Annotated in this window: 106 protein-coding genes, 1 other RNA gene and 1 pseudogene (2 of these 108 only partly in view); 67 read left to right on the forward strand and 41 right to left on the reverse strand. The window is 68.0% G+C overall.

Annotated features, from left to right (window positions below; all coding sequences use genetic code 11):
* Together ABNX41_RS03315 and ABNX41_RS03320 are read right to left on the reverse strand one after the other, a co-directional pair.
* Positions 1–379, reverse strand: the beginning of a protein-coding gene (locus ABNX41_RS03315) for a UxaA family hydrolase (protein WP_438668304.1). It extends 803 nt beyond the left edge of the window; the window shows 379 of its 1,182 coding nt (coding positions 1–379); its start codon is at positions 377–379; its stop codon lies off the left edge, out of view.
* Positions 380–382: 3 nt separating this feature from the next.
* Positions 383–670 carry a UxaA family hydrolase gene (locus ABNX41_RS03320; protein ID WP_438668305.1) on the reverse strand — a complete coding sequence of 96 codons (288 nt, stop codon included), beginning with the start codon at positions 668–670 and terminating at the stop codon, positions 383–385.
* Positions 671–815: 145 nt separating this feature from the next.
* Between ABNX41_RS03320 and ABNX41_RS03325 the strand changes: the two genes are divergently transcribed.
* The 5 genes from ABNX41_RS03325 (at position 816) to ABNX41_RS03345 (ending at position 5,538) form a co-directional block, all read left to right on the forward strand.
* Positions 816–1,517: a GntR family transcriptional regulator gene (locus tag ABNX41_RS03325; RefSeq protein ID WP_438668306.1), complete on the forward strand. Its 702-nt coding sequence runs from the start codon at positions 816–818 to the stop codon at positions 1,515–1,517.
* A gap of 369 nt (positions 1,518–1,886) precedes the next feature.
* Positions 1,887–2,657, forward strand: a complete 771-nt coding sequence (locus tag ABNX41_RS03330) for an ABC transporter ATP-binding protein (protein WP_438668307.1) — start codon at positions 1,887–1,889, stop codon at positions 2,655–2,657.
* Entirely contained in the window at positions 2,650–3,552 is a 903-nt protein-coding gene (locus tag ABNX41_RS03335) for an ABC transporter permease (RefSeq protein WP_438668308.1), read from the forward strand. Before ABNX41_RS03330 ends, ABNX41_RS03335 begins: the two co-directional genes overlap by 8 nt.
* Positions 3,553–3,666: 114 nt before the next feature.
* Positions 3,667–4,668: an ABC transporter substrate-binding protein gene (locus ABNX41_RS03340; protein ID WP_438668309.1), complete on the forward strand. Its 1,002-nt coding sequence runs from the start codon at positions 3,667–3,669 to the stop codon at positions 4,666–4,668.
* A gap of 117 nt (positions 4,669–4,785) precedes the next feature.
* A complete protein-coding gene (locus tag ABNX41_RS03345; protein ID WP_438668310.1) occupies positions 4,786–5,538 on the forward strand; it encodes a sulfite exporter TauE/SafE family protein in 753 nt (250 codons plus the stop codon).
* Positions 5,539–5,550: 12 nt separating this feature from the next.
* Here ABNX41_RS03345 and ABNX41_RS03350 read toward each other — a convergent pair whose 3' ends face one another.
* From ABNX41_RS03350 to ABNX41_RS03365, 4 genes are all read right to left on the reverse strand, one after another.
* Positions 5,551–6,537 carry an Ldh family oxidoreductase gene (locus tag ABNX41_RS03350; protein WP_438668311.1) on the reverse strand — a complete coding sequence of 329 codons (987 nt, stop codon included), beginning with the start codon at positions 6,535–6,537 and terminating at the stop codon, positions 5,551–5,553.
* On the reverse strand, positions 6,537–7,484 hold the full coding sequence (locus ABNX41_RS03355) for a hydroxyacid dehydrogenase (RefSeq protein ID WP_438668312.1): 948 nt from the start codon (positions 7,482–7,484) through the stop codon (positions 6,537–6,539). Before ABNX41_RS03355 ends, ABNX41_RS03350 begins: the two co-directional genes overlap by 1 nt.
* Before the next feature lie 99 nt (positions 7,485–7,583).
* On the reverse strand, positions 7,584–8,783 hold the full coding sequence (gene lhgD, locus ABNX41_RS03360; protein ID WP_438668313.1) for an L-2-hydroxyglutarate dehydrogenase: 1,200 nt from the start codon (positions 8,781–8,783) through the stop codon (positions 7,584–7,586).
* A gap of 70 nt (positions 8,784–8,853) precedes the next feature.
* The gene (locus ABNX41_RS03365; RefSeq protein WP_438668314.1) at positions 8,854–9,852 is read right to left on the reverse strand and encodes an ABC transporter substrate-binding protein; all 999 of its coding nucleotides are present in this window, start codon (positions 9,850–9,852) and stop codon (positions 8,854–8,856) included.
* A gap of 323 nt (positions 9,853–10,175) precedes the next feature.
* Here ABNX41_RS03365 and ABNX41_RS03370 point away from each other — a divergent pair, with 323 nt between their 5' ends.
* From ABNX41_RS03370 to ABNX41_RS03400, 7 genes are read left to right on the forward strand one after another with little or no spacing between them, the layout of a single operon-like run.
* A complete protein-coding gene (locus ABNX41_RS03370) occupies positions 10,176–10,934 on the forward strand; it encodes a succinate dehydrogenase/fumarate reductase iron-sulfur subunit (protein ID WP_438668315.1) in 759 nt (252 codons plus the stop codon).
* Position 10,935: 1 nt separating this feature from the next.
* Positions 10,936–11,268: a succinate dehydrogenase gene (locus ABNX41_RS03375; protein WP_438668316.1), complete on the forward strand. Its 333-nt coding sequence runs from the start codon at positions 10,936–10,938 to the stop codon at positions 11,266–11,268.
* The gene (gene sdhC, locus ABNX41_RS03380) at positions 11,265–11,609 is read left to right on the forward strand and encodes a succinate dehydrogenase, cytochrome b556 subunit (RefSeq protein ID WP_438668461.1); all 345 of its coding nucleotides are present in this window, start codon (positions 11,265–11,267) and stop codon (positions 11,607–11,609) included. The genes ABNX41_RS03375 and sdhC overlap by 4 nt, the downstream gene beginning before the upstream one ends.
* Position 11,610: 1 nt before the next feature.
* Positions 11,611–13,374: an L-aspartate oxidase gene (locus tag ABNX41_RS03385; RefSeq protein WP_438668317.1), complete on the forward strand. Its 1,764-nt coding sequence runs from the start codon at positions 11,611–11,613 to the stop codon at positions 13,372–13,374.
* A 29-nt stretch (positions 13,375–13,403) separates the two neighbouring features.
* Complete coding sequence (locus ABNX41_RS03390; RefSeq protein ID WP_438668318.1) at positions 13,404–14,360, forward strand: fumarate hydratase; 957 nt, start codon at positions 13,404–13,406, stop codon at positions 14,358–14,360.
* Positions 14,357–15,025, forward strand: a complete 669-nt coding sequence (locus ABNX41_RS03395; RefSeq protein ID WP_438668319.1) for a fumarate hydratase C-terminal domain-containing protein — start codon at positions 14,357–14,359, stop codon at positions 15,023–15,025. The genes ABNX41_RS03390 and ABNX41_RS03395 overlap by 4 nt, the downstream gene beginning before the upstream one ends.
* Positions 15,022–15,357, forward strand: coding sequence for an NIPSNAP family protein (locus ABNX41_RS03400; RefSeq protein ID WP_438668320.1), 336 nt, complete (start codon positions 15,022–15,024; stop codon positions 15,355–15,357). Before ABNX41_RS03395 ends, ABNX41_RS03400 begins: the two co-directional genes overlap by 4 nt.
* Before the next feature lie 40 nt (positions 15,358–15,397).
* Here ABNX41_RS03400 and ABNX41_RS03405 read toward each other — a convergent pair whose 3' ends face one another.
* Positions 15,398–16,300, reverse strand: coding sequence for a LysR family transcriptional regulator (locus ABNX41_RS03405; RefSeq protein WP_438668321.1), 903 nt, complete (start codon positions 16,298–16,300; stop codon positions 15,398–15,400).
* A 183-nt stretch (positions 16,301–16,483) separates the two neighbouring features.
* Here ABNX41_RS03405 and ABNX41_RS03410 point away from each other — a divergent pair, with 183 nt between their 5' ends.
* From ABNX41_RS03410 to ABNX41_RS03435, 6 genes are all read left to right on the forward strand, one after another.
* Positions 16,484–18,091 (forward strand): thiamine pyrophosphate-binding protein, encoded by a 1,608-nt coding sequence (locus tag ABNX41_RS03410; protein ID WP_438668322.1) that lies wholly within the window; start codon positions 16,484–16,486, stop codon positions 18,089–18,091.
* Between the two features lie 273 nt (positions 18,092–18,364).
* Positions 18,365–19,204: a MurR/RpiR family transcriptional regulator gene (locus ABNX41_RS03415; RefSeq protein ID WP_438668323.1), complete on the forward strand. Its 840-nt coding sequence runs from the start codon at positions 18,365–18,367 to the stop codon at positions 19,202–19,204.
* 28 nt (positions 19,205–19,232) lie between these two features.
* On the forward strand, positions 19,233–20,342 hold the full coding sequence (locus ABNX41_RS03420; RefSeq protein ID WP_438668324.1) for an ABC transporter substrate-binding protein: 1,110 nt from the start codon (positions 19,233–19,235) through the stop codon (positions 20,340–20,342).
* A gap of 89 nt (positions 20,343–20,431) precedes the next feature.
* A complete protein-coding gene (locus tag ABNX41_RS03425) occupies positions 20,432–22,177 on the forward strand; it encodes an ABC transporter permease (protein WP_438668325.1) in 1,746 nt (581 codons plus the stop codon).
* A gap of 3 nt (positions 22,178–22,180) precedes the next feature.
* The gene (locus ABNX41_RS03430) at positions 22,181–23,239 is read left to right on the forward strand and encodes an ABC transporter ATP-binding protein (protein WP_438668326.1); all 1,059 of its coding nucleotides are present in this window, start codon (positions 22,181–22,183) and stop codon (positions 23,237–23,239) included.
* Positions 23,239–23,844, forward strand: coding sequence for a histidine phosphatase family protein (locus ABNX41_RS03435; protein WP_438668327.1), 606 nt, complete (start codon positions 23,239–23,241; stop codon positions 23,842–23,844). Before ABNX41_RS03430 ends, ABNX41_RS03435 begins: the two co-directional genes overlap by 1 nt.
* A gap of 63 nt (positions 23,845–23,907) precedes the next feature.
* Here ABNX41_RS03435 and ABNX41_RS03440 read toward each other — a convergent pair whose 3' ends face one another.
* Positions 23,908–24,615: a TetR/AcrR family transcriptional regulator gene (locus ABNX41_RS03440; RefSeq protein ID WP_438668328.1), complete on the reverse strand. Its 708-nt coding sequence runs from the start codon at positions 24,613–24,615 to the stop codon at positions 23,908–23,910.
* Positions 24,616–24,914: 299 nt separating this feature from the next.
* On the opposite strand from ABNX41_RS03440, the gene ABNX41_RS03445 reads away from it, so the two are divergent.
* The 10 genes from ABNX41_RS03445 (at position 24,915) to ABNX41_RS03490 (ending at position 33,602) form a co-directional block, all read left to right on the forward strand.
* Positions 24,915–25,916 carry an ABC transporter substrate-binding protein gene (locus ABNX41_RS03445; protein ID WP_438668329.1) on the forward strand — a complete coding sequence of 334 codons (1,002 nt, stop codon included), beginning with the start codon at positions 24,915–24,917 and terminating at the stop codon, positions 25,914–25,916.
* Positions 25,917–25,933: 17 nt separating this feature from the next.
* Positions 25,934–26,677: an ABC transporter permease gene (locus ABNX41_RS03450; protein ID WP_438668330.1), complete on the forward strand. Its 744-nt coding sequence runs from the start codon at positions 25,934–25,936 to the stop codon at positions 26,675–26,677.
* Between the two features lie 34 nt (positions 26,678–26,711).
* Positions 26,712–27,515 carry an ABC transporter ATP-binding protein gene (locus ABNX41_RS03455; protein WP_438668331.1) on the forward strand — a complete coding sequence of 268 codons (804 nt, stop codon included), beginning with the start codon at positions 26,712–26,714 and terminating at the stop codon, positions 27,513–27,515.
* A complete protein-coding gene (locus tag ABNX41_RS03460) occupies positions 27,502–28,308 on the forward strand; it encodes an ABC transporter permease (RefSeq protein ID WP_438668332.1) in 807 nt (268 codons plus the stop codon). Before ABNX41_RS03455 ends, ABNX41_RS03460 begins: the two co-directional genes overlap by 14 nt.
* Before the next feature lie 72 nt (positions 28,309–28,380).
* Positions 28,381–29,574: an FAD-dependent monooxygenase gene (locus tag ABNX41_RS03465; protein WP_438668333.1), complete on the forward strand. Its 1,194-nt coding sequence runs from the start codon at positions 28,381–28,383 to the stop codon at positions 29,572–29,574.
* A 47-nt stretch (positions 29,575–29,621) separates the two neighbouring features.
* A complete protein-coding gene (locus ABNX41_RS03470) occupies positions 29,622–30,371 on the forward strand; it encodes a maleate cis-trans isomerase family protein (RefSeq protein WP_497883246.1) in 750 nt (249 codons plus the stop codon).
* A gap of 11 nt (positions 30,372–30,382) precedes the next feature.
* Positions 30,383–31,195: an alpha/beta fold hydrolase gene (locus ABNX41_RS03475; protein WP_438668334.1), complete on the forward strand. Its 813-nt coding sequence runs from the start codon at positions 30,383–30,385 to the stop codon at positions 31,193–31,195.
* 29 nt (positions 31,196–31,224) lie between these two features.
* Positions 31,225–32,256 carry a 2,5-dihydroxypyridine 5,6-dioxygenase NicX family protein gene (locus ABNX41_RS03480; protein WP_438668335.1) on the forward strand — a complete coding sequence of 344 codons (1,032 nt, stop codon included), beginning with the start codon at positions 31,225–31,227 and terminating at the stop codon, positions 32,254–32,256.
* 74 nt (positions 32,257–32,330) lie between these two features.
* Entirely contained in the window at positions 32,331–32,954 is a 624-nt protein-coding gene (locus ABNX41_RS03485; RefSeq protein ID WP_438668336.1) for an isochorismatase family protein, read from the forward strand.
* 39 nt (positions 32,955–32,993) lie between these two features.
* Positions 32,994–33,602 carry a flavin reductase family protein gene (locus ABNX41_RS03490; protein WP_438668337.1) on the forward strand — a complete coding sequence of 203 codons (609 nt, stop codon included), beginning with the start codon at positions 32,994–32,996 and terminating at the stop codon, positions 33,600–33,602.
* 40 nt (positions 33,603–33,642) lie between these two features.
* Here ABNX41_RS03490 and ABNX41_RS03495 read toward each other — a convergent pair whose 3' ends face one another.
* From ABNX41_RS03495 to ABNX41_RS03535, 9 genes are all read right to left on the reverse strand, one after another.
* Positions 33,643–33,873 (reverse strand): ATP-binding protein, encoded by a 231-nt coding sequence (locus ABNX41_RS03495; RefSeq protein ID WP_438668338.1) that lies wholly within the window; start codon positions 33,871–33,873, stop codon positions 33,643–33,645.
* Positions 33,830–34,630, reverse strand: coding sequence for an ATP-binding protein (locus tag ABNX41_RS03500; protein ID WP_438668339.1), 801 nt, complete (start codon positions 34,628–34,630; stop codon positions 33,830–33,832). The genes ABNX41_RS03495 and ABNX41_RS03500 overlap by 44 nt, the downstream gene beginning before the upstream one ends.
* A 35-nt stretch (positions 34,631–34,665) precedes the next feature.
* Positions 34,666–35,646 carry a TRAP transporter substrate-binding protein gene (locus tag ABNX41_RS03505; RefSeq protein WP_438668340.1) on the reverse strand — a complete coding sequence of 327 codons (981 nt, stop codon included), beginning with the start codon at positions 35,644–35,646 and terminating at the stop codon, positions 34,666–34,668.
* A gap of 10 nt (positions 35,647–35,656) precedes the next feature.
* A complete protein-coding gene (locus ABNX41_RS03510; protein ID WP_438668341.1) occupies positions 35,657–36,910 on the reverse strand; it encodes a TRAP transporter large permease in 1,254 nt (417 codons plus the stop codon).
* A complete protein-coding gene (locus ABNX41_RS03515; protein WP_438668342.1) occupies positions 36,907–37,452 on the reverse strand; it encodes a TRAP transporter small permease in 546 nt (181 codons plus the stop codon). Before ABNX41_RS03515 ends, ABNX41_RS03510 begins: the two co-directional genes overlap by 4 nt.
* A complete protein-coding gene (locus tag ABNX41_RS03520) occupies positions 37,449–38,231 on the reverse strand; it encodes an ABC transporter ATP-binding protein (protein ID WP_438668343.1) in 783 nt (260 codons plus the stop codon). Before ABNX41_RS03520 ends, ABNX41_RS03515 begins: the two co-directional genes overlap by 4 nt.
* A complete protein-coding gene (locus ABNX41_RS03525) occupies positions 38,228–39,265 on the reverse strand; it encodes a FecCD family ABC transporter permease (RefSeq protein ID WP_438668344.1) in 1,038 nt (345 codons plus the stop codon). Before ABNX41_RS03525 ends, ABNX41_RS03520 begins: the two co-directional genes overlap by 4 nt.
* Entirely contained in the window at positions 39,262–40,350 is a 1,089-nt protein-coding gene (locus tag ABNX41_RS03530) for an ABC transporter substrate-binding protein (protein WP_438668345.1), read from the reverse strand. Before ABNX41_RS03530 ends, ABNX41_RS03525 begins: the two co-directional genes overlap by 4 nt.
* An 83-nt stretch (positions 40,351–40,433) precedes the next feature.
* The gene (locus tag ABNX41_RS03535; RefSeq protein WP_438668346.1) at positions 40,434–41,846 is read right to left on the reverse strand and encodes an NHL repeat-containing protein; all 1,413 of its coding nucleotides are present in this window, start codon (positions 41,844–41,846) and stop codon (positions 40,434–40,436) included.
* Positions 41,847–41,979: 133 nt separating this feature from the next.
* On the opposite strand from ABNX41_RS03535, the gene ABNX41_RS03540 reads away from it, so the two are divergent.
* Entirely contained in the window at positions 41,980–42,816 is an 837-nt protein-coding gene (locus ABNX41_RS03540) for an alpha/beta hydrolase (RefSeq protein ID WP_438668347.1), read from the forward strand.
* Here the strand turns inward: ABNX41_RS03540 and ABNX41_RS03545 are convergent.
* Genes ABNX41_RS03545 through ABNX41_RS03555 form a run of 3 tightly spaced genes read right to left on the reverse strand, consistent with a single transcriptional unit; the run spans position 42,801 to position 48,533 of the window.
* Positions 42,801–46,655 carry a non-ribosomal peptide synthetase gene (locus tag ABNX41_RS03545; protein ID WP_438668348.1) on the reverse strand — a complete coding sequence of 1,285 codons (3,855 nt, stop codon included), beginning with the start codon at positions 46,653–46,655 and terminating at the stop codon, positions 42,801–42,803. The genes ABNX41_RS03540 and ABNX41_RS03545 overlap by 16 nt on opposite strands.
* 1 nt (position 46,656) lies before the next feature.
* Complete coding sequence (locus ABNX41_RS03550; protein WP_438668349.1) at positions 46,657–46,893, reverse strand: phosphopantetheine-binding protein; 237 nt, start codon at positions 46,891–46,893, stop codon at positions 46,657–46,659.
* The gene (locus ABNX41_RS03555; protein WP_438668350.1) at positions 46,890–48,533 is read right to left on the reverse strand and encodes a (2,3-dihydroxybenzoyl)adenylate synthase; all 1,644 of its coding nucleotides are present in this window, start codon (positions 48,531–48,533) and stop codon (positions 46,890–46,892) included. The genes ABNX41_RS03550 and ABNX41_RS03555 overlap by 4 nt, the downstream gene beginning before the upstream one ends.
* Before the next feature lie 151 nt (positions 48,534–48,684).
* On the opposite strand from ABNX41_RS03555, the gene ABNX41_RS03560 reads away from it, so the two are divergent.
* The gene (locus tag ABNX41_RS03560) at positions 48,685–49,236 is read left to right on the forward strand and encodes a cytochrome b (RefSeq protein ID WP_438668351.1); all 552 of its coding nucleotides are present in this window, start codon (positions 48,685–48,687) and stop codon (positions 49,234–49,236) included.
* Here the strand turns inward: ABNX41_RS03560 and ABNX41_RS03565 are convergent.
* The 10 genes and pseudogenes from ABNX41_RS03565 to ABNX41_RS03610 all read right to left on the reverse strand — a co-directional run bounded on the left by ABNX41_RS03565 (position 49,233) and on the right by ABNX41_RS03610 (position 58,461).
* Positions 49,233–50,681 (reverse strand): NAD(P)/FAD-dependent oxidoreductase, encoded by a 1,449-nt coding sequence (locus ABNX41_RS03565; protein ID WP_438668352.1) that lies wholly within the window; start codon positions 50,679–50,681, stop codon positions 49,233–49,235. The genes ABNX41_RS03560 and ABNX41_RS03565 overlap by 4 nt on opposite strands.
* Positions 50,682–50,915: 234 nt before the next feature.
* Positions 50,916–51,848 (reverse strand): LysR family transcriptional regulator, encoded by a 933-nt coding sequence (locus tag ABNX41_RS03570; protein WP_438668353.1) that lies wholly within the window; start codon positions 51,846–51,848, stop codon positions 50,916–50,918.
* Between the two features lie 34 nt (positions 51,849–51,882).
* Complete coding sequence (locus ABNX41_RS03575; RefSeq protein WP_438668354.1) at positions 51,883–52,560, reverse strand: DUF1028 domain-containing protein; 678 nt, start codon at positions 52,558–52,560, stop codon at positions 51,883–51,885.
* A gap of 86 nt (positions 52,561–52,646) precedes the next feature.
* Entirely contained in the window at positions 52,647–53,060 is a 414-nt protein-coding gene (locus ABNX41_RS03580; protein WP_438668355.1) for a RidA family protein, read from the reverse strand.
* Between the two features lie 60 nt (positions 53,061–53,120).
* Positions 53,121–53,747: a glutathione S-transferase family protein gene (locus ABNX41_RS03585; protein WP_438668356.1), complete on the reverse strand. Its 627-nt coding sequence runs from the start codon at positions 53,745–53,747 to the stop codon at positions 53,121–53,123.
* Positions 53,748–53,749: 2 nt separating this feature from the next.
* Positions 53,750–54,775 carry an NAD(P)H-quinone oxidoreductase gene (locus ABNX41_RS03590; protein ID WP_438668357.1) on the reverse strand — a complete coding sequence of 342 codons (1,026 nt, stop codon included), beginning with the start codon at positions 54,773–54,775 and terminating at the stop codon, positions 53,750–53,752.
* A gap of 135 nt (positions 54,776–54,910) precedes the next feature.
* On the reverse strand, positions 54,911–56,194 hold the full coding sequence (locus ABNX41_RS03595; protein ID WP_438668358.1) for a TRAP transporter large permease: 1,284 nt from the start codon (positions 56,192–56,194) through the stop codon (positions 54,911–54,913).
* Positions 56,194–56,691, reverse strand: a complete 498-nt coding sequence (locus ABNX41_RS03600; RefSeq protein ID WP_438668359.1) for a TRAP transporter small permease — start codon at positions 56,689–56,691, stop codon at positions 56,194–56,196. The genes ABNX41_RS03595 and ABNX41_RS03600 overlap by 1 nt, the downstream gene beginning before the upstream one ends.
* A complete protein-coding gene (locus ABNX41_RS03605; protein WP_438668360.1) occupies positions 56,684–57,478 on the reverse strand; it encodes a maleate cis-trans isomerase family protein in 795 nt (264 codons plus the stop codon). Before ABNX41_RS03605 ends, ABNX41_RS03600 begins: the two co-directional genes overlap by 8 nt.
* Positions 57,475–58,461 (reverse strand): annotated as a pseudogene (locus ABNX41_RS03610) (TRAP transporter substrate-binding protein). The gene ABNX41_RS03605 and the pseudogene ABNX41_RS03610 overlap by 4 nt, the downstream one beginning before the upstream one ends.
* Between ABNX41_RS03610 and ABNX41_RS03615 the strand changes: the two are divergent.
* Positions 58,448–58,627: a hypothetical protein gene (locus ABNX41_RS03615; protein WP_438668361.1), complete on the forward strand. Its 180-nt coding sequence runs from the start codon at positions 58,448–58,450 to the stop codon at positions 58,625–58,627. The pseudogene ABNX41_RS03610 and the gene ABNX41_RS03615 overlap by 14 nt on opposite strands.
* A 79-nt stretch (positions 58,628–58,706) precedes the next feature.
* Here the strand turns inward: ABNX41_RS03615 and ABNX41_RS03620 are convergent, their stop codons facing one another.
* On the reverse strand, positions 58,707–59,660 hold the full coding sequence (locus tag ABNX41_RS03620; protein ID WP_438668362.1) for a LysR family transcriptional regulator: 954 nt from the start codon (positions 59,658–59,660) through the stop codon (positions 58,707–58,709).
* A 164-nt stretch (positions 59,661–59,824) separates the two neighbouring features.
* On the opposite strand from ABNX41_RS03620, the gene ABNX41_RS03625 reads away from it, so the two are divergent.
* From ABNX41_RS03625 to ABNX41_RS03705, 17 genes are all read left to right on the forward strand, one after another.
* Entirely contained in the window at positions 59,825–60,262 is a 438-nt protein-coding gene (locus ABNX41_RS03625; RefSeq protein WP_438668363.1) for a type II 3-dehydroquinate dehydratase, read from the forward strand.
* 210 nt (positions 60,263–60,472) lie between these two features.
* Positions 60,473–61,735 carry a flavin-containing monooxygenase gene (locus tag ABNX41_RS03630; protein ID WP_438668364.1) on the forward strand — a complete coding sequence of 421 codons (1,263 nt, stop codon included), beginning with the start codon at positions 60,473–60,475 and terminating at the stop codon, positions 61,733–61,735.
* Positions 61,736–61,981: 246 nt separating this feature from the next.
* The gene (locus ABNX41_RS03635; protein ID WP_438668365.1) at positions 61,982–62,890 is read left to right on the forward strand and encodes a LysR family transcriptional regulator; all 909 of its coding nucleotides are present in this window, start codon (positions 61,982–61,984) and stop codon (positions 62,888–62,890) included.
* A 212-nt stretch (positions 62,891–63,102) separates the two neighbouring features.
* On the forward strand, positions 63,103–64,458 hold the full coding sequence (locus ABNX41_RS03640; protein WP_438668366.1) for an LLM class flavin-dependent oxidoreductase: 1,356 nt from the start codon (positions 63,103–63,105) through the stop codon (positions 64,456–64,458).
* Entirely contained in the window at positions 64,458–65,336 is an 879-nt protein-coding gene (locus tag ABNX41_RS03645) for a sulfurtransferase (protein WP_438668367.1), read from the forward strand. The genes ABNX41_RS03640 and ABNX41_RS03645 overlap by 1 nt, the downstream gene beginning before the upstream one ends.
* Positions 65,329–66,732, forward strand: a complete 1,404-nt coding sequence (locus tag ABNX41_RS03650) for an amidase (protein WP_438668463.1) — start codon at positions 65,329–65,331, stop codon at positions 66,730–66,732. The genes ABNX41_RS03645 and ABNX41_RS03650 overlap by 8 nt, the downstream gene beginning before the upstream one ends.
* Positions 66,729–67,442: an HAD family hydrolase gene (locus tag ABNX41_RS03655; protein ID WP_438668368.1), complete on the forward strand. Its 714-nt coding sequence runs from the start codon at positions 66,729–66,731 to the stop codon at positions 67,440–67,442. The genes ABNX41_RS03650 and ABNX41_RS03655 overlap by 4 nt, the downstream gene beginning before the upstream one ends.
* A complete protein-coding gene (locus ABNX41_RS03660) occupies positions 67,439–67,813 on the forward strand; it encodes a RidA family protein (protein ID WP_438668369.1) in 375 nt (124 codons plus the stop codon). Before ABNX41_RS03655 ends, ABNX41_RS03660 begins: the two co-directional genes overlap by 4 nt.
* A gap of 90 nt (positions 67,814–67,903) precedes the next feature.
* The gene (thiM, locus tag ABNX41_RS03665) at positions 67,904–68,686 is read left to right on the forward strand and encodes a hydroxyethylthiazole kinase (RefSeq protein ID WP_438668370.1); all 783 of its coding nucleotides are present in this window, start codon (positions 67,904–67,906) and stop codon (positions 68,684–68,686) included.
* 415 nt (positions 68,687–69,101) lie between these two features.
* Positions 69,102–70,130 (forward strand): KamA family radical SAM protein, encoded by a 1,029-nt coding sequence (locus ABNX41_RS03670; protein WP_438668464.1) that lies wholly within the window; start codon positions 69,102–69,104, stop codon positions 70,128–70,130.
* A gap of 111 nt (positions 70,131–70,241) precedes the next feature.
* Positions 70,242–71,291 (forward strand): siderophore-interacting protein, encoded by a 1,050-nt coding sequence (locus ABNX41_RS03675; RefSeq protein ID WP_438668371.1) that lies wholly within the window; start codon positions 70,242–70,244, stop codon positions 71,289–71,291.
* Positions 71,292–71,475: 184 nt separating this feature from the next.
* A complete protein-coding gene (locus ABNX41_RS03680; protein ID WP_438668372.1) occupies positions 71,476–73,704 on the forward strand; it encodes a TonB-dependent hemoglobin/transferrin/lactoferrin family receptor in 2,229 nt (742 codons plus the stop codon).
* A 2-nt stretch (positions 73,705–73,706) separates the two neighbouring features.
* Entirely contained in the window at positions 73,707–75,452 is a 1,746-nt protein-coding gene (locus tag ABNX41_RS03685; RefSeq protein ID WP_438668373.1) for an ABC transporter ATP-binding protein/permease, read from the forward strand.
* A 484-nt stretch (positions 75,453–75,936) separates the two neighbouring features.
* Positions 75,937–76,902: an ABC transporter substrate-binding protein gene (locus ABNX41_RS03690; protein WP_438668374.1), complete on the forward strand. Its 966-nt coding sequence runs from the start codon at positions 75,937–75,939 to the stop codon at positions 76,900–76,902.
* A 3-nt stretch (positions 76,903–76,905) separates the two neighbouring features.
* The gene (locus tag ABNX41_RS03695) at positions 76,906–77,721 is read left to right on the forward strand and encodes an ABC transporter permease (RefSeq protein ID WP_438668375.1); all 816 of its coding nucleotides are present in this window, start codon (positions 76,906–76,908) and stop codon (positions 77,719–77,721) included.
* Positions 77,722–77,726: 5 nt separating this feature from the next.
* Entirely contained in the window at positions 77,727–78,545 is an 819-nt protein-coding gene (locus tag ABNX41_RS03700; protein ID WP_438668376.1) for an ABC transporter ATP-binding protein, read from the forward strand.
* Positions 78,542–79,342 carry an ABC transporter permease gene (locus tag ABNX41_RS03705; RefSeq protein ID WP_438668377.1) on the forward strand — a complete coding sequence of 267 codons (801 nt, stop codon included), beginning with the start codon at positions 78,542–78,544 and terminating at the stop codon, positions 79,340–79,342. The genes ABNX41_RS03700 and ABNX41_RS03705 overlap by 4 nt, the downstream gene beginning before the upstream one ends.
* 91 nt (positions 79,343–79,433) lie before the next feature.
* Here the strand turns inward: ABNX41_RS03705 and hpaR are convergent, their stop codons facing one another.
* Positions 79,434–79,925, reverse strand: a complete 492-nt coding sequence (gene hpaR, locus ABNX41_RS03710; RefSeq protein ID WP_438668378.1) for a homoprotocatechuate degradation operon regulator HpaR — start codon at positions 79,923–79,925, stop codon at positions 79,434–79,436.
* A 206-nt stretch (positions 79,926–80,131) separates the two neighbouring features.
* Here hpaR and ABNX41_RS03715 point away from each other — a divergent pair, with 206 nt between their 5' ends.
* The 5 genes from ABNX41_RS03715 (at position 80,132) to ABNX41_RS03735 (ending at position 84,581) form a co-directional block, all read left to right on the forward strand.
* Positions 80,132–80,524 (forward strand): 5-carboxymethyl-2-hydroxymuconate Delta-isomerase, encoded by a 393-nt coding sequence (locus ABNX41_RS03715; protein ID WP_438668379.1) that lies wholly within the window; start codon positions 80,132–80,134, stop codon positions 80,522–80,524.
* Complete coding sequence (gene hpaE / locus ABNX41_RS03720; protein ID WP_438668380.1) at positions 80,521–82,026, forward strand: 5-carboxymethyl-2-hydroxymuconate semialdehyde dehydrogenase; 1,506 nt, start codon at positions 80,521–80,523, stop codon at positions 82,024–82,026. Before ABNX41_RS03715 ends, hpaE begins: the two co-directional genes overlap by 4 nt.
* A 117-nt stretch (positions 82,027–82,143) precedes the next feature.
* Positions 82,144–83,013 carry a fumarylacetoacetate hydrolase family protein gene (locus tag ABNX41_RS03725; RefSeq protein WP_438668381.1) on the forward strand — a complete coding sequence of 290 codons (870 nt, stop codon included), beginning with the start codon at positions 82,144–82,146 and terminating at the stop codon, positions 83,011–83,013.
* Positions 83,010–83,807, forward strand: a complete 798-nt coding sequence (gene hpaH, locus ABNX41_RS03730) for a 2-oxo-hept-4-ene-1,7-dioate hydratase (RefSeq protein ID WP_438668382.1) — start codon at positions 83,010–83,012, stop codon at positions 83,805–83,807. Before ABNX41_RS03725 ends, hpaH begins: the two co-directional genes overlap by 4 nt.
* Before the next feature lie 9 nt (positions 83,808–83,816).
* The gene (locus ABNX41_RS03735; protein ID WP_438668383.1) at positions 83,817–84,581 is read left to right on the forward strand and encodes an aldolase/citrate lyase family protein; all 765 of its coding nucleotides are present in this window, start codon (positions 83,817–83,819) and stop codon (positions 84,579–84,581) included.
* Positions 84,582–84,643: 62 nt separating this feature from the next.
* Here the strand turns inward: ABNX41_RS03735 and ABNX41_RS03740 are convergent, their stop codons facing one another.
* The 3 genes from ABNX41_RS03740 to ABNX41_RS03750 are packed head-to-tail and all read right to left on the reverse strand — an operon-like array spanning position 84,644 to position 87,677.
* Positions 84,644–85,873, reverse strand: a complete 1,230-nt coding sequence (locus tag ABNX41_RS03740) for a hypothetical protein (protein WP_438668384.1) — start codon at positions 85,871–85,873, stop codon at positions 84,644–84,646.
* 17 nt (positions 85,874–85,890) lie between these two features.
* Entirely contained in the window at positions 85,891–86,241 is a 351-nt protein-coding gene (locus tag ABNX41_RS03745; RefSeq protein ID WP_438668385.1) for a hypothetical protein, read from the reverse strand.
* A 2-nt stretch (positions 86,242–86,243) separates the two neighbouring features.
* The gene (locus ABNX41_RS03750; RefSeq protein WP_438668386.1) at positions 86,244–87,677 is read right to left on the reverse strand and encodes a UbiA family prenyltransferase; all 1,434 of its coding nucleotides are present in this window, start codon (positions 87,675–87,677) and stop codon (positions 86,244–86,246) included.
* 513 nt (positions 87,678–88,190) lie between these two features.
* On the opposite strand from ABNX41_RS03750, the gene ABNX41_RS03755 reads away from it, so the two are divergent.
* Genes ABNX41_RS03755 through ABNX41_RS03765 form a run of 3 tightly spaced genes read left to right on the forward strand, consistent with a single transcriptional unit; the run spans position 88,191 to position 91,539 of the window.
* Positions 88,191–89,003 carry an aldo/keto reductase gene (locus ABNX41_RS03755; RefSeq protein WP_438668387.1) on the forward strand — a complete coding sequence of 271 codons (813 nt, stop codon included), beginning with the start codon at positions 88,191–88,193 and terminating at the stop codon, positions 89,001–89,003.
* Positions 89,000–90,640: a GMC oxidoreductase gene (locus ABNX41_RS03760; protein WP_438668388.1), complete on the forward strand. Its 1,641-nt coding sequence runs from the start codon at positions 89,000–89,002 to the stop codon at positions 90,638–90,640. Before ABNX41_RS03755 ends, ABNX41_RS03760 begins: the two co-directional genes overlap by 4 nt.
* Positions 90,637–91,539: a glycosyltransferase gene (locus ABNX41_RS03765; RefSeq protein WP_438668389.1), complete on the forward strand. Its 903-nt coding sequence runs from the start codon at positions 90,637–90,639 to the stop codon at positions 91,537–91,539. Before ABNX41_RS03760 ends, ABNX41_RS03765 begins: the two co-directional genes overlap by 4 nt.
* A 395-nt stretch (positions 91,540–91,934) precedes the next feature.
* Here ABNX41_RS03765 and ABNX41_RS03770 read toward each other — a convergent pair whose 3' ends face one another.
* Both ABNX41_RS03770 and ABNX41_RS03775 read right to left on the reverse strand, forming a co-directional pair.
* Complete coding sequence (locus ABNX41_RS03770) at positions 91,935–92,786, reverse strand: 6-hydroxymethylpterin diphosphokinase MptE-like protein (RefSeq protein WP_438668390.1); 852 nt, start codon at positions 92,784–92,786, stop codon at positions 91,935–91,937.
* 110 nt (positions 92,787–92,896) lie between these two features.
* Positions 92,897–94,336, reverse strand: a complete 1,440-nt coding sequence (locus ABNX41_RS03775) for an O-antigen ligase family protein (RefSeq protein WP_438668391.1) — start codon at positions 94,334–94,336, stop codon at positions 92,897–92,899.
* A 184-nt stretch (positions 94,337–94,520) separates the two neighbouring features.
* On the opposite strand from ABNX41_RS03775, the gene ABNX41_RS03780 reads away from it, so the two are divergent.
* On the forward strand, positions 94,521–95,315 hold the full coding sequence (locus ABNX41_RS03780) for a hypothetical protein (protein WP_438668392.1): 795 nt from the start codon (positions 94,521–94,523) through the stop codon (positions 95,313–95,315).
* 55 nt (positions 95,316–95,370) lie between these two features.
* Entirely contained in the window at positions 95,371–96,813 is a 1,443-nt protein-coding gene (locus ABNX41_RS03785) for an oligosaccharide flippase family protein (protein WP_438668393.1), read from the forward strand.
* A gap of 44 nt (positions 96,814–96,857) precedes the next feature.
* Here ABNX41_RS03785 and ffs read toward each other — a convergent pair.
* The 3 genes from ffs to ABNX41_RS03800 form a co-directional block, all read right to left on the reverse strand.
* Positions 96,858–96,954, reverse strand: an RNA gene (gene ffs / locus ABNX41_RS03790) — signal recognition particle sRNA small type.
* A 187-nt stretch (positions 96,955–97,141) separates the two neighbouring features.
* A complete protein-coding gene (locus ABNX41_RS03795; RefSeq protein ID WP_438668394.1) occupies positions 97,142–97,774 on the reverse strand; it encodes an HAD family hydrolase in 633 nt (210 codons plus the stop codon).
* Positions 97,775–97,854: 80 nt separating this feature from the next.
* Complete coding sequence (locus tag ABNX41_RS03800; RefSeq protein ID WP_438668395.1) at positions 97,855–99,765, reverse strand: metallophosphoesterase; 1,911 nt, start codon at positions 99,763–99,765, stop codon at positions 97,855–97,857.
* 344 nt (positions 99,766–100,109) lie between these two features.
* Here ABNX41_RS03800 and nudC point away from each other — a divergent pair, with 344 nt between their 5' ends.
* Together nudC and ABNX41_RS03810 are read left to right on the forward strand one after the other, a co-directional pair.
* Positions 100,110–101,069: an NAD(+) diphosphatase gene (gene nudC, locus ABNX41_RS03805; protein ID WP_438668396.1), complete on the forward strand. Its 960-nt coding sequence runs from the start codon at positions 100,110–100,112 to the stop codon at positions 101,067–101,069.
* 60 nt (positions 101,070–101,129) lie between these two features.
* Positions 101,130–101,597, forward strand: a complete 468-nt coding sequence (locus tag ABNX41_RS03810) for an SRPBCC family protein (RefSeq protein ID WP_438668397.1) — start codon at positions 101,130–101,132, stop codon at positions 101,595–101,597.
* 41 nt (positions 101,598–101,638) lie between these two features.
* Here the strand turns inward: ABNX41_RS03810 and ABNX41_RS03815 are convergent, their stop codons facing one another.
* Positions 101,639–102,481, reverse strand: coding sequence for a prephenate dehydratase (locus ABNX41_RS03815; RefSeq protein ID WP_438668398.1), 843 nt, complete (start codon positions 102,479–102,481; stop codon positions 101,639–101,641).
* Positions 102,482–102,609: 128 nt separating this feature from the next.
* Here ABNX41_RS03815 and ABNX41_RS03820 point away from each other — a divergent pair, with 128 nt between their 5' ends.
* The 7 genes from ABNX41_RS03820 to ABNX41_RS03850 all read left to right on the forward strand — a co-directional run.
* Positions 102,610–103,134 carry a c-type cytochrome gene (locus tag ABNX41_RS03820; RefSeq protein ID WP_438668399.1) on the forward strand — a complete coding sequence of 175 codons (525 nt, stop codon included), beginning with the start codon at positions 102,610–102,612 and terminating at the stop codon, positions 103,132–103,134.
* A gap of 217 nt (positions 103,135–103,351) precedes the next feature.
* Positions 103,352–105,313, forward strand: coding sequence for an extracellular solute-binding protein (locus ABNX41_RS03825; protein ID WP_438668400.1), 1,962 nt, complete (start codon positions 103,352–103,354; stop codon positions 105,311–105,313).
* Positions 105,314–105,337: 24 nt separating this feature from the next.
* Positions 105,338–106,492: a microcin C ABC transporter permease YejB gene (locus ABNX41_RS03830; RefSeq protein ID WP_438668401.1), complete on the forward strand. Its 1,155-nt coding sequence runs from the start codon at positions 105,338–105,340 to the stop codon at positions 106,490–106,492.
* Positions 106,493–106,495: 3 nt separating this feature from the next.
* Positions 106,496–107,611 carry an ABC transporter permease gene (locus ABNX41_RS03835; protein ID WP_438668402.1) on the forward strand — a complete coding sequence of 372 codons (1,116 nt, stop codon included), beginning with the start codon at positions 106,496–106,498 and terminating at the stop codon, positions 107,609–107,611.
* On the forward strand, positions 107,608–109,239 hold the full coding sequence (locus ABNX41_RS03840) for an ABC transporter ATP-binding protein (protein ID WP_438668403.1): 1,632 nt from the start codon (positions 107,608–107,610) through the stop codon (positions 109,237–109,239). Before ABNX41_RS03835 ends, ABNX41_RS03840 begins: the two co-directional genes overlap by 4 nt.
* Positions 109,236–110,462 (forward strand): glycosyltransferase, encoded by a 1,227-nt coding sequence (locus ABNX41_RS03845; protein WP_438668404.1) that lies wholly within the window; start codon positions 109,236–109,238, stop codon positions 110,460–110,462. Before ABNX41_RS03840 ends, ABNX41_RS03845 begins: the two co-directional genes overlap by 4 nt.
* A gap of 433 nt (positions 110,463–110,895) precedes the next feature.
* Positions 110,896–111,613, forward strand: partial view of a PRC-barrel domain-containing protein gene (locus ABNX41_RS03850; protein ID WP_438668405.1) — the 5' portion only. 203 nt of this gene lie beyond the right edge of the window; 718 of the gene's 921 nt are visible here — the first part of the coding sequence; the start codon lies at positions 110,896–110,898; its stop codon lies beyond the right edge, outside the window.

Below are 111,613 nucleotides of genomic sequence, written 5' to 3' on the forward strand. Positions count from 1 at the left end.
AGCTTGCCGCGCGGATGGTCTCGAAATCGCCCTTCTGCTCGATGGAAAAGCCGGTGACGGGCTTGCCGGTCTTCGCGATGCCGTCGACGATGACCTTGGTCCATTCCGGCTCGATCCCGATCACCACCACGGCGGCGACATTGGGGTTGGCGCCGGTGCCGATGATGGTGCGGAAATGCAGCTCCAGGTCTTCGCCGAACTGAAGGCGGCCATAGGCATGCGGGATCGCCATCGTGCCCTTGACGTTGTTCGCCACCGCCTCGCAGGCGGCGTTGGAGATGTCGTCGACCGGCAGGATCAGGACATGGTTCCTGACGCCGACGCGGCCGTTTTCGCGCCGCCAGGCCCGGACGGTCGCATTGCTGAAATCAAGAGCCATGGCTTACCACCGTTTCGTTTTGCAATTCTGGGTATGGACGTGGCCGCCCGTCTCGGCCTCGCCCGTCATGCGGCCGATGTCCTCGCCGTATTTGATGACGGTATCGCCGGTCTTCAGCGGCTTCAGCGCGACCTTGTGGCCGATCGGGATGTCCGCCTTCGCCGTCAGGCGGAAGTCGGAATTGTCGGCGGTGACGACGCAGAGCATCTCGGTGCCTGCGGCCAGATCCTCGACCACGACGACGCCGACGTTGTCCTCATGATCGTGAACCAGAAGCTGTGGAATGGCCAAGGTTTCCCCTCCCTCTTGAGGTGGCTGTGTTTTCCAGAGTGGTCGGGTCATAACATGTATCCTAACTCTTATACAAGAATAATTATATACTATTGTATTGCCCGCCAGCTTCGTGCTATTGCTGGCGAAACGAATGGAACCGTCGATGACCGCGCCGCTGTATCAGACTGTGATCGACAACATCGTCGCGCGGATCGCGGCGGGGGATCTGTTGCCCGGCTCGATGCTGCCCAGCGAGTTCCAGCTTGCCGCGGACACCGGCGTCTCGCAGGGGACGGCGCGCAAGTCGCTGATGATGCTGGAGCAATTGGGGATCGTGCGGCGCGAGCAGGGGCGCGGCACCTTCGTCACCGCCCGCACGCCCGAAAGCGCGCTGTTCAACTTCTTCCGCCTGCGCGAAGCCGATGGCACGATGGTCCGCCCCGAGCTTGGCCATGAGCTTCTGGCGCGCCGCCCGGCCACATCCGCCGAGGCGGGCCTGCTGGACGGCGCCCCTTCCGAGGTGTTCGAGATCCGCCGCATCCGCACCATCCGCGACGTGCCGACCGTGCATGAGACGGTGGTGGTTTCGGTGCTGCGCTTTCCCGGGCTGGACCTGCGCTCGCCTTTGCCCAATACGCTCTATGTGCTTTACCAGCAGGCCTATGGCTGCATCGTCCTGCGGGCCGACGAATCGATCTCGGCCATGGCGGCCGACGAAGCCGTCGCCCGCGCGCTGCGGATTGCGCCGGGCACGCCGGTCCTGTGCATCGACCGCGTCGCCTATGACATCCTGGGCCATGCGATCGAATGGCGGCGCAGCCTGTGCCGCACCGACAGCCTGGTCTACAAGGTCTCTCTGACGTGACGGCGGCGGTTGCGGGCGGCGGGTCGAAAGCGCGGTCCCAGCCCGGCCGCCGCGCCCCTTCGGCACGGGTTCCGCAAGCCGGAACATGCAACATGTCCTTACATTAACCATTAGCATTTATTGGTTCTTATGGCGGACGATCTTCACTAGACTGGGGGTCGGAACAGGGCTTCCAGCCCGCAGATCAGGGGGGCCGTGCGGCCCTTCGCCATCCCCGTAAACCCGATCGAGAAAGGACGCATCGCCGGATCGTGCCTGCGGCAGGACCTTGCCGAGGCGGTCCCGGAGCCGAAGGCAATACCTATTGAAATCCACGCCGGGCCGCGCCGTTGGGAGGCGGCCGCCCGGCCAGACAAACAGGGAGGAGACATGCAGCCACAGGATCCGCTGCTGGCGGTGCAGGGTGTGACACTGCAATACAAGACACCGCAACATCTGATCACCGCCACCTATCGCGTCAGCTTCGATGTGATGCAGGGCGACCGTTTCATCCTTCTGGGACCGTCGGGCTGCGGAAAGTCCACGCTGCAAAAGGCCGTCGGCGGCTATATCGCCCCGACCGAGGGCGAGATGCGCCTCAAGGGCCGCAAGATCACCCAGCCCGGGCCCGACCGGATGATGGTCTTCCAGGAGTTCGACCAGTTGCTGCCCTGGAAGACGGTGCGGCAGAACGTGGCCTTCGCGCTTTCGGCCTCGAAGCGGATGCACGGGCGCGAGGCCGACGAAAAGGCCATGGAATATGTGGTGAAGGTCGGGCTTGAGAAATTCGCCGACAGCCATCCGCATATGCTCTCGGGCGGCATGAAGCAGCGGGTGGCGATCGCCCGCGGCATGGCGATGGAGCCCGACATCCTGCTGATGGACGAGCCCTTCGCCGCGCTTGACGCGCTGACGCGGCGGCGGATGCAGGACGAACTGCTCAAGCTTTGGGACGAGACCCGCTTCACCGTGCTTTTCGTCACCCATTCCATCGCCGAGGCGATCAAGATCGGCAACCGCATCCTGCTGCTGTCGCCGCATCCGGGCCGCGTCAAGGCCGAGCTGAACAGCACCGACGATCCGCAAAAGGCCGCCGCGCTGGAGCGCCAGATCCACGAAATGCTTTTCGCCCATGCGCCGGAGGAGGAAGAACATGTCTGAAGCGGCCAAGAAATTCCCCGCCGCCATGGCTGCGGCGGGTGCGGACCGGCCCGAGATCCTCTACCCCGAGGTCACGGCGGGCGAGTTGACCATCACCGAGCAGAAGCTTTCGATCTTCGAGATCCTCTACCGCGAGACCTGGCTGCGCAAGCTGGCGATCCTGGTGGTGCTGGCGCTGATCTGGGAGATCTACGGCCGCTCGCTGAACAACGACCTGCTGTTTCCCACCTTCTCGGCGACGGTTTCGGCGTTTTTCGGCGGCGTCATGGACGGGCGGCTGGTCTCGGCGGCCTGGGGATCGGGCAAGGTGCTGCTGATCGGCTACGGGGTCGGGATCGCCCTCGCCTCGGTGCTGACGGCGCTGGCCATGGCCTCGCGCATCGGCACGGATTTCCTTGAGACCATGACCTCGATGTTCAACCCGCTGCCCGCCATCGCGCTGCTGCCGCTGGCGCTGATCTGGTTCGGTCTGGGCAATGGCAGCCTGGTCTTCGTGCTGGTCCATTCCGTGACCTGGGCCATCGCGCTGAACACCCATTCGGGCTTTCTGGGCGTGTCGAAGACCTTGAAGATGGTCGGGCGCAACTACGGGCTGCGCGGCCCGGCGTTCATCATGAAGATCCTGATTCCGGCCGCCTTCCCCTCGATCCTGACCGGGCTGAAGATCGGCTGGGCCTTCGCCTGGCGGACGCTGATCGCGGCGGAACTGGTCTTCGGTGTCAGCTCGGGCTCGGGCGGTCTTGGCTGGTTCATCTTCGAAAACAAGAACATGCTGGACATTCCCAAGGTCTTCGCAGGCCTTTTGACGGTGATCATCATCGGCCTTGTGGTCGAGAATGTCATCTTCCGCACCATCGAGCGCCTGACCATCGAACGCTGGGGTGTCCAACACTGATCGCGGACGAATCCGCGTTCCGGGATCCGTTTCGAGGAACCGCGCGCCGCCCCGGGGAGGACGGGGCGGCGGGCACCAACGCCGCGACGGGCGGCAACCGAGGGAGGAATGGAAATGAAGATCGGATTTTCGCTGGCTTTGGCAATGGGGCTATCGGGCCTGATGGCGCTGCCCGCGCTGGCCGAGGTGACGACGCTGCGCCTCGCCAAGCAATTCGGCATTGGCTATCTGCCGCTGACGTTGATCGAGGAGCAGGGATTGCTTGAAAAGCACGCCGCCGAGGCGGGGATCGAGTTCAAGGTTGAGTGGCTGCGCTTCACCGGCGGCTCGGGCATGAACGAGGCCCTGCTTTCCAACAATGTCGATGTGGCGGCGGGCGGCGTCGGGCCCGCGCTGACGATCTGGGCGCGCACCCGGGAAAACATGAAGGTCAGGGGGATCGCGGCGCTGGAATCCATGCCGCTCTATCTGGTGACTACCGACCCCGAGGTGAAATCGCTTGAGGATTTCGGCCAGGGCCACAGGATCGCGCTTCCGGCGGTCAAGACCTCGATCCAGGCGATCACGCTTCAGATGGCGGCCGAGAAATACCTTGGCGAAGGCAAGCATGACGCGCTCGACCATCTGACGGTTTCGATGGGGCATCCCGATGCGCTGCTGGCGCTGATGGGCGGGCAATCCGAGATCAACGCCCATTTCGGCGCGCCGCCCTTCCAGAACCAGGAACTGAAGGCCGGGAACGCCCATAAGGTGCTCGACAGCTACGATGTCGTCGGCGGCCCGCATACGTTCAACATGATCTGGGCCAAGAGCGAATTCGTCGAGGGCAACCCCAGGACGGTCGCGGTGCTCATGGCCGCGCTGGAAGAGGCGATGGCCTTCATCGAGGCAAGCCCCGAGGAGGCGGCCGAGATCTGGATGGGCGCGGAATCGACCAATCTGACCAAGGAGGAAGTGGTCGAGCTGATCACCGACGCGCGGGTGAACTGGTCCACCACCCCCGAAGGGATCGAGCCCTATCTGGATTACATGAACCGCGCGGGCCTTGTCTCGGCCGATGGGGTCGACTGGCGCGAGGTGTTCTTCCCGACCGCCTTCGGCGAAGGCGAGGGCTGAGCCCGCAGGCCGGGTGTTGAGCCCGCCCGATCGAACGGCCAGGATGGGCCCGGCGGAACACCGGCGGGCCCGCTCCCACCCTAAAGATTGCGCGCGGCGCAGACCGGAGACCGCGACATGAGCGCGACTGTCATTGCCGTCCTGCTGGCGGGCGCACTGGCCGGGGGATTCATCAACGGGCTGGCCGGTTTCGGCACCGCGCTGCTGGCGCTCGGCTTCTGGCTTCAGGTCCTGCCGCCCACCCAGGCGGTCGCGATGGTGGTGATGCTGTCGGTCGTGAGCGGGTTGCAGGGCGTCTGGATCGTGCGGCGCGAAATCGGCGCGAACCGCGTCCGGCTGGCGCGTTTCGTGCTGCCCGCGCTGGTCGGCGTGCCGCTTGGCGCCATGGTGCTGTCGATCATCAGCGCGCCGGTGCTGAAGCTGGTGATCGCGGCGATGATGATCCTTTACGGCGGTTTCTTCATCTTGCGCCGGTCCTTGCCGCATTTCAGCCGACCGACCCCGGTGGCCGATGCCGCGATCGGTTTCACCGGCGGCGTCCTGGGCGGGGCGGCGGGGCTTTCGGGGGCGATCCCGACCATGTGGTGCGCGATGCGCCCCTGGACCAAGGCCGAGACCCGCGCCGTCCTGCAACCCTACAACGTCATCGTGCTGGCGGTGGCGGTGCTGTCGATGGCCTTCTACGGCCATTACGACGCGCAGGTGCTGCTCTTGATCGTGATGGTGCTGCCCGCCACGCTGATCGGGGCGCAGATCGGCATCGCCGCCTATCGTCGGCTGGAGGACAGCCAGTTCCGCAGGCTGCTCATCGGGTTGATGTTCGCCTCGGGCCTTGGGCTGATGCTGCGTGAATTGCCCGCCCTGCTTTGAGAGCGGGCGCGATCACAGGGCGGCGATGTCGCGCAAAAGCGCCTCGTCGACCTTCAGCCCATCGCGGTTCGCCGCCGCGCGCGCGGCCAGGCGTCGGCTTCCGGGCAGGCGGGCGCCGTCCTGATCCTCGACCATGGCGGCAAGCTGGCCGAACCGCGCCAGCGCATTTTCCGAAAAGGCCGAAGGGTCGAGCGCGATCAGCAACTGGCCGGTGCCGGGCGGGCCGCCCCGGTCGTCCAGGAAGGAACTCGCCTCGGCGGCATAATTCGCGCCGATCATCCCCGCCGCCAGCAATTCCACCATCAGCGCCAGCGCGATCCCCTTGGCATCCCCCAGCGGCGCCATCGTGCCGCCAAGCGCCATCGCGGGATCGGTGGTCGGCCTGCCCTCGGCGTCGAAGGCCCAGCCGGGGGGGATCTTCTCGCCCTTCTTCGCGGCATTGGCGATATTGCCGCGCGCGACGGTCGACAGCGCCAGATCGACGACCATCGGGGGCGCGTCGGGACGGGGGCAGGCGAAGGCGATGGGATTGGTGCCGAACACGGCGCGGCGGCCGCCCCAGGGGGCCATCGCGGCGGGGGTATTGGCAAACAGCATCGCGACCAGCCCGGCTTGCGCCAGGGTCTCGACGAAATAGCCCGCCGCGCCGCAATGGTGCGAGCGTGCGATCCCCGCGCAGGCGATGCCCTGTCGCCGGGCCAGTGCGGGCAGCCGTTCGACCGCGAGGTCCAGCGCCGGGAAGGCGAAGCCGAGCCCGGCGTCGACCAGAAGCGCGCCCGGACGCGGCAGGCTTGCCTGCGGGACGGCATCGCCCCTGACCTTGCCTGTGCGCAATTGCGCGACGTAAGAAGGCAGGCGCGAAAGGCCGTGGCCCTTGAAGCCGTCCGCCTCGGCCTGGACCAGGGCGCGCGCGACGCTTTGCGCCGCGGCGGGATCCGCGCCGTTGCGCCGCAATGCGGCGGCGGCCAGGGCGCGGGCGTCGGAAAGCGGCAGGCCCATCACGCCACCTCGGTCGCGAAATGATCGCGCAGCGCCCGCACCGTCACCTCGGACACGCGACGGTTCGATTCCCGGCTGAGCCCGGCGATATGCGGCGTCAGGATCACATTGCCGAGGCCCCGGAACCGCGCGGTATCCTCGGGCGGCGGCGGTTCGGTTTCGAACACATCCAGCGCGGCGCCCGCCAGTCGACCCGCGCGCAGCGCCGCCGCCAGCGCGGCCTCGTCGATCACGCCGCCGCGCGCGGCATTGATCACGATGGCCTCGGGCTTCATCCGCGCCAGAGCCTCGGACCCTATCATGTGCCGCGTCGCCGCCGTCAGCGGCACATGCAGCGACAGCACGTCGCTTGCCGCCAGAACCTCGTCCAGCGTCCGCGGCGCGACCCGCCCGCCGCCAGGCGACCAGGCGGCATCCCCGGGCGCCACATGCGGATCGAAGGCAGAGACCCGCATTCCCATCGCCAGCGCCCGTTTCGCGGTTTCCCGCGCGATGGCCCCGAAGCCGACAAGGCCCAGATGCTTGCCGCAGATCTCGCGCCCGTTCATCAGCGCGTTGCGCGCCCAATCGCCATCCGCAAGGCGCGAGGGCATGGCATGGATCCCGCGCATCAGCACCATGGCCGAGGAGATCACATATTCCGCCACCGAGATGTCATTGGCCCCGGTTGCCGGAAAGACCGCCACACCACGCGCCCGGCAGGCCGCAAGGTCGATGTTGTCGAGCCCGACGCCAAGCCGCCCCACCGCGCGCAATTGCGCCCCGGCGGCCAGCAGCTCGGCATCGACCCGGGTGTGGTTGCGCACGATCAGCGCCTTTGCCCCGGGCAGCGCGCGCAGCAGGTCGGCGCGCCGCTCGACCAGGCCGGGGTCGTAGACCACTTGCCAGCCCGGCAGCCCGGCGCGCAGGATGTCCTCTTCCATGAATTCCGAAACGATGACCCGCATGGGCGCTCCTCTTGCGATCCGGTGCTGCGTGGTGAATACTTATATATATAATCATATATATGACTTGGAAAGGCTTCAGGGGCGTTTTCGCGCGGGGGCTCAGGCGGTTTCGCTCTCCAGCCGCGCGATGATTTCCGCCGCGATCGGCAGGGCAGAGGTCGCGGCGGGCGAGGGCGCGTTGCAGACGTGAAGCTGCCGCGGGCTTGCGAGGAACAGGAAATCCTGCAGCAGCGTGCCATCGGGCATGACGGCCTGGGCGCGGATCCCGGCGCCGGGCTGGCCCAGATCGGCCAGGGTCAGGCCGGGGCAATATTTGCGGATCAGCGCCAGATAGCGCCGCCGCGACAGGGAGCTGGCGAATTCCGACAGCGCGGTGCGGCGATGGGCCAGCGCCAGTTTCCAGAAGCCGCCGAACCGGGCCATGTCGGCAAGGTCTCGCAGGTTGACGCTGCCCTTCGGATAGCCCTCGCGGTGAAAGCCCAGCACGGCATTCGGCCCCACCGTCACCGAGCCGTCGATCATCCGCGTCAGATGCACGCCGAGGAAGTTCAGCCCCGGGTCGGGAACGGGATAGATCAGGTGGCGCACGATGGACGAGCGGGCGGCGGGCAGGGTGAAATACTCGCCCCGGAACGGCACGATGCGGTGGCTTGGCCGCAGCCCGCCCAGCCTTGCGATGCGGTCGGATTGCAGGCCCGCGCAGGCGACCAGCCGCTCGGCCATCAGGCGGCGCCCGTCGGCAAGGGTCAGGGTCACGCCGGACCCGCCTTCCTCGATTCGCGCGACGCCGGTCGCGGTCAGCAGATCGGCGCCCGCCTCGCGCAGTTCGGCCACGATCGCCTCGCAGATGCGCCGATAGCTGACGATTCCGGTCGAGGGCACCAGGATGGCGCCATTGCCGCGGATTTCGGGCTCGATCCGGCGCAATCGCGCGGCCGAGACCTCTTCGATGGCGATCCCGTTCTCATGGGCGCGGAGGACCAGCCCGGAAAGCCGTTCCCGCTCGGGCGCGTCGGTCGAGACGATCAGCTTGCCGCAGGTTTCGAAGGCGATGCCCTTCGCGCGGCAGAAGTCCTTCGTCGCGACCTCGCCCAGCCGACAGAGCCGCGCCTTGAGCGAGCCGGGTGCGTAATAGATGCCCGCATGGATCACGCCGCTGTTGTGGCCGGTCTGGTGATGGGCGAAAGCGGACTCCTTCTCGACCAGCACGATACGGGCGGCGGGGTCGCGGCGCAGGATTTCGCGGGCGGTGGCCAGCCCGACGATGCCGCCGCCGATGACGCAATGGGACCAGATCATTTTCCACCTCGGCAGGGACGACCGCGCCGATGTGGCGCGGCCGCGACGACAGGGCGATGCAGGCGGCGGGTCACGAGCCGGAAAGCGCGTGGATCCACGGGAAGTAGATGTCGCGCCAATCCTCGGCCGTGCGCCCGATCAGCCCGACCTTTGCCATATGGGCCATGAAGGTCATGGTGCTTTGCGGCGCTGCGTCCCATCCCATGCGCGGGTTCGAGAGCACCTCATGCGCCTCTTCCTCGGTCAGGCTGACATTGTCCATCTCGAACCAGACCTTGACGGCATAGTCGCGGTCGGCGGCGATCATGGATTGCGCTTCTTGCATCGCCGCGACGAAGGCGGCCGCGATTTCGGGGTTCTTCTCGGTGAAGGGCGTGGTGGCATACATCACCGCCACCGGATACGAGCCGCCGACCGCGTCGAAACTGTCCAGCACGATATGCACCCTGGGGTCGCGCAATGCGATGTCCTGGAAGGGCGACTGGCTGAAATGGCCGTTGATGTCGCTGCCCGCCAGCAGCGCCGCGAGCGCGTCGGGATGGCCCATGGAGACGGTGAACGGGTCGATCGACAGCGCCTTGTCCTCGCCCAGTTCGCGCGCGGCGGCCATCTGGATCATCACCGCCTGGTTCGAGACCTTGACGGCGGGCAGCGCGATCTTGTCCGCCGAGGAGAAGTCCGAGATGGTCTTCACGTCGGGATTGGTCGACAGCAGGTATTGCGGCTGGCTCGACACCGCGACCAGCCCCTTGACGGCAAGATTGTTCTGCGTCCGCGACCAGATGGTCAGCAGGGGCGGAATGCCCCCCGCCGCGATGTCGAGATTGCCCGAAAGCAGCGCCTCGTTCATCGCCGATCCCCCGGTGAAGCGCAGCCATTGGGTGTCGACCTCCAGCCCGGCGGCCTGCGAATGCTTCTCCAGCAGCCCTTCGTATTCCATCACCATCAGCGGCAGATAGGCGACGCCGGGCTGTTTCGCGATGCGGATCGTCTCGGCGGCGGCAAGTGCCGGAACCAGGGCCGCCAGGGCCAGTCCGGCGAAGAATGCCGCGGGGTGTTTCAGGTCCATTGGTTCTTCCTCCCTCATGTCGTGTGATCTCCGACCGGGGCCGCCCGGGCCTGCGGGCCGAAAGCCCTGCCGAAAGGCGCGATCCCCTCCCGGATGCGCCGCCTTCCCATGGTCGTCCGCGTCAGTTTAAGGGCAATGCGATTTTATGAAATCACATAAATTGTAATCGAAATTGAAAGTTGAGCTTACATGTCCGGGGCCGGGTCGCGCGGCGCCGGGGTGCAATATGAAAGTTTGTATTACATTTAAGTTTAGGATTAGTTCCTTTGTGTTAGCTGATCTGCCGGTTAGACCTTGGGCTGAAAGAAGCCAGCAGGTGCGCCGTGAGCGAGCAGAACGAAAAGACGCAAGCCGCGGTCCTGAAGGCCAGGGTCTGGCGCGGCGTCGGAGAGGCCGGGGCCTGGCAGAGCTTCGAGGTCCCGGCGCACGAAAGCCAGACCGTGCTGGATGTGGTCTCGTGGATCCAGCAGAACGCCGATCCCACGCTTGGCTACCGCTTCGCCTGCCGCGTCGGCATGTGCGGCTCCTGCGCGATGATGGTGAATGGCCAGCCGCGCTGGACCTGCCGGACCCATGTGAAAAAGGTCTTGAAGAACGGGGCATTGCAGATCGGACCGCTGCGCAACCTGCCGGTGATCCGCGATCTGGTGGCCGATATGGACCCGTTCTTCGATAAATGGGTCAAGGCGGGGGGCGTCCACAAGCCCTCGCGCTCGCGCCACGATCCGATCCAGCCGGTGCGCCCCGAGGATCCCGGCCGGGTCGAGGCCAACAAGGCCATCGAATGCATCAATTGCGCGGTCTGCTACGCGGCCTGCGACACCGTGGCGGGCAACGCGGATTACCTGGGGCCCGCGGCCTTGCAGCGGGCCTGGACGCTGTTCAATGACGCCAGGATCGACGACCGCGCCGCGATCCTCGACGGGGTTTCGGGTCCGGGGGGCTGCCACAACTGTCACAGCCAGGGCGGTTGCAGCCGCTTTTGCCCCAACGAGTTGGATCCCTTGAGCGCGATCGCCGGGCTGAAACGGGCCGGGGCCGCGCGGTTTTTCGGCTTCGGTCGCGCAAGACGGGAGGAATGAGATGCTGAACCTTGGCCTCTACATGGCCCAAAGGCTGAGCGCGATGGCCATGGGCCCTCTGGTGGTCGGCCATCTGATCGTGATGGTCGTCGCCATCCAGGGCGGGCTGACCACCGGCGAGATCCTGTCGCGCACCCGGGGCAGCATCGGCTGGTTCCTGTTCTACGGCTGCTTTGTCGTCGCGGTCTCGATCCATGCCGCCATCGGGCTTCGGGTGATCGTGCACGAGACCAGCGGATTGCGTGGCGCCTGGCTGGAGGCCTTCACCTGGGCCACCGGGATCATCCTTCTGACGATGGGAGCGCGCGCCGTCATGGCCGTGACCCTGCTCTGAGACCGCGCCCGCATCGCGGCCATCCGCTGTGGCTGGCCTATGCGCTGCACCGGCTGTCGGGGCTGGCGCTCGGGCTGTTCCTGCCCGCGCATTTCCATGTGCTCTCGCTGGCACTGACCGATCCGGCCCGGCTCGACCGCTTTCTCGGCCTGGCCGACAACCCGCTGGTCAAAGTGATGGAGGCCGGACTGGTCTTTCTGCTGGCGGTGCATTTCTTCGGCGGGCTGCGGCTTCTGGTGCTGGAGTTCCTGCCCTGGTCGCGGCGGCAGAAAAGCCTGGCGGCGGCCTCGGTCGCGGGGGCCTTCATGGTCTCGGGCGTTTTTCTCCTGAAGGCGGTGTGAGATGGGACCGAACGTCACGCTTGAACGCGAAGAGACCGATATCCTGGTGCTGGGATCGGGGGGGGCGGGGCTGTTCGCCGCCCTGCACGCCAGCCAGAACGCGCCGCCCGGGACGCGGATCGCGCTGGCGGTCAAGGGGCTGATCGGCAAATGCGGCTGCACGCGGATGGTGCAGGGCGGCTACAATGTCGCGCTTGGCGGCGGCGACACGGTCGAGCGGCATTTCATGGACACGATCCACGGCGGCAAATGGCTGCCGAACCAGGATATGGCCTGGAAGCTGTGCCAACTCGCGGTCGAGCGCATCACCGAGCTTGAGAACGAGATCGGCTGCTTCTTCGACCGCAACCCCGACGGCACGCTGCACCAGAAGGCCTTCGCGGGCCAGACCGCCGACCGCACCGTCCACAAGGGCGACCTGACCGGGATCGAGATCATCTCGCGGTTGATGGAACATGTGCTGTCCCGCCCGATCCGCAAGCTGCAGGAGCATCGGGCGATCGGGCTGATCCCGACCCGGGACGGCGCGGCCCTGTCGGGGGTGCTGTTCATCGACATGCGCAGCGGGGGGTTCCGCTTCGTGCGCGCGAAATGCGTGATGATGGGCACGGGCGGCGGACCCACCATGTATAAATACCACACGCCCTCGGGTGACAAGGCCATGGACGGGCTGGCCATGGCCCTGCGCATCGGCCTGCCCTTGCGCGACATGGAGATGGTGCAGTTCCACCCGACCGGCCTTCTGGCCGGAGAGCACACCCGCATGACCGGCACCGTGCTGGAAGAAGGCCTGCGCGGCGCGGGCGGGCAGCTTCTGAACGCGCGCGGTGAGCGGTTCATGTTCGACTACGACGCGCGCGGCGAGCGGGCGACCCGCGATGTCGTCAGCCGCGGCATCTATGCCGAGATGAGGAAGAACAACGATCCGACCCAGGTCGGGATGTTCATCTCGATGGGCCATCTGGGCCCCGAGAACGTGCGCCGGAAATTCGCGGGCATGGTGAAACGCTGCGCCGACAGCGGCTTCGACCTGGCGGCGGGCAAGGTCGAGGTGGTGCCGACCGCGCATTACTTCATGGGCGGCGTCGTGGTCGATCCCGACACCCGCACCGCGCTGGAAGGCCTTTATGTCGCGGGCGAGGATGCCGGGGGCGCGCATGGCTCGAACCGGCTGGGCGGCAACGGCGTGGCCAATTCCACCGTCTTCGGCGGGGTCGCGGGCGATGTCATGGCGGCGGATCTGCGCGGCATGCGGGCGCTGCGCGCCCCCGACGAGGCGGTGCTTGAGGCCGAGATCGCCCGCGCCCTGCATCCGCTGCGCACCCTCCCCGGCCGGGTGCAGCGGCTGCGCCACGACCTGCAGGAGGCGATGTGGGAGGATGTGGGCGTGATGCGCACCGGCGCCGGGCTTCGTCGGGGGCAGAAGCGCATCGCCGCCATCCGCGACGATCTGATGCAGACCGGGGTCGATCCGTCGAACCTCGCCTACAACCTGACCTGGCACGACTGGCTGAACATGGCCTCGCTGACCGAGATTTCGGCGGTGATCGCCCGGGCCGCCGAATTGCGCGAAAACTCGCGCGGCGCGCATTTCCGCGAGGATTTTCCCGAACAGGGCGATCTCGACGGCTCGTATTTCACCGTCGCCCGCCAAAGCGGTGGCGGTCTTGAGGTCACGCGCGAGGCGGTCGCCTTCACCATCGTCCGGCCGGGCGAGACCGTTCTTCCCGAAAGCGAACCCGAAACCCTGGTCGCCGCGCAATAGTCCCGCGCCGCCATCCGAGGAGAGAGCCCGTGATCCCGATCCATGCGATCCAGTCCACCGCCGAAAGGCTCATGGCCAAAGCAGCCATCGAGATCCCCGAGGATTATCTGGCGGGCCTGAAGGCGGCCGCGAAGACCGAGGAGGGCGACCTGGCCTCATTCGTCCTGCAGGCCATGCTGGAGAATTACGAGGCCGCGAAAGAAGACGGCCGCGCCATGTGCGGCGATACCGGCACGCCGCGCTGGTATGTGAAGATGGGAAACGACACCCGGATCGAGGGCGGCCCGGTCGCGCTGGAGGGCGCGCTGCGCCGCGCCACCGCCAATGCCACGCGCGCGGTGCCGCTGCGGCCCAACCGGGTGCATCCGCTGTGGCGTACCGATCACGACAACAACGTCGGTATCGGCGCGCCCGAGATCGAATACGGCTATGAGCCAGGCGGCGAATGGCTCGACCTGATCACCGTCCACAAGGGCGGGCTGTTCGGAACCGATTACCGCATGCTGTTCCCCTCGGACGGGATCCAGGGGATCAAGCGGTTCTATCTCGACAGCCTCGTCGCCTTCGGAAAGCGCGGCCTGGCCTGCCAGCCCGCGATCATCGGCATCGGGCTGGGGGGCTGCAAGGACAGTTGCATGGTCCTGGGCAAGCGCGCGGCCTGCCTGCGCACGGTGGGCGACCGCAACCCCGACCCGAAGATCGCCGCGCTTGAGGAAGAGCTGAAGGAACTGGGCAATTCCATCGGCATGGGCGCGATGGGCTTCGTCGGCAAGCACATGGTGATCGATACCCATATCGAGGTCGGCTATTGCCACACCGGCGGCATGCAGATGTCGGTCCATGCCTTTTGCCTGTCGTCGCGCCGCGCGGTCGCGCGCATCCATCCCGACGGGCGGGTCGAGGACCGCACCGACCCCGACTGGTTCACCCCCTATCAGCGCCGCGAAACCGTGGAATGGGATGCCGTGCGGGAGGCCGCCGAATGAAACCCCGCATCGTCGAGCTTTCGACCACCCCCTCGGCCCGGGACATCGCCGACCTTCGCCTTGGCGACATCGTCTATCTCTCGGGGCTGATGTATACCGCGCGCGAGGGCGTTTACATGCGCGCGCTTGAGGAGAAGGCGAATATCCCGATGGAGCTGCCGCGCGACTCGGCGGCGAATTTCCATTGCTCGCCCGCCGCGACGATCCGTGAGGACGGCAGTTTCAACATGGGCGCGGTCACCGCGACCGCCAGCTTCCGCTTTGCCAAATGGCTGCCGGAATGGATCGAGAAGACCGGAGCGAAGCTGATCGTCGGCAAGGGCGGCATGTCGTCGAAGGATTACAAGGCCTATTTCGTGCCGAACGGCGCGGTCTACCTGTCGACCGTGGGCTATGGCACCGGCGCGCTGCTTGGCCGGGGCGTCGAGAATGTCGAGGCGGTGCACTGGAACGAGGAGCTCGGCCTCGCCCAGGCGATGTGGGTGCTGAAATGCAACCGCATGGGCCCGTTCCTCGTGGCCTCTGACCTGGACGGAAATTGCCTGTTCGAGCGCGAGAATGCCCGGATCGCCGAAAACCTGGACCGGGTCTATGCCGGGACGAAGCCCGCCGTCCTCAAGCGGTTCGGCGAGACCGACGATCGCAGCGAGGAGTTGATCGGATGAATGCGGGGCAGATGTTCGTCGACATGCGGACCTATACGCTGAAGAACGGCAATGTCGGCCGGTTCCTGGCGCTGTATGAGGCCGAGGGACTGGCGGTGCAGACCCGCATCCTGGGCAGGATGCTGGGCTATTACCACACCGATATCGGGCCGCTGAACCAGATCGTCCATATGTGGGGCTACGGCTCGATGGACGACCGCTGGGCGCGGCGCAAGGCCCTGCAGGCGTCCGACGAATGGCAGGCCTATGCGGTGCAGATGCGCCCGCTGGTCGATCATATCGACAACAAGATCCTGATCCCGGCGCCGTTCTTCACCCCTGCCTGGCCTTAAGCGAAGCGGGCCCTGCCTTGGCCCGCCCGGGGGCCCTCGTTCAGGCCAGCGCCTTCGCGATCGCCTCGGGCGAGAAGCTGCCGCTTTCCACCGCGCGGACAAGCGCGCGAAGCACCTCCTCCATCACCCGCGACTTGGTGCTGTCCTTGCGATGGACCAGGCCGAGGTGACGCTCCGGCCCGCCCGAGGTCGCAAGGGCGACCCGGCGCAGCGGGCGGATATTGGGCACCTGGACGCAGGGTTCGGGAATGATCGAGACGCCCAGATCGGCCAGAACCATGGCATGGATCGCCTCAAGCCCCGCAAGCTCCATGCTGTCGGTGACGGCGATGTGATTGGCCTGAAGCCAGCCCTCGATCACGGATCCGACCACCGCGTCGCGGGAAAAGCGGATGAAGGGATTGTCGCGCAGGATCTGCACCGGATCGGCGCTGGTGATCCGCTCGGAGGCGATCAGTATCAGCCGCTCGCTGGCGATCTGGTGCCAGACCAGGTTCTTGGGCAATATCGCGGGCCGCGAGACCAGTGCGGCGTCGATGCTGTTGCGCTCGACCTCGTTGATGAGGTGGGTGGTCAGGCCGGGGAACAGGCCGACATGCAGGTCGGGAAACCGCGCCTTGAGGATGGCCGAGGCGAAGGGGGTCAGCGCGGTCAGGGTCGTCGGCACCACGCCCAGGGTGAATTCGCCCCGCAGCCCGTCGTCGCCGATCACCGAGGGCACGATGTCGTCATAGGCGCGCACGACCTCGCGCGCGCGGGCCAGCAGCGCCCGGCCGAGCGGCGTGAACTCTGGCGTACGGGTCGAGCGGTTGAAGATCTGGACCTGCCAGTCCTCTTCCAGCGCGCGCATCTGCTGGCTGACGGCGGCATGGGTGACGAAAACCGCATCCGCGGCCGCGCTGAAGGTGCCGTGATCGGCAACGGCGATCAGCGTTTTCAGCATTCGGATCGACACATCTCTGCCTTTGCAACGGGGTGGAGAGTCTTTTCGCGCAAGTGTTAGACATTCTTACTTAAATGTCAATGTTATCTTGTTTGATTTAATCTGACTTACATTGCATATCTCGGTCGTGCCGTCCGCCGTCGCGCTGCCGGTGCGAGGCAGGCCGCATCGAGGGGGACGGACATGCGCGGAGCGGATCTTCTGGTTCAGTCACTGAAAGCGGCTGGCGTCACGCGGATATTCTCGCTTTCGGGCAATCAGATCATGCCGGTCTATGATGCCTGCATCGGCCAGGGGATCGAACTGGTCCATACCCGCCACGAGGCCGCCTGCGTCTATATGGCCGAGGCCCATGCCCAGTTGACCGGCGAAGTCGGCGTGGCGCTGGTCACCGCGGGCGGGGGCCTGGGCAATGCCGTGGGCGCGCTGTTCCCGGCCCGCGAATCCGAGACGCCGGTCCTGCTGCTGAGCGGCGACTCCCCGGTCGGGCAGGATGGGCGCGGCGCCTTTCAGGAGATGGATCAACTGGCGATGACAAGGCCGCTGACCAAGCTGTCGCTGCGCCCGACCCGGGCCGCCGATCTGGGCGAGGCCGCTGCCCGCGCTTTCCGCGTGGCACGCTCCGGCCGCCCCGGTCCGGTGCATATCGCGCTGGCCTTCGACGTGCTGGAGGCCGATTGCGACGGTGCCGCCCCGCCGCGGGCGCGTGATTTCGCCCGCGTGCCGCAGCCGCCGGGCGAGGGCGACCTGCGCCTGATCGCGCAGGCCGTCGCGGCGGCGAAACGGCCGGTCGTCCTTGTCGGACCCGCGTTGGGCGAGAGCCGCAGCGGGGATCTGCTGCCGCGCCTCGCCGAGGCGCTGGACGCCCCCGTGATCGCGATGGAAAGCCCGCGCGGGCTGCGCGATCCTTCGCTGGGGGCCCTGGCGGCGGTTCTGGCCGAGGCCGATCTGATCGTGAACCTTGGCAAGCGGGTGGATTTCACCCTGGGCTTTGGCGCCGTTCCCGCTTTCGCCGCCCAGGCGGGCTGGATCCTTGTCGAAAGCGCGCGCGAAGAGCAGGACCGCGCGCATCACAACCTCGGCCCGCGCCTGCAACTGGCGATCACCGCCGATCCCCTGGATTGCGCGGTCCGTCTGGCCGCTGCGCGGGCGCAGGGCGACAGCCGCGCGGCCTGGCGCGCACAGGCGGCGCAGGCCTTCGCGCGGCGGGTGGGCGAGACCGCTTCGCCGGGTGAGACCATCACCTCGGCCGCCCTCTGCGCCGCCGTCCAGCGCCAGCTTGCGCGGAGGGGGGCCTCGGTCCTGGTCTGCGACGGCGGCGAGTTCGGGCAATGGGCCCAGGCCATCGGCAAGGGCAGCCGCCGGGTCGTCAACGGCGTCTCGGGCGTGATCGGCGGCGGGGTCTGCTATGGCATCGCCGCCGCCCTGGCCTGCCCGGACCACGCGGTCGTCGCGCTGATGGGCGATGGCTCCGCCGGTTTCCATTTCCCCGAGATCGAGACCGCCGCGCGCTGCGGCGCAGCTCTGGTCCTGGTGATCGGCAACGACCTGCGCTGGAATGCCGAGCATCAGATCCAGTTGCGCGAATACGGCCCCGACCGGCTGATCGGCTGCCAGTTGAGCGATGCGCGCTACGATCTCGCGGCGGCGGCACTCGGCGGGCATGGCGAATATGTCACCCGCCCGGCGGATCTGGATGCGGCGCTGTCGCGGGCCTTCGACGGCGGGAAACCCGCCTGCGTCAATGTGATCATCGACGGCACGCCCGCCCCGACCCTGTCTGCGAGGTAAGGCCCGCGCGGGGCCGCAGGCGGAGGTCGGCGCGCGGCCCCCGATCCCGGTGGACGATCCTTCCGGCCCCCGGTTTCCGGGGGCCGGACCCTTTCGAGCGGTCGCGGGTCGCGCCCGATTTCCATCGCCTGCAAGCGGCAAAGCCGGTGCATCGCGTCGCCGGGGCCTTTTCGACCCGTCGGCGAGGGGGGTGCAAATCGTATTGCAAATATTATTGCATCAATAGTGATCTGTGCGTATATATTTGCAACGCCACCATCCATTCGGGGAATCATGCGCTCGTTTTCAGATACGATCCAGTCGCGGGCCGAGGATCTTACGCCATCCGAGCGCAGGCTGGTCACCTCGGTCATGGCGCAGCCCCGGGCTGCGGCGCTTGCGACCGTGACGGATCTGGCGCGCGAGGCGGGCGTGCACGAGGCCACGGTCTCGCGGCTGGCGCGCAAGCTCGGCTACGACGGTTTCGCCAGTTTCCGCGGCGCCTTGCAGGCCGAATTCATCGCCAGCGAGGAAACCGCCACCCGGCTGCAAAGAAACTTGCAGGCCTCGGCCGAGAGCGGGGTCCTCGCCGCGCTTGTCGCCGATGAGCGCGCCTCGCTCGCCGCGCTGCTGTCGCATGTCGACGAGGCGCGGATCGCCGATGCCGCCCGGCGGATGATGGCGGCGCGCAATATCTATGTCTTCGGACGGGGCAATGCCGAGGCGCTGGCCCTGACCATGGCGCGGCGCTTCCTGCGCTTCGGGCGCAACGTGCATCTGCTGACGGGCGATGCCCGCAGCCTGGCCGAGGGTGTTCTGGGCATGGCGCGGGGCGACCTGCTTCTGATTTACGCCTTTCGCCGCGCCCCCCGGCCCTATGCCGCGCTGGTCGAACAGGCGCGGCTGGCGGGGGCCGAGGTCGTCGTGATCGCGGATCCCTGCGGGCATATGCTGGTGCCGGCCCCCGATCTTTTGCTCTCGGCACCGCGCTCGGGCGATGTCGATGGTTTCCAGACACTTACAATTCCGATGGCGATTTCCAATGCCATCGTGATTGCCGTCGGCGCATCGGAGGAGGCGCAGGCGCTGCAGACGCTTGAGAGGCTGGGCTCTCTGATCAAGCGTTTCGAATAGAGCGGAGCCGAACCCAAGGGAGGAAGACATGAACCACGCCAAGTGGATGGCCGCGCTTTGCCTGACGGCAGGGATGGCGCAGGCCCAGGATCTGGACGGCGCATCCGCCGGGGATCTTCTCGAACAGGCGCAGGCAGAAGGCCGCGTGATCGTCTACAGTTTCACCAGCCGCATCGCCCGGGTCGAGGCCGCCTTCGAGGCCGCCTATCCCGGCATCGACATGCAGGGCGTCGACATCAGCTCGACCGAACAGATCGCCCGGCTGAAGGCCGAGGCGCGGGCGGGCGTCACCAATGCCGATGTGGTCTATATCTCTGACGTGCCGGTGGTGCTGGGAGAGCTGCTTGAGACGGGCGTCCTGGAAAACTATGTGCCGCCCCGGGTCGAGGACCTGCTTGAGGAAAATCAGAAACAGCCCCTGCTGGCGCAGCGCCTGTCCACCAAGGTGCTGATGTATGCCGAGGATGTCTATCCCGACGGCGCCCCGGTCGACACGCTTTGGGATCTGACGCGCCCGGAATGGCGGGGCAGGGTGGTGATGGTCGATCCGCTGCAACGCGGCGACTACCTGGACCTGATGACCGAGATCGTGCTGCGCTCGGACGAGATGGCGGCCACCTATGAGCGGGAATTCGGCGAACCCATCGACCTGGGCGATGCCGCCAATGCGGGCGAGAAGTTCATCGCAGATCTTTTCGCAAACGACCTGATCCTCGTCGGCTCGACCGATGACGTGAATTCGGCGATCGGCAAGATCGGCCAGACCAACCCGCCGATCGGCTTCACCAGTTATTCCGACCGCCGCGACAATGAAGACGAGGGCTGGTCCCTGCAGGTCGCCAATGCCGTGCAGCCCGCGCCCGGCATCGTCTTTCCGGCGGTGCTTGCGCTTGTGAAGGGTTCCAAGAACCCCGCCGCCGCGCGCCTGGCCATCGACTTCATGATGGGCGACGACAGCGACACCGGGGGCGAGGCCTTCCGGCCGTTCTATGTCGCGGGGGATTACGCCACCCGCAGCGACATCGCCCCCCATCCCGATGCCGTGCCGCTGGATGCGTTCACCGCATGGCGCATCTCGCCCGTCGAGACCGCGCGCATCCGCGCCGAGGTGGGCGACCTGATCCTGACGCTGCAATAGGCCCGCGCGGCCCTGCCCCGGCGCGGCTTGCGCGGGGCAGGTGCCGGGGCTTTCCCGATTTCTCCGCTGTTCCGAAAGGATGTGACGGCATGACCATCGCCGCGCCCGATCCCGCACGACCTCGCACCGCGCTGCCCGCGGGACTTGTGCTGAAGCTTTTCGTCCTTACCCTGCTGACCTTGCTGATCGTCCTGCCGATGGCGCGGACGGTGATGTTCACCCTCAGCCCCGAGGCCGTCGGCGCCTGGTCCGATGTGCTGGCCGGGCGGCTTGCGCCCAACCTGTTCTGGCGGCCCTTGGTCAATACGCTGATCCTGGGCGTTCTGGTCGCCGGGGCCTGCGTGCTTCTGGGCGGTTTCCTGGCCTGGGCGGTGGTGATGACTGACATCCCGTTCCGCCGCACCATCGGCGTGATGGCGACGCTGCCGTTCATGATCCCGTCGTTCGCGACCTCGCTGGCCTGGGGCAGCCTGTTCCGCAACGCCCGCGTCGGTGGCGAGACCGGCTGGCTTCAGGGCCTTGGCCTGGCCATTCCCGACTGGCTGGCCTGGGGGATGGTGCCGACCGTGGTGGTGCTGGTGCTGCATTATTTCAGCCTGGCCTTCACGATCCTCGCCGCCTCGCTGGCCACGGTGAACTCGGACCTGGTCGAGGCGGCGCAGATCGCGGGCGCGCGCGGGCGGCGGATCCTGCTGGGGATCGTGCTGCCGGTGATCACCCCGGCGCTGGTCGCCGCCGGATCGCTGTGCTTTGCCGGGGCGGTGTCCAACTTCGCCGCCCCCGCGCTTCTGGGCCTGCCGGTGCGGATGCAGACGCTCTCCACCCGGCTTTACGGCATGATCGAGGTCGGCCAGACCGGGCGCGGCTATGTGATCGGCATCCTGCTGGTGGCGATCTCGGCCGTGATCCTGTGGGCGGGGAACCGCGCGGTATCGGGGCGGCGGTCCTATGCCACGATCACCGGCAAGGGCGGGCGCGCCAGGCGGTTCGAGCTGCGCGGCGCGCGCTGGCCCCTGTTCGGGGTGGCGATGGCGATCCTGTCGGCGGCGACCATCGTGCCGGTGATCATCCTGCTTGCCTCCAGCCTCGCCCCGTCCTCGTCGGCGCTGTTCTCGAACTGGACGGCGCATTACTGGACCGGGCTGTCGAGCGCCTCGATCGCGCAGGGAACGCCGGGGATCTTGCACAATCCCGACATCCTGCGCGCCACCTTCATCACGCTCGGCCTTGGGCTGGCGGTGGCGGTGACCGGCATGGCGGTGGGGCTGATGGCCAGCTATACCACCGCGCGCTATCGTTCGGGCTGGCTGTCGGCGGCGATCACCCAGATCAGCTTTCTGCCGCTTCTGATCCCCGGCATCGCCTTCGGCGCGGCCTATATCGCCTATCTGGGCGCCCCCATCGGCCCCTTTCCGGCGCTTTACGGCACTTTCGCGCTGCTGGTGATCGCGGCCACCGCCTATCTGCTGCCGTTCAGCGTGCAGACCGGCCGGGCGGTGATCCAGCAGGTCTCGGGCGAGCTGGAGGAATCCGCGCGCCTGACCGGCGCGGGTTTTGCGCGGCGGATGCTGGCCATCACCGTGCCGCTTGCGGTTCGCGGGCTGGTGGCGGGGGGCATCCTGATCTTCGTCAAGATCATCCGCGACCTGTCGCTGGTGGTGCTGCTTTTCACCCCCACCATGCCGGTGATGAGCGTGCTGGCCTATCGCTACGCCTCGGAAGGGTTCACGCAATTCGCCAATGCGATCACCGTCGTCATCCTCGTCCTCTCCATCCTTGCCACTTTGCTGGCCGACCGGCTTCAGGCCAAGTCGCAACCCTGGCTCAAGGGCTGATCCATGCTGGAACTGAAAAACCTCGCGAAATCCTTCGGCGGCTTCACGGCGGTCGACCGGGTCTCTCTCTCGGTGCCGGACGGCGCCTTCCTGGTGCTGCTGGGGCCTTCGGGCTGCGGCAAGACCACGCTTCTGCGCATGCTCGCGGGGCTTGAGATGCCCACCGGCGGCCAGATCGTCTTCGACGGCCAGACCGTTTCCGACGGCGACCGCAACTGGGCGGTCGATCCGGCGCGGCGCAATTCGGGGCTGGTGTTCCAGTCCTATGCGCTCTGGCCGCATATGACGGTGCGCGGCAATGTCGACTGGCCGCTGAAGGTGGCCGGGATGGAGGCCGCCGCCCGCCGCGGCCGGGTGGACGAGGTGCTGGCCATGCTCGACATCGCGGGCCTTGCCGACCGCTATCCCAACGAGATCTCGGGCGGCCAGCAGCAGCGCGTCGCCATCGCCCGCACCATCGCGCCGAAGCCCGGCGTGCTGCTGTTCGACGAGCCGCTGTCGAACCTGGACGCGAAGCTGCGGGTCGAGATGCGGACCGAGCTGATGCGGCTGCACCGCGCCACCGGCGCGACGGCGGTCTATGTCACCCACGACCAGATCGAGGCCATGACCATGGCCACCCATGTCGCCGTCGTCAACCATGGCCGGATCGAGCAGTTCGGCCCGCCGCAGGACCTGATCGACAATCCGGCGACCGCCTTCGTCGCCACCTTCGTCGGCACGCCGCCCAACAATATCGTGCCCGTGGTGCAAGAGGGATCGGGCGCGCGGATGCATGGCAGGCCGATGCCGGTCACGCCCCCCGCCGCCGAATGCCTTGCGATGTTCCGCGCCGATAGCTTGCGCCTTTCGCCGGTCGAGGGCGCCGATACCCTGCCGATGGAGCTTGTGGAGCTTTCGAGCATCGCCGGGCGGTTCATGGCGACCGCGCTGGACGGCGACCTGCGGTTGACGGCGGTTCTGGACAGCGCGCCCATGGCGCGGGTCGGCGACCGGGTGCATGTCTCATTGCCCGGGCGGCCCGCCGCCTGGTTCCAGCGCAGCGGCGAAAGGATTCTTTGATGCGCCTGCTTCTTGTCCGCCATGGCCAATCGGTCTGGAACGCCGACCGTCGGCTTCAGGGCCAGGCCGATATCGCTCTGTCCGAGGCGGGCCGGGCACAGGCCCGGGCGCTGGCGCCAGTGATCGCGGCATTCGCGCCAGAGCGCGCGGTTTCCTCGGACCTGGCGCGCGCGCGGGAGACCGCCGCGCTGCTGGGTCATCCGCGGGCCGTGCTGCTGCCGGAGCTGCGCGAGCACAGCGTCGGCCTCTGGGAGGGCCGCGCCATTCCCTCGATCATGGCCGAGACCCCCGGGGATTACGCGCTCTGGCGCGGTGGCCGCTTCACCCCCGAGGGCGGAGAGCCCTGGGAGTCCTTTACCGCCCGGGTGACCTCGGCGCTGCGGGCCGAGCACGCCAGGGGCGATTGCCGCAATCTTCTGGTGGTCTGCCATGGCGGGGTGATCCGGGCCGTGCTGCACGGCCTGCTCGGGCTTGCGCCGACCTCGCTGATCCCGGTGGCGCCCGCCAGCCTGACCACGCTGATGCTGCGCGCGGGCGACCCGTCGCCCCGGCTGGAACTGCTAAACTACCGCCCCGGCGAGATCGACCTCGACGCGCCGGACTGATCCGGCCCCGGCCTTTGCAAAACGGCATCCGGTCGCGCGCGCTCAGGGCCCGCGACCGGGCGGTCAGCGCCGCGCCATTCCTGCGGTGCCAAAGGCGACGATGGTCTCGAACATGCCCTCGGTCACCGTGCCCCCGGCCTCGCCCAGCAGGTCGTCAAGTCGGCTGGTGCCGGAATAGGCGTAGAGATAGGCGCCCACCAGCAGGGAAACCCGCTGGAAGACCTCGCGCCGCGAAACGCCGGGCAGAAGCGCGGCGAAGGCATCGGCATAGGCCCGGGTCGATTCGTTGTAGACGAGGCTGCGCAGCTCGAACGAAAGCGACTCGGGCTCCATATGCAGCCGGGCATGCAGCTTGAGAAAGGCGCGCCCCTGGTCGTCGCCGAACAGTTCGGCCGAGGGCTGGATGAAGGCGCGCACCAGATCCTCGACCTCATAGCCGCCGCGGGCCTGCAACTGGGCCAGCCGCTCCATCCGCTGGCTGGCGATGCGCTTGCCGCGCCGGGTGAAGACGTCGCGGAACAGGTTGTCCTTGTTCTGGAAGTAATAGGCGATCATCGCGGGCGTCACCCCCAGCCTTTCGGCCACCTGGCGCAGGGTGGTTCCGGCATAGCCCTGTTCGGCGAAGAGCACCTCGGCTGCGTCCAGGATTTCGTCGGCCAGCTTGGTCTGCCCCTCGGGCCGACCGGGGCGGCGGTTTCTGGGCGCGACCCTTGGGCTGCTTCCGGCGGCGCTGGTTTCGGCGGCGCGGGCTTCGGCGATTCGATCTGACATGGACGACTTTCCACTTTTTCGCGACACTAGCCCCACCTCCCGGGCCTGTCAGCCCGACAGGCCCGGCTTGGCCCCGGACCACGGAAGAGACCGCCGCAAGGACGGTCTCGGAACCCGTATCGCCCAAAACATATGCGGTTTCGGGGGCGGATGCCGCCCGCGCAAGCGACATTCCACGCCACCTCTACAGGAGAGAGGCGGGGGAGGGAAATTTATTAATTATATGCTTGATTAATTATCTTGCCGCCATAAGGTGAGTCTCACTCACAACAAACAAGCCAACCAACAGGGTCTCAGACATGAATGCCAGAATCTTCCGCGGCCTGCTGGCCGCCGGGCTGACCGCGCTTGCGCTTCCCGCGCTTGGTCAGGATCAGCCGAAAGTCACGCTTCAGGCCGTTGCGGGCAGCATCGGCGGCGTGCCGATGATGATCATCGAGGGCGAAGGGCTCGACAGGAAATACGGTTTCGAGGGCGTCTTCGAATATCTGCCCAGTGACGGATTGTTCCAGAACTTCCTGATCGGCAATTCGGATGTCTCGATGGACAACGACCTTCTGGGCGTCGCCATCGCCCGGGCCGAGGGCTTTGACGTCTCGGCGGTCTATCCGGTCGGCAACCTCTATCTGGGGATCGTGGTGCCCGGCAGTTCGGAGGCCCGGACGCCCGAGGATCTGAAGGGCCGCAAGGTCGGCCATTTCGGCGCCGACAGCGGCACCACCACCTTCATCCGCCTGATCGTGCAGGAAATGTTTGGCTTCGACGTGCTTGAGGAATACCAGATGTCGCAGGTCGGCCCGGCGGCGCTGGTGCCGCTGCTGGCCCAGGGCGAGGTCGAGGCGATCTTCAACTTCGAGACCTTCGCCTCGGCCGCGATGGTCGAGACCGACGGCCGCTATCTCTTGCAGGCCCATGCCGATTATTCGGAATTCACCGGCGGCTTCGCGCCCTGGATCACCAATATCGCCATGCATGGCGACTGGATGCGCGAGAATCCCGCGCTCGCCTATGCCGTGCGCGATGCCTATGACGAGGCGATCCAGCTTCTGATAGACAGCGATTACGAGATCCTGAACAAGCCCTATGTCGCCGAAAAGCTGGGCATCACCAGCGAGGCGGTCCTGACCAAGGTGATCGGGAACGGCAACGAATACGGCTATTTCACCAACGACTGGTCGGATGAAAAGCGCGCCGCCGCGACCGAATTCCTTGAAAAGCTGGCCGAGGACGGATCGGTCATCGAAGAGGTTCCCGAAGGCACCCTGGTCACGCTTGAAGACGTGATCGGCCCGCGCCCGTAACGCCAAGGGGGGCCGGAATGCGCCGCAGCGAACGCTTCTTCTGGGCCGGTCTGGCCCTCCTTCTTCTGGTGCCGGCCTGGGTTCTGGCCGCCCGCCATGCCACGTTCATCGAGCCGCCGTCCCGGGTCCTTGCCGCGCTTCCGGCCTTTCTGGCCAGCGCCGACACCTGGAGCAACATCGGCATCACCCTGGTCCGGGTGCTGGCCGGGCTGGGGCTGGGGATCGTTGCGGGTTTCATCGCCGCCTTCGTGATGAGCCGCTCGAAATTCATGGGCGAGGTGCTGGGCTATTACGTCGTCGCCGCCCTGCGCACGCCAAGCGCCATCGCCGCCATCCTGGCGCTGGCGATCTTCAAGGGCTCCGAGACCGGCTATATCCTGGTCGTCGCCTTCATCACCTTTCCCTATATGGCGGTGGGGATGCGCGACGGGCTGAACAGCGCCGACCGCGAGCTGGACCAGATGGCGCAGATCTATCACCTGGGGCTGTTCGACCAGGTGCGCCATGTCTGGGCGCCTTTCGTCGCGCCCTACATCTTCTCCTCGCTCAGGAACGCCCATGCGCTGGCCTGGAAGGTGATCGTCGTGGCCGAGATCTTCGGCGCCGCGCGCAAGGGCTTCGGCGCCAAGTTCGAACATGCCTGGGAATACATGATCATGATCGACGTGCACCTGTGGCTGCTGGTCTTCATGGCCATCGTGCTGATCGCCGAATACGGCCTGATCCGCAATCTGGAAAAATACACGTTCCGCTGGCGCTGACGCCCGAACCTATCCATAAAGAGACGGTTTTCCAATGAGTTCAGACAATCGCCCCTCTGTCCTTCGCGTTGAGGACCTCGGGATCTCCTATGGCAGCTACGAGGCGGTGAACCGGCTGGATTTCGATATCCGGCAGGGCGAATTCGTCGCCATTCTGGGCCCCTCGGGCTGTGGGAAATCCTCGATGCTCAACGTGATCTCGGGCCTGAACGCGCCCTCGCGCGGCCGGGTCCTGGTCGAGGGGCAGCAGCTTTTCACCCCGAAATCGAAGGACCCCCGGCTGGGTTATGTGTTCCAGTCGCACCGGCTTCTGCCCTGGCGCACGGTCAGGCAGAACCTGACCATCGCGCTGGCCGCCTCGGATGTCCCACGCGAGGAATGGGAGCGCAGCATCGACGAGATCCTGTCGATCCTGCATATCTCGCAGTTCAAGGAGGCCTGGCCGATGCGGCTTTCGGGCGGCCAGCGCCAAAGGGTGTCGATCGCCCGCGCGCTGGTGGTCCGCCCCTCCTACATCCTGATGGACGAGCCGCTGTCGACGCTGGACGAAGTGACCGCACGCGCGCTGCGCCAGGAACTGACCGGCATCTGCCAGCGCACCGGCGCCACGGTGGTCTTTGTCACCCATTCGATCCGCGAGGCGGTCTATCTGGCCGACCGCATCCTGATCCTGACCCGCGGCCCGGGCCGCGTGCATGAGGATTACAAGGTGCCTCTGGCGCGCCCCCGCGACTATGACGATCCGCGCATCTCGGAAATCGAGGGCGACATCGTGCGCCGCGTCCAGGAGCCCTGGGGCCTTGCCACCCGCAAGGAGGCCGAGCTTGTCCAGTCTTGAGCTTTCCCGCGCGGTGCCGCGCCTGCCCGGCCCCCGCATCCTGCGCGCGATCCCCGTCGGACGGATCGCGGCCGCGATGGTGGCCTTCGCCTCGATGCTGGTGATCTGGCATGTGATGTCGCTCTACTACCGCCCCTGGGTGCCCGATATCGGCGCGACCCTGACCGCGATCCAGCGCCAGCTTGGCTCGGGCGCGTTCTGGGACAATTTTCGCCTGACCTTCGGCCGGGTGCTGGCGGCCTTCGCCTCGGCGACGGTGCTGGGGGTGGTCCTGGGGCTGGTGATCGGGCTGAGCGCGCGGGCCGAGGCCTTTTTCCAGCCGCTTCTGGCGCTGGCGCTGGCCGTGCCCGATCCGGTCTACATCATCTTCGCCATCCTGGCGCTCGGCACCGGAGAGATGGCGGGCTTCGTCGCGCTGACCGTCGCGGTCGTGCCCTTCGTCGCCAATATCGTGCGCTCGAACGTGCATGCGCGGGACCGTTCGCTGGACGAGATGGCGCAGATCTACCATCTGCCCCGCCCGGTGCGGCTGGTCGCGGTCCTGTTCCCCCAGCTTGTCCCGGCCTTTCTGACCGCTATGCGGTTTTCCTTCGCGCTGTCGTGGAAGCTGGTCGTCGTGGTCGAGGCCATAGGCCAGCCCAACGGGATCGGCTCGGCGATCTTCCATAGCTTTCGCCAGTTGCGGATGCGCGAGGTCGCGGCCATCGCCATCATCTTCATCATCGCCATGCAGCTTGTGGAGCGCGGCCTGCTTGGCCGTCTGGAAAAGCGGCTGCTGCGCTGGCGCGAATAGGCGTCGGCCCGGGCCCTCGGGGGTGTCGCGGGACGGCCCCCTCCCTGCATTCTCATACTCAAGGATAGACCCATGAAGATCGCAATCATCGGCGGTGGCATAGGCGGCACCGCAACGGCCTGTGCGCTGCGTGCCAAGGGGTTCGAGGTCGCCCTCTTCGAACAGGCCGCCGCCTTCGGCGAGGTCGGGGCCGGGGTCCAGATCACCCCCAATGCCGTCAAAGCGATCATGGGGCTGGGGCTGGATCACAAGCTCGATGCCGTGGCCTTCCGCCCGCGCGCGGTCTCGGGGCGGCACTGGCAGAGCGGGCGGCAGAACTTCCGCATCGACCTGGGCGAGGAGTTCCGCGCCCATTACCGCGCGCCCTTCCTGCACATCCATCGCGCCGACCTGCTGGATGTCTTCGCCTCGGAACTGCCGCCCGAGGTCTGCCATTTCAACAAGCGGCTTGAGGGCGTGGCCCAGACCGGCGCGGGCGTGCAGCTTCAATTCGCCGACGGCAGCCGGTTCGAGGCCGATCTGGTCGTCGGCGCCGATGGCGTGCGCTCGGCCGTGCGCCGCGAGGTCTTCGGCGCGGGCGATCTGCGCTGGACCGGGCATCAATGCTACCGCGCCCTGGTGCCCACCGGCGGGGTGGTGGGTCACGTCGCCCCGGAAAGCGCGTTCTGGATGGGGCCGAAGGCCCATGTCGTCACCTATTACGTCAAGGGCGGCGCGGCGGTGAACATCGTCGCGGTGACCGAGGCGGCGGAATGGGTCGAGGAAAGCTGGAGCGCGCGGTCCTCGCGCACGGCCATGCTGAAGGATTTCGAGGGCTGGCACCCCGATCTGCAAAAGCTGTTCGAAGGCGTGGACGAGGTCTACAACTGGGGCCTTTTCGACCGCGACCCGATGCCGGGCTGGTCGAAGGGCGCGGTCACGCTTCTGGGCGACGCCTGCCATCCGATGTTGCCCTTCCTGTCGCAGGGCGCGGCCATGGCGATCGAGGACGCCTATGTCCTGGCCCAGGCGCTGGCCCTGCATCCCGATGCGCCCGGCGCCGCCCTTGCCGCCTATGAGGCCGAGCGCCTGCCCCGCACCGCCCGCGTCCAGCTTGAGGCGCGCGAGCGCGGCCGGACCTATCACCTGCCCTCGGAGGACGAGATGGCCGCGCGCGATGCCGAATACGCCCGCCGCGCCAAGGAAGATCCCCGCACCACCGGCATCAACACCGACTGGGTCTACGACTACGACCCGCGCGATTTCGCGGCCCGCCGCGCCGCCTGATCGCCCGCAAGATCCGCAAAAACAGTCCCAGACAGTCAGGCCAGACCATGAAGCCCATCCGTATCGGACAGATCGTCCCCTCGTCGAACGTCACGATGGAGACCGAGATCCCCGCGCTCCTGCGCCTGCGCGAGACCATCGCGCCGGAGCGTTTCACCTTCCATTCGGCGCGGATGCGCATGAAGCACGTCACCAGGGACGAGTTGTCGGCGATGGACGCCGCCTCGGACCGCTGCGCGCTGGAATTGTCCGACGCCCGGGTCGATGTCATGGGCTATGCCTGTCTGGTGGCGATCATGTCGATGGGGCTGGGCTATCACCGCGCCTCGGCCGAGCGGTTGACGGGCGTGGTGCGCGGCAATGGCAGCGCGGGCGCCGTGGTCAATTCCGCGGGCGCGCTGATCGAAGGGCTTCAGGCGCTTGGCGCGAGGAAGATCGCCGTCGTCACGCCCTATATGAAGCCCCTGACCGCGATGGTGGTCGATTACATCGCCAACGAGGGGTTCGAGGTCACGGATTCCCGCGCGCTTGAAATCCAGGACAACCTGGCCGTGGCCGCGCATGATCCGATGAACCTGCCGGGCATCGTCGCGGGCATGGATTACGCCGATGCCGATGTGATCGTGCTTTCGGCCTGCGTGCAGATGCCCTCGCTTCCGGCGGTGCCGCTGGTCGAGGCGCAGACCGGCAAACCCGTCCTGACCGCCGCCATCGCCACCACCTGGTCGATGCTGCGCGGCCTGGGCCTGCCGACCAGGGTGCCGGGGGGCAGCGCGCTGCTCTCGGGCGGCTATTGAGGGGGCGGACCATGGCACGCGGCTATAACCTTCACGCCAACGGCATCCGCCAGCACCTGCTGCATTACCCCGGGCCCGGGGGGGCGCCGCAGCTTCTGCTGATCCCCGGGATCACCTCGCCCGCGATCACCTGGGGCTTCGTGGGTGCGCGGCTGGCGGAACGGTTCGACACCCATATCCTGGATGTGCGGGGCAGGGGGCTCAGCCAGTCGGGCGATCTGGATTACACGCTGGACGCCATGGCGGGCGATGCCATCGCCGTGGCGGCCGACATGCGCCGCCCGATCGTCCTGGGCCATTCCATGGGCGCGCGGATCGCGATCCGCGCCGCCGCCCGCGATCCCGCGCCCTTCGCCGGGCTGGTTCTGGTGGATCCGCCGGTCTCGGGGCCGGGCCGTCGACGCTATCCCGCGAACTGGGCCTGGTATGGCGATTCCATCCGCCTGGCCGAAAAGGGCTGCTCGGCCGAGGAGATGCGGGCCTTCTGCCCCTCCTGGACCGAGGAACAGCGCGCCTTGCGGGCCGAATGGTTGCACACATGCCGATGGGGCGCGATCCGCCAGGCGTTCGAGGGCTTCTCGACCGACGACATCCATGCCGACCTGCCGAAGATCGGTCTGCCTGCGCGGCTCGTGATCGCCGGGGGCGCGACCGTGGTCCTGCCCGAAGACGCCGAAGAGATCGCCGCGCTGGTGCCCGGGATCGAGATCCGCCGCGTCGAGGGGGCGGGCCACATGATCCCCTGGGACGATCTTGAGGGGTTCCTTGCCGCCGTCATGGATTTTTCCGCCAAGGATTTTTTGGCCACTGATTTCTCCGCCTGAACCGAACGACCAGAACAGGGAAGACAGAAATGGATCAAGCAAGCTTCACCGAAATCTGCCTGCATCAGTTGAAGATGTCCGGCGTGCATGAGGGCGAGCGCCTCGTGGTGCTGACCCAGGGCAACGACCGGCTCGATTATGCCGATGCCTTCATGGCCGCGGGCCAGCGCCTTGGGGCGCGGATGTATCACATGCGCCTGCCCGCGCCGTTACCGAGCGACGGCTGGTCGGTGGGGGTCACGGGCCTTGCCGCCATGCCCGACGCGGTCGAGGCGCTGAAGAACTGCGACATGCTGATCGACTGCGTGTTCCTGCTGTTCTCGCCCGAGCAATTCGCCATCCAGGCGGCGGGCACCCGCATCCTGACGGCGGTCGAGCCGCCCGAACTGCTGGCGCGGATGATGCCCTACCCCGAACTGCGCGAAAAGGTCGAGATCGCGGCCTCGATCCTTGAAAAGGCCAAGGTGATGCGCATCACCTCGGCCCATGGCACCGATGTCACCTACAGGCTGAACACCTATCCGACCATGGCCGAATATGCCTGCAACGACACGCCCGGCCGCTGGGACCACTGGCCCTCGGGCTTCGTGTTCACCGGCGGCGACGACGATGGCGTCGATGGCCGGATCGTGGTCGCGCCGGGCGATATCCTGCTGCCGCAGAACCTGATGGTGCGCGAGCCGATCACCTATACGATCGAAAAGGGCTGGATCACCGACATTCGCGGCGGGCTGGAGGCGCAGATCGTCAAATCCTACATGGACAGTTTCAACGACAGGCGCGGCTATGGGATGAGCCATGTCGGCTGGGGCATGAACCCCCATGCCAAATGGCACAATTTCGTCCCCGGCAGCTTCGAGGGCGGCATGGGGATGGAGCCGCGCAGCTTCTACGGCAATGTCATGTTCTCGACCGGGCCGAACAACGAGCTCGGCGGGCCGAACGACACCCATTGCCACCTGGACATCCCGATGCGCGACTGCTCGCTGTTCCTCGACGACGTGCCGGTGGTGGTCGACGGCGATATCGTCGTCAAGGAAATCCAGATGGCCCGCGACTGACCCCTCTCTCTTCCTGAGCCTTGCGGCCCCCTCGCCCCGGCGGCGGGGCCGCGTTTTTCCCGAAGGAGACAGCGATGACGCAAGAAACCGTCTATGACGCGGCGGGGTTTGGCCGCCCGGTGCCAAGGGGGCGAAGGCCCGCCGTCCTGGTGGTGGATTTCACCTATGGCTTCACCGATCCCGCCCGCTATCCCACCGCCGCCCCGATGGGGGCGCAGGTCGCGGCCACGCGCGGCCTGACCGATCTGGCCCGCGCCAGGGGCTTTCCCGTCATCTATACCACCATCGCCTATCAGCCGGGCGAGATCGCGCATCTGCCCTGGCTGCGCAAGGCGATCGGCATGGCCGCGCTGCTCGAAGGCTCGCGCCTGGTCCAGGTGGATGCCGCGACCGGCATCCTGCCCGGGGATCCGATCCTTGCCAAGAAGGGCGCCTCGGCCTTCGCCGGGACGCATCTGGCCGCGCTTCTGACCGGGGCGGGGGTGGATACGCTGATCGTCACCGGGGCCACCACCTCGGGCTGCGTGCGCGCCTCGGTGGTGGATGCGGTCCAGGCCGGGTTCAACGTGCTGGTGCCCGCCGATTGCTGCGCCGACCGGGCCGAGGCGCCGCATCTGGCCAATCTTTACGATATCGGCCAGAAATACGGCGATGTCACCGCGGCGGCCGAGGTGATGGAATGGCTTCGCGGGCTGTAGCGCCGGAACGCGGGGCCGCGCAGGATCGGGGGGCGACGGGTGTTCTACAGTATCGCACAGGGCCACGGCCTGCCGCATGATCCTTTCGCGGCCATCGTCTCGCCCCGGCCGGTGGCCTGGATCTCAAGCCGCGACGCCCAGGGGCGGCACAACCTTGCGCCCTATTCCTTCTTCACCGCCGTCGCCTATGCGCCGCCGCAGATCGTCGTGTCCTCGGTCGGGCGCAAGGCCGACCGGGCCGAGGGCAAGGACAGTTTCGACAACATCCGCCAGACCGGTGTCTTCTGCGTCAATATCGCCGGGGTGGCGGATGCGGCGCGGCTCAACGCAAGCTCGGCCCCCTATCCGCGCGAGACGGACGAGTTCCAGGCCCTGGGCATTCCCGTCGCGCCCTGTCGGCTGATCGATTGCCCCAGGGTGGCCGATGCCCCGGCCGCGCTGGAATGCCGCCTTGGCCGGATCGTGGATCTTGAGGGCAGCGACAACCGCCTCGTCATCGCCGAGGTTCTGGCCGTGCATCTGCGCGACGACTGCCTGACCGGGGAGGGGCGCTTCGACGTCACCCGTTATGCGCCCCTGGCCCGGCTGGGCTATCTGGATTTCGGCGCGGTCGAAGAGGTCTTCGAGCTCCGGCGTCCCCGGCTTTGAGCGGGAGCGCCCCGTGACTTGGGCGCGACCCAGGCCGGGTTCACGCCGCGGGCAGCAGGATCGAGGCCCGAAAGCCCGCCTGCGCGTTCTCAAGCACCAGCCGACCGTCGGCCTGCTCCACCATCTCGCCCGCGATCGCCAGCCCGAGGCCGCTGCCGGATCCGTGGCTGTCGAGCCGGACGCCGCGCTCGCGGATCCGCGCGAGATCCGCATCCGCGATCCCGGGGCTATCGTCCAGGCGCGATCCGCAGCGAAGCGCCCTCCATCGCAAGGCTGATCGCGACTTTCGAGCGGGCGTGGCGGGCGGCGTTCTCCCTCCGCGCGCCAAGCGCCTCGGTCCGGTCGTCGCCATCGATGCGCGCTTTCGCGGGCGCGGATCGCGGCAGTTCCCATGCGATACCCGCGTCTTCGGGGGTGCAGCGCAGCACCGCGACGATAGCGGCAAGGATGCGCAGCGGATCGACCGGGGTGGGGGCGCGGGCGACGCCGATCCGGGCGCGGGCCAGTTCGCGGTCGATATGGCGCCGCATGCCGTCGGCGATCTGGTCTATGCCGTCGGCGGCGGGATCGCCGCGCTCGCGCAGGCGCCTAGCCTCGCCCATCAGGGCCTGAAGCGGCGTCTTCAGCCCATGCGCCAGATCGGCGGCGCGGCGGCGGGCGCGCTCGGCCTCTTCGGCGCGGCTGTCGGGCAGCGTGTCGATCTCGGCGGCAAGGGGGCGCACCTCGGTCGGGAAATCCTGCCCCGGCCTTTCCGCCGGGCCCGAGCGCAGCGCCGCCACCTTCGCCTCGATCTGCGACGGCGGCCGCAGCCCGACCAGAAGCTGCACCGCCCCCTCCCCGGTCAGGACCCGCGCCAGCAGCGCCGTGAACGGGGCCAGATCGCGCAGGAAAGCCCGCCGCGCCTTCGTCCGGTTTAGGTCGAGCGTGAGCGCCCCTGTCCGGCCCGCCCGATGCCTGTCCCGCCCGATCCCGGCCCATCCGAAGGTGCGTCCCGGAAGGGGCGGGCCGACAGAGGCAACGGGCGCCACCCCTTTGCGCCGCGACGCCCCCCCCCCGGGCGGCTCTACCTGAGCGTGGCGGCCTCGGCCTCCAGCGCGGTCAGGATCGGGGTGCGGCCGCGCCATTCTTCATACCAGGTCTCGACGGCATTGCCGAAGATCTCGGGCCCCGCCTTGACCAGGGGCGCGCCGTCCTCGGCCAGGCGGGCGCGGTAATCGGCGTCGATGCCGGGATAGGCCGCGCGGATGGCGGCGGTTTCCTCGGCGACCAGGCGGGCGATCAGGGCGCGGTCCTCTTCGGTCAGGGTCTGCCATTTGCGGGCCGAGACCACGGCGATCATCGGGAAGATCATGTGCTCGCTGTCCAGCACCGCCGCCGAATAATCGTGAAAGCGGGTGTTGAACGTGCCTTCGAGGTCGATCTGCATGCCGTCGATCTGGCCGTTGGCATAGGCGTCGAACAGGTCGGGCAGCGGCAGCGGCGTCGGCGCCGCCCCGGCGCGGCTCCAGAAATCAAGCTCCTGCGCCAGCGGCACGGTGCGCATCTTGCGCCCCGCGACGGTGCCGTCCTCGCCCAGCGGTTTCGACACCAGCACGATCCGCATGCCCGCCATGCCCCAGCCCAGGCCGACGACGCCCAGATCCAGCGCCTTGTCCAGCAGCCCGGTCGCGGTCGGGCCCTCCAGCAGTTGCGCCGCCTGTTCGGCGCTTTCCACCAGATAAGGCGCGGTCAGCGCGCCGAATTCGGCATCGCGATTGGCGAATTCGCCGACGGTCATGAAGGCCATGTCCAGCGCCCCGGCCTGAAGCTGTTGCAGCAGTTGTGCCTCGTTGCCGAGCTGGCCCGAGGAGAAGACGGTCAGCACCAGCCGTTCGCCGCTTTCCTCGGCCAGCCGCTCGGCAAGGTGGGCGGCGGATTTGGTCCATTGATGGGCGGGGGGCGTGATCAGCCCGATCCGAAGCTCTTGCGCGTGAACCGGGGCCTCAGGCGCCAGCGCGCCCAGCGAGAGCGCGACGGCCCCCAGCAGCGATTTGAAAGACGTCATCCTATCCTCCTCAGGAAGCGGCAAGCGCGGTCAACACCGACAGGCCGGCGATCACCGCCAGCACCGCGATGAAATAGGGGGCCAGCCGCCAGGACAGCCGCCCGGGCGAGACCCCGGTCATCAGCGCGGCGGTGTAAAGCCCGGCGCCGACCGGCGGCGTCAGCAGGCCAAGCGCAAGATTGGCGCAAAGGATCACCCCGAAGGCCAGCGGGTCGATGCCGAAGACCCCGGTCGCGACCGGCAGCAGCACCGGCGCGGTCAGGATGATCGCTGGGATCGGCTCCAGCACTGTGCCCAGGACCAGCAGCAGCAGGTTCAAGAGCAGCAGGAACATCAGCGGCGAGCCCGCGACATTCTCGATCCAGTTCGCAGCAAGCTGCGGCACGTTGCTGAAGGTCAGCACCCAGGCCACGACCTGCGCCGCCGCGACCAGATAGAGCACGACGCCCGAGGTGACCGCCGTGCGCGACAGCACCCCCGGCAGCGCCCGCGGCCGCAGGTCGCCGTTCAGCCCGCCGATGCCCAGGGCGGCGAGGGTGGCGAAGGCGGCGGCCTCGGTCGGGGTGGCGATGCCGGTCATGATCGTGCCGATGGCGGTGACCGGGACCAACAGGCCGGGCAGGCCCTGGCGGATCGCGCCAAGACGCTCGCGCCGCGACAACCGGCCGCTGTGGGGCAGGTTCTCGCGCCGTCCGGTCCAGGCGATGACCAGGACGAAGGCCAGCGCGATGGCAAGGCCCGGCAGGATCGCGGCCCGGAACAGGTCGGCGACCGGCAGTTGCGCCACGGCGGCGAAGACGATCAGGTTCATCGAGGGCGGCAGGACGGGCGCCAGCAGCGCTCCGGCCGCCGTGACGGTGGCGGCGGTTTCGCGCGGATAGCCCGCCCGTTCCATCTCGGGCACCGCAAGCCGCGACATCACGGTCAGTTGCGCGACGGTCGATCCCAGGACCGAGGCCATCATCAGGTTGCACAGCAGGTTCACCTGCGCCAGGCCCGCGCGCAGGGGCGGCAGCAGCGCCTCGGCCAGGCGCAGAAGGCGCCGCCCGATGCCGCTTGCGCCCATCACCTCGCCCAGAAGGATGAACAGGGGCAGGGTCAGCATGGCGGGGGTTTCGATCCCGGCGAACAATTGCTGGGCGAAACCCTGCATCAGAAGCGGGTTGCCGCCCTCATGGATCAGCACCCAGGCGGCGGCGATCATGGCGAAGGCCAAGGGCAGGCCCAGGGCCATCAGCCCGAAAAAGGACAGGCCCGCGATCATGCCTGGGCCCCTTCCCGCGCGCTGTGCCAATCGGCCGCCAGCGCGGCCAGCGCATGGATCAGCCCGGTGACCGAGGTCAGTGGCACGATCAGCCAGAACCAGATCTTGCGGACCCCCAGGGTCACGGTCGGATCGGTCCAGACGAAGTTGAACGTCTCGCGCGCCAGCGCCCTGCCGCCGCCCGCCCGGATCAGCCCCGGCGGGTCGAGCCAGCGCCAGCAGACCGCCAGCATCGCCAGCCAGAACGCCAGCACCAGCAGGCCGACCAGCCGCGCCAGTATGCGTCGCCCCCGGGCGGACAGATGTTCCGGCAGCAGGCCCATCACCATGTGATTGCGCAGCGCGACCCCCGTCGAGGCGCCCAGAAAGGCCAGCCAGACCATCAGATGCGTCGCCAGCTCGTCGGTCCAGATCAGCGGCAGGCCAAGCCCGCGCGCCACCGATCCCGCCAGCACCGCCAGCGCGATCACCGCGACGATCGCCGCGCCAAGCGCGCTTTCGCCCCGCAGGATCCACCGGCTTGTCCGGGCCAGCAGGGTCACGGCGCGGCCTGCAGCTCTCGGTCGATCAGCACCGTCAGCCGACCTTGCGAGCAATGCTCGACCCGGGCCTCGACGCCGTAGACCTCGGCCAGCATGGCGGGGGTGACGACGGTTTCCGGCGGGCCTTCGGAGTGGATCCTGCCCCGGTGCAGCACGGCGATGCGGTCGGCCCAGCGGGCGGCCAGCGCCAGATCGTGCAGCACCGCGAGCACCACCCGACCCTCGGAGGCGATGCGGCGCACCTCGGACAGCAGGCGGACCTGGCGCGCCAGATCCAGCGCCGAGGTCGGCTCGTCAAGCAAGAGAAGCCTGGGGTCGCGGACCGTGGCCTGGGCCAGGCCGACCATCTGCCGCTGCCCGCCCGACAGCCGGTCGAGCGGCTCGGTCGCAAGCGCGCCGATGCCCAGCCGGTCCAGCACGGCCATCGCCTGCGCTGCGGCGTCCGGCCCGTGATGCGCGCCGCCCGCGCGCAGGGCGGTGATCGTGCTTTCCAGCACGGAAAGCGATGCGCCCAGGGGCAGGGCCTGGGGCATGAAGCCGATGCGCCCGGCGCGTTCCGGCGCGCTCATCCGGCTCAGATCCGCGCCGTCGAGCAGGAAGCGCCCCTGCACCGGCGCCAGCCGGGCGATGCCGCGCAGCAAAGTGGATTTCCCGGCCGCATTGGGCCCGGCCAGCACCGTCACCTGGCCCGGCGGCAGGATGGGCAGGCTGAAGCGGTCCAGCACCACCTTGCGGCCATAGCGCACGGTCGCGTCGCCGATCTCCAGTCCCGCGTTCATCGCGCGCGCCCCCGCAGGATCAGCGCGAAGAAGATCGGCAGCCCGATCAGCGAGGTGACAAGCCCCACCGGCAACAGCACCCCCGGCACGACGACCTTGGACAGGACCGAGGCCAGCGACATCACCAGCGCGCCGGTCAGGATGCTGGCGGGCAACAGGAAGCGGTGATCCTCGCCCACCAGCATGCGGGCGATATGCGGCCCGGCCAGGCCGACGAAGCCGATGATGCCGACCATGGAGACCGCGCTCGCCGCCAGCAGGCTGACGCGCAGCAGCGCCCAGCGACGCAGGCGGGTGACATCGACGCCGTAGCTGCGGGCCTGTTCCTCGCCCATGCGCAGCGCGGTCAGTTGCCACGAGGCGCGAAAGGCGAAGGGCGCCGTCGCCAGCAGCGCCAGCGCAAGGATCTTGACCGAGGTCAAGGTGGCCGAGGCAAGGCTGCCCATGGTCCAGAACACCAGTTGCTGCAAGGCATCGGCCGAGGCCACGAATTGCAGCAGCGACAGGAACGCCCCGGCGGCGAAATTCAGCGCGATGCCGAAAAGGATCAGCACCTCGGTCCCGCCGCCGCGCAACCGGCCCAGCAGTTGCAGCAGCAAAAGCGCGCCAAGCGCGAACAGGAAGGCATTGGCCGAAACCCCCCAGACCGGCGGCAGGCCGGGGATCACCAGCCCCAGCACGATGGCCATCGCGGCGCCCAGGGCGGCGGCGGCCGACACGCCCAGGGTGAACGGCTCGGCCAGCGGGTTTTCCAGGACGGTCTGCATCTCGGCCCCCGCCAGCGCCAGCGCGGCGCCCACCAGAAGCGCCATCAGCGCCACCGGCAGCCGGACGTTCCACACGATCACCTCGGCGGCGCGCGGCACCTCGACCAGCCCGGTCAGCGCGCCCAGCACCTGGCCGAAGGGCAGGCCCGCCGGGCCGGTCGTCATGTCGAGGACCAGGGCCAGCACCGCCGCCAGCCCCATGCCCGCGACAAGCAGCAGGCGCCGCCGGTTGCGGCGGTGATACCGGGCGAGGACGGCCCCGCTCATGGTGCGCCGCCGACCCACCAGGTGCCGGGCACCCGCACCGGCGAGAAGCGGGTCTCGATCTCATCCAGGGTCGCCGCCGGGTCGATATCGGCGAAAAGATCGGGGTGGAAGGTCCTGGCCAGATATTCGATCAGCGCGATATGCACGGGTGAATCGTTGAACAGGTGCCAGACCCCCGCGGCCCGTTCGGCCTCGACCGCGGGCAGCGCGGCAAAGCCCGGGGCGGCGATCAGCGCGCGGAAACTGGCCTCGGCCTCGGCCGGATCCACGGCCGAGCCCAGCACCAGCCCGCCGCGCGCCGCCATATGCGCGCCGCCGGTGGCGATGTAGAAATCCGGCTGCGACGCCAGCAGGAATTCCATGCTGACACTGCCCAGCACGTTCTCCACCGCCTCTTGCCCGACGTTATGGCCGCCGGCGGTGGTGATGAAATCATGGAACACGCCCGAGCCCACGGTCGAGCAGCAGCCCTGCGGCGCGGCATGGACATGGAAGAACACGCGCGGGCGCGGGATGGCGGGATCCTCCAGCCGCGCGCGGATGCGGTCCAGCCGTTCGGTATAGAAGGCCTCGAACTCCGCCGCCCGGCCCTCGGCGCCGGTCAGCGCGCCAAGGACGCGCAGGCTCGGCAGGGTGTTTTCCTGCGGATGCGAGAAGAAATCGACATAGACCACCGGGATCCCGGCGATCTCGATCAGATCGACCGCATGCGCCATCCCTGGATCGCGGGCGTCGATCAGCGAGAGCACCAGAAGGTCGGGTTGCAGCGCGATCACCGCCTCGGCTGAGATGTCGCGGTTGCCCGATCCGACCGGGGCGATGGCGTCGATCTGCGGAAAGCGGGCACGATAAGCGTCGAGCGTCGGCGGGTCGAGCGCCTTGTCCAGCCGCCAGCCAGCGACCAGCGCGACCGGATCGTCATGCAGCAGGCCCAGGACCGACATGTGCCGTCCCTCGCCCAGGACGATGCGGCGGGCGGGGGTGTCCAGCACCACCTCGCGCCCCAGGATGTCGGTCGCGCGCACTTCCGCCCGGGCGGGCAGGGCGGCGATCAGGGCCACGACCAGGGCAATCGCGCGAAGCATGGGCGGGCCTTTGCAAGCGAAGGGCAGGTGCGGGCGAAGCAGGGAGGGGGCCGGGCGCGCAAGGGCACGCCCGGCCCGGGGGATTATTGCGCGACCGGGGTCAGCTTGTGCAGGCGGTTGCCGGTGGCATCCTCGTCGCCCAAGGATTTGTTCACCAGCCAGACATTGCCCAGCCCGTCGGCCTTGACCTCGTTCGGCAGCGAGCCCGCGTCGAGGTTCGCGACCACCTCGCCCGCCGGGCTGACCACGGTCACCGTGCCCGCGCCGCGATTGGCGACGAAGGCAAGGCCGCTGACCGGCTCGAAGGTGACGTAAAGCGCGCCGGCGCCGGTCTTGACGTCATGCAGCACGCTGCCGTCCGAGGCCTTGGCGATCACGACATTGTCCGACCCCTGGGCGACGATGAAGACGACATCGTCCTTGGCGTCATAGGCGATGGACGAGGCGCTGCGCAGCCCGGCCACCGGAAGCACACGGGCCTCAAGCGTTTCGGTGTCCAGCACGGCGATCTCGGCGGTGGTGTTGCTGACCGCGACCAGCGTGCCGCTTTCGGCGTCGAGGTCGATGTCCTGGCCGCCGAAGCTCTGGCCGCGAACCGTAGATTGCAGCGCGACCGAGCCGACATGCTCAAGCGTCGTGGTGTCGAAGACCTCGATCGTGGCGCCGCGCCCCAGGCTGACGAAGGCGCGGCCCTTGGCGGCGTCGATCTCGACGCTGAAGGCATGCGGGGTCACGCCGGGCTCGAACTGCTTGACCAGCGACAGGTCGGCCTGGCTGTAGACCGAAAGGGTGTTCTGCCGCGTGTTGGTCACCCAGACATTGCCGTTCACATCGTCGACGGCGATGCCGTAGACGGCGAACAGCCCGCCGTCGCTGCCGTCCGGGCGGGCCGGGGCGGCGGCGGGGTTGATCGAGGCAAGCGTTTCCAGCGTGGTCGCATCGACCTTGGACAGGGTCGAGTCGGTGACCGGCGGGCGCCCGACCGCGGCCGTCACGAAGATCGCGTTCGAGGCCGCGCTATAGGCGGTCTGGTAGGGGCTGGCCGGGGTGGCGACCACGGTCGCCTCGAATTTCTCGGCGCCCGAAAGCGGCAGGTCGGGCGAGACCTTCACCTCGACCACGGTGGCGGCGGCCGGTTTCTCGGCGATCACCAGCACGGGCTGAAGCCCGACGGAGGCTTCGGAATCCACATCGACCTCGACGCTGAAATTGCCCTCGGCATCGACGATCACCGGGGTGTCGCCGCTCAGGACGGTGGCGCCGCGTTGCAGGGTGATTTCCTGGCCCGGCAGCAGGCCGGTGCCGGCGATCACCGCCTTGCCGCCCGCGACGATCGGCTTGCCGCGCTCGGCCGAGCTGGCGCTGACATTGCCGACAAAGCCCAGGCCGGTGGGCGTGAAGACGCTTTCCGCCGCGACCGGGCCGACCAGCGCCATCACCGCCAGCGCGGTGCCGCCAAGCGTTACACGCAAGAAATTACCGGGAAAATTCGCCATGATCCTCTCCAAATCCAGAATTGTGGTCGAGGGGCTGGTCCGTCTTGACAGGCTGGCATTCGACGGGCGCATCAGTATATTCTTGAGCACAATTGTCAACTTGCTTTGGCGCGATGCGCGCGGGGATCAGGGAATGTCAGAGACCGGAAAAGTCGGCCCGGCCCATGCCACCCGGCCTGCGGAGCTGCAACTTTTCGTGACCGGCAGCCCGACCCATGTGCTGTCGCAGAAGGCGGTCGGGACCGGGCCGGGGCACCGGTTGTTCCTGGCCGTGCCGAAAGCGCCGCCCCCGCCGGGGGGGTGGCCGGTGGCCTATCTTCTCGATGGCAATGCGGCCTTCGACTATCTCGACCAGAGCCATCTCGATCTTGCCCCGGGCCTTGTGCTGGTGGGGGTGGGCTACGACACCGACCGCCAGTTCGCGCGCGAATTGCGGACGCTGGATTTCACCGCACCGGACGGGCCCGGCGACGGCATCCGTCCCGATCCGGTGCATGAGGGGCGGATGGCGGGGGGCGCCGCGCTGTTTCTGGACCGGCTCACCGGCCCGCTGCGCGAGGCCGCCGAGGCGGGGATCGCGGTCGATCCGGCGCGCCGCACGCTGTGGGGTCATTCCTTCGGCGGGCTCTTCGCGCTTTACGCCCTGCTCACCCGACCGGAGGCCTTCGCGCGGTTCGCCGCGATCAGCCCCTCTATCTGGTGGGACGAGCCGCTGATCCGCCGCATCGCCGATGCGGCAAGGGCGCGGCATGCGCTGGCGCCGCTGCTGGTGGCGCTCGGCGATCGCGAGAAACGCTCGGGCAGCGGCGGCCCGCCGCCCGACGGGCCCGCCCCGGCGACGCTGGCGCTGGTGCGGGCGCTGGCCGGCCACCAGGGGCCCGCGCCGCAACTGCATGTGCTGCCCGGCCATGTCCATATCCAGACCCTGGCCGGATCCTTTCCGCTGGCGCTGCCCTACGCGGCGGGCTGATCCGCCATTGCCGCGCGCAGAAGCGGCGCGATCTGCGCCACCGCCGGGGCCGAGATCATCTGGGCATGCAGGAAGGGCATTTCATGGGCGGCGACCTCGGCGGCCCATGGTTGCCAGAGCGCCGCCGTCAGGTCCCGGTCGCGGTGGTCCCGCCCGGCCCGGATATGGGTCAGGCGGCCGGACATCGCGCGGTGATGATGGCCGCGCACCAGGCGGTTGGTGCTGGTGACCAGCCGCACCACGGCGTCCAGCACCGGCTCGGGCAGGGCGGCCAGCGCGCCGCCGCCCCGGCGCAGGAAGCCCACCACCTTGGCGCGGCTGTCCAGTTCGGGATGGCCGTCGGGATCGTGGCCGGCGATGGCGAGCAGCGCGCGCAGCGCCGCGACCGGATCGGGTTCAGGCTCTGCGCGCCAGACATCCGCCGGATAGCTGTCCAGCAGCGCGACCATGCCGACCGCTTCCCCGCGCTGGACTGCCATCTCCTGCGCGATCAGCCCGCCGACTGACCAGCCCGCCAGATGCAGCGGCCCGCCCAGTCCCGCCGCCGCCAGCCGCGCGTTGTAACCGGCGGCAAGGGCGGTCAGGCTGGAGGGGACCGGCTGCGCCGGATCGAGGCAGGGATGTTGCAGCGCATAGACCCGCCGCTCGGGCGCGATGGCGCGGGCGAGCGTCCGGTAGCCCCAGCCCAGCCCCCCGGCGGGATGCAGCAGCACCAAAGGCATCGCGGCCGGATCCCCCTCGGCCAGCAGAAGCAGCGGGCCCAAGCCGTCCCCGGCCGCCATACCGTCCGCGATACCATCCAGGCGCTGCGCCAGCGCCGCGATGGCGGGATGTTCGAAGATCGTGCCGATGCCGGTTTCGCGCCCGGTCTCTTCCTCGATCCGCAGCGCAAGCCGCACCGCCGACAGCGAGTCGCCGCCCAGGGCGAAGAAATCCGCCTCGGCCGGGGGCGGCGCGTCGAGATGCAGGATCTCGGCGAAAAGCCGGGCCAGCAGGATCTCGGTCGGCGTTTCGGCCGCGCGCCCGCGCGCGGCGAAGACCGGGGCGGGCAGCGCCTTGCGGTCGAGCTTGCCGTTCGCGGTGACCGGCAGCGCGTCGAGCGCGACCTCGGCCGCGGGCACCATATAGGCGGGCAGCCTTGCCCCAAGCGCCGCCGCGATGGCGCCGGGACGATGGCCCCCCGCGGGCACCACATAGCCGACGAGGCGCTTTTCGCCATTCTCCTCGCGCGCGATCACCACCGCCTCGCGCGCGAGGCCGGTTTCCATGATCGCGGCCTCGATCTCGCTCAGCTCGATCCGCAGGCCCCGGATCTTCACCTGATGGTCCGAGCGACCCAGATAGACCACCGCCCCGTCGGGCCGCAGCCGGGCCAGGTCGCCGGTGGCGTAAAGCCGCGCGCCCTCATGGGGGACGAAACGCTCGGCGGTCAGGTCGGGGCGGCCCAGATAGCCGCGCGCCAGTTGCACCCCGCCAAGATAGAGATGGCCCGCTAGCCCCGGCGGCACCGGGCGCATCCGGTCGTCCAGCACCCGCAGCGCGGTGTTCCAGACCGGAAAGCCGATCGGCAGCGGGTTCGAGCGGTCGTCCGGCGTGGCAGACCAGTGGCTGACATCCACCGCCGCCTCGGTCGGGCCGTAGAGGTTGTGCAGCCCGGCGGTGACGGTGGCGTGGAAGCGCGCGCGCTGGTCGGCGGTCAGCTCCTCGCCCGAGCAGAACACGCGCGCGAGTTGCAGCCCCCGGGCCTGCGGCGCGGCCAGGAAGGCCGAGAGCATCGAGGGCACGAAATGCAGCGTGGTGATGCCATGGTTGCGGATCAGCCGCGCCAGTTCGACCGGATCGCGATGCGCGCCGGGGGGCGCCATGACCAGGGTTCCGCCGCAGAGATAGGGCAGGAAAAACTCCCAGACCGAGACGTCGAAGCTTGCCGGGGTCTTTTGCAGGATCCGGTCGCGATGTTCGAATCCGTAGTGGTCGCGCATCCAGAGCAGCCGATTCACGATGGCGCGATGTTCGATCATGACGCCTTTGGGCGCCCCGGTCGAACCCGAGGTGAAGATGACATAGGCCAGATCCCCGGGCGCGGGACGGCCCGAGGGGCGGCCCTCGTCGTCCGGCCAGTCCTCGCAGATCAGCAGCGGCGCGTCGCCGGGCAGGCGGTCCGCAAGCGCGGCACAGGTCAGCACCGCGACGGGCCGGGCCTGTTCCAGGATCCCCGCCAGCCGCGCGGGCGGGTGGTCGGGGTCGAGCGGAAGATAGCCCGCCCCGGCGCGCAGCACGGCGACCAGCGCCACCGAAAGCTCGACCGAACGGTCGAGCAGCACCGCGACCAGCCGGTCGGGCCCGGCGCCGCGCGCCTGAAGATGCGCGGCCAGCGCCGCGCTGCGCCGGTCGAGTTCGGCATAGCTCAGCACCTCGTCGCCGAAGACCAGCGCGGGGGCCTCGGGTCGGGCCTGCATCTGCGCCTCGATCAGCGCGGTCAGCGTGGTGTCGGGCAGGGGATGGGCCGTCGCGGCATTGGCGGCGTCGATCCGCGCGATCTCGGCGGGGGTGGCGGTGGCGACCGGCGCCAGCCGCCCCGCCCGCAGTGTCGCGTCCAGAAAGGCGGGAAGGCGCGCGGAATGGCCTGCGATGACCTCGGCATCGTAAAGCGCCGGATTGGCGTCGACCTCGAACAGCATGCCGCTTTCGGGATCGCCCCGGAAGGTCAGCGTCAGGTCGTCCACCGCCCCGGCGCCCAGGATGTGCAGCTTCACCTCCAGCCTGGGGAAGACCGGCGGGCGGTCGAAGGGCTGGATGTTGATCAGCGGGCCGTAAAGCCTGCGCGCCCCCCCGACGAGGCCGAGATCGCGGCGCAGCGCCTCGGAACGGTAGAGGCCGTGGCGCCGCGCCTCGCGCATCTCCTGCAGCAGCGGGCCGAGCCAGTCGGCCAGGGCGGCATCCTCGTCGGGCCTGATGCGCTGCGGCAGGACGTTCATCGCCATGCAGGGCAGGTTTGCGATCTTGCGGCCCATCCGCGCCATGAAGGGCAGGCCCGCCACCACCTCGCCCCCGGTCCAGCGCGCCAGATAGGCGCCGACAAGGCCGGTCAGCACATCGGTCCAGTTCATCCGGTTCCGGTCCGACCAGTCCAGCAGCCGCGCCAGCAGGTCGGGCGCGATCCAGGTGGCGTGGCGCAGGAAATGCCCGGCGCTGACGGCGCGGCCCGGGGCCGGGCCGGTGACCTCGGGCAGGTCGGCCATCCTCGCGCGCCACCAGGCGGCATCGCCGTCGCGCTGCGGCGAGGCGATATAGGCGGCATCCTCCTCGAAGGCGGTCTCGATCCCGCGGAAGGCCCGGGGCTCGGGCGCCTGCGCGGTCAGATGGCCGTAATGCGCGCCGATGCGGTTGGTCAGCAGCACGAAGCCGTAGCCGTCGATGGCCAGATGGTGGATGCGCTGGTAAAGGAAATACCGCCCGCCGCCGAGATGGAAGAGCGTGAAGGCAGCGTTCTGGTCGCGCGCGAGGTCGATCGCGCGGCCGCTGTCGGCCTGCATCCGCGCCAGCGCCTCGGGTTCGGGGGCGGGATGGCGGGTCAGGTCGACCTCGGCCATCTCGGGCCCCGCCTCGGCCAGCCATTGCACCGGCCCGGGGCCGAAGCGCAGCCGCAGCGCGCCGGTCTCGTGGATGGTCCGCGCCATGGCCTCGCGCAGGGCGGCGAGGTCGACCGCGCCCGACAGTTCCAGATATTGCCCGGTGTTCAGGATCGGATTGGCGGGATCGAGTGCCTGGAAATACCACAACCCCTGTTGTGCCTCGGTCAGCGCGAAGCTTCCGGGCGGTGCCCCGTTGCCGTCCATCTCAGCCCGCCAGCCCCCGCGCCGAGATTTCGGCCCACCATTCGCCCAGGGTGCCGTGTTCGGCCAGGATCGAGAAATCGGCCTTCAGCCCGGCCTCTTCCCATTCCATCGCCAGCCGCATCAGCCGCAGGCTGTCGAGCCCGAGGTCGGGCAGGCTGTCGGTATCGCCGATCTCCTCGGGGTCGAGGTGGATCATCCGCGCGATATCGGCGCGCATCCGTTCCAGCGTCAGGCTCATGCCCCGGTCTCCTTCTCGAGAAACTGCGCCCGAAGGGCGGCGCGCAGCGTCTTGCGGCTGATCTTTCCAACGGCGGTGGTGGCGAATTCCGTCACGAAAACCACCTGGTCGGGCACCTTGAACTCGGCAAGCCCGCGCGTGCGCATGAAGGCCTTGATCTCGGCGGCCTTCGGGCGCGCCCCGCCCTCACGCGGGATGACGAAGGCGCAACTGCGCTCTCCCAGATAGTCGTCGGGGATCGAGACCACGGCGGCGTCGAAGACCATCGGATGGGCCAGAAGATGGTCCTCGACCTCTTCGGCCGAGATCTTCTCTCCCGCCCGGTTGATGTGGTCGCCCGCGCGGCCCTGCACGGTCAGATAGCCGTCGGGGCGGCGGATGACGATATCGCCGGTGCGGTAGAACCCGTCGGGGGTGAAGCTGCGCGCATTGGCCGCCGGTTCGTCGTGATAGGCGCGGATCGTATAGGGGCCGCGGGTCAGCAGATGGCCCGGGGTGCCGTCGGGGACCGGAGCGCCCGCATCGTCGAGGACGAGGATTTCGTCGTCGGGGCTGATCGGGCGCCCCTGGGTGGTGAGGATCGTGGCCTCGTCGTCGTCGAGGCGGGTGTAGTTCACCAGCCCCTCGGCCATGCCGAAGACCTGCTGCACCCCGCAGCCGAGCGCGCCGCGCACCCGCGCCGCCGCCTCGGGCATGAATTTCGCGCCGCCGACCTGAAGCACCCGCAGGCTGCCCAGGTCGTGGGGGGTCTTGCGCGCGGCCTCCATCCACAGAAGCCCCAGCGGCGGCACGACGCCGGTGATGGTGACCCCCTCGCGCGCGATCAGGGAAAAGGCGGTCTCGGCCGCCGCATTCGGCGCCATCACCACCCGCGCCCCGGCTGAAAGCGCGCCGAAGACGCCGGGCGAGCTCATGGCGAAATTATGGGCGGCGGGCAGGGCGCACATATAGACGCTTTCGGCGTCCAGCCCGCAGATCCCGGCGCTGGCGCGGAAGCTGTAGATGTAATCGTCATGGGTGCGCGGGATCAGCTTGGAAAGCCCGGTGGAGCCGCCCGAGATCTGGAGAAAGGCGACCGAGGCCGGATCGGGCCGGGGCAGGTCGCGCCCGTCCGCGCGGAACCCGTCGAAGGCGACATGCCCGCCCGCCTCGCCCGCCACGATGACATGGGCAAGGGCGGGCACCTCGGCGCGCAGCTTTTCGGCCAGCGGCGGATAGGCGAAGCCTTCGTGGCGGTCGACGGTGACGATCGCCCGCGCGCCCGATTTGCGGGCGAAATGCGCCAGTTCCGTCTCGCGATGCGCAGGCAGGGCATAGACCGGGATCAGCCCGGCCAGGAACAGGCCGAAGACGGCGGGCAGGAAGGCCGCGACATTGGGGATCTGCACGATCACCCGGTCGCCCGGCACGAGGCCGAGGTCGAGATAGCCGCAGGCGGCGGCCTCGGCCCGGGCCAGCAGGGCGCCGTAGCTGAGCCGCTCGTCGCCCGCGACGACGGCGATGCGGTCGGGATGGGCCCCGGCGCGCGCGCGCAGGAGATCGCCGAAGCTCTCGCCCCGCCAGTAGCCTTTGGCGCGATAGCGGGCGGCGAGATCCTCGGGCCAGATCTGGCGGGGCAGGGTCGGGTCGGTCGGGGGCATCGCTGGGATCCGCTTGCGGGACGGGGAAGCGCGGGCAGGGGTTAGTATGTCAAAGAAAATAAGTCAACTTTCCGCTGCCCCCGGTTGGGCGGTGGTGCCAAGCCTGCTATGGGCGGGTCAGAGCATGTGCCAGCGACAGGAGCCCGTCCGAATGCGCCAGATCGAGATCTTTGACCGGCCCGCCGCCTATGGCCTTGTGACGCGGCTTTTGCACTGGTCGATCGCCGGGCTGATTCTTTGGCAGTTCACCGGCATGATCCTGCGCGGGATCCTGGGGCGGCATCCGGTCTCGGGCTTCTTCGTTGGCCTGCACCAGCCGATCGGGGCCTTGCTGTTCGTGATGATCCTGGCGCGGATCCTCTGGGCGCTGGTCAACCGCCGCCGCCGTCCCCCGCATGGCGCCGGGCTGATCGGGCTGGCGGCGCGGCTGGGGCATTTCGCGCTTTACGCGGTGATGCTGGTGGTGCCCCTGTCGGCGCTGCTGCGCGCCTTCGGGCAGGAGCGCGCCTTCGCGCCCTTCGGGATCACGGTGTTTCCCGCCCGGGACGAGCCCGTCGCCTGGATGGTGACGCTGGGCGACGCCTTGCATGGCGAGGTCGCCTGGCTGCTGCTCGCCCTCATCCTCGGCCATGTCGCGATGGTGATCGTGCATGAATGGCTGTGGCGCGACCGGACGCTGGCCCGGATGGCCGGGCGCGGCTAGGCCGGGCGGGATCGGCCCGCCTTTCCGCCCGTGATCCGCTCCAGCTCGAAATGATTCGGGCCGATGGCCGGGGCCGTGCCGGCCACCAGGTCGGCCATCAGCTCACCGGCGCCCAGTCCCTGGGTCAGGCCGAAGGTGAAGCCGCCCATCACGAACAGGCCCTGAACCGCGCGGATCGGGCCGATGACCGGCAGTTGATCCCTTGCGACATCGACCGTTCCGGCCCATCGCTCGATCACGCGGGCCTGGTTGAACACCGGAAATTCCTCTCGCAGCCAGCCGAGCGATTCATCCAGCGTGCCGTCGTTCTGCGTCGGCGCCATGATCCGCGCGCGCTCGAACGGGGTCTGCTCGTCCAGCCGCCATTGCCGCTCGACCCGGAAAGAGCGCGTCAGGTCGGCGCCGAGCGCCATGTCCAGCGGTGTGTCGCCCATCAGCATACCCGGCAGCGCGGGCAGGAAATCGGGCAGAAGCGCGAAGCTGTCGCGCAGGATCGGCGCGGTCATGAAGCGCGGGCCGTTGGAATAGCTGCCGTCGACCTCCTTGCGCCAGACCACGCGGCCGACGGCGCCGCAGGCGGGCGGGCCGTCGACGGCGCCGATCCGCTGCTGCGACAGATAGACCGGCAGGACGGGAAAGCCGATCCCGGCATTGCCCAGCAAAAGCCGCGACCAGGTGCCGCCCGCCACCACCAGCGCGCCGGTGCGGATGGCGCCCTTCTCGGTGACGACATGCGAGATCGCGCCCGCCTCGGTCTCGTAGCCGCGCACGGCGCAGTCGGTCACGATCGCCACGCCGCGCGCGATGGCGGCCTCGGCCACGGCAGGGGCGGCGAGCGCGGGCTCCATCCCGCCGTCGTCGTCCTGGTAAAGCCCCATTTTCCAGTCCGATTGCGCGCCGGGCAGCATTTCTGCCAGTTCCGCCCCCTCGACGAAGCGGGCGCGGATCGGGGCGTGGTCGGGCGCGGCGGCCTCGGCCCCCGCAAGCCATTCCCGCGCGGCCTCGATCTCGCTGTCTTGCTGGAAAGCCTGCACGCGGCCGTAATCGCGATAGCTGGTATCGCGGCCGATCCGGGCGTTCATCGCGCGCCAGAGCGATTTGCTGTGCTGGCCGAGTTCGACCACCTCTTGCGGCAGGCCGTAATTGGTTACCTGGCCATAGGCGCGGCTCGACTGCTCGCAGGCGATCCCGCCTTTTTCACAGACCACCACCGAGAGGCCCTTTTCGGCAAGGAAGAACGCGGTCGCGACGCCCATGATCCCGGCGCCGACGATGACCACATCTGCCTCGGGCGGCAGGTCGGCCTGGCCCGCGACCGGCCTTGCGCGAGAGGTGGAGGGCGCCATCGTTCCGGGCCGCATTGCCATCGGCACCATCACCGCCGCGCCGCCGACCGCGGCCAGGGCGGCGGTTCCAAGCAGCACATTCCGCCGCGTGACGTTCATCGGCTTCCCTCCCCCCGATTACATTCCGAACAAAAGGCCCGTCGGCGCGTTTCGCGCAGCTTTCGGGTCGGCCCCTCCTCCGCCCCCGGCTGGCCGCACCCGACTGGCCGCGTCTTCGGCATGGATCGCCCGACGCTGCCTTACCAACTTGCGCGCGGAAGGATGGTTCCGCCGTGCCCGCCCCCGGGGCAGCCCGGACCGTGGGTTTCCGGCCCCGCCCGGACCCCGAGGGGGTCAGGCGCGGATGACGATCCCCGGCATCGCACCGGCATCGGCGGCCTCATGGCAATGTTCGATGAAGGCGCGGATGGTGCGCGAGACATGCGCGACGCGAGACATCGCGATCCCCAGCCGCAGCACCTGCACATCGCTGTCGAGCGGGACGAACCTCAGCGGCATCCCGTCGAGGGATTCCTCGGAAACCGTGCGCAGGTTGGTGATGCCGAAGCCGTAGCCCGAGGCGACGAGGCTGCGCTGCACCGAAATCTCGGTCGTGCGCTCGGAGATGCGGGGGCGGCGGCCGAGATTGCGGAAATGCGACATGAAATATTCGGCGCTGTGCGGCAGGTCCAGCAGCACCATCCTGTGGTCGAGAAGATCCCCGGGCCGCAGCCGGTCGCGACCGGCCAGCGGATGATCGGGCGCCAGGAGGACATGGGGCGGCAGTTCGGCCAAAGCCTCGAAGGTGATGTCGCTGGGCAGCGAAAGATCGTAGGTCAGCGCGACATCGATGCGGCCCTGGCCCAGGGCCTCGAAGATCTGGGCCTGATCCAGCTCCATCTGGCTGAAATCGACATTCTCGAACTTGTCCTCGAAGCTGCGGCGCAGTTGCGGGATCATGGTCTGGACGAAGGTCCGCAGCCCGCCGACACGAAGCGAGCCGCGCACCGCATCGGTGAAGACATTGGCAAGCTCGTTCAGCTTCGCGGCCTCGGCCAGCACCGCGCGGGCCTGTTCCATGAAGCGGATGCCGGTCGGCGTCAGGGCCGAGCCCTGGGCGTGGCGGCGGGTGAACAACTGGACGCCGAAGCCGGCCTCAAGCTGGGCGATGGCCGACGACATCGACGGCGCCGAGACGTTCACCTTCTCGGCCGCCGTGGTGATGCTGCCCGCCTCGCCGACGGCGATGAAATATTCAAGCTGCCGAAGGGTGAAGCGAAGCGGCATGGGGTCCTCTCGTCTTGATCGGTTGCGAGGCGGCTCAATCGTCTCCCGGCACAGCATAGGACGGCGCCGCGCCGGGATCGAGCGCGCGGGTCACATAGTCGGCCATCTGCGAGCGGAAGACCCCCCAGGCTTCGGTCAGCGCGGCGACCGGGCAATCGGTGGTCCAGTCGATGCGCAGATCGGCAAGCGGCCAGTCGTGGCGGTCGACCAGAAGCAGCCCGGCGGAATGGACCGGCCCGGCCTCGCCCCCGGCGAGAAGTCCGGCCCGCAGCGCGGCGATCAGCCTGTCGCCAAGCGCGGCCCCGCCGCTGTCGCGGAAGGCGGCCACCATCGCCTCGGGGACGGCGGTGTCGGCCAGAAGATTGCCCGCCGCGGCGACATCGCGGTCCTGGGCCTCGCTCCACTGGCCCAGGACCCTTGCGCCGGAATGGATCGCGCTCTGGCCATCGCGCCCGACCGCCAGCACCTGGCGCCAGGCCATATGCTCGCCGCTGCGCTCCAGGATGGCGAGGGCCTCGGCCGCCGTCGCGCCGCGTGCCATCAGGTCGAGCGCATGGGGCCCCAGCCGCGGATCGGTGACGTTCTGGGTCGCGACGGCGCCGACCCCGGCCCGGGCAAAGGCGCAACGCGAGGCCACGGCGGGCGAGGAAGAGGAAATGGCAAGGCCGAACATTCCCGTTTCAGGGCAATGGCCGATGATGGAAAAGGTCATGACGTTTCCTTTCTGATATTCCCCGGGCCGATAATCCCCCACGACCACGCGAAAACCTTCGAAAATCGAAAGTCCCGGGCCCGCGCCTAGTCCGGTATGACGGCGGTCGCGTCGATCTCGACCAGCCATTCGGGACGGGCGAGCGCGACCACCACCAGCCCGGTGCAGACCGGATGCACGCCTCGGATATATTCGCCCATGGTGCGATAGACCGCCTCGCGGTGGCGCACATCGGTCAGATAGACCACCAGCTTGGTGACATGTTCCATCCGCCCGCCGCATTCCTCGACAAGCTGGCGGATGTTCCGCATCACCTTGTGGGTCTGCTCCACCGGGTCGTGGCTGTCGATGTTGCGCGCCGTGTCGAGGTCCTGCGGGCACTGGCCGCGCAGGAAGATCGTGGTCCCGCGCGCCACCACCGCCTGGGCGAGGTCGTTGTCCAGCGCCTGTTCGGGATAGGTGTCGCGCGTGTTGAACTTGCGGTGACGGTGATGGGCCATCGGGCTGTGCCTTCCTTTCGGTGTTCCTGGTTCCGCGGGCGTTTCGCGCCCGTGGCATTCTCATGCGCAAGGGCGCGTCGCCAGCATGGCGGGGCGCCGTTCGCAGGCGGCGTGCCAGTCGGCCAGCGGCCCGCGCCCCTTGCGCCAGTCGAGGTCGGGGAAGCGGAAGTCCAGCCAGCCGAGCGCGCAGGCATAGGTGATCGTGCCGATATCGACGGTCTCTGGGTCGGGAAGATCGGCGAGCATCGCATCCAGCGCATCCGCGATCTTCTCGCCCTGCTTCTCGATCCACAGCGGCCAGTGCAGCGGCGCGGGGCGCAAGAGCGTCTCGTAGCGCAGCAGCAGCCCGGCCTCCATCAGCCCATCGGCCAGCGCCTGGCGGCGCAGCGCCCTCCAGCGCGCGGCGCCGGTCGGGAACAGGCGCGGCGCGCGCCCCTGCGCCGCCGCGATCTCGTCGAGATATTCGCAGATCACCCGGCTGTCATAAAGCACGGTCCCGTCGGCCATGCGCGCGGCGGGCACCCTTGCCAGCGGGTTGAAGGCCTGGATCCGGGGATCGCGCACCACCGGATGGGCGGCGCTTTCGAGGATCTCGATCCCCTCGGCCAGGGACAGCTCATGGGCCGAGGCCATGACCTTGCGCACGAAGGGCGAGGCCGACGACCAGTAAAGCGACATCTGGAACATGGTTAGCACTCGTCCTGGATCTGCAGGACGATCTTTCCGAAATTCGCCCCCGATTCCAGCCTTCGATGCGCCTCGGCCGCCTCTGCCAGCGGCAGCACCCCGGCGATGACCGGCCGCACCCGGCCCGCCGCAAGCAAAGGCAGCAGGTTGCGCGAGACATCACGCGCGATCGCGGCCTTTTCGGCATCCGGTTTCGGGCGCAGGGTCGAGGAGCTGAGCCAGGCCCCCTTGCGCATCAGCAAGCCCAGATCGACCGGCGCCATCATGCCGGTCATGAACGAAAGGCCGATATGGCGCCCGCCCGGAGCCATCAGCGCAAGGTGGCGGTTCACCGCCTCGCCGCCCAGAATGTCAAGCACGACATTGATGCCCCGCCCGGCGGCCAGCCCTTCCAGTTGCGCCTGCGCATCGGCGGCGCGGTAATCGACGGCGGTCGCGCCCATCTTCGCCAGACGGCGGCATTTCTCGGCCCCGCCTGCCGTGGCGATCACGCTTGCGCCGATGGCCCGCGCCAGTTGCAAAGCCAGCGTGCCGATGCCCGAGGCGCCGCCCTCGATCAGCAGCACCTCGCCCGGGCGCAGCGCCCCCCGGTCGAAAAGGTTGTGCCAGATCGTGAACAGGCCCTCGGGCAGGGCGGCGGCCTCGGTCAGCGAAAGCCCCGGGGGGATCGGCAGGCAATGCTCGGCCCGGGCGCAGGCATGGGTCGCATAGCCGCCCGCCTTCAAGAGCGCCATGACCCGGGTCCCGACCAGCGCGGGATCCACCCCCGGGCCGCAGGAGAGCACCTGGCCCGCGACCTCAAGCCCCAGGATGTCCGAAAGCCCCGTCGGCGCGGGCAGCGCGCCGGAGCGCTGCATCAGATCCGGCCGGTTCACCCCGGCGGCGGCGACCGCGATCAACACCTCGCCGGGGCCCGGCTGCGGCGGATCGCGCCGCACCAGGCGCAGGACCTCGGGCCCGCCCACGCCCTCGGCGATCACCGCGCGCATGGCGCCGGGCTGGAAATGGTGGGTGGGGGAGGGGTTCATTCCTGTGTTCCAATCGTTGGGGTTCCGGGCGAGAGGCCCGACCGGATAGGCCCGCCCGGATGGGCCGGGGGCGCCTTCCTCCCGGCCCCCGGCCGGGGCCGGGATTGCCGTTCATCCTGTCGCCTCTGCCGGGGGTCAGCCCTGCATCAGCTCGGGCAGGAAGGTCGAGATGGCGGGGAACAGGGTCAGGATGATCAGGGCCGCGAACAGCGCGTAAAGGAAGGGCATATTTGCGCGCGTGACCGCCAACACATCCTCCTTGCCGATCTTCGCCGCCACCAGGATGGCGATCGCGACCGGCGGCGTCACCTGCCCGATCACCACGGTCATGACGATCAGCACGCCGAAATGGACCAGATCCACATCCATCGCCAGCAGCGACGGCAGCAGCACCGGCATGATCATCGGGATCAGCGGATCCAGCACCATCCCCGCAACCAGCGCCAGCGCCAGCAGCACGAAGATCCGCAGCACGGTGCTTTCGAACGGGAACAGCACATCCAGCCCGGCGGCCAGCGCCCTGGGCACGCCCGCCTGCGACAGCGCCCAGCCAAGCGCGGTCGAAAACCCCACCACCATCAGCACCTCGCCCGTGAGGATGACGGAATCCACCAGCGCGCCGCGCAGCTTCTCCCAGTCCAGCGCGCGGTAGACCAGCCCGCCCAGCACCAGCGCATAGGCGACGGCGAAGGCTCCGGCCTCGGTCGCGGTGAAGATCCCGAACACCAGCCCGCACAGGATCATCGCGGGCATGCCCAGGGGCAGGATCGCCGCCTTGCCGGTGCGCAGGACCTCTCTCCATTCGAAGGAATGGACGGCGGACCAGCCGTTCTTGCGCGCCAGGAAGAAGATCGTGACCATCATGGCCGCCGCCATCAGCAGCCCCGGCACCACGCCCGCCAGGAAGAGCGAGCCGAGCGAGGTGCCGGTGACGACCGAATAGAGGATCATCGGCGAGGATGGCGGGATCAACACCCCGATGCCCGAGGAGGTCGCCGTGACGGCGCAGGCGAAGGGGCCGGGATAGCCATGCGCCTTGAGCTTGGGGATCGTGACCGAGCCCGAGCCCGCAAGGTCGGCGACCGAGGTGCCGATCATCCCGCCGAACATCACGCTGGCCAGCACGTCGACATGGGCCAGCCCGCCGCGCATCCAGCCCACCAGCGCCACGCAGAAGTCGAACAGCTTGGTCGCGATGCCCGAGACATTCATGATCCCGCCCGCGAAGATGAACAGCGGCAGCGTGATGAGGATGTAGTCGCTGACACCGGCCAGGACCTGCTGGGGAAAGGCCATCGCCCATCCCCCCGAAAAGGCCAGGAACAGCAGCACCGATGCGGCAAGCGACACCACGACCGGGATCCCGATCAGGACCATGGCGCAAAGCGCCAGAAGCGTCAGGGCGGCAAGGGTCAGCATCACAGGTGCTCCGGTGCGATCAGGTCGATGAGGAAGGCCAGCGACAATCCCACGGCGCAGCCGATGATCCCCGAGATCGCGATGCCCTTGGGCAGGCCCAGGATCGGCGAGCGGTCGCCCCCGAACAGCAGGATGTATTCCCAGGCCAGCCAGGCCAGCACCGCCATCACGCCGATGCCCAGGATGTTCTGGAACACGGCCAGATGCCGCCGCATGCGATTGGGCAGCTTCCCGGTCCATATCCCGCAGGCGATCAGCCCGCCGCGCAGCGCCGCTACGGTGATGCCAAGCGCGCCCAGCCACATCAGCAGGGCCTTGACCACCTCCTCGGTCCAGACCAGCGGTGCCGAAAGCAGGTAGCGCGACAGCGAATTGGCCAGCACCAGCGCCACCAGCACGACCAGCAGCACCATCGCCGCGCTTTCCACCAGCCACCGCAGCCGCGCCCGCAGTGCGCGCGACCGGGTGGCGGCATGTCCGATGATCCGGTCATTCATCTTTCTCATACCCCCTGAACAGGCGGCCATAGCCCGGCTTCGCCCCCTTGACGCCCGCAAGATGCAGGCAGTGCCAGAACGAAGCCTGGATGGCCGAGACCACCGGCTTGCCCAGTTTCTGCTCAAGCGCGTCGATGGCGCCGACCGAGCGCAGGTTGGTGCAGGAGATGAAGACGGCCGAGGCGTCGGGATGGTCGACCGCCAGCACATGATCGTAGATCCGTTCCAGCGGAACCTCGGCCAGCGCATGGTCGTCCGAGATGTCCATATGCGCGCTTTCGACCACCTGATGGCCGTTTTCCTCCAGAAAGCGGATGGCGCGGGTGTGGATCTCGGAGAGATAGGGCGTGACCAGCGCCACCTTGCCCGCCCCGACCTGCGCCAGCGCCGCCAGGGTCGCGGTCGAGGCGGTGGTGATCCTGACCCCCGGCACCCAGCCCCGGATCTTCGCGGTCAGCGCCCTGTCATAGGCGGTGCCGTGCAGGAAAGAGGCCGAGGTGCCGCCAAAGCACAGGACGTCGATCGGCGCGGCGCCGACATGGCGCGCCGCCGTTTCAAGTTCCGGCGCCGCCATCATCTCCTCGATGCCCTGGACCGTGACCTTGGGCAGGCGGATCCGCGCGGTATGCGTCGATACGCCGGGGGCGGATATCGCCCACATCTCTTCCTCCATCACCACCGAGGAGGCGATGTAGATCAATCCGATGCGGGCCAGATCGCCCGAGCCGTCATACATGAAGCGGGGGTATCCGGTGGCGGGGGCCACCGGGGTCTTTTCCGAGATCACTTCAGCATGCCCTCGACTTCGGCCATGAACTCCGGCGTCACGATTTCGGCCACCTTGGCGCGGATCGGTTCGGCGGCGGCCTGGAAGGCGGCGATGTCGGGCTCGGTCACGGTGACGCCCGCGGCGCGGAACTCTTCGACCAGACTGGCGTCGCTGTCGTCGGAGAGGGTGCGCGTGGGGATGACGGCGGCGCTTGCGGCCGCCTTGACCTGGGCCTTCATCTCGTCCGGGAGCGCGTCATAGGCCCGTCCGTTCATGACCAGGGTGACGGGCGTGTAGATGTGGTTGGTCAGCGAGATATAGGGCTGCACCTCGAAGAGCGAGAATTCCTTGATCACGGACAGCGGGTTCTCCTGACCGTCGATGAGCCCCTGCTTGAGGCCCATGTAGACCTCGCCCAGCGGAAGGTTGGTGGGCGAGGCGCCGAGCGCGGTGAAGGCCATCATCCGCGTCGGGCTGCCGGGCGTGCGCAGCTTCAGCCCCGCCAGATCCGCTGGAACCTTCACCTCGCGCTTCGAATTCTACACCACCCGGACGCCCAACTCGCCGAAGGCCAGCACTTCCAGCCCGCTCTTCTCGCGCAGCGAGGCGGCCAGCACCGCACCCAGCTCGCCGTCCAGCGCCGCCCGCGCCACGTCTTTCGAGGCGAAGAGGAAGGGCGCGTCGAAGATCGAGAATTTGGTGTCCAGCGCGGCCACGCCATCGGTGCCCATCGGGATCACCTCGACCGCGCCGGCCCGGATCAGCTCGTTGAGCGTGTTCTCGTCGCCCAGCGAGCCGCCGTCGTAGAATTCGATCTTGACCTCGTCGCCCGCCGTGGCCTGCAGATTGTCGCGGAAGGCCGAAAGCATGACATGGGTCGGATCGCCGGGAGTGGTTTCCACGGCAAGGCGCAGCGTGACCTCGGCCCCTGCGATCGACGTCGACATCGCCAATGCGGCAAGCGCAAGGGCAAGACGGCGGCCCGGATTGAAGCGTTTCATTTCGATGACCTCTCCTGATTTGTGGTTTTGGCAATTCTCAGATAAAGATTTTATCCGGGCAATTGCCGGAGGATGTGAAATCTTCACCAAAGCCAATGAATTGATGCCCAAAAAATGGACTGGTCAGGAACAAAGCCCATCGAGATTTGGCCTGCCTTTTTCCTGAATAAGGAAAATCTATGCAGGGGCGGATTCGATATTAAAGGGTCGAATCTAAGCAGCGATAAGCCTGCTTGAAATTCGGGTCAGATCCGCGGGCCTCGATGCAGTGCGAAGGGGCCGGGGCGTTGCGCGAACAGCCCGCCCGAGGCGAATGCAGAACGGATGAAATCCGAAAATGCGCGGGCGGCCGGGCGCAGTTCGCTGCGCGACAGATGCAGAAGATTAATTCGCACCGGCTCCAGCGGCTCCTCGATCTGCACGACCGAGATTTCGCTGCCGTCATAGCCGATGCGCGACTGCGGCAGCACATTGCGCAGCGCATAGCCCAGCCCATTGCCCACCAGTCCGCGCACGATCTCGGAGGACTGGCTGCGGAAGGCGATCCTGGGGGTCAGGTCGAATTGCGCGAAATGGCCCAGGAAGTAGTCCCGCGAATGCGGCAGGTCGAGCAGGATCAGCGGCTCATGCGCCAGTTCCGCCAGGCTCAGCGACTTGGCATGCGCCAGCGGGTGGTCCGCCGCCAGCAGGGCATAGGGCGGCAGGGCGGCCAGTTCCTCGGCGTCCAGATCCGGCGAAAGCGCGAAATCGTAGCTCAGCGCCAGTTCGATGCCGCCGCTTGTCAGCCCGTCCAGGATGACCTGCTGGTTGCCGTCGACAAGCCGGATGGTGATCTGGGGGTAGAGCCGCGAGAAGCCCGCGATCAGCCCGGGCATGTAGCGCATCGCCAGCGAGGAAAAGGCGCCGACATGGATCTCGCCGCTGAGCGGATCGCCGAGCGAGGTCGCAAGCTGCTCGAATTCGCGCGCCTGGGTCAGAAGGCGGCGCGCCTCGGCGATCAGACGCTCGCCCGCCGCCGAAAGCGTCATGCCGCGCGCGTGGTGGCGCACGAAGACCGGATATCCCAGATCCTTCTCGACCTGCGCCAGAACGGCGGAAATCGAGGGCTGGGTCACGTTCAGCCGCCGCGCCGCTCCGGTGACCGACCCGGCCTCCGCGGTCTCGACCATGTAGAGCAGGGCGCGAAAGGAAAGCTGCATCGGACTCCTCCTCAGCGAGACCGGCCTCGGGCGGGCGTTCCATCCGGGGCCGCGCCGGGGCGGGTCGTTCGGCGCAACCTTCGCATTGCAAAGGCAGAAGCGAATTCAGCTTCCCCCCGTGCGAGGGTTAGGCTGCACATTACGCTTGCAGCCCAGGAAACACCATGCCCCGCGTCATGTTCATCAACGGCCCGAACGCCAATCTTTACGGGCTCGACCCCGGCGGCACCTATGGCCGCCGCAGCTTTCCGCAGATAGCGGCGGCGTGCCGCGCCCGCGCCGGGGAACTCGGCATTGAGCTGGATTTCCGCCAGTCGAACCACGAGGGCGCGATCGTCGACTGGATCCAGGAGGCGCGGCAGGGCTGCGACGGCCTGCTGATCAACGCGGCCGGGCTGACCTATACGTCGATCGCCATCCTGGACGCGCTTCTGGCCTTCGAGGGCCCGATCCTGGAATGCCACATGAGCAATATCTGGAAGCGCGAGCCGTTCCGCCATCATTCCTATATCTCAAGGGCGGCGACCGGAATCATCGCCGGTCTTGGCGCCGAGGGTTATCTGTTGGCCCTGGCCGCGATGAAGGGGCTTTTGGCCGAATAGGCCGGAATGGCGCCCGATCCGAAAGGGCGAAATTCTACCCAAGGATTTCCCGAGGTTCTGGCTAGGAATATTCTTGTTTCCACTTCATCTCTTCCTGCTTAAATCGGCCATCATGCGGGATCCGTGACCGGCTCTCGAAATCCTCATCCCCCTTTGAGTCGCGGATCCTTCGATCCGGTCCTTGCGCATGGAAAGTTTCCGGGAAAAGCTATGACGATAGAAAAAATCGACACCCTGGTCGTTGGCGCCGGCCAATCCGGCATCGCGATGAGCGAGCACCTGACGGCATTGGGCGTTCCGCATCTGGTTCTGGAAAGAAACCGCGTGGCCGAGCAATGGCGGACCGGGCGTTGGGATTCGCTGGTGGCCAATGGGCCCGCCTGGCACGACCGTTTTCCCAATATGGAATTCGACGATGTGGCGCCCGATGTCTTTCCGCCCAAGGATCGCATGGCGCGCTATTTCGAGGATTACGCCCGCATGATCGATGCGCCGATCCGCACCAATGTCGAGGTGAAGCGCGTGATCCGCAATACCGGGCGGCCGGGCTTTCTCGTCTCTACCTCGCAAGGCGTGATCGAGGCGCAGCGGATCGTCGCGGCGACCGGCCCGTTCCAGGTGCCGAATGTGCCGCGGATCGTCCCCGAGGACAGCGGTATCGCGCAGATCCACTCCTCGGCCTACAGGAACCCCGGCCAACTGGCCGAGGGCGCGGTTCTGGTGGTGGGGGGCGGGGCCTCGGGCTCGCAGATCGCCGAGGAGTTGCACCGTGCCGGGCGGCGGGTCTTTCTTTCCGTCGGCGAGCATTACCGGCCGCCGCGCAGCTATCGCCAGCGCGATTATGTCTGGTGGCTGGGCGTTCTGGGCAAATGGGACGAGATCACGACCACGCCGAAAAAGAAGCATGTGGCCTTTGCGGTCAGCGGCTATGACGGCGGAAAGACCATTGATTTCCGTCGCTTTGGCCATGCGGGCATCACCATTCTGGGCTCGGCCGAATCCTTCCGGGACGGCGTGCTGAAACTGGCGCCCGATCTGGCTGCGAATATCGCCGAGGGGGACCGCGCCTATCTCGACGTCCTGCGCGAGGCCGACGCCTATGTCGAGCGCAACGGCGTCGATCTGCCGCCCGAGCCCGAAGCCTGGGACATCGCCTCGGATCCCGATTGCATCGCCGATCCCATCCTGGAGCTGGACCTGAAGGCGCAGAATGTGACGACGATCATCTGGGCGACCGGCTTCAGGTTCGATTTCGGCTGGCTGGAGGTGGATGCCTTCGACGCGCAGGGCATGCCGTTCCACAAGCGCGGCATCTCGGCCGAAACCGGCATCTATTTCCTCGGCCTGCCGGAGCTGACCAACCGGGCCTCTTCTTTCATCTACGGCTGCTGGTATGATGCGAAATATATCGCCACCCATATCGTGGTGCAGCGGAATTATGTCGCCTATCGAAGGGCATCCGATCCGGGTTGATTTCGGTCGGTCCGAATATCGCCCCGTGGCGCGGGCGGGTTCAAAAGGCTCCATGGCCATGGGGCATGGCGGCGCCTGGAACGGCCGATTGTCTTGCATGAAAGCCGGGCGGGCTGCGGGCTTTTCGGCCCCGGCCCCGTGCCGCCTTCAATTCTTGCCGCATCCGCTCTACCATCGGACGGCGGGGGCGTGTCGCTTCGCCGGTCCCCGCCAGATCCCTGTCCGTCCTGCCGGAGGCCGCGCCCCGTGTCCCGCATCGATCTCATGCGCGCCTTCGTCGCCCTGGGCGAGATCGGCAGCTATCGCGCGGCGGCCGAGCGTCTGGGCATCACCCAGCCCACGCTGACCAAGCAGATCGTCCGGCTTGAGGACATCCTTGGCCGCCAGCTCTTTCTCCGCTCGCGCCAGGGGACGGAGCTGACGGAATTCGGACGGGCCTATCTGAGCGAGGTCCAGCCGCTGATCCATGAGGCCGACCGGGTATGGGACCTGGGCCTGCGGATGGCTTCGGGCGACACCGGGCGACTTGCCATCGGCTTCACCTTCTCGGCGCTGGAGGTGATGTCGCATGCGCTTCTGGCGTTCCGGCAGACCTATCCCGGGGTGGAGCTGACCTTCGACGACATTTCCTCGCAAAGCCAGTTGCCGATGTTGCGCGAAAACCGGCTCGACATCGCCCTCGCGCGCTGGCCGGGTCCGGGGGACCTTGCCTCTCGGCTGGTGGCGCGCGACCGGCTGGCGCTGGCCTATCCGGCGGAGCTTGCGGGCGTCATCACCTCGATCGACAGCCCGGCCCTCCGGAGCCAGCCCTTCATTCGCCTGAAACAGGCCATCGCGCCGGGGTTCGAGGGGGTGGTGCAGCGCTTCCTGGACTGGAAAGGCATCACGCCGGGCAGCACGCATCGGGTGAATGAAAGCCTCGTGCAGTTGCGCATGGTCGAGGCGGGCTTCGGCGTGGCGCTGATGCATGCCTCTTCCGTCGCCCGGATCATCGACCCGGCCCGGATCGTCGTGCGCGAGATCCCCTCGCCGCCGCAGGGGCCGGTGCTGGATTGGCAGACGGGCCTTTACTGGCGGCGCGACGACCGCGATCCGGTGGTGAAGGCCTTCCTGAGGATCGCGCGGGAAGCGATTCCCGCCCTGCCCGAGGGCTGATCGGGGCCTGATCCGCCCGGCGGGCGGGCGTTCTCTTCTTCGGCCCGGAAAGGGAAGAAGTTTTCGAATCTTCTTATTCCAATAGTAATCACGGTCAGAAAGATTTTCGGTGGCGGCATGGGGAAGCCCTGCGCATAGTCAGGCATCATGCGAAAGCCGATGCCCGTGCCCACCGCGCCCGACGGCATCACCAGATGCGCCCCGGAGGACCGATGACCAGCCAGATCCATCTTGCCGCCTTCATGAACGCCGGGCCGATGGGCACCACCGGATGGCGCCACGAGAAGGCGGATCCCGGCTTTCTGGGCCCGGACTATTACCGCCATGCCGCCCGGGTGCTGGAGGCGGCGCGGTTCGATCTGGCCTTCATCCCCGACGCGCTTTCGATGCCGCGCTCGCTTGGCGGGTCTTTCCGGCCCGCCATCGAATGGGGGTCGGGGACGCCGCGTCTGGACCCGATGACGATCCTTGGCGTCATGGCGGGGGCGACCGGGCATCTCGGCCTCGCCGCCACGCTGTCGACCGGCTATCACGAACCCTACAATCTGGCGCGCACGCTTGGCACCTTCGACCATGTGACCGGGGGGCGGGCGGGCTGGAACATCGTCACCTCGTTCCAGGATGCCGAGGCGCAGAATTTCGGCCAGCCGGAACTGCCGCCCCGCGACGAACGCTATGCCCGCGCCGAGGAGGTGCTGGAGGCCACGACGCAGCTTTGGGACAGTTGGGACGACGGCGCACTGTTCCAGGACAAAGAGAGCGGCCGGTTCGGCGACCCGGACAAGGTGCGCAGCGTCGATTATCGCGGTAAATACGTCTCGACCCGGGGGCCGCTTTCGGTGCCGCGCCCGCCGCAGGGCTATCCGCTGCTGATCCAGGCCGGGGCCTCGCCGCGCGGTCGGGACTTTGCCGCGCGTTGGGCCGACGTGATCTTTTCTTCGAACGAATCGCTGGACTCGGCCATCGCCTTCCGCGCCGACATCCGCCGCCGGGCGGCGGCTTTCGGGCGCGATCCCGACCAGATCAAGCTGCTTTGCGCCGCGACGGTGGTGGTGGCCGAGACCGATGCCGAGGCGATGGCGAAGCATGAGGCCTTTGCCGAACTGGTCCATCCTTTGGCCGGCCTGTCGCGGCTGGCCTATCATGTGAATGTCGATCTGACGAAATACGACCTCGACGGTCCGCTGCCCTCGCTGGAAGAGGTGGGCGTGCAGGGCCATTACGAGGAGGTCGTCGAATTCGCCCGCCGCACCAACAAGACCGTGCGCGAGATCGGTCGCTGGTATGGCGCGCGGACCGAGGGCGACATGATCGGATCGGCCGCCACCATCGCCGATCGGATGGAGCGTTGGATGGCCGAGGGCGCGGCGGATGGCTTCATGGTGCAGGCCACGCATCTGCCCGCCGCCTTCGAGGAATTCGCCGCCCATGTCGTGCCCGAATTGCAGCGGCGCGGGCTGCATCGCAGGGAATATGCGGGCCGGACCGCGCGCGAAAACCTTGGCCTGGCCCGCCCGGCGCGCGACGAATGGCGCAACCGCGCGCAGAAAAGCGGGGCCGGGGCGTGATGGCCGCCGCGTCACCCCTGGTCGAGGTCGACTGGCTGGCCGAACGGCCGGGCGGGGCGATCGTGCTCGACGCCTCGGTCGCGCGCATCGACCGGGGGGCGGGGGCGACCGAATTCGCGCCGGGCCCCGATGTCTTCGCGGCTGGCCATATCCCGGGCGCGCGCTTTGCCGATCTGATGCGGGCGTTTTCCGATCCGGGCGCGCGGTTTTCCTTTGCCGCGCCCTCGGCCTCGCGGCTTCAGGCGGCGGCGCGGGCGGTCGGGATCGAGGACGGCAGCACCGTGGTCACCTATGATTCCATGGGCGGGGCCTATGCGGCGCGGCTGTGGTATCTGCTGCGCGGCCATGGGCTTGCGCGGGTGCATGTGCTGAACGGCGGGCTTCAGGCCTGGAAGGCCGCGGGCCATCCGGTCGAAACCGGGGGCCCCCCCGCTGCGCTGCCCGGCGATTTCACCGCAAGGGCCCGGCCCGGGCTGTTCGTCGGCACCGCCGAGGTGCGGGAGCTGATCAAGGCCGGGGCCGATCCGGCCCGCCCGCTGATCTGCGCGCTGCGCCCCGAGCAATACCGGGGCGACGGCAGCGCCGATCCGCGCCGGGGCCACATCCCGACCAGCGTGAACATCGCCTATCCCGCGCTTCTGGGCGCGGACGGTCGGCTGGAGCCGGAGCGGCTGCGCAGCGCGCTGGCCCGGCTGGGGCTGCACCCGCCCTTCGTTCCGGTGCTTTACTGCGGCGGCGGGATCAATGCGGCGGGGCTGGCGCTGGCCTTCGAGCTGATCGGCATCCGCGACCTGCGGATCTACGACGATTCCATGTCGGGATGGCGGGCCGATCCGAACCTGCCTGTCGAGGCCGGAGCGGGGGGTGCCGATGCCTGAGGTGCCGCTTCGGCTTGGGCAGGCCGCGCTGGTCGCGGGCTATCGCGAGGGGCGGTTCTCGCCGCTTGAGGTCGCGCGGACCGCGCTGGACCGGGCCGAGGGGGGGCTGGCCCGGCTGAACGGCCTTTCCAGCCTGGATCACGAGATGACGATGGAGGCCGCCCGCGCCAGCGCCGCCCGCTGGCGCGAGAACCGCGTGCTGGGGCCGCTGGACGGGGTGCCGATCAGCTTCAAGGACAGTTTTCACATCAAGGGCCTGCCGCGCTGGCACGGGACGGCCTGCCATCCGGGCAAGCTCTCGGCCGCCGATGCGTTGCCGGTCCGGGGGGCGCGGGCCGCCGGGATGATCCCGGTCTGCAAGACCGCGATGCCGGATTTCGCCATGCTGATGTCGGGGCTGAGTTCGCATCACGGCATCATCCGGAATGCCTGGAACCCGGACGACAGCCCCGGCGGTTCCTCGTCCGGGGCGGGGCCCTCGGTGGTGCTTGGCGCGGCGGGCGTGGCGCTCGGCACGGATATGGTCGGCTCGGTCCGCCTCCCCGCCGCCCTGTCGGGCCTTGCCTCGATCAAGCCCACGCAGGGCCGCATCGCCTATGATCCGCCGGGCGCCTTCCGCTCGGCCGGGCCGATGGCCGCCTCGGTCGACGAGGTGGAGCTGACGCTCGCCGCGCTTGGCCATTTCGCCGAGGGCGATCACTTCTCGGCCGAGGGGGGCTATCGGCCCGACCCGGGATGCCGCCCGACCGGGCGGCGCATCGCGCTTTGGCGCCGGGCGGGCTGGGGCGATGCGACGGATGCCGAAACCCTGGCCGCGGTGGATCTGGCAGCGGGGCTGCTTGCGGATCGGGGCGCCGAGATCGTCGAGATCGCCGATCTGGAGGCCGATGCGCAGGATTACGAGGCCATCCACTGGAACATGCTTCATGTCGGCGCGCCGGATTACTTCGGCTTGCCGCCCCAGGCGCGCGGCCGCATCCATCCCGTCATCGGCGCGATGTATGAGGCGCTGCTGACCCAGACCGCGATCTTCGCGGCCGGGGTGCGGCACCGCCTGCTGGTCGCCTCGGCCAGGATCGCGGCGCAACTGGCGGGGTTCGACCATGTGCTCTCGCCCGCGCTGCCGGTGCGTCGTTTCGCGGCGGATCTGCCCTGCCCGGACCCCGGCCTTGGCATGGCGAGCCATCAGGCCTTCGCCTGCTGGTTCAACCAGACCGGCTGGCCCGCCGCCACCGTCCCGGTCCTCGACCCCGGCGACGGCGGCGTTCCGGTCTCGGTCCAGATCGCGGGCAAGCGTTTCGACGATGGCGGCGTGATCGGCCTTGCCCGGGTGCTGGAGGCCGCGCGCGGCTTCGACATCCGCTGGCCCTCGCCCTTCGCGGAGGGGGCGCAGTGAAGACGCTGGTGATCTTCGACATCGACGGCACGCTGCTGCACAGCGCCGATCTGCACCATCGGCTGATCACCCGCATCCTGGCGGAAGACGGGCTGGACGTGACCTTCCAGCCCTGGGCCGCCTATCCGCATTACACAGATCTGGGCGTGTTGCAGGCGCTTTACGGCCAATTCCGCGGTCGCGCGATCCGGCCGGAGGAACTGGAGCGCTACGACCGGCTTTATGAGCGGGCGCTGCGGGCGCATCTTGCCGAAAGCGCTGTTCCCGAGGTCGCGGGAGCAGGCCGGTTGATGCGCGGGCTGCTGCGGATGCCGGATGTCCGCCTGGCCTTCGCGACCGGATCGCTGCCGCGGATGGCACGGGTGAAGCTTGGCCTTCTGGGTGTGGATGCCGACCGCGCCGCGCTGGCGACCGGGGGCGAGCATCTGACGCGCGAGGCCATCCTGCGGGCCGCCGCCCGGCGGTCCGGGGTGGGGGGCGCGTTTCGCGCGGTCAGCCTGGGCGACGGCCCCTGGGATCAGCGCACGGCGGAAAACCTGGGTCTGCCCTTCGTCGCGCTTGAAACCGGAACCCATGTCTTCGGCGCCGGGCCGGTGCGCCGCCTGGCGGATTTCACCCGGATCGGTGCCGAGGATCTGGTCGCGCTCGCCCGTCCGGTCGAGTGGCCCGAAAACGCCGAAAGGCCCGAGAATGCGAAAGGGATGGCATGAGGAAGATCCAGACCGGCAGTCGGTATGAGGCCCTGATGGGCTATTCCCGGGCCGTGGTCGCCGGGGGGCAGGTCCATGTCTCGGGCTGTTCCGGCCTTCCGGCCGAGGGTGGCATCGGCGATGCCGCGACGCAATTCGCCCTGGCCGTCGAAAAGCTTGGCCGCATCCTGGCCGAGGCCGGGGCGACGCTGGCCGATGTGGCGCGCACCCGCGTCTATCTGACCGATCCCGCCGATTGGGACGCGCTTGTCGCCGCGCATGGCCGGGCCTTCGGCGCGATCCGCCCGGCTTCGACCATGGTGCAGGTGGCGCGGCTGATCGACCCGCGCATGCGCGTCGAACTGGAGGCCGATGCGGTCCTGCCCTCCTGAACGCACTCACCCCCCAAAACCACCCGGGGGCTTTGGCGCCGATGCCTCGGGGATCACGCAATCCGGCGCAGATCCAATGGAGTCGAGTCGATGAAACAAATGTCTTGGGACGATGCCGAAATCCGCGCCGCGCTTGGGCGGCTGAAGGCGCTGAAACCCTTTTGCTACGGCCTGACCAATTATGTCGCGGCCAATCTGTCGGCCAATGTGCTGCTGGCCGTGGGCGCGGGCCCGGCCATCGGCACGGCGATGGACTGGCCCTCGGTCTTCGGCGGCCATGCCCATGCGGTCTGGATCAACGCCGCCAGCCTGATGAGCTGCGGGCCCGAGGAAATCCGCCTCGCCGCGCGATCCGCGCATGAGGGCGGAGTGCCCTGGGTGCTCGACCCGGTGGCGGTGGGGGCGGGCGCGCTGGAATATGACGCGGTGGTCAAGGGTCTGCTGGAATTCAGGCCGACGGCGATCCGCGGCAATGCCTCGGAGCTGGTGGCGCTGGCGGGCGGCGATGGCGCAGGGCAGGGGGTCGAGACCACGCTGACCTCGGACAAGGCGCTGCCGTTCCTGAAGACCGTCGCGGCAGAGCTGGGGACGATCGCGGCGGTCTCGGGCCCGGTGGATTACGTCACCGATGGCACGACCACGATCGCCGTGGGCGGTGGCGACGCACGGCTGACCCAGGTCACCGGAGCGGGCTGTTCGCTGGGGGCGCTGATCTCCGGTCTGCTGGCGGGGGCAGAGGATCGCCTGACCGCCGTGGTCGCGGCGCATGCGATCTATGCCCGGGCGGCCGAGCGGGCCTCGGGCGCGAAGGGCACCGGCAGTTTCGCGGCGGCCTTCCTCGATCAGTTGTCGCTGATCGACCCTTCGGAATAGGCGCGCGTTCCGGCGGGGCGGGGCGGCGCTGTGGTTGGCGCGCGCGGGGCCTGCCGCCGCGATTGCGCGACGGAGCCCGGAGGGCTATGTCAGCGGCATGAGCCGGATCGAACGCCCCGACCTGAAACGTCCCGAGCGGGCGCGCGCCCTGACCGGGGTGGAGGACCTGATCCGCGAGGGTCTGGCACCCGAGGCCGCGCGCGCCGATCTGGCCCGCGTGGCCGAGGGGTTTCGTATCCGTATCTCGCCTGCAATGGCGACCAACCCGGCCCCCGGTGTGCGCGACCAGTTCCTGCCCGACCCGCGCGAGATGCAGATCCTGCCCGAAGAGCTTGCCGATCCCATCGGCGATGCGGTGCATCGGCCTCGTCTGGGCCCGCATGGGGCGGCGGTGGAAGGGGCGTCTGCCGGGGATATGGCGGGGGGGCAGGCGGAGACCGAGCCCGCGCCCCCGTCCCAGGCGGAAGGGCCGGTGCCGGGCCTGACCCATCGCTATCCCGACCGGGTGATCCTGCATGCGACCCAGACCTGCGAGGTTTATTGCCGCTTCTGCTTTCGCCGCGAGGCGGTGGGCGAGGGGGGCGCGCTGGCCGAGGCGGAATTCCTGCGCGTTCTGGCCTATCTCTCCGACCACCCCGAGATCTGGGAGGTGATCCTGACCGGCGGCGACCCCCTGGTGCTGTCGCCCCGGCGGATCGGCGACATGCTGGCGCGGCTGGCGCGGATCGGCTCGGTGAAGGTGATCCGCTTCCACAGCCGCATCCCCGTGGTCGCGCCCGAGCGGATCACGCCCGCGCTGATCGCCGCCCTGAACGGGCCGCGCGGCGGGATGGCGGGCGAGGGGGCACAGGGCGCCGCCCGGGGCGATTCCGGCAACGGCATGGCGCGGGCGGGCGAGGGCGGGCCGGAAGCTGCCGCCTCCCTCATCGCGACGCCTGCGCCCGCCGCCGATTCCGAACGCGAGACTTCCGCACCATCCCCCGCCTGGCCCGCCGTCTGGATGGTCGTCCACACCAACCACCCCGACGAGATCACGCCCCGGGCCGGCGCGGCGCTTTCCATGCTGGTCGAGGCCGGGATCCCGGTGCTGTCGCAAAGCGTGCTTTTGCGCGGGATCAACGCCGATCCCGATGTGCTGGAGGCGCTGTTCCGCCGCCTGATCGCCCATCGGGTGAAGCCCTATTACCTGCATCACCCCGACCTGGCCAAGGGCACCGGGCATTTCCGCCTGCCCCTTGCCGAGGGGCGGCGCATCTTCGCCGCGCTGCGCGGTCGCATCTCGGGGACGGCGCTGCCGACCTATGTGCTGGATATCCCCGGCGGCCATGGCAAGGTGCCGGTCAATGCCGATTACCTGGAGCCCCTGGGCCATGACGGCCTCGGCCCGGGCGACTGGATCGTCACCGATCCGAAGGGCCACCGCCATCGCTACCGCGACCTCTGAGCGCATCCGCACCCCCCTTCCCAAACCCCGCGGGCCGCGCTAATCACGATACCAGTGCCAGCCCCTTGCGCCAGCCTTCGCACGCCCAGGGCGAACAGGAGCGGCACGGCCATGCAGACGATTCACGCACAGATCCACGACACCACCCCGGCGGCCCTGCTGCCGAGCTTCACCGAATTCGCAAAGCTTCTGGACCTTGAGGTCGAGACCCGGGGCGAGGAGCTTTCGCTGCCGCTTTCGGGCGGGCGGATCGGGGTCATGCCGATGGGCAGCGGGCTGGAACTGGTGCTGGAGGCCGAGAACGAGCGCCGCCTCTACATGCTGCAACAGGTGGTGATGAACCGTCTGGACCAACTCGATCCGGTGCCGCGCCTTGAATGGGAACGGGTGGATGCGGGCGCCCTGCCGCCCAACCTGTCCATCGCCGCCGTCGAGCATATCCGCCAGATCAGCCCGAATTTCCGCCGCGTGCGCCTGCGCTTCGACGATGTGGCGCGCTATGCAGGGGACGGGCTGCATTTCCGGCTGGTGATCTCGGCGCAGGCGCCGGGGCGGGCGCAGGGCGGCTCGGTCGTCGAATGGCCGGTGATCGACCCTTCGGGCCGCACCCGCTGGCCCGAGGGCGAGGCCGCGCTGCACCGCCCGGTCTATACCGTGCGCGAGATCGACGCCCGGGCGGGCTGGATGGATTTCGACGTCTATATCCATGACGGCGGGCGGGTCAGCGCCTGGACCGGGCGGGCGCGGCCCGGCGACCGGATCGGCCTCTTGGGCCCGACCACCCGCCGCAGCGACCTGCCCGGCTGGCTGGGCTTTTTCGGCGACGAGACCGCGATCCCGGCCATCGCGCTCTATCTGGCAAGCCTGCCCGAAACCGCGCGCGGTGTCGCGGTGATCGCCTGCGCCGATCTGGCCGACCGGCAGGAACTGCGCCATCCGCCGGGGGTCCGGCTCGACTGGATCACCCGGGCGCCGGGCGTGCTGGCCCTGGCGCTGAAGGCGGTGGACCTGCCCGAGGCAGACCGCTGGATCTGGTTCGGGGCCGAGCGCGAAGAGGCCGATGCCGCCCGCCGCTGGCTGCGCGAGGAACGCGGCTTCGCCAAGGCCGAGATGAACGTCACGGCATTTTGGTCACAGTCCGGCCACGGCGAAGAAGGCTGAGGCGGTCGGGCCGTCACATCTTCTTGACAGTTATTGTCGGGAATGATGGGTGAACTTGTCGGATTTGATGTCCGCGCGGCCCCGCTCAGCCCGGCCGCGCGACCGGCCTGAACCCCCTCCGACATCCTCAGGTGCCAGCAGAGCCTGCCAGCGTCCCCCCAACCACAAGCTGGAGAGATTTCCCATGCGCTTGCATTCCAAGCGGCGTGCGCTTTTGCTCGCGACCGCTGCCTGTCTCGGTCTCGGCCCCGTCCTGCCCGCCATGGCGCAAGAGACCGCGCCGACCTTCCTTGGCCGCATCACCATCTTCGCCGACCGGGTCGGCCGCGCCCTGACCGATGTGCAGGGCCATATCTCGGTGGTCGACGAAGAGGAGTTGAAGGAAAAGAACGTCCAGTCGCTGGAGGACGTGCTGCGCCACATTCCCGGCGTCTCGGCGGTGCGCCAGGTGTCCGGCGCCGATCCCTTCGGCGGTCAGGCCGGGGTCGAGATCCGCGGCGTCTCGGGCAACCGGGTGCAGATGCTGGTCGACGGCGGCCGCGTGCCCGAGCGGATCATCGACGGATCGCGCGACTATTTCGACTGGAACTTCACCAAGCAGGTCGATGTGGTGCGCGGCCCGGCCTCGGTCCTGTGGGGGGCGGATGCGCTTGGCGGCGTGCTGGCGCTGGAAACCATCGACCCCGAGGATCTGCTGCAGGGCCGCGACCGCGCGGGCCAGGTCACGCTTGGCTACGGTTCGGTGACGGATTCGACCAATCTGGCGGTTTCCTTCGCGCAAAGGTTCTCGCCCGACTGGGCGATCCTGGTCGCCCGCTCGCGCACCGTCGATCACGAGATGGAACTGTCCAACGCCGATCCGACCGGCGGCGCCTGGCCCTGCGCGCGCCCCGTGCTTTACGGCTCGGTCTCGTGTGGCGAGTTCAACCCGCTCGACCGCACCTCGGACCGCACGCTCGTCAAGCTGGTCTGGGACATCGACGACAGCCAGCAGCTCAAATTCAGCTTCGACCGGCTCGACCGGCTGTCCGAGATCGAAAGCACCCTCAGCCTGGGGCCGAGCGGCACCAGCTACAACATCGCCAATCCGCGCACCCGCGACATCTGGCGCTCGCGCTATGCGGTGGAATATACCGCCGATCTGGAAGGGCCGATCGACGAGGTTTCGGCGATCCTCTCCTTCTCGCCCTCGGGCTATGACCAGCATGCGTTGAGCGTGCAGCGCAACGCGGCGGGCGAGATCCTCAACACCCACGACTATACCAGCTATTCCGAGGATTTCCTCGAACTCGACCTGCGCGCCACCAAGCGCTTCACCACCGGATCGGCCGACCATGTGCTGACCTTCGGCTTCGACGGCGACCGCACCAAGACCGAATACGACCGCTCGCGCCGCTCGATCAACATCACGGCGGGCACCGATGTCTGGATCGTGCCGTCGAGCTGGAACTTCACCGACGGCACCACGCAGCGCGCCGATATCTACGTCCAGGACCAGATCACCCTGCTGGGCGGCAAGCTGGAGCTGACGCCGGGCCTGCGCTATGCCACCTACCGGATGGACCCCACGCTGAACTCGGCCGTGGTGCCCCATCCCGACAACCCCACCGAAGAGCGCAAGAAGGAACAGCTTCTGGCCTCGTTCGGGGCGACCTGGCACTTCAATGACACCTATTCGGTCTGGGCGCATTACGGCGAAGGCTTCAAGATGCCGACGTTCCAGCAGCTTTTCACCTCGTCGACCTCGGGCTCGTTCGATCTGGTGCCCGCGCCATGGCTGGTGCCCGAAGAGGTGCAGAGCATCGAGTTTGGCCTGCGCGCCGAATATGACACCGGCTTCTGGGCGGTGAACCTCTTCCAGGCCGAATACGACAACTTCATCCAGAGCTTCTGGTTCGTGCCCGGCACCAACGACATCTCGTATCGCAACATCTCGCAGGTGAAGACCTGGGGCGTCGAGGTCGAGGCGGGCTGGGACGTGAGCGACGATCTGCGGCTCACGGGCTCGCTGGCCTGGATGGACGGCGAGGCGAAGGCCACCCCCACCTCGGACGCGACCCAGCATCTGGTGCCGCCGCTGACCGCGGTGCTTGGCCTGCGCTACGATGTGCCGGGGATCGAGGATCTGACGCTCAACGCCAATGCGACCTTCGCGGGTTCGGTCAAGGCCACCAGCGCCACCACCTTCGCCCCGCCCGGCTATGGGCTGGTCGATCTGGGCGCCTCCTGGGGGTTCACCGAAAACGCGGTGCTGAACCTGACCGTGAACAACGTGCTCGACAAGAAATACTATGAGATGGGCGCGGCCAATTCGGCGCTGGCGGCGACGTCGGCCACCACCAACACCGTCCCGCCCGAACTGTTCACCGGGGTCGGGCGCAGTTTCGCGCTGACGCTCGACTACAGGTTCTGAGGGTGCGGGTGATCCTTGCCCGGATCTGGCGGCTTTCGCTTGTCGCCGTTTCAGGTCGCGCCGGATGGCGCGGCCTGCTGCTTTACGTCGTGATCCTGGGGCTCAGTTTCGTCGGCGTCTGGTTCTCGCTGCAACTGATCGCCTGGAACAAGGCGTTTTACGACGCGCTTGAGAACATGGACGGGGCCGAGGCGGCGCGCCAGATCGCCATCTTCTTCGGCCTGATCGCGGTTTCGGCGGGCTCTTATCTGGCCGGGCAATGGCTGCGCCTGGATCTTCAGATGCTGTGGCGGCGCCAGTTGACCGAACGCGCGCTGGATCTGTGGGTGGACCGCCGCGCCTATTGGCATCTGCGCGCGGGCTATACGCCCTATCCGGTCGACAACCCCGACCAGCGCGTGGCGCAGGATTGCGACGCTTTCGTCAAGGGGCTGATTCACGAGACGCTGGACCTGATCTCCTCGGCGGTGGCACTGTTTTCCTATGTCGCGCTGCTTTGGTCGCTGTCCTCCTTCGCGCTGAGCTTCACGCTCTGGGGGGCCGAGATCACCATCCCGCGCTATATCTTCTGGGCGGCCTTCCTTTATGTCGCCATCTGTTCGGGCCTGACCCATCTTCTGGGCAAGAGGCTGAAATCGCGTCTCTTCGCGCAGGAAAAGCGCGAGGCGGATTTCCGTCACGCCCTGATCCAGTTGCGCGAGAACGCCGACCAGATCGCCCGGGCGGGCGCCGAGGGGGCCGAGCGGCGGCGTTTCGCCGCGCTGTTCGACGCGGTGCGGGTGAACTGGCGTTCGCTGAACAACCAGACGCTGGTGCTTGGCCTGTTCACCCGGCCCTACCAGCAGACCATCCTGCGCATTCCCACCTTCGTCTCGACTCCGGCCTATTTCGGCGGGGCGGTGACGCTGGGGGGCATGATGCAGCTTGCCGGGGCCTTCGGCCAGGTGACGCAGACGCTTTCGTGGTTCATCTTCGGCTATCGCGACCTTTCGGCCTTCGTCGCCGTGACCGACCGGCTGGATGGGTTGTTCCGCGCCGCCGCAGGTCCCGCGCCGATGCCCGATGCGCCGCGCGCGCTGGAGCGGCGGGCGGCGCCGGACGGGCTGCTGCGGCTGGAGGGTGTGCGGCTTCACGCCCCCAGTGGCGGCGCGTTGGATCCGGTGCCGGATTTCATCATGCGCCCGGGCGACAGGATCTGGATCTCCGGCCCCTCGGGCCAGGGGAAATCGACGCTTCTGGCGGCGATCTCGGGGCTGTGGCCCTATGGTCGGGGCCGGATCGCCGCCCCCGGCGGGCGTTGGCTGTTCGTGCCGCAGGGCGGCTATCTCAGCCCCGAGGGGCTGGCGGCCAGCCTGACCTGGCCCGAGGATCCCGCCGGAACTGACAGATCCGCCCTGGCGGCGGCGCTGGCGCGGGTGGGGCTGTCCGACAGGATCGCAATGCTGGACGTGGCCGGGCCGCTTTCCACGGCGGGGCTGTCGCAGGGCCAGGCGCAGCGCATCGCCATCGCGCGGGTGCTGCTGGCGCGGCCCGATGTGCTGCTTCTGGACGAGGCGACCTCGGCGCTCGACCCGGCGGCGGAACAGGAGATGCTGGCGCTCCTGCGGCGCGAACTGCCGCAGGCGGCGGTGATCTGCGTCGCGCATCGCCCGCCCGAGGCGCTCGGCATCACCCGCCGCATTGATCTGGGGCCGGAGCCCGGGGTGGAGGCGCGGCCCGATCCGGGGGCGGCGCGGGCGGCGGGCTGAGCCCGGCCGGGCGGCGGTCCCGCGCGGTCGGCTCGCCTGGCGGCGCCGCTTTGATCCCGCCGCGATCCCGCCCGGGCGGAGATCGGGTCTGGCGCCCCGAAGTCTTGGCCCGGGCTGGCGCGGGTCGGAGTGCCTTTCCCTGCACCCCATCCAGCGGCGCGGCCCGCAGGGGCGGGCGGTATGACGCCATCATATTGATATGTCTTTTATTCATCGCATCCCGGAGGGCTTTTCTGACCTGCGGAAAGGCCCTGCCGCCCCGGATGCCCGGTCACTGGCGCCGGTTCGCATGCCGCACCGTCCCTGCTCTGGCCTCAAGGCCCCGATACCCGCCCCGGCGCAGGGGCGGCGCCCCTCAAATCCCTCATCGACATAGATTGACAAGGCCGCCAGCTTAATATTAACATGTTAATGAATGGCGTTGGGGGAACGAACGGCTCGAAGCCGGGAAAGGCGCCATTTCATACATGTGATCTGGGAGGATATGATGCGTCTTACTCACCGCATGGCCGCGCTGGCCATTCCGCTTGCCGTCGCCCTTGGCGCGGGCACATCCGCCATTGCGCAGAACGTGGTTCTGGCCTTTGCGGGCGGCGCCGGGCCGACCGGGGTTCCCGCGATCCTTGCGCTTGAATCGCTGCAGGAGCAGGGCATGACCACCGAGGTGATCGAATTCGATTCGCCCGACATCCTGACCCAGGCGCTGCTCAACGGTCAGGTGCAGATCGCGGTCATGGGGCCCGCGACGCTGTTCGCCGCCGACCTGGCCGGGGCCGATCTGCAGATGCTGGCCAAGAACAACCAGAACGACTACCTGATCATCTCTTCCCCCGATGTCGAGCAATGCTCGGACCTTCACGGCCGCACAGTGGCCTATCACAGCACCGGCTCGTCCACGACGTCGCATCTGATGGCCTGGCTGAAGGAGACCTGCCCCGAGGCCGCGCCGAATTTCATCGTGCTCTCGGGCTCGGCCAACCGCGTGGCGGCGCTGCTCAACGGCCAGATCAACGGGACGCTGGTGCGGCTTGAGGACTGGATGGCGATCACCCGCGGTGCCGATGACCGCGCCCGCGTGCTGGCCATGCTGGTCGAAAGCCAGCGCGAGCTTCTGACCGGCGCCGTCGTCGCCAGCGCGAGCCGCGTCGATGCGGACCGCGCGCTTCTGGAGGCCTTCCTGGCCGAGCTTCGGCTGCAGTTCCAGGCGATCTACGCCGACCCGATCGCCTATTCGGCGCGGGCCGCCGAGCATCTGCCGGAGATGGACATCGACAGCATCGAGGCGGTCTACAGCTATTTCGCCGAAACCGAGATGTTCCCGATCGGCGAGGAATTGACGGTCGAAAGCGTCGAGGCGACGCTGCGCTTCTATGAAGAGGCCGAGCGCATCCCCGTCGGCGGCCTGGCCGTGGATCAGGTGGCGAATTTCACCTTCGCCGACGGCAACTGAGCCATGACCGCCCTTCCCGGACATGCAGGATCTGCCGCCTCCGTGCGGCAGGTTCTGGAGCTGCGGCGCCCCATGACCGGGGGGCAGGCCGCCCTGGCGCGCATCGTCGCCTTCGTGATCCTCGCCGCACTTTGGCAATGGGGCGCGGTGGCGGCGAATTCGATCCTGATCCCGACCTTCACCGATACGATGAAGGCCCTGTTCGAGACGATGTTCGTCACCGGAGAAGCCTGGCCCGCGCTTTGGGTCAGCAATGTGCCGCTGATCATCGGCTATGCCATCTCGGTCGTCATCTCGGTCCCGCTTGGCCTTGCCATGGCGCGGTGGAAGGTGATCGACCGGATGCTGAACCCGATCACCGCGCTGGCGCTGGCGCTGCCGGTGGCGCCGCTGATCCCGGTGGTCCTGGTGGCGCTTGGCATGGGCATGACGCCGAAGGTCGTCATCATCGTGCTGTTTTCATGGGTGTTCATCACGACGAACGTCCGCGCGGGCACCCGCCGCGTCGACCAGAGCCTGGTCGAGATGGCGCGCAGCTTCGGCGCGTCCGAGCGCGAGGTCTGGTTCCGCATCCTGATCCCGGGCGCGATCCCGGCGGTCTTCGCGGGGCTGCGCATCGGGCTGAGTCGCGCCTTCGCGGGCATGGTCATCGTCGAACTGATCATGCTGCCGGTCGGGATCGGCGCGCTGCTTCTGGATTATCGCGGGGATTTCAAGGCCGCGCTTCTCTACGCAACCACCATCGTCGTCGTGATGGAGGCCGTGCTGCTGGCCGTCGCGATGCAGGCGGTCGAACGCCACCTCATCAGATGGAAGTGAGTTCCATGTCTTCAGTCGCATCCGCAGATACCTCGGCGATCATCCAGATCAAGGACATGTCCCATGCCTACGGCGCCCAGGGCGGGGCCGGGGCGCAGGGCGGCACGCTCGCGCTGTCGAACGTCAATCTGGAAATCCGCCGGAACGAATTCGTCACCCTTCTCGGCCCCTCGGGCTGCGGCAAGACCACGCTGATGCGCGCCATCGGCGGGCTGGTCACGCCCACATCGGGGCGGGTGCTGGTCAATGGCAGGCAGGTGCGGGGGCCGAACCTGGATTGCGCCATCGTCTTCCAGAATTTCGCGCTGATGCCCTGGGCGAGCGTGCTGCAAAACGTGGCCTTCGGGCTTGAGATGCGCGGCGTCGGCAAGGAAGAGCGGCTGGCGAAGGCCCGGGACGCGATCGCGCAGGTCGGCCTGAAGGGCTTCGAGGACAAGTATCCCAAGCAGCTTTCGGGCGGCATGCAGCAGCGCGTGGGCCTTGCGCGCGCGCTGGTGGTCTCGACCCCGATCATGCTGATGGACGAGCCCTTCGGCGCGCTGGATCAGCAGACCCGGCGCTACATGCAGGAAGAGCTTCTGCGCATCTGGCAGCAGGACCAGCGCAGCGTGGTCTTCGTCACCCATGACATGGAGGAGGCGATCCTTCTGGCGGATCGCGTCGTGCTGATGTCGAACCGCCCCGGCCGCATCGAGGAGGTGATCGACATCGGCTTCGAGCGCCCGCGTAATCCCGAGGAGGTCGAGCGCCTGCCCCAGTTCGTCGAACTCAAGGAATATCTGTGGAACCGGCTGAAGCAGATGCATGAGATGAGCGCGGCATGAACACGGCATCGCAACGACAACCCATCGCCTTGCCCGGCCCGGGCCGCGTCGAACGCTGGCTGCGCGATTTCGTTTCGGACTGGAGCGGTATCGCCATCATCATGCTGGTCTGGGAGATCGCCGGGCGGCTTCTGGGCCATATCTGGCTGCCGCCGTTCTCAAGCGTCTGCGCGCGGCTGTGGGAATTGCTGGTCAACGGCACGCTGGGGCCGCATCTGGTGTCGAGCTTGACGGTGCTGGCGACCGGATTCCTCATCGCCTTGGTGCTGGGGCTGGTGATCGGCATCCTTATGGGGCTGTCGAGCTGGGTGAACACCGCGCTCGACATCTATGTGAACACCTTCCTGGTGACGCCGGGGCTGATCTTCGCGCCGATCCTGTTCGCGATCTTCGGGCTGTCGGATGCCACGCGGATCAGCGTGGTGGTGATCTATGCGATGTTCATCATCGTCATCAACACCGCCGCCGCCGTGCGCAACGTGGACCGGCCGCTGCTTGAGATGGCGGCATCCTATGGCGCGAACCGGCCCACGGCGCTGTTCCGCATCGTGCTGCCGGATGCCTTCCCGTTGATCATCGCCGGGATCCGCATGGGCGTCGGGCGCGCGGTCAAGGGCATGGTCAACGGCGAGATGTTCATCGCGCTGGTGGGCATCGGCGGCCAGGCGGCGCGCTATGGCAAGCAGTTCGATTTCACCTCGGTCTGGGCGCTGTCGGTCTTCATCATGATCGTCGCGGTCGTGATCAACCAGGGCGTCAGCCATGTCGAGCGCCGCCTGACACGCTGGGTCGATTGAGCCTGCGGGCGCGCGCCCCGGAGCGGCGGGGAAGCCGTGTGCCCCCTGCCGCTTGCGGCTTCGGGCGCCCGGTTTCGGGCCCGGTCGTCGCTCAGGCCCGATCCTCGTCCAGGCGGTCGAGCAGGCGGTCGAGCTTGCCCAGCAGGTCGTCCATCAACTCGCGCCCGAGCGCCTCTTCGATGCCGCTGTTGATCCGGCGCACCTGCGGGCTGACCTCGGCGATCAGCCGATGCCCGGCCTCGGTCAGCGAAACCACCCGCCGCCGTCCGTCGCTGTCGTCCTTTTCCATCGCCACGATCCCGCGCGCCTCCAGCGTCTTGAGGATCCGGGTCAGCGAGGGGGCGAGGATGCAGGCATGTTCCGCCAGCGTCGAGGCGTCCAGCGCCCTTTCCTCGCGCAGGATGCGGACGACGCGCCATTGCTGCTCGGTGATGTCGTGGACATGCAGAACCGGGCGCAGCCGCTCCATCAGCGCCTCGCGCGCACGCAGAAGGGCGATCGGCAGGGTGTTGCGGGTGCTTGCCAGGCCATCGGGCCCCGCAACATCCGGTGCGGCGGATTTCGTCTGGTCGCGCGGAATCATGGAATGGCGGGTCTCCGGGGCTTTGAGGGCTCGGGTTTTGAGGGCTTCGTCGCAAGCGGTTCGGCGGTCGCGGGAGCCACGCCTTAACACGTTAAGCAACCAGTTGAACACCATGCATTTCGGGAAGAATTCGCCCCGCCTGCGAACCGGCGCAGATTGACAACGGGCGGCAATATAATTAACATATGAAGCAACTCGGGGGGGGTATGCCACATATCCAGATCGACTATTCGCGCAATCTCGAAGCGCGGCTGGACATCGCGGGCCTGTGTCTGGCGCTGCGCGATGCGGCGGTCGCGACCGGGATCCTGCCGCTGGCCGGGATCAGGGTGCGCGCCATCGCCTGCGACCATGTGGTGATCGCGGATGGCGATCCGGGGCATGCCTTCCTGGACATCTCGTTGCGGCTGCGCGGCGGCCGCAGCCTTGAGGCTCGCAAGGCCGCGACCGCCGCGATCTTCGCCGCCGCCGAGGCCTTCTGCGCTTCGGTGCTGGAAGGCTCGTCCTTCATGCTCAGCTTCGAGATGCGCGACATCGACCCCGCGCTCTCGCCCAAGACATCCTCCATCCGCCGCTATCTGCCGGGAGAGAAAGAATGACCGATCTCGAAAGCCAAATCGCCAAGCTCGGCGGCCATCTGGCCCGCTACCGCGCGGCGGGCATCGCGAATCTGATCGGCGGCGAGGACCGGGCCGCTTCCGACTGGTTCGAGACCCGCTCGCCGGTGGATGAAAGCCTCATCGCGCGGGTGGCGCGCGGCACATCCGCCGATATCGACGCCGCCGCCGCCGCCGCGAAAGCCGCCTTTCCGGCCTGGGCCGCGATGCCCGGCGACAAGCGCAAGGCCATTTTGCACCGCATCGCCGATCTGATCGAGGCGCGGGCCGAGGAGATCGCGCTTTGCGAATGCTGGGACACCGGGCAGGCCTGGCGCTTCATGTCGAAGGCCGCGCTGCGGGGGGCCGAGAATTTCCGCTTCTTCGCCGATCTGGCCCCGGGCGCGCGCGACGGTCAGAGCCTGCATTCCAGGGACCACCTGAATGTCACGACGCGAAAGCCGATCGGGCCGGTCGGGGTCATCACCCCCTGGAACACGCCTTTCATGCTTTCGACCTGGAAGATCGCCCCGGCGCTCGCCGCGGGCTGCACCGTGGTCCACAAGCCGGCCGAGTTCAGCCCGCTGACGGCGCGGATCCTGGCCGAGATCTGCCACGAGGCCGGTCTGCCGCCGGGCGTCCTGAACCTTGTCAACGGCCTGGGCGAGGAGGCGGGCAAGGCCCTGACCGAACATCCCGACATCAGGGCCATCGCCTTCGTTGGCGAAAGCCGCACCGGCAGCATGATCATGAAACAGGGGGCCGACACGCTCAAGCGCGTGCATTTCGAACTGGGCGGCAAGAATCCGGTCGTGGTGTTCGAGGATGCCGACCTGGACCGCGCGCTGGATGCGGTGGTCTTCATGATCTATTCGCTGAACGGCGAGCGTTGCACCTCGTCCTCGCGGCTCTTGGTGCAGGACAGCATCGCCGAGGCGTTCCACGAAAGGCTCGCCGCCCGGGTCCGGGCGCTGAAGGTCGGCCATCCGATCGACCCCGCGACCGAGATCGGGCCGCTGATCCACCGCACCCATTTCGACAAGGTTGCCTCCTATGTCGAGATCGGGCAGGCGGACGGGGCCAGGCTCGCGGTCGGCGGGAACCGGGTCGGGGATTGCGGCTGGTTCGTCGAGCCCGTGCTTTTCACCGATGCCGACAGCACCATGCGCATCGCGCAGGAAGAGGTCTTCGGCCCCTTCCTGACCTCGATCCGCTTTCGGGACGAGGCCGAGGCCCTGCGCATCGCCAATGACGTGGCCTATGGGCTGGCGGGCTATCTCTGGACCAACGACCTGGGGCGCGCGCTGCGGTTCTCGGACGGGCTGGAGGCCGGGATGATCTGGGTGAATTCCGAGAATGTCCGCCACCTGCCCACACCTTTCGGCGGGGTCAAGGCCAGCGGCATCGGCCGCGACGGCGGCGACTGGTCCTTCGATTTCTACATGGAGACCAAGAATACCGCCTTTGCACTGGGCGATCACAAGATCCAGCGCCTTGGCGCCTGACCCCAAGGGCCCTCCGCCGAAGCCCCGCGGCCCGGCCCGGCCTTGCGCGGGATCGGCGGTCGGCGGGCGCACCGGGGTGTGCCGTGAACCGAAATCTATCTGCCCTGGAGCGAGTCGATGAACCTTGTCACCTTCACCGCCGATGGCACGCAGCACTGGGGCGTCAGTGCCGCCGGTGGCTCCGCCCCAACGGGCGTCGTCGCGCTGTCGCGGGATTTTCCGCAGTGGAAGACCCTGCGCAACGTGATCGAGGCGGGGGCCATCGACAAGGTCCTGGCCGCGGCCGAGGGCCGGGCGGTCAGCCATGCCGAGGGCGGCTTCGTCCTCGATCCGCCGCTGCCCGATCCCGAAAAGATCATCTGCGTCGGGGTGAATTTTCCCGACCGCAATGCCGAATACAAGGACGGCCAGGCGGCGCCGCCGAACATGTCGCTGTTCCCGCGTTTCGCGCGCAGCTTCACCGGCCACGACCGGCCGCTGATCCGTCCGCCGGAAAGCCCGCAACTCGATTACGAGGGCGAGATCGCCGTGGTCATCGGCCGGGGCGGGCGCCGCATCCCCGAGGGGGAGGCGCTTTCGCATATCGCCGCGCTGACCCTGTGCAACGAAGGCACGATCCGCGATTGGGTGCGTCATGCCAAATTCAACGTGACCCAGGGCAAGAACTGGGATGGCTCGGGCGCCATAGGCCCCTGGCTCGTGCCCTATCGCGACCCGTCGCAGATCGTCGACGTCGCGCTCTGCACCCGCGTCAACGGCGAGATCCGCCAGCAGGACCGCACCGGCCGGATGCTGTTCCCGGTGGCGCGGCAGATCGCCTATATCTCGACCTTCACCACGCTGGTCCCCGGCGACATCATCGTCACCGGCACCCCCACCGGCGCGGGCGCGCGCTTCGATCCGCCGATCTGGCTGCGGCCGGGCGACGTGGTCGAGGTCGAGGCCGATGGCATCGGCACCCTTCGCAACAGCGTGGCCGACGAATGACCCCCGATCAGGTTTCCGCCGCCGCCGAGGCGCTGTTCAAGGCCGATGCGACCCGTCGGCAGATCGGCCTGCTGTCGCAGGAACATCCCGGCATGACGCTGGACGACGCCTATGCGGTGCAGGCCGCGCTTGTCGCGCGCAAACGGGCGGGCGGCGCCCGCGTCATCGGCTGGAAGATCGGGCTGACCAGCCGGGCCATGCAGGCCTCGCTCAACATCGACACCCCGGATTCCGGCGTGCTTCTGGACGACATGCTGTTCCCCGACGGCTCGAAGATCCCGCCGGACCGCTTCATCCAGCCCCGGGTCGAGGCCGAGATCGCCTTCGTGATGAAGGCCGGGCTGCAAGGCGCCGGGGTCACGCGCGACGAGGTCCTGGCCGCCACCGATTATGTCAGCCCGAGCCTTGAGATCCTCGACACCCGCATCCTGCGGCGCTGTCCCGAGACCGGGCAGGCGCGGGTGATCACCGATACGATCAGCGACAATGCCGCGAATGCCGGGCTGGTGCTGGGCCATGCGCGCCACGCGCCCGGGGCTTTCGACCTGCGCTGGATCGGCGCCATCGTCACCCGCGACGGCGTGGTCGAGGAGACCGGCCTTGGCGCGGGCGTGCTGAACGATCCGGTCACCGGCATCATCTGGCTGGTGCGGCGGCTCGCGCAATACGGGCTGGGCATCGAGCCGGGCCAGATCCTGCTTTCGGGCAGTTTCATCCGGGCGATCGAGGCCCCTCCGGGCAGCCGTTTCGACGCCGATTTCGGACCTTTCGGACAGGTTTCCATCGATTTCTGAGGTGCCGCCATGCCTGCCCCCACCAATATGCTGAAGAAACGCCTGCTGGCGGGCGAGGTCCAGCACGGCATCTGGCTCGGCCTTGCCGATCCCTATGCCGCCCAGATCGCCGCCACCGCCGGGTTCGACTGGCTGCTGATCGACGGCGAACATGCGCCGAACGATCTGCGCAGCATCCTCGCCCAACTGTCGGTGATCGAGGGCGGCGGCTCGGCCCCGGTGGTGCGGCTGCCGGACGGGGATCCGGTCAAGATCAAGCAGGCGCTGGATATCGGCGCGCAGACCCTGCTGGTGCCGATGGTGGAAAGCGCCGAACAGGCCGCGCATCTGGTGCGCGCCACCCGCTATCCGCCGCATGGCTTCCGGGGCGTCGGATCGGCGCTGGCCCGCGCCTCGCGCTTTGCGCTGGTGCCGGATTATCTGACCACCGCCGGGGATGAGATCTGCCTGCTTCTTCAGGTCGAAAGCCGCGCCGGGCTGGCCGCGCTGGACGAGATCCTGGCGGTGGAGGGGGTGGACGGCGTCTTCATCGGCCCTTCGGATCTGGCGGCCGACATGGGCCATATCGGCCGACCTCAGGAGCCCGCCGTGCAAGAGGCGGTCTTCGATGCGCTGCGCCGCATCCGCGCGGCGGGGCGGATCCCCGGGATCCTGACCACCGCGCCCGAAATGATCGCCGGGGCCAAGGCCTGCGGCGCGACGTTCGTCGGCGTCGGCATCGATGTCACGGTGCTTGCGACGGGATTGCGGCGGCTGCGGGCCGATTTCGCCTGAGGCGATCTCGGCCGGTCCCGCGCCGCGGCGCCGGGATCGCCGCCCGAGCGGCCCCTGCGCGCTCAGGGAAGCGGCAGCGTCCTGAGGCTTTCCTGCACCGCGAGGAAGGTGGTCAGGTTGCCCGCCCCGCCCAGCAGGACGAAGCCGCCCGCGCCGATGCGGCACAGCCAGGCCAGCCGCCCGAGAAAGCCGAAGGCGGCAAGGCACAAGAGTGCGGGCATGAAATGGGCGGCATAAAGGAAGGGCTCGTCGCCATAGACCATGTGCAGCGCGAATTGAAAGCCCAGGAACAGGGCCGGGACCAGCGCGAGGGGCCGCAGATCGGGGCGGCGCCGCAGCGCCTCGGCGGCCGAGACCAGAACGGCGGCGATGCCCGCCAGCGCCAGCCAGCCAAGCACCGGATAAGAGAAGTTCACCGGCCGGATCCCTTCGGTCTCGGTCAGGATCGTGCGGGGCACCATCCAGGGCGCCAGCCAGAAACTGCCCAGGCGTTCGACAAGGCCGACCGGCCATGCGGTCTCGCTGACCAGCGGCACGAAGACAAGCTCTTCCGCGAAGGCGCCGGGCAGGAAGAAGAACCGCGCGGTGGGCAGATAGGCGCGCTGCCAGACCGAAAGCACGATGACGATGCCGAAGGCGATCGCGGCGGCGCGGATCACCTGGCGCCGGTCCAGCCGGAGCAGGCTGCCCAGCAGGGGCGCGGCCCAGTTCGTCGTGGTGATCGACAGCGCCAGCGCCCCGGTCAGCACCCAGACCAGCAGGCTTGCCGCGGGCAGCAGCGTGACCATGAAGGCGAGCGCCACGCTCATCCCCCCGAAAGAGAAGGTCTCGGGCACCGTCCACCAGAAGATGAAACCGGCCGAGCCCAGGAACAGCGCGCAAAGCAGGGCGGCATCGGCGCGATGCAGCCCGGTCAGGCGCCCGATGGCGTAAAGGATCGCGGCCGTCGTCCCGGCGCCAAGCGCCACGATGATCTGGGCCGCCTGCTCGGGGGCCGCGCCCAGGCCCATGAAGCTGCGGGTGGGGGGAAAGAACAGGAAGGTGAAGACCGGATGCACGGTGGAGCGGAACTGTGCGAACCGCTCGCCCCCGGTCATGTAATCATAGACCCGGTTGATGTCGGCGCCGAAATAGAGGTCGACCTCCTGGTAAAGGATCGGCGCGATCCGGGTGCCCAGTGCCAGAGAGGCCGCCGTCGTCAGAAGCGCGATGAGCAGCGCGAGCGCGATGTCCAGGACCAGCCGCGGCTCGGGCGGGCGGTTCGCGGCGGAGAGCAGTCTGCGATAGGGCATGGCGGTTCTCTGCTGGTCTATCCAAGAAGCGTCAACGAAAGTCCCGCCAAGATCAAGCCGAGGCCTAGCAGCCGGGCCATGCCCGGAATGTCGTGATGCAGAATGGCCGCCGAAAGGGTCAGGCCGATCATCGCCAGCGAGGTCACCCCGATATAGGTCACCGCCACCGAGCCCTCGCGGATCGCGAGCATGAAGCACGAGATCAGCGCGACCCCGCTTGCCCCGGCCAGCCAGAACCAGGGCGACAGCGGGGCGGCGAGCATCCGCTCCCATATCCCGGCGCCGCCGTTCTGGCCGACCAGCCCCTTGAGGCTGAGGTTCAGCACCACATTGGCCAGCGCCGCAAGGCAGATATACAGCGTCTGCATGGTCAGAACCCGGTCGCGAGGATCAAGAGCACGATCAGCCCCAGCACCAGAAGGCTGACCCGGTCGCGCATGACGAAGACCAGCGGGTCGTCGGCCATGAAGCCGCGTTGGGTCAGCACCTGCAGCCGCCCGATCCAGAAGAACAGCAGCGGGCAGACCAGAAGCAGCAGGTCCGGCGCGGAATAAAGCGCGCGCACCATCGGATCCATCGCGTAAAGGCCGAAGACCAGCACCGCGATCTGCCCCGAGGCGATCGACATCGACCGGATCGTCGCCAGGTCGTCGACATGCAGGTTGCGCCCGCTTGCCGCCGCATCGCGGCTGTTGCGGTCGGCATCGGCAAGCTCGGCCTGCCGCTTCATCGCGGCAAGCGAGAAGAAGAAGAACATCGAAAACACCAAAAGCCAGTTCGACAGCTCGATCCCGGTGGCGACCGCGCCGGCCCAGATCCGCAGGGTGTAAAGCCCCGCAAGACCGACGATGTCGATCATCATCTTGCGCTTGAGCCAGAAGGAATAGGCCGAGGTGGCGACGACATAGACCGCCAGCACCCCCAGGAGGTCGCCGGGGGAAGCCACCGCCGATATGGCCATGCCAAGCGCGAACAGCAGCGCCGCCAGCCCCAGCCCCAGCGGGATCGGCAGATCGCCCGAGGCCAGCGGCCGGAACCTCTTGCGCGGATGGATGCGGTCAGCGCCCAGGTCCAGCAGATCGTTAAGCAGATAGACCCCCGAGGCGACGATGCTGAAGGCGACGAAGGCGGCCAGGGCGGGCAAGAGCGCCCAGGGGTCATGCGCCGCAAGCGCGGGCACGAAGACCAGCACGTTCTTGGCCCATTGATGCGGCCGCATCGCCTGCAGCGCGGGCTTCAGGCGGCCCTTCGCCGCGCCCAGGGGCTCGGGCGTCAGCCCCGCCGCCCGCATCCGGCGCAACAGCCCGGGCGAGGGCGCCACCACGATCGCGCGGCGCGCCCCGGACCAGACCGCCAGGTCGGAGGCGCTGTCGCCCACATAGTCGAAGCCCTTTTCGCCATGCCGTTCGCGCAGCAGGGTGGCCTTGTTCGGGCCCTTGAGATTGCCGGGATCGGCATGGCTCTGCGCGGGGGGCGTGGTGCCGATCGCCGCGTCGAACAGGCCCAGATGCGCCGCCACGGCCTCGACCTGGCGCTGGTCCGCCGCCGAGACCAGCTCGACCCTGCGCCCCTCGGCGCGGGCCGATTCGATCAGCGCCAGCACCTCGGGCCGCCAGGGCAGCGTGGCGGGATCGGCGATCTGGCGGTCGGCCACATGGGCCTTGAAAGCGCGGCGCCCCCGGAACAAGGCGGCCACCAGCCCGGGCAGCGCCGCCGGACGGCGGCCGACCAGGCGCAGGACCGCCTCGAAAAGCGTGTCGCTGCGGCACAGGGTGCCGTCGAGGTCGACCACAAGCGGAATCATGCTTCCTCCTTCGCGGTATGGGGCGCGGCCAGCGGCCGCGAACGGCGGACCGCACGCGCCGACAGCCCCGCATGAGAGGAGGGCGGGCAGGGCACAGCAAGCCGTTTGCCGCCCCGATTGTTGCGCATCGTCCCTGATCCGACCATGAGAAAGCCCCGTCTGCGGGATATGGATGATCCATGACTTGGCCCAAATTAGGGCAAATGCGTTGTTTCTCTGTGCGGTAGCCCCGCGGGAGATGCCCGAATCTGGCCCCGGCGCCTCGCAAGACGCCAGCGGTCCGCGGTTGCGGCCTCTCGGCCGTTGACAGCTATCGGGGAAAGCGGAAAGGTGAGGGCGATTTCAAGTGTTCCGCCGCGACAGGCCACGGTTTGCGCTGGCTGTTTTCCGCATAAGTGTTCTTCGCTCATCACCGTAGACCGCAACCAGGCCATGCCCCGATCATCAAAGCCTGCCGCCCGCATGTGCAATCGCGCGCCTTCGGGGCAAGGCCTTCGGAACAGGTAGAAGACATTGAGCGTTTCAAAGCTGACGATTGGATGCAGCCGCGCGGGTTCCCTCGGCAATCCGGTTCCGATCGGGGAAATCCGGGCGATGTGGCAGGCCGCCGTCGAGGCGGGCGTCCGGGCTTTCGACACCGCCGATATCTACGCCCAGGGCGACAGCGAGCGGCATCTGGGGCGGCTGTTGCGCGCCAATCCCGGGCGCGGGATCGAGGTCGTCACCAAGGCCGGTTTCCGTCATGGCCGGAAGGCCGATCTGGTGCGGCTTCTCAAGCCGGTCCTGCGGCCGCTCATGCGGCTGAAGGGCGCGGGAGAGGCGGTCCGCCAGGTCCGCGCCGAGATCGACAATCAGGATTTCAGCCCGGCGTTCCTGTCGGCGAATGTCGATGGCAGCCGCGCGCGGCTGGGACTTGGCGCATTGCCCGGCTTCATCCTGCACGACCCGGAGGCGGCGGTGTTGCAGCGGCCCGAGGTCGGGGCGTTTCTTCGGGCGCTGAAGTCGGAAGGGCGGGTCCACCGCACCGGCGTTTCGCTGAAGGACGCGGCCGCGCTGCCCGCCGCCCTGGCGCTCGACGGTCTGGACATCCTGCAGATGTCGGCCAGCGCCTGGGAAACCGTGCGAAGCGAGGCTCTGGCGCAGGAGATCCGCGCGCGCGGCATCCGGCTTTACCTGCGGCAGGTCCTGAACCGCGAGGACGGCATGCGCAGGTCCCTTAAGCGCGCGCTGCGGGACGCGCTGGACGATCCGGCGGTGCATTCGGTGATCCTTGGCCTGAGCCGACGGAAAAACCTGGATACCGCGCTTGCGATCCTTTCAAAATGACGCCCGATCCCTTCGAAATGACGCCGGAGCGTTTCGACATCGCCATCGTCGGCAGCGGTCCGGTTGGCCTCGCCCTGGCCTGGAGGCTCAGGGGAAGCGGCCTGAGGATCGCGGTGGTCGAGGCGGGCGGGCGCAAGCATCTTCCCGCCGATGAGGCCCAGACCCTTGCCGCCACCCGCAAGACGCCGCCCGGCCATCCCGAGGCGCATATGTATCGCCGAAGGATGCTCGGCGGCGCCTCGACGGTCTGGGGCGGGCGCTGCCTGCATTACGACGAGATCGACTTCCTGCCCAACGGGAACCGGATCGGCTGGCCGATCGCCAAGGGCGATGTCGACCCTCATATCGGCCCGGCGCTGGAATTCCTGGAAGCGGGCGAAAACCTCTACGACGAAACCGCCTTCGATCTGCAGCAGGTCTGGGGCGAGGCCGAGGCAGGCGTGGATTTCGACCGGATCGAGCGTTTCTCGCCGCCGACCGATGTCTGGTCGCGCTACGGCGCGGAACTGCGGGCCGCCGGGATCACCGTGCTGCACGACACCGTCGTGACCGGGATCGCGCTGGACGCCGCGAGCGGACGGGCGACCGGCCTTGCGCTGCGCGCCGCGCTTACCGATGCCGAGGCCCGGCTGGATGCGGGGCGCGTCATTCTGGCGGGCGGCGGGATCGAGACGGCGCGCCTCTTGCTGTCCTCGCGCGCGCTCAGGCCCGAGGGGCTGGGCAACGCCCGCGATCTGGTCGGGCGGCATTACATGACCCATCTGATCGGCGACATCGGCACATTGCACTATGCCCCCGAAGTGTCGGATGAAAAGCTCGATTACCGGCTGACCTCGGATGGCGTCTATGCGCGCTCGGTCATGCGGCTGAGCGAACGGACGCGGGCCGAGGCGGGCCTGCCCTCGATCCTGTGGCGCCCCAATATCCCCCCGGTCTGGGATCCGTCGCATCGCAACGCGATCCTCTCGGCGATGCATTTCGCCAAGCGCCTGGCGCAGCGCGAATATGCCGAACGGCTGGACAAGCAGGGCGGCGGGGCAGGGGCCGGTTCCAGGGGGGGCATGCTGCGGCACGGGCGCAACATCCTTGCCGATCCGCTGACGCTCGCGGGTTTCGCGCGGACATGGATCGGCAAGCGGATCCTGGCGAGGCGCAAGCTGCCCTCGGTCTTCCTGCGCCATCCCGAGCGCCGCTATCCGATGGAGATGAACGCCGAGCAATATCCCGACCCTGCCTCGCGGATCGCGCTGTCGGACAGGCTCGATCGTCACGGCATGCCGCTGATCACGCTGGACTGGCGGGCGGGCAAGGGCACCATCGAGGGGATCGCCGCCAGCCTTGCGATCCTGCGCGACCGGGTGATGCGCAGCGGCATCGGCCGGTTCGATTTCGACCCCGAGGCCATCGCCGACCATCTTGTGCCCCAGGGCGGCCATCACATCGGGACGGCGCGCATGGGCGCCACACCCGAGACCGGCGTGGTGGATCGCGACGGCGCCCTGTTCGACTGCCCCAATGTCCATGTCGCCGGATCGGCTGTCTTCCCGACCTCCGGCTGCGTGAACCCGACCCTGCTTGCCGTCGCCCTGGCGTTCCGGCTTGGCGAGCACATTCTCGAACTGGAGAAAAAGGCATGAGCGAGATCGGCGCGGAGAAGACCGGCACCGAGAAGACCTGCACCGAGAAGACCTGCATGGGGACCGAGCCGGTCGCGGTCATGACGACGCTCTATCGCAAGGACCCGCTGCATCATTTCGAACTGGCCATCGGCTCGATCGAGGCGCAGGATATCGCGGCCGAGCGGCGCATCTACCTCTGTGTGGACGGGCCGCTGCCCGAAACGCATGAAAGCTGGCTGGCGGCGAATGCGCATCGGTTCCACCGCATCCTGCGCAACGACAGCAATATCGGCCTGGCGCGCTCGTTGAACCGGCTGATCGACCTCCTGGAGGATGAGGAACTGGTCTTCCGCATGGATGGCGACGACATTTCCCTGCCGTCGCGGTTTCGCAAACAGGCCGAGATGCTGCGCGCCGATCCCTCCCTTGGCTTGATCGGATGCCAGGTGGTCGATATCGACGACGACGGCAGTCCCCTTCAGCCGCGCACCTACCCGACCGATGCCGGGCAGGTCCGTGCCATGCTGACCCGGGCCAATCCGATCCTGCATCCCACCTTCTGCTTCCGGCGCTCGGTCCTGCGCGAGGCGAAGCTGCGCTATCCCGACGCCTATCTGTGCGAGGATCTCGCCCTGCTCATCCTGGTCGCGCGCCGGGGGATCGGGCTGTCGAACCACCCGGAGACGCTTTTCCAATGGCGCACCGGCGGGAATTTCTTCGCCCGGCGCCGCGACTTTCGCCGCGGCTGGACCGAGATGCGCTGGTATCTTGCGGCCTTGCGGGACCAGGGACGGCTGCTTTCGCCCGGACTTGTCTATCCCTTCGCGCGATTCGCGATGCGCTGCATGCCACTGTGGATGATCCGCTGTCTCTATCGCTCCGGCCTGCGCAATCGCACGCTCGAAATTCGCGGATAGCGCAGGACGCTCGTCACGACGTTGATGCGCATGACCTTCCGTGACGGTCGCAGATCAAGAGGCGGACGATGCACATCCCCATGTGCTGTTGCGCTCGCGACGCCGCCGGAAGAAGTGCGCCCCACCGCCTCGGATCGCAAGATGGCCGCGCGCCCGGACAGACGGCTCCCCGGGCCGCCCTCTTCAAACGCCACTCGATCTCCCATTCTACGCCCCCGCGTCAGATCGAGCCATATCGCCCCGCCCCATTCTTCTTTGCAAAAATATCCCGGGGGAGAGGCGCCATAGGCGCCGAGGGGGCAGCGCCCCCTTCCTTCCCCAACCATCCGAACCCCCGCGCCCGCTCATCCGACCCCAGCAGATGCGGGCCCCCCGCTCGATGCCTCTTCCCGCGCTCATGCTTCCCGGCCGCGCGCCATGAACGCCTCAAGCGGCAGGCGCTCGAAGGCATCCAGCTTGCTGCCGGGCGTGCAATTCCACACCTTTACCCCAAGGCGGCTGGTTTCCTGTTCCGCCAGGGCAAAAGAGATCTCCTGTTTTTCGAGGAGCGGGGGATTCCACCGCTCTCCGACCTTGCGGTAGTTCTTGAGGAAGTGATTGACCGCCCCGCCACCGATCAATTCGCCATTGTTCTGGCCTTCCTGATCGGTCTTGAAGCTGAAATCGACGCCGATCAGCGCGATTTCCTTCGCGCCCATATACATGGCAAGCTGGATCTGGGTGTAGACGACGGAAAAGCCGTTGTAGAGTTCCCGCATCGCATCGGTTCCGAAATGCTGCTTGCGGTCGATCAGCTTGCGAAAGCTGTATCCGAAATAGGCATCGGCATAGATGTCCGAGCGGTATACCTTGCAGATATAGGGGATCAACACGGTCGAGGCCGGATCGACCTTTTCGCGCAGCCGCTCGATGTTCTGAATGATGACAAGGTCGTCCTCGGCGGTGAAATAGGTCGGTCGCCAATCCGTGCTCTCGAAGGCCAGAAAGATCTTGTTCGAGGCAAAGGTCGTCCAGCCTTTCAAACTGTCGAGAGGCACCTGCCCAAGGCTGGGTCCGTTGCCCATGACGATGACGCGCTGGCCGGAATGGGCATTTCTCAGGGATTGCAGCTTCTTGAAGGAAATCAGGTCTATCCCGGTTGCCGCATATAGTTTTTCGGCCAGACGAAAGCGGGGTTTCCAGTAGAGCTCGCGGCAAAGCTTGGTCGCGGTCTTCGAAAGGTTGGACATACGCCCTGGGGTTGCCATTCATTGTCTCCGGGGTTGAATGTTCGGCGGTGGAATGGGTGAAATACTGTGCCGTTCGGGGAAATGACCGGCCGCCGAGGTAATGGCGGCCGAGGAAAACGGATGAAGGGTCAGGGCAAGGGCGGCATGCGCAGCGCGGTATCGCGGCATTTCATCTGATAGCCCAGCACCAGGGCCGCGGCGACCCATATGTAGAAAGAGGTCACGATTCCGCCGTCAACGAGCCCGCCGACGCCCAGAATGAGAAAGGTCAGGCGCGTGCGGGCGCGGTCTCGGGGCGCGCCCCCGGCATTCTTGCTGCGGATCCCCCAGATGATGACCGCGATCAGCACCATGAGAAGCGGTGCCCCGATATACATCGCCAGTCTCAGGACAAGGCTGCGGGCTGTCAATGACATGCCTTCGGCGATATTGTTCTGCACCTCCCAAAGATGGGCGATATGCGAGATCTTCGGTGGATAGAGGAAGATTTCATTCGACCAGCCAATGCCGAATATCGGATTTTCCCACAGGATCTCGATCGCCGCCCAATTGTAGGTGGCACGGATGACGGCCGAGGGATCGTCTTCGAGATTGCCGACCCTGGCGGATATCCGGCCCAGGATTTCGTCTCCGAACGCCGTGGCGAGGATGACGCCCGCGAAGATGACGGAAACCAGGAAGGCCTTTGTCGCCATCCGGACATTGGTGCTTAGAAAGAGGATCGGAATGACGATGGCCAGGATGATCAATCCGGTCAGCGCCTGCGAGGCGATGGTGATCAGCAGCGCCGCCGCCAGCTTGGCCTGCGAAATCCTGCCCGACATCGGCAGCACGATCCAGGGCAGGTAGAGGATGAGGATCAGCTTCACCAGTTCGGCCGGCTCCGAGGTCGGGCCGTTGATGCGGCGGAACCTCTGGATATAGGCGACGCCCTCATGGTCCTTCGCACCCTCCAGAAAGGGCCAGATCGCGCCGTAAAGGGCGTTGGGAACCAAAAGCGAAAACGCCTGCAGCGCGGTATATCCGACCGTCAGCCAGAAGCCGATATGGATGCTGCGTTGCAGCGTCTGCTGCGAAAGCCCGCGCGCCAGGGTCATCGAGCATAGGAACAGCAGGCCGATCAGGATCGGCACATTGGCCGTTATGATCGATTTCCTTATCGGATCAAGGCCATAGTCCCTGAATCCCAAGGCATCGAACCGCATCCCGTTGAAGATGGTGGAAAGCGCGGCCAGCCCCATGATGACAAGGAAGGTTCGCAGGATCGTCGCCTCGGGCGTGCGGGCGAGAAACGTCCGATAGAGCAGCGGATGCGCGGCCAGCATTACCATAAGCGGCAGGAACAGCCACAGCGAAAGGTTGGAATCGAAGTTTCCAAGCAGGCCGAACTGGGCGATGGTGCTGAAGGGCAGGCAGATGATGAACAGCATCGCCGTCAGCCGGGTCAGGGGCCCGAAGCCGAGGGCCCGCCGGGGAGCGGCGCCGAGGTGCCGCGTGGCCGCGGCGCCCATGGGATTGACTGGAATTGTCCCGGCAAAATCGTTCACGGTCAATGCTCTGCGCCTCATGATCGAGTCCGGGCAAGACGCGGGGAAATCGCAGGTCCTCCCTCCTGCGGCACGGCCATCGCCATCACCTCTTGTGCTGTTTCGAGAATAGCCGTATTCGGCGATCACGGCAATTGTGAATGGTTGGAACCGTCCCGTTTCGCGGGATGTCTTGCGCGGGCCGCGCCGCGTATCGGAGACCGACATGCAGAACCGCACCCCCGCCGATCCCGCCCCATCCGTCGCTGGGTCTGAGCCCTCGGCTCATGCCGGGCTTTTGCAAGAGATCGCTGCGGCGCGGCGCGAGGGGCGGGTGGCCGCCATCGCGGCCGAGGCCTTGCCCGCGCGCCTTGAGACCGCCTATGCGTTGGCGCTGGCGGGCCTGGCCCCGGAACAGGTGGCGGGCTGGAAGATCGGCGGCGCCAACCCCTGGTCGCAGGCCGCGTTCGGCAACGACGAACCCTTCTTCGGCGCCTTGCTTGAGGGCGAGGTCTTTGTCGGCGCGGGCGCGCTGGCGTTGACCGGGCTGGTCTCTCCGCTGGCCGAGCCCGAGGTCATGCTGGAACTGGCCGATCTGCCCGATGCGGGTGGCCGGGCGCGGTTCTCGCGCATGGCGCTCGGGTTCGAAATTCCGGCCTCGGTCCTGAACGCGGAGGCGAAGGCCCGGCTGACCGGCCAGGTCGTCGATCGCGCCGGGGCGGGGCTGTTGTGGATCGGCCCGCCGCGCCCCTTCGAGGCGCAGGCGCTTGAAGGCCTGGCCGTGCGTTTCGGCAAATCCGACGAGAGCCGGTCCGAGGGCAGCGTCGCGAATGTGATCGGCCATCCCCTGGGCGCCGCGCAGGCGATGATGAAGGTGGCGCTGCGTCATGGCGCGCCGTTGCGGGCCGGGCAATGGATCGCGACCGGGGGGCTTTGCCGCGCCCTTCCGGTCGGGACCGGCGACAGCCTGGTGCTCGACAGCGACTTCGGTCGCCTGACCCTGCGCTTCGGCCCGGCATGAGGGATCGCGCGGCGGTGTCACTGGCCGGGACCATTCGTCGGGGCGGGTGCCTGAGATGGCGATAAGCTCCGGCAAGGCGGTTCGGGCGTTTCTCAACAGCGGCCTGACGGTGGGGCTGCGCTCGGTCTTCGCGCTGCTGGCCTTCGTCGTGATCGCCCGGCTGGCGAGCAGCGACGAGCTAGCGGTCTACGGGATCGTCTATTTCGTCTGGACGCTGATCTATGCCACGGCGCAGAATCTTGCCGCGCAGCCGCTGGTCGACCTGCCCAGGCTGCGGACGGCGGATGTCGTGTCGGCGCGGCTGCTCGCGGTCGGGGTGGCCTTTGTCTTCAGCCTCGTGGTCTGGCTTTGCATCCCGCTGTTCCTGCTGCTCTATCCGGGTTTCGAGGGGCTGGAGAGCGGTCTGCGGTCGGTGCTCTGGCTGGGCCCGCTGGGGGTGCTGGGATCCGTCGACCTGAACCTCAAGCAGCGCCATCTGCAATTCGGCTTCATCGCCCGGGTGCAGACGGTTGCGGTCATTCTTGCCAGCCTGGTCGCCATCGCCATCGCCTATATGGGCCATGCGGCGGTCGGGATGATCTGCATCCATGCGCTGGCCGGGCCGTTCTTCGCGCTGCTGGCACTGCGCCGTCGGCGCGTATCGGGCGCGCGGCCCAGCCTTGCGCGGATGCGCCGGTTGATGCGGATAGGGCGTCATCTGGCCTTCGAGGGCAATGTCGCGGTCTTCGTGATCCAGGGGCCGGTCGTCCTGCTGGGGCTTTTGCTGCCCGCGGCGCAACTGTCGATCTTCGTCGTCTGTTCGCGCTTCATCCAGTTGATCGCCTCGCAGCTTGGCCGGATCGCGAATCTGGTGCTGCTGCCCATGGTCCGCCGAGAGGCGCGGACGCCGGAGCGGCTGCACCGCACGGTGCTGGTGGCATCCTATTTCTCGAACGGTCTTGTCGCGGCGCCGCTGATCGCCATGTTCGCCGCGCCCCATACGCTGCTGACGCTTCTGGGGGTCGAGGCCGGTCCCCAGGCGATATCGGCGCTTTTGCTGCTGGTGGTGAAGCAGTTGCTCGACACTTCGGCCAATACCGTATTCGTCACCTTCCGGGCGATTGGCCGCCCGGATGCGGGCTGGCGGTGGAGCCTGATGTTCTCTTGCGTTTGGCTGGCCATGGCGTCCGCGACATGGGCGTTCGATCTGGGTCTTGTGCAGGTCTGCGGGATCATCGCGGCGACGGGCTTTTTGCAGATCGGCGCGGTCCTGTGGCTGTGCCGGACGCTGGACATGTCCTCCGGGCGATATGCCGGGTTCATGGCGCCGGTGCTTGTGGCCGTGCTTGTGGCGCTTGTCGCCGCCCATCTGCTGGCGGGCGTCGAGATCGGCGGCTGGTCGCCGCTGCTGGTCGAGACGCTTGGCGCCTCGGTGGCGATGCTGGGCTATCTCGGGGTTATCGTCGGGGCTTTCCGACTGCTGAGGACCGGGCGCGGCGGCGCCTCGTCCGGTTCGTAGGCCTGGCGGGGCCTGGCGGGCGCGAAAGCCGAGGGGGAGGGGAGGGTGAGAGGCTGGACAACGACCCAAGCGGGGCTCGTTACGGCTGCTTCCTTCCGGACCTGACCGGGTTGGCGAGGCGCTCGCCCGCGCCAACCTCTCGGGGGGCGATATAGGGGCGGGCGGCGTGGGATGCAAGGGATTCCCGCGCCGGGATGCGGGACTGCGGCGGTGCGGGCGATGGTCGGCCCGGGGCCCGCGCCCGGGGCCTTGGGTTTGGGGGCCCGGGTTTGGGGGGGCGCATCCGTTCGGGCGAAGCGAGGCGCGGTTGCGCCCCGCCCTCGCGGTTTCAGCGCAGAAGCCCCGCCGCCTGTGCGCCGGCGATCAGGTCGGTGGCGACGTGATGCGCCCAGCGACCGCCGGTGGGCAGGACGTCGGGCACCTGCACCACCGTGCAGCCGGCCCGGCTGCCGGCTTCCGCGCCGGTCTCGCTGTCTTCGAACACCAGGCAGCGCGCGGGCGGCAGGCCAAGCCGCGCGGCGGCGAGCAGATAGGGGGCGGGGTCGGGCTTGGGCGCGGGCACGTCCTGAAGCGCGATCACCAGCTCGAACCGATCCGCCAGGCCGACAAGTTCAAGCTTGCGCAAGGCGCCGGGGCGGCCCGAGGAGGTGACGATGGCGCGCGGATAGCCGTCGGTCGCGGCCAAAAGGTCGAGCACGCCGGGCTTGAGCGGCAGGCCCGCCTCGATCCCCAGGGCGAATGCCGCATTCCAGTCCCGCCGCAGCGCGTCCAGATCGGCGGCGGGAAAGGCCTCGGCCAGGATCGCGCGGCTTGAGGGTTCGTCCCGGCCGACGAGGCGGTGCAGGAAGGCCTCGTCCACCGCAAGGCCGTGGCGGGCGAAGGCCTCGGGGCCGGTGCGGAGCGCGATGCTCTCGGTGTCGACCAGGGTGCCGTCGAGGTCGAAAAGCAGGGCGTCGAACATGGGGGCTCCGGCATCGGTTCGGACTGAGGGTTCCGGTTGGGCTTCGGGCCGGATCACCCGACCGCGCCCTTCCTGTCAGATCAGAGATGAAGACGGAAGCGGTGAAATCCCGCCGGGGTGACGCCGACGAATTCGGGGCGCAGATGGGCGGCCTCGGCCCCGTGGCTCAACCCGCCCGGGCCGGTGTCATGCAGGACCGAGGTGCCGGGGAGGGGCGCCAGCGACCAGCCCGGGCCGGGCAGCGTGGTGATCGCGCCCCTGCGGCGGATGAATTCGGCCAGGACATCGGTGCAGAGCACGCCTTCGTCGATCAGGATCGGCCCGCCGGGGGCCTGGGCGTTCAGGTGGCTGTTTGTCACCAGCACGAAACGGTCCCCGGGCGCGACGGGAAGGCCCCGGAAGCCGAGCCCGAGGATGCGCCCGGGCGAAAGTGCCGCCTCTGGCGCGATCAGGCCCGATTCGGGGGGGGCCAATTCGCCGAAGGACGGTCGGCTCGGATCGATGCGGTAGTTCAGCCCCGGGATGGTCTCGAACCCGAGGCCGGGACGGGTCGGGTCGATCAGGATCTGGTCTGCCCGGCCCGGGCGGATGCGGTTGAAGATGGCGGCGGCACGTTCCAGCCGGGCAAGGATCGCCACCCCGGTGGTCAGTTCGGCCACGACCGTATTGGGAAAGGGGTAAAGGTCGAAGACATTGCGCAGAGACAGCGGCCCGGGCGGGATTTCGGTGAAGTTGACCGGCCCGCCGCGTCCGCCGGTGCGATAGGGCGTGACCGAGGCGAGAATCGGCAGTTCCGCCTCGGCCCGGCCCGCGAGGCGGTCGCGGGCGTGCTCCACCATGGCCTCGGCCACCAGGCGCGAGGCGCGGCTGTCGGCGACCAGCGCGAAATGGGTGGTCAGGGCCAGGTCGATGCGCCCGATCTGTTGCCGGATGCGCGCAAGCGCCACGCGATGATCGGCGCCGAGGGCGGCGCGCAGGGGCGCGGCATGGCGTCGGGCCTCGTCGCGGTCGAGCCCGGCCGCGATCTCGGAGACGCTGAGCGCGCGGGCCTCGGACCGCACCACGCTCCACCCCCGGCTCCGGGGCGCGAGCCAAAGGTCGATCACCCCGAGATGCGAGCCGGAATGGCCGGGCTGGACGACGGGCTTTCCGCCGATCAGCCCGTCCCGGCCGGTCGAATCGGGTCCGCTGCGGCGCGGAAAGACCAGGTGGCTGTGCCCGGCCACGACGGCATCCACCCCCTCGACGGCGGCGATGTCGCCCGCGCAGCATTCGGTGCCGGATGGCTCTCCGGGCTGGCCCACGCCGGTATGGGCAAGGCAGACCACGACATCCGCCCCCGCCGCCCGCATCCGGGGGACCCAGGCCCGGGCGCTGTCCAGCATCGGGCGGGTGGCGATCCGGTCCTGCAGGTGGCGGCGATCCCAGTCGACGATCTGCGGCGGCGTCAGCCCCAGCACCCCGATGCGCAGGACATGGGTCCGGCCGCTCTCATCGGGCAATTCGCGCTCGATCAGCGCGAAGGGGCTGGTCAGATGCTCATCCTCGCAAGGCGCGGTGCCGCGGCGCAGCAGCACATTGGCCGAAAGCACCGGAAAGCGCGCGGCCTTCAGCGCCTCGGCCAGAAGCGGCAGCCCGTAGTTGAATTCGTGATTGCCAAGCGCTGCGGCGTCGTAGCCGAGCGTGTTGAAGGCGGCGATGGCGGGATGGGGGCGCCGCCGCCCGGGCGTGGCGGCCAGTTCGGCAAGCGCAGAGCCCTGAAGGAAGTCGCCGTTGTCGAGGAGGAGCGACCCCGGCACTTCGGCCCTTGCGCGCTGGATCAGGCCGACGGCCTGGGCCAGCCCCAGCCCGTATTGCGGCCGGTTCGCCAGATAGTCGTAGGAAAGCAGATGGCCATGCAGATCGGTGGTGGCCAGGACGCGCAGCCGGACCGTCGTCTCCGCCTCGGCGGTATCGCAGGTGGCGCGGGACCCCGCGGGCGCCCCTGCCATGCCGGGCCGTCCGGCCGCGCCGGGATTGCGCCGGGCTTCTGACCGCAGGGCGGCTTGGGTTGTTTCACCCGGCGAGGAAGGGTCGCGCGAAGATTTCATCAGTCGCGGCCCCGGCGCAGGAGCGCCAGAAATGGAATGCCTTGGGCGCGGGAAGCGCGCGGAGGAGAGTGCAGGATCTACCAGGGGTTGTAACGGCTTGGTGGCGTCGAATGGCAAACTTGTCGTGAACTGTTGCAGTTCGGCACCTGATCGTGGCTTTTGTCCATTCGCAGGGTGCCGGTTTTCGCGGCGATGCCTCAAGGGGCAAAAAGGGGCCAGAAAAACGGCAAAGGGCCGGTGCAGGAGTGAAAATGACGGCGGGAATGGCATTTGCGGGCACCGGGCGCGACCGTGGCCATGCGCTTCGATCGGATCCGGCGGCGCTGGCCGCGTTGCTGGAGGCGGGGCGGGTTCTGGCGCTTTGGCGCGGCCGGGTGCTTTTCGCGCCCGAAGACGGCGGCGGCGGGCTTGGCTGGCTTCCGGCGGGTCATCCGCTGCTGGAAGGCGCGCCGTCGCCGGTCTTCCTGGGGCTGCTGGAAGGGCAGGGGGCCTTTGCCGCCGACCTTTCGCACTGGCGCCCGGAAGAGGGCGCGCCGGTGGGCGAGAGCGGCTTTGACCAGGGCTGGCAGCCCCATCCCCTTGCCCCGCCGGGCCACGGCTTCGGCGAGTTGCGCCAGCGCATGGCCGTGCTTTCCCCCGACGAGGCCGAGATCGCGGCAACCGCCCGCGCGCTTCTGGAATGGCACCGCAGCCATGCCTTTTGCCCCTCTTGCGGCGCGCGCAGCGCGGCGGGCGGCGGCGGCTGGAACCGGCGCTGCCCGACCTGCCAGGCCGTGCATTTTCCCCGCACCGATCCGGTGGTGATCATGCTGGTCACGCGCGGCAATTCGGTGCTTCTGGGCCGCAGCCCGGGCTGGCCCGAGGGGATGTATTCGCTGCTGGCGGGCTTCGTCGAACCTGGCGAGACCGTCGAGGCCGCAGTGCGGCGCGAGGTTCATGAGGAGACCGGCATTTCCTGCGGCGCGGTGCGTTATCTCGCCTCGCAGCCCTGGCCCTTCCCGGCGTCCCTGATGCTGGGCTGCGCGACCGAGGCGCTTGACGCGCGGATCACCCTCGATCCGGTGGAGCTGGAGGATGCGCTCTGGCTCACCCGCGAGGAGGCGGTCGAGGTGGCGGCCGGGCGCCATCCCCGGATCCGTCCGCCGCGCGAGGGCGCGATTGCCCGGCATCTTCTGGAGAACTGGCTTGCCGACCGGATGGGCTGAATGGCATTGTGACCGCCAATGCCATGACATCGGCGGAAAAAGCGGGGCGGACGGGCGAGAATGAAGCTGACCACACGGCAGGATATCGAGGCGCCGCTGGATTTCGTCTATGCGCAACTGACCGATTTCGAACAGTTCGAGCGCATGGTGATGCGCCGCGGCGCCGAGGTCGAGCGGATCGACAGGCTGGCGCGCCCGGGCCCGGGCATGGGCTGGCGATTGCGCTTCGCCTACAAGGGCAAGCCGCGCAAGGTGGTGGTGCGGCTGCTGGACCTCGCGCAGGATGCGCTGCTGGACTACGCCTTCGACAGCCCCTCGGTCGAGGGGGGCGGGCGGCTTGAACTGATCGCGCTGGCGCCGCGCCGGACCCGGATGACGCTGGCGGTCGAGATCCGGCCGAAGACGCTGGCGGCGCGATTGTTCCTGCAATCGCTGCGCCTGGCCAAGGGCCGGGTCCAGCGCCGCTTCGACAAGGCGGGCGGCAAGCTGGCGGGATTGATCGAGGACCGCTCGCGCACGGTCGGCTGATCCGGCGGCTGATCCAGGGACCGGCCCGCCGGGCGCTGGCCTCAGTTCCGGCCGGGAAAGGCGGGATAGACGCCAAGGATCTTCAGCCGCGACGTGAAGAAATGCAGTTCCTCCAGCGCGCGGGCGACAGGGGCATCGTCGGGATGGCCCTCGATATCGGCATAGAATTCGGTCGCGGTGAACTGGCCGCCGACCATGTAGCTTTCCAGCTTGGTCATGTTGACGCCATTGGTCGCGAAGCCGCCGAGCGCCTTGTAAAGCGCCGCCGGGATGTTGCGCACGCGGAAGGTGAAGGTCGTCAGCATCCGGTTGGCGCGGCGGCTGTGGTCGGGCTCGCGGCTCATCACCAGGAAGCGGGTGGTGTTGTTCGACTGGTCCTCGATCTCGCGCGCCAGCACGTCGAGCCCGTTGATCTCGCCCGCCAGCGCCGAGGCGAAGGCGGCTTCCGACGGATCGCCCAGTTCGGCGACCTGGCGCGCGCCCGCCGCATTGTCGTGGACGTTCAGCATCTCCCAGCCATGGGGGCGGGCAAAGCCCCGGCACTGGCCGTGCAGGATCGACATCGCCCGCACCCGGCGGATCTGTTCCAGCCGCGCGCCCTTCACCGCCAGAAGCGCGATGTGGACGCGCACGAAGGCCTCGTCGATGATATGCAGGCCCGAACTGGGCAGCAGGGTATGGACATCGGCCACTCGCCCGTAGGTCGAATTCTCGACCGCGAGCATGCCCAGATCGGCGCGACCGCTGCGGGTCGCCTCGACCACCTCCTCGAAGGTGGCGCAGGGCAGCACCTCCATCCCGGGGCGGGCCTGGCGGCAGGCCTCGTGCGAATAGGCGCCGGGCTCGCCCTGAAAGGCGATGACGCCCGAGGTGGTGGCGGTCATGTGCGGCCTCCGTGGTGAATCGTGGCTTTCCTGCCCTCGCGGGGCGATTGGTCGCGCTCCTACACCTTGCGCGGCATGGGGTGAAGCGGGTAGATACCGGCAATACACGACCAAGGGATGCGTTCGACATGTTCGATACGATGACGATGACCAAGGCGGTTGGCGCTCTTTGCGGAGCGCTTCTGGTGTTCCTGCTGGGCAACTGGGCCGCAACCGCGCTTTACAGCATGGAATCCGGCGGCCATGGCGAGGACGGGCCCGCGCAGGCCTATGTGATCGACACCGGCGTCTCGGAGGATGGCGGCGCCGCGACCGACGACGGGCCGAGCTTCGCCGATCTCTACGCCGCGGCCGATGTCGCCGCGGGCGAGCGCGCCTTCGGCAAATGCCGCGCCTGCCACAAGCTGGACGGCGCCGATATCACCGGCCCGCATCTGAACGGCGTCGTGGACCGCGAGATCGCCTCGGTCGGCGGATTTGCCTATTCCAGCTCGATGGCCGACCACGCCGGTGCGAGCTGGACGCCCGAGACGCTGGACGAATTCCTCAAGGCGCCGCGCGCCTTCGCCTCGAACACCAAGATGGCTTTCGCGGGCCTTCCCCGCGCCGATGAGCGGGCCAATCTGATCGCCTATCTGGCGACCCAGCAGTAATTCCCCGCGCCCTGCGCCAGTCCCGTGACCGGGCGGGGAAGGAGAATGCCCTTTCCGGGGCCGTGCCGAAAGACGCGGCCCTTTTTTCATGCCCCTGGAACCGGGTCACGGAATCGCGCCTTTCCCTTCGGCATTCACCGCACTAGCATCCATTCCCGAGAACCCGGGCCGAACCGAAGTGCTGCCCGGGCAGAACAGCAACAGGGCGGAGAGGGCGATGACGGCAGGGCGGCCAGCGGCAGGACGGGCGGTGAGGGCGGAAGCGGCGCCCGGAACGGCAGGGTTGCGAACGGCGGGACTGCGCCCCGATCACCTTCTGCGCGGCGGCGCCTTCCTTGTCGGGGCGGCCTTGCTGCTGGTCCCCCCGGCGCGCGGCCAGGAGGGTGCCGAGGTGATCGTCTCGCACGGGATCTCGACCTATGGTGAATTGGAACTGCCCGCCGATTTCACCCATCTGCCCTATGTCAATCCCGATGCCCCCAAGGGCGGCGAGATCAGCCAGGCCACCTATGGCGGTTTCGATTCGCTCAACCCCTATTCGGTGCAGGGGCGCGGCGCGGTGGGATCGACCATCATGCTCGAATCGATCCTGGTCCCCACGGCGAGCGAGATCGGCGCCTCCTACTGCCTGATGTGCACCACGATGGAATATCCCGAGGACCGTTCCTGGGTGATCTTCAACCTGCGCGACGACGTGCGCTTTTCCGACGGCACGCCGCTGACCTCCGAGGATGTGATCTTCTCCTATGAGACGCTGCTCTCAAAGGGGCTGACCGATTTCCGCACCGTTCTGGCGCAGAATGTCGAAAGCGCCGAGGCGCTTGGCCCCCTGCGGGTGCGCTACACCTTTACCGAGACCGCGCCCCGCCATGAGATGCCCGAGACCATGGGCAGCCTGCCGGTCTTTTCCAAGGCGCAGTTCGAATCTGCGGGTCTCGATCTCGAACAATCCTCGCTGACCCCCTATATCGGCACCGGCGCCTATATGGTGGACAAGGTGGATGTGGGGCGCTCGATCAGCTACCGGCGCAACCCCGACTATTGGGCCGAGGGCCTGCCGATCACCCGGGGCCAGAACAATTTCGACGTGATCCGCTTTGAATATTTCGCCGAGCCGAATGCCGCTTTCGAGGCGTTCAAGGCCGGGGCCTATACGTTCCGCGTCGAGAACAGCGCCCGGCAATGGTCCGAGATGTATACCTTTCCCGCCGTCACCTCGGGCGCGGTGAGAAAAGAGATCCTGCCCTCGGGCGCCAAGGCCACGGGGCAAAGCTTCGTCTTCAACCTGCGGCGCGAGAAATGGCAGGACCCCCGCGTGCGCGAGGCGATCGGGATGCTGTTCAACTTCGAATGGTCGAACCAGACGCTGTTCTACGGGCTTTATTCGCGCGTCGAATCCTTCTGGGAGAATTCCTGGCTTGAGGCCGAGGGCGCGCCGACGCCCGAAGAGGTCGCGATCCTGCAGCCGCTGGTCGACGACGGGCTTCTGCCCGCCTCGATCCTGACCGACGATCCCTATTCGCTGCCGCAATCCAATCCCGCGCGCGAGTTGGACCGGCGCAACCAGCGCGTGGCACTGGAACTGCTTGAGGCGGCGGGATGGACGCCGGGCGCGGACGGTTTCCTGCGCAATGCGGCGGGCCAGCGGCTGGTGCTTGAGATCCTTGAGGACAATCCGCAATTCGAGCGCATCATCGCCCCCTTCGTCGCCAATCTGCGCGCCGCCGGGATCGACGCCAGCCTGAACATGATCGACAGCGCGCAATACGAGGTGCGCACCCGCAACCCGGCCTATGATTTCGACCTGACCGGCACCTTCGTCCGCACCAACTATTTCTCGGGCGCGGAGCTGAAGCAGTTCTATGGCTCGGAAACCGCCGATGTCTCGGTCTTCAACCTGGCGGGGCTGAAAAGCCCGGCGGTGGACCGGCTGATCGAGGTGGTGCTGCGCGTCACCTCGCGCGATGAGCTGACGGTGGCGACCAAGGCGCTCGACCGGGTGCTGCGGGCCGAGAAATTCCGTATCCCGCAATGGTATAACGGCACGCATTGGGTGGCCTATTACGACATGTATGAGCACCCTGCCGAACTGCCGCCCTATGCGCTTGGCGAAACCAGCTTCTGGTGGTTCAACGCCGAGAAGGCGGCGGCGCTGAAGGCCTCGGGCGCGCTGCGCTGATCCCTCTGACAAGGTAGCGGAACTTTGGGCGCCTATCTTCTTCGACGTCTTTTCCTGGTGATTCCGACGCTGTTCGGGATCATGCTGATCAACTTCGCGCTGACCAATGTGGTGCCGGGCGGGCCGCTCGATCAGATCGAGGCGCGGCTGGACGGCGGGCTGGACGCCGACCAGGCGCTGGCGGGGGCGGGCGGCGATCCCGGCGCGGGCCAGGGCGACCAGGGCTCGGGCTATGCGGGCTCGCGCGGGCTCTCGCCCGAGTTCCGCGCCCGGCTGGAGGTGGATTTCGGCTTCGCCCGCTTCGTCTGCGCCGAGGGTTTCACCGGCACGCCCGGCCTGAACGTCCCGGAATGCCGCAAGGAGATGATCCCCGGCTGGGAACGCTTCGGCATGATGATGTGGAACTACCTGCGCTTCGATTTCGGCGAGAGCTATTTCCGCCGCATCTCGGTCGTGGACCTGATCATCGAGAAGATGCCGGTTTCGATCACCCTGGGCCTGTGGTCCACGCTGATCGCCTATCTGGTCTCGATCCCGCTGGGGATCCGCAAGGCGATGCGCGACGGTTCCGGCTTCGACACCTGGACCTCGGGCATCATCATCGTTGCCTATTCGATCCCGACGCTGCTGTTCGCGCTGATGCTGATGGTGCTGTTCGCGGGCGGCTCCTACTGGCAGGTGTTTCCGCTGCGGGGGCTTTATTCCGACAATTGGGAAAGCCTGAGCCTGTGGGGCAAGGTCAAGGATTATCTGTGGCACATCACCCTGCCGGTGACGGCGCAGGTGATTTCCTCTTTCGCGACGCTGACGCTGCTGACGAAGAACAGTTTCCTGGACGAGATCCGCAAGCAATATGTCATGACCGCCCGCGCCAAGGGCCTGTCGGAAAGCCGGGTGCTTTACGGCCATGTCTTCCGCAATGCGATGCTGATCGTGATCGCGGGCTTTCCGGCGGTGTTCCTGGGGGCGTTCTTCGGATCCTCGCTGTTCATCGAGATGATCTTCTCGCTCGACGGGCTGGGGCGGCTGGGGCTGAACGCGGCGGTGGACCGCGATTACGCGGTGATGTTCGGCACGCTCTACGCCTTTGGCCTGATCGGGCTGGTGGTCGGCATCCTGTCGGACATGATGTATGTGCTGGTCGATCCACGCATCGACTTCGAGAAACGGGCGGGCTGACGGATGCGGCTTTCCCCCCTGAACCAGCGCCGCTGGCGCAATTTCAAGGCCAACCGCCGGGCGCTGTGGTCGCTGATCATCCTTGGCACGCTTTATGTCGTCTCGCTTTTTGCCGAGCTGATCGCGAATGAAAATCCGCTGCTGGTGAAATACCGGGGCGAATATTACACTCCCTTCCTGAACTTCTATTCCGAGCGGACCTTCGGCGGCATCTCGGGCACGGTGGCGCAATATGCGGTGGACGAGGTGCAATGCCTGATCGTCACCGGGGGCGTCGAGGATTGCTTCTACGAGGATCCCGACGCGCTGATCGCCGAGGTCCGGGCCGAGGGCACCGCGCTTGGCCAGCCGGTCGATCAGCCGGGCTGGATCCTCTGGGCGCCGGTGCCCTACAGCTTCACCACCATCGCCAATACCGGCGGCGTGGCGCCCAGCCCGCCCTCGGCGCAGAACCTGCTTGGCACCGACGACGCCTCGCGCGATGTGCTGGCGCGGGTGATCTACGGCTTCCGCCTCTCGGTCACCTTTGCGCTGATCGTGACCGCGCTGAATGCGGTCCTGGGTGTCGCGGCGGGGGCGGTGCAGGGCTATTTCGGCGGCCGCACCGACCTGATCTTCCAGCGCGGGATCGAGCTTTGGGGCTCGGTCCCGTCGCTTTACGTCATCATCATCCTGACGGCGGCGCTTGGCAAAAGCTTCTGGCTGCTGGTCTTTCTCATGGTGCTGTTCGGCTGGACCTCGCTGGTGGGCGTGGTCCGGGCCGAGTTCCTGCGGGCGCGGAATTTCGAATATATCCGCGCGGCCAAGGCGCTTGGCGTGCCCGACTGGCAGATCATGTTCCGCCACATGCTGCCCAATGCGATGGTGGCCACGCTGACCATGATGCCCTTCCTGGTCACCGGCACCATCGGCGGGCTGGCGGGGCTGGACTACCTGGGCTTCGGCCTGCCCAATTCCGCGCCCTCGCTGGGGGCGCTGACGCGGCAGGCGCAGAACAACCTGCACCAGCCGCATCTGGCCTGGGTCGCCTTCTTCACCTTCGCGATCATGCTGTCGCTGCTGGTCTTCATCTTCGAGGGGATCCGCGACGCCTTCGACCCCAGGAAGACCTTCAGATGAGCCTTCTCGATGTTATGGACCTGCGGGTCGGCTTCACCCAGGACGGCCGCGAGGTCGAGGCGGTGAAGGGCGTCTCGTTCAGCGTCGGGCGGGGCGAGACCGTGGCGCTGGTGGGTGAAAGCGGCTCGGGCAAATCGGTGACGGCGCTTTCCACCGTGCGGCTTCTGGCCGACAATGCCCGCGTCTCGGGCAAGGTGATGTGGCAGGGGCGCGACATCCTCTCGCTGCCCGAACCCGATCTGCGTCGGCTGCGCGGCGATGACATCAGCTTCATCTTTCAAGAGCCGATGACCTCGCTCAACCCCCTGCACACGATCGAGCGTCAGATCACCGAAAGCCTGACCCTGCACCAGGGCCTGACCGGCGCAAGCGCGCGGGCACGGGTGCTGGAACTGTTGCAGAAGGTGGGCATCCGCGATGCCGAAAGCCGCCTTGGCGCCTATCCGCATCAATTGTCCGGTGGCCAGCGCCAGCGGATCATGATCGCGATGGCGCTGGCCAACGGCCCGGAGCTGCTGGTCGCGGACGAGCCGACGACCGCACTGGACGTCACGATCCAGGCCCAGATCCTTGAACTGCTGGCCAGCCTGAAACGCTCCGAGGGGTTGAGCCTTCTGTTCATCACCCATGACCTGAACGTGGTGCGCCGCATCGCCGACCGGGTCTGCGTCATGCAAGGCGGCGAGATCGTCGAGCAGGGCCCGGCGGAGCGGGTCTTCTCGGATCCGCAGCATCCCTATACCCGCAAGCTGCTGGCGGCCGAGCCGCAGGGCGCGCCCGATCCGGTGGCGGCCGACGCGCCCGAGGTGGTCCGGGCCGAGGCGCTGCGCGTCTGGTTCCCGATCCAGAAGGGCTTTTTGCGCCGCACCATCGGCCATGTGAAGGCGGTGACCGACGCCACGCTTTCGGTCCGCGCGGGCGAGACGCTGGGCGTCGTCGGCGAAAGCGGTTCGGGCAAGACCACGCTGGCACTGGCCCTGATGCGGTTGATCCCGGCCGAGGGGCCGGTCCTTTTCATGGGCAAGGACATCTCGGGCCTGTCGGGGCGGGCCTTGCGCGACCTGCGCCGCGACATGCAGGTGGTGTTCCAGGACCCTTACGGCAGCCTCTCGCCGCGCATGTCGGTCGAGCAGATCATCGCCGAGGGGCTGGGCGTCCACGGGCTTGAGCCGGGCCGCAACCGCAAGGAGATGGTGGCGGAGATCATGGCCGAGGTCGGGCTCGACCCCGCGATGATGGAACGCTATCCCCATGAATTCTCGGGTGGCCAGCGCCAGCGTATCGCCATCGCCCGGGCGATGATCCTGCGGCCCAGGCTGGTGGTGCTCGACGAGCCGACCTCGGCCCTCGACATGACCGTGCAGGTGCAGATCGTCGATCTCTTGCGCGACCTGCAACGGCGGTGGGGGCTGGCCTATATCTTCATCAGCCACGATCTGCGCGTGGTGCGGGCGATGTCGCACAAGGTCATGGTGATGCGGGCGGGCGAGGTCGTCGAGCAGGCTCCGGCCGAGCGGATCTTCGCCGCGCCCGAGCAGCAATACACCCGCGACCTGATGGCGGCGGCCTTCGCCCTGCCCGGGGAAAGGCCGGAGGAGGAGAGGCCGAAGGAGGAGAAGCCGGGGTGAGGATCCTCTTCGTCCATCAGAATTTCCCCGGCCAGTTCCTGCATCTGGCTCCGGCGCTGGCGGCGCGCGGCCATGATTGCCGCGCCCTGACCGACGAGAGCAACGCGCGCGCCCAGCCCGTCGCGACCTGGCGCTACCGCTTCGCCGCCGAAGCGGTGGATCCGGTGGCGACCCGGCTGGGCCGCAACTACACCCAGAACTCGGACCGCGGCGTGGCGGTGGCCCGCGCCGCCGTGCAGTTGCGCGACCGCCACGGCTATGTGCCCGATGTGATCCTCGGCCATTCCGGCTGGGGCGAGACGCTGTTTCTCAAGGAGGTCTGGCCCCGGGCGAAGCTGATGGTCTATGCCGAATTCTACTATCGCGGCCGGGGCGCCGATGTCGGTTTCGATCCCGAATTCCAGAGCGCCGGATTCGACCAATCCCTGATCGCCCAGGGCCGGGCCGCGCATCTGGCGCAGGCGCTTGTCCATGCCGACCGCGGCCTCGCGCCGACGCTCTGGCAGGCCTCGACCTATCCCGACAGCCTGCGCGGCCTGATCGACGTGGTCTTCGACGGCGTCGACACCGAGGCGATCCGCCCCGACCCCGAGGCCCGCCTGACCCTGCCCGACGGCCGCGTCCTGCGCCCGGGGGATGAGGTCCTTACCTTCGTCAACCGCAATCTGGAACCCTACCGGGGCTATCACATCTTCATGCGTGCGCTGCCCGAGGTGATACGCGCTCGTCCCGGGGCGCAAGTGGTGATCGTCGGCGGCGACGAGGTCAGCTACGGCGCGCCCCCCAAGGGCGAGAAGGGCTGGAAAGAGCGGATCCTGAACGAGATGCGCGACCGGCTGGACCTGTCGCGGGTGCATTTCCTGGGCAGGGTGCCGCGCCCGGTCTTCACCAGCATCCTGCAGGTCAGCCGCGCCCATGCCTATCTGACCTATCCTTTCGTGCTCTCCTGGTCGGTGTTCGAGGCGATGGCGGCGGGGGCGCTGGTCGTCGGCAGCCGCACCGCCCCGGTCGAGGAGGTGATCCGCCATGGCGAGACCGGGTTGCTGGTCGATTTCTTCGATATTCCGGGCTGGAGCCGACAATTGACCGATGCCCTGGCCGAACCCGACCGCTTCGCCCCCTTGCGCCGTGCGGCGCGGGATCTGGTCGTCGACCGCTACGACCTGCAAAGCCGCTGCCTGCCACGCCAGATCGAACTGGTCGAGGCGCTTGCCGGGGCGTGAGCGACGCTCTTTCGGAGCGTCAGGAGACATCGGCCGACCGGGGGCTCCCTCTGCGCAACGGCGATCCTGCCGTTGCCTCTGTCCGTTCCGCGCCCGCCCGGGCGGGAAACCGCCGGGGCCCGGCCCGGGCGAAGATAGGGCGGAACGAAATGCGGGGCTTTCCGGTTCTCTTCCCGTGGCCTTTCCGCCTGCGGAACACGGCCCTGGCGATATCGACCACCGGCACCCCTTGGGCGCCGAAGCGGCCCCCCGGGGCGCCGCAATTTTTCACATAAATTATTGATAATAAATAAGGTTTTTTGAAAAAATTCGCCCGTTTCGGGAACGTGTTCGCGCCGCGCGGGTTTGTTCTGCATGCCCCTGGCGGGCGGGACAACGCGGTGACGACCCTGTCGCGGCCTTGTCGTAACCAACTCGAAGGACAGGAGTTTTCATGAAATCCCTCTTGCTCACCTCTGCCATTCTTCTGGTTTCCGTCGGCGGTGTCGCCGCGCAGACCGAAGCGCCCCCGTCTGATGCGCCCCATGTTGCGCCGGGTGCCGCCGCGACCCATGTCCCGGGCTTCCGCGCCTCGGAATTCACCGGCATGGACCTTTATACGCTCAGCCCCGAGGCGGTGACCGAACTGCGCGCGGCCCGTCCTGTCGATCCGGCCGCCGATCCCGCCTATGACCTCGGCACCGCCCGCTGGACCAGCGGCGAGACCTTCATCGCCGGTCGCGACCAGTGGGAGAACATCGGCAGCATCGGCGATCTGGTGCTGAGCCAGGACGGCCAGATCCAGGGCGTCCTTCTCGACATCGGCGGCTTCCTCGGGATCGGCGCGCGCACCGTGATGGTGGACACCGAGGATCTCTATTTCGTGGCCGATACCGCGACGCCGGAAAACCTGGGCGACTTCTTCGTCGTGGCCAGCCTGTCGCGCGATCAGCTTGAGGCGCTGCCGGAATGGACCGACGAGAACCTGATCGCGGGCTATGCCTGGAACGACGCGCGTGGCACGGCCCAGCCTGCGGCCGCCCCTGATGCGGTCGCCCATGACGGCGATGCGACCACTTCCGCCGGGCTGGCCGACACGGCCACCCTTGCCCCCACGGCCGAGGAACTGACCGGCACCGATGTGCATGACGCCTCGGGCGAGAGCATCGGCC

Origin of the sequence: Pseudogemmobacter sonorensis, from assembly GCF_042762395.1 — a bacterium.
Classification (GTDB): domain Bacteria; phylum Pseudomonadota; class Alphaproteobacteria; order Rhodobacterales; family Rhodobacteraceae; genus Pseudogemmobacter; species Pseudogemmobacter sonorensis.

Coding starts and splice junctions, on each gene's coding strand:
- ABNX41_RS03470 (WP_497883246.1), top strand. CDS start 29,622: ATGAAGCCCATCCGTATCGGACAGATCGTCCCCTCGTCGAACGTCACG.
- ABNX41_RS03625 (WP_438668363.1), top strand. CDS start 59,825: ATGCCCCGCGTCATGTTCATCAACGGCCCGAACGCCAATCTTTACGGG.
- ABNX41_RS03440 (WP_438668328.1), bottom strand. CDS start 24,615: ATGTCAGATCGAATCGCCGAAGCCCGCGCCGCCGAAACCAGCGCCGCC.
- ABNX41_RS03410 (WP_438668322.1), top strand. CDS start 16,484: ATGCGCGGAGCGGATCTTCTGGTTCAGTCACTGAAAGCGGCTGGCGTC.
- ABNX41_RS03780 (WP_438668392.1), top strand. CDS start 94,521: ATGCAGAACCGCACCCCCGCCGATCCCGCCCCATCCGTCGCTGGGTCT.
- ABNX41_RS03620 (WP_438668362.1), bottom strand. CDS start 59,660: ATGCAGCTTTCCTTTCGCGCCCTGCTCTACATGGTCGAGACCGCGGAG.
- ABNX41_RS03740 (WP_438668384.1), bottom strand. CDS start 85,873: ATGCCCTATCGCAGACTGCTCTCCGCCGCGAACCGCCCGCCCGAGCCG.
- ABNX41_RS03350 (WP_438668311.1), bottom strand. CDS start 6,537: ATGGGCCTGCCGCTTTCCGACGCCCGCGCCCTGGCCGCCGCCGCATTG.
- ABNX41_RS03715 (WP_438668379.1), top strand. CDS start 80,132: ATGCCACATATCCAGATCGACTATTCGCGCAATCTCGAAGCGCGGCTG.
- ABNX41_RS03670 (WP_438668464.1), top strand. CDS start 69,102: ATGGCGGGGGGGCAGGCGGAGACCGAGCCCGCGCCCCCGTCCCAGGCG.
- ABNX41_RS03330 (WP_438668307.1), top strand. CDS start 1,887: ATGCAGCCACAGGATCCGCTGCTGGCGGTGCAGGGTGTGACACTGCAA.
- ABNX41_RS03580 (WP_438668355.1), bottom strand. CDS start 53,060: ATGGCCCATCACCGTCACCGCAAGTTCAACACGCGCGACACCTATCCC.
- ABNX41_RS03430 (WP_438668326.1), top strand. CDS start 22,181: ATGCTGGAACTGAAAAACCTCGCGAAATCCTTCGGCGGCTTCACGGCG.
- ABNX41_RS03530 (WP_438668345.1), bottom strand. CDS start 40,350: ATGCTTCGCGCGATTGCCCTGGTCGTGGCCCTGATCGCCGCCCTGCCC.
- ABNX41_RS03525 (WP_438668344.1), bottom strand. CDS start 39,265: ATGAGCGGGGCCGTCCTCGCCCGGTATCACCGCCGCAACCGGCGGCGC.
- ABNX41_RS03340 (WP_438668309.1), top strand. CDS start 3,667: ATGAAGATCGGATTTTCGCTGGCTTTGGCAATGGGGCTATCGGGCCTG.
- ABNX41_RS03365 (WP_438668314.1), bottom strand. CDS start 9,852: ATGGACCTGAAACACCCCGCGGCATTCTTCGCCGGACTGGCCCTGGCG.
- ABNX41_RS03480 (WP_438668335.1), top strand. CDS start 31,225: ATGGATCAAGCAAGCTTCACCGAAATCTGCCTGCATCAGTTGAAGATG.
- ABNX41_RS03505 (WP_438668340.1), bottom strand. CDS start 35,646: ATGACGTCTTTCAAATCGCTGCTGGGGGCCGTCGCGCTCTCGCTGGGC.
- thiM (WP_438668370.1), top strand. CDS start 67,904: ATGAAACAAATGTCTTGGGACGATGCCGAAATCCGCGCCGCGCTTGGG.
- ABNX41_RS03385 (WP_438668317.1), top strand. CDS start 11,611: ATGGGACCGAACGTCACGCTTGAACGCGAAGAGACCGATATCCTGGTG.
- ABNX41_RS03690 (WP_438668374.1), top strand. CDS start 75,937: ATGATGCGTCTTACTCACCGCATGGCCGCGCTGGCCATTCCGCTTGCC.
- ABNX41_RS03405 (WP_438668321.1), bottom strand. CDS start 16,300: ATGCTGAAAACGCTGATCGCCGTTGCCGATCACGGCACCTTCAGCGCG.
- ABNX41_RS03400 (WP_438668320.1), top strand. CDS start 15,022: ATGAATGCGGGGCAGATGTTCGTCGACATGCGGACCTATACGCTGAAG.
- ABNX41_RS03465 (WP_438668333.1), top strand. CDS start 28,381: ATGAAGATCGCAATCATCGGCGGTGGCATAGGCGGCACCGCAACGGCC.
- ABNX41_RS03335 (WP_438668308.1), top strand. CDS start 2,650: ATGTCTGAAGCGGCCAAGAAATTCCCCGCCGCCATGGCTGCGGCGGGT.
- ABNX41_RS03825 (WP_438668400.1), top strand. CDS start 103,352: ATGACGGCAGGGCGGCCAGCGGCAGGACGGGCGGTGAGGGCGGAAGCG.
- ABNX41_RS03555 (WP_438668350.1), bottom strand. CDS start 48,533: ATGCCCCCGACCGACCCGACCCTGCCCCGCCAGATCTGGCCCGAGGAT.
- ABNX41_RS03820 (WP_438668399.1), top strand. CDS start 102,610: ATGTTCGATACGATGACGATGACCAAGGCGGTTGGCGCTCTTTGCGGA.
- ABNX41_RS03345 (WP_438668310.1), top strand. CDS start 4,786: ATGAGCGCGACTGTCATTGCCGTCCTGCTGGCGGGCGCACTGGCCGGG.
- hpaH (WP_438668382.1), top strand. CDS start 83,010: ATGACCCCCGATCAGGTTTCCGCCGCCGCCGAGGCGCTGTTCAAGGCC.
- hpaE (WP_438668380.1), top strand. CDS start 80,521: ATGACCGATCTCGAAAGCCAAATCGCCAAGCTCGGCGGCCATCTGGCC.
- ABNX41_RS03375 (WP_438668316.1), top strand. CDS start 10,936: ATGCTGAACCTTGGCCTCTACATGGCCCAAAGGCTGAGCGCGATGGCC.
- ABNX41_RS03645 (WP_438668367.1), top strand. CDS start 64,458: ATGGCCGCCGCGTCACCCCTGGTCGAGGTCGACTGGCTGGCCGAACGG.
- ABNX41_RS03420 (WP_438668324.1), top strand. CDS start 19,233: ATGAACCACGCCAAGTGGATGGCCGCGCTTTGCCTGACGGCAGGGATG.
- ABNX41_RS03705 (WP_438668377.1), top strand. CDS start 78,542: ATGAACACGGCATCGCAACGACAACCCATCGCCTTGCCCGGCCCGGGC.
- ABNX41_RS03800 (WP_438668395.1), bottom strand. CDS start 99,765: ATGGCAGGGGCGCCCGCGGGGTCCCGCGCCACCTGCGATACCGCCGAG.
- ABNX41_RS03750 (WP_438668386.1), bottom strand. CDS start 87,677: ATGATTCCGCTTGTGGTCGACCTCGACGGCACCCTGTGCCGCAGCGAC.
- ABNX41_RS03590 (WP_438668357.1), bottom strand. CDS start 54,775: ATGAACCCCTCCCCCACCCACCATTTCCAGCCCGGCGCCATGCGCGCG.
- ABNX41_RS03600 (WP_438668359.1), bottom strand. CDS start 56,691: ATGAATGACCGGATCATCGGACATGCCGCCACCCGGTCGCGCGCACTG.
- ABNX41_RS03510 (WP_438668341.1), bottom strand. CDS start 36,910: ATGATCGCGGGCCTGTCCTTTTTCGGGCTGATGGCCCTGGGCCTGCCC.
- ABNX41_RS03650 (WP_438668463.1), top strand. CDS start 65,329: ATGCCTGAGGTGCCGCTTCGGCTTGGGCAGGCCGCGCTGGTCGCGGGC.
- ABNX41_RS03585 (WP_438668356.1), bottom strand. CDS start 53,747: ATGTTCCAGATGTCGCTTTACTGGTCGTCGGCCTCGCCCTTCGTGCGC.
- ABNX41_RS03745 (WP_438668385.1), bottom strand. CDS start 86,241: ATGCAGACGCTGTATATCTGCCTTGCGGCGCTGGCCAATGTGGTGCTG.
- ABNX41_RS03455 (WP_438668331.1), top strand. CDS start 26,712: ATGAGTTCAGACAATCGCCCCTCTGTCCTTCGCGTTGAGGACCTCGGG.
- ABNX41_RS03475 (WP_438668334.1), top strand. CDS start 30,383: ATGGCACGCGGCTATAACCTTCACGCCAACGGCATCCGCCAGCACCTG.
- ABNX41_RS03550 (WP_438668349.1), bottom strand. CDS start 46,893: ATGAGCCTGACGCTGGAACGGATGCGCGCCGATATCGCGCGGATGATC.
- ABNX41_RS03695 (WP_438668375.1), top strand. CDS start 76,906: ATGACCGCCCTTCCCGGACATGCAGGATCTGCCGCCTCCGTGCGGCAG.
- ABNX41_RS03545 (WP_438668348.1), bottom strand. CDS start 46,655: ATGGACGGCAACGGGGCACCGCCCGGAAGCTTCGCGCTGACCGAGGCA.
- ABNX41_RS03795 (WP_438668394.1), bottom strand. CDS start 97,774: ATGTTCGACGCCCTGCTTTTCGACCTCGACGGCACCCTGGTCGACACC.
- ABNX41_RS03660 (WP_438668369.1), top strand. CDS start 67,439: ATGAGGAAGATCCAGACCGGCAGTCGGTATGAGGCCCTGATGGGCTAT.
- ABNX41_RS03415 (WP_438668323.1), top strand. CDS start 18,365: ATGCGCTCGTTTTCAGATACGATCCAGTCGCGGGCCGAGGATCTTACG.
- ABNX41_RS03535 (WP_438668346.1), bottom strand. CDS start 41,846: ATGGCGAATTTTCCCGGTAATTTCTTGCGTGTAACGCTTGGCGGCACC.
- ABNX41_RS03520 (WP_438668343.1), bottom strand. CDS start 38,231: ATGAACGCGGGACTGGAGATCGGCGACGCGACCGTGCGCTATGGCCGC.
- ABNX41_RS03435 (WP_438668327.1), top strand. CDS start 23,239: ATGCGCCTGCTTCTTGTCCGCCATGGCCAATCGGTCTGGAACGCCGAC.
- ABNX41_RS03680 (WP_438668372.1), top strand. CDS start 71,476: ATGCGCTTGCATTCCAAGCGGCGTGCGCTTTTGCTCGCGACCGCTGCC.
- ABNX41_RS03560 (WP_438668351.1), top strand. CDS start 48,685: ATGCGCCAGATCGAGATCTTTGACCGGCCCGCCGCCTATGGCCTTGTG.
- ABNX41_RS03355 (WP_438668312.1), bottom strand. CDS start 7,484: ATGCGGGTCATCGTTTCGGAATTCATGGAAGAGGACATCCTGCGCGCC.
- ABNX41_RS03835 (WP_438668402.1), top strand. CDS start 106,496: ATGCGGCTTTCCCCCCTGAACCAGCGCCGCTGGCGCAATTTCAAGGCC.
- ABNX41_RS03765 (WP_438668389.1), top strand. CDS start 90,637: ATGAGCGAGATCGGCGCGGAGAAGACCGGCACCGAGAAGACCTGCACC.
- ABNX41_RS03815 (WP_438668398.1), bottom strand. CDS start 102,481: ATGACCGCCACCACCTCGGGCGTCATCGCCTTTCAGGGCGAGCCCGGC.
- ABNX41_RS03595 (WP_438668358.1), bottom strand. CDS start 56,194: ATGCTGACCCTTGCCGCCCTGACGCTTCTGGCGCTTTGCGCCATGGTC.
- ABNX41_RS03395 (WP_438668319.1), top strand. CDS start 14,357: ATGAAACCCCGCATCGTCGAGCTTTCGACCACCCCCTCGGCCCGGGAC.
- ABNX41_RS03760 (WP_438668388.1), top strand. CDS start 89,000: ATGACGCCCGATCCCTTCGAAATGACGCCGGAGCGTTTCGACATCGCC.
- ABNX41_RS03630 (WP_438668364.1), top strand. CDS start 60,473: ATGACGATAGAAAAAATCGACACCCTGGTCGTTGGCGCCGGCCAATCC.
- ABNX41_RS03675 (WP_438668371.1), top strand. CDS start 70,242: ATGCAGACGATTCACGCACAGATCCACGACACCACCCCGGCGGCCCTG.
- ABNX41_RS03770 (WP_438668390.1), bottom strand. CDS start 92,786: ATGGCAACCCCAGGGCGTATGTCCAACCTTTCGAAGACCGCGACCAAG.
- ABNX41_RS03540 (WP_438668347.1), top strand. CDS start 41,980: ATGTCAGAGACCGGAAAAGTCGGCCCGGCCCATGCCACCCGGCCTGCG.
- lhgD (WP_438668313.1), bottom strand. CDS start 8,783: ATGATCTGGTCCCATTGCGTCATCGGCGGCGGCATCGTCGGGCTGGCC.
- ABNX41_RS03445 (WP_438668329.1), top strand. CDS start 24,915: ATGAATGCCAGAATCTTCCGCGGCCTGCTGGCCGCCGGGCTGACCGCG.
- ABNX41_RS03425 (WP_438668325.1), top strand. CDS start 20,432: ATGACCATCGCCGCGCCCGATCCCGCACGACCTCGCACCGCGCTGCCC.
- ABNX41_RS03775 (WP_438668391.1), bottom strand. CDS start 94,336: ATGAGGCGCAGAGCATTGACCGTGAACGATTTTGCCGGGACAATTCCA.
- ABNX41_RS03565 (WP_438668352.1), bottom strand. CDS start 50,681: ATGAACGTCACGCGGCGGAATGTGCTGCTTGGAACCGCCGCCCTGGCC.
- ABNX41_RS03575 (WP_438668354.1), bottom strand. CDS start 52,560: ATGACCTTTTCCATCATCGGCCATTGCCCTGAAACGGGAATGTTCGGC.
- ABNX41_RS03725 (WP_438668381.1), top strand. CDS start 82,144: ATGAACCTTGTCACCTTCACCGCCGATGGCACGCAGCACTGGGGCGTC.
- ABNX41_RS03450 (WP_438668330.1), top strand. CDS start 25,934: ATGCGCCGCAGCGAACGCTTCTTCTGGGCCGGTCTGGCCCTCCTTCTT.
- ABNX41_RS03810 (WP_438668397.1), top strand. CDS start 101,130: ATGAAGCTGACCACACGGCAGGATATCGAGGCGCCGCTGGATTTCGTC.
- hpaR (WP_438668378.1), bottom strand. CDS start 79,925: ATGATTCCGCGCGACCAGACGAAATCCGCCGCACCGGATGTTGCGGGG.
- ABNX41_RS03570 (WP_438668353.1), bottom strand. CDS start 51,848: ATGCCGCTTCGCTTCACCCTTCGGCAGCTTGAATATTTCATCGCCGTC.
- ABNX41_RS03485 (WP_438668336.1), top strand. CDS start 32,331: ATGACGCAAGAAACCGTCTATGACGCGGCGGGGTTTGGCCGCCCGGTG.
- ABNX41_RS03325 (WP_438668306.1), top strand. CDS start 816: ATGACCGCGCCGCTGTATCAGACTGTGATCGACAACATCGTCGCGCGG.
- ABNX41_RS03785 (WP_438668393.1), top strand. CDS start 95,371: ATGGCGATAAGCTCCGGCAAGGCGGTTCGGGCGTTTCTCAACAGCGGC.
- ABNX41_RS03700 (WP_438668376.1), top strand. CDS start 77,727: ATGTCTTCAGTCGCATCCGCAGATACCTCGGCGATCATCCAGATCAAG.
- ABNX41_RS03735 (WP_438668383.1), top strand. CDS start 83,817: ATGCCTGCCCCCACCAATATGCTGAAGAAACGCCTGCTGGCGGGCGAG.
- ABNX41_RS03640 (WP_438668366.1), top strand. CDS start 63,103: ATGACCAGCCAGATCCATCTTGCCGCCTTCATGAACGCCGGGCCGATG.
- ABNX41_RS03840 (WP_438668403.1), top strand. CDS start 107,608: ATGAGCCTTCTCGATGTTATGGACCTGCGGGTCGGCTTCACCCAGGAC.